This window comes from Bacillus sp. FJAT-25509 (assembly GCF_001420605.1).
Lineage (GTDB): Bacteria > Bacillota > Bacilli > Bacillales > Bacillaceae_G > Gottfriedia.
This window is the reverse complement of the sequence record NZ_LJIZ01000030.1, coordinates 1-107,196: the sequence shown is the minus strand read 5'-3', so window position 1 is coordinate 107,196 and position 107,196 is coordinate 1. Positions and strand designations below refer to the sequence as shown.

At 35.3% G+C, this 107,196-nt stretch carries 83 protein-coding genes and 1 riboswitch; of the genes, 74 read left to right on the top strand and 9 right to left on the bottom strand.

All coding sequences use genetic code 11. From position 1 onward, the window contains the following. Nucleotides 1-296 precede the first annotated feature (296 nt). The 14 genes from AN960_RS18820 to purD all read left to right on the top strand — a co-directional run bounded on the left by AN960_RS18820 (nt 297) and on the right by purD (nt 15,016). Nucleotides 297-1,394, top strand: coding sequence for a PRK06851 family protein (locus tag AN960_RS18820; RefSeq protein ID WP_056474761.1), 1,098 nt, complete (start codon nt 297-299; stop codon nt 1,392-1,394). Between the two features lie 177 nt (nt 1,395-1,571). Next, entirely contained in the window at nt 1,572-1,694 is a 123-nt protein-coding gene (locus tag AN960_RS25165; protein WP_286131750.1) for a hypothetical protein, read from the top strand. A gap of 250 nt (nt 1,695-1,944) precedes the next feature. Then, nucleotides 1,945-2,046: riboswitch (purine riboswitch) on the top strand. A 133-nt stretch (nt 2,047-2,179) separates the two neighbouring features. After that, on the top strand, nt 2,180-2,665 hold the full coding sequence (gene purE, locus AN960_RS18815; RefSeq protein ID WP_056474757.1) for a 5-(carboxyamino)imidazole ribonucleotide mutase: 486 nt from the start codon (nt 2,180-2,182) through the stop codon (nt 2,663-2,665). Beyond that, a complete protein-coding gene (purK, locus tag AN960_RS18810) occupies nt 2,662-3,810 on the top strand; it encodes a 5-(carboxyamino)imidazole ribonucleotide synthase (protein ID WP_056474754.1) in 1,149 nt (382 codons plus the stop codon). The genes purE and purK overlap by 4 nt, the downstream gene beginning before the upstream one ends. Continuing rightward, entirely contained in the window at nt 3,807-5,102 is a 1,296-nt protein-coding gene (gene purB / locus AN960_RS18805) for an adenylosuccinate lyase (protein ID WP_056474751.1), read from the top strand. The genes purK and purB overlap by 4 nt, the downstream gene beginning before the upstream one ends. A gap of 115 nt (nt 5,103-5,217) precedes the next feature. Beyond that, nucleotides 5,218-5,940 carry a phosphoribosylaminoimidazolesuccinocarboxamide synthase gene (gene purC / locus AN960_RS18800; protein ID WP_056474748.1) on the top strand — a complete coding sequence of 241 codons (723 nt, stop codon included), beginning with the start codon at nt 5,218-5,220 and terminating at the stop codon, nt 5,938-5,940. Further along, nucleotides 5,928-6,182: a phosphoribosylformylglycinamidine synthase subunit PurS gene (gene purS / locus AN960_RS18795; RefSeq protein WP_056474745.1), complete on the top strand. Its 255-nt coding sequence runs from the start codon at nt 5,928-5,930 to the stop codon at nt 6,180-6,182. The genes purC and purS overlap by 13 nt, the downstream gene beginning before the upstream one ends. Further along, a complete protein-coding gene (gene purQ / locus AN960_RS18790; RefSeq protein ID WP_056474742.1) occupies nt 6,179-6,862 on the top strand; it encodes a phosphoribosylformylglycinamidine synthase subunit PurQ in 684 nt (227 codons plus the stop codon). Before purS ends, purQ begins: the two co-directional genes overlap by 4 nt. Then, the gene (gene purL, locus AN960_RS18785) at nt 6,846-9,065 is read left to right on the top strand and encodes a phosphoribosylformylglycinamidine synthase subunit PurL (protein WP_056474740.1); all 2,220 of its coding nucleotides are present in this window, start codon (nt 6,846-6,848) and stop codon (nt 9,063-9,065) included. The genes purQ and purL overlap by 17 nt, the downstream gene beginning before the upstream one ends. After that, nucleotides 9,050-10,462: an amidophosphoribosyltransferase gene (gene purF / locus AN960_RS18780; protein WP_056474737.1), complete on the top strand. Its 1,413-nt coding sequence runs from the start codon at nt 9,050-9,052 to the stop codon at nt 10,460-10,462. The genes purL and purF overlap by 16 nt, the downstream gene beginning before the upstream one ends. An 85-nt stretch (nt 10,463-10,547) precedes the next feature. Next, nucleotides 10,548-11,585, top strand: a complete 1,038-nt coding sequence (gene purM / locus AN960_RS18775; protein ID WP_056474735.1) for a phosphoribosylformylglycinamidine cyclo-ligase — start codon at nt 10,548-10,550, stop codon at nt 11,583-11,585. Further along, on the top strand, nt 11,585-12,148 hold the full coding sequence (gene purN / locus AN960_RS18770) for a phosphoribosylglycinamide formyltransferase (protein ID WP_056474733.1): 564 nt from the start codon (nt 11,585-11,587) through the stop codon (nt 12,146-12,148). The genes purM and purN overlap by 1 nt, the downstream gene beginning before the upstream one ends. A 47-nt stretch (nt 12,149-12,195) precedes the next feature. Then, nucleotides 12,196-13,731: a bifunctional phosphoribosylaminoimidazolecarboxamide formyltransferase/IMP cyclohydrolase gene (gene purH / locus AN960_RS18765; protein ID WP_056474732.1), complete on the top strand. Its 1,536-nt coding sequence runs from the start codon at nt 12,196-12,198 to the stop codon at nt 13,729-13,731. Nucleotides 13,732-13,750: 19 nt separating this feature from the next. Continuing rightward, nucleotides 13,751-15,016 (top strand): phosphoribosylamine--glycine ligase, encoded by a 1,266-nt coding sequence (purD, locus tag AN960_RS18760; protein WP_056474729.1) that lies wholly within the window; start codon nt 13,751-13,753, stop codon nt 15,014-15,016. Between the two features lie 109 nt (nt 15,017-15,125). On the opposite strand, the gene AN960_RS18755 is transcribed toward purD, so the two are convergent. Continuing rightward, a complete protein-coding gene (locus tag AN960_RS18755) occupies nt 15,126-15,383 on the bottom strand; it encodes a YgaP family membrane protein (RefSeq protein WP_056474726.1) in 258 nt (85 codons plus the stop codon). A gap of 221 nt (nt 15,384-15,604) precedes the next feature. Here AN960_RS18755 and pcrB point away from each other — a divergent pair, with 221 nt between their 5' ends. From pcrB to gatB, 10 genes are all read left to right on the top strand, one after another. Beyond that, nucleotides 15,605-16,303, top strand: coding sequence for a heptaprenylglyceryl phosphate synthase (gene pcrB, locus AN960_RS18750; protein WP_056474723.1), 699 nt, complete (start codon nt 15,605-15,607; stop codon nt 16,301-16,303). Next, nucleotides 16,303-18,480, top strand: coding sequence for a DNA helicase PcrA (gene pcrA, locus AN960_RS18745; RefSeq protein WP_056474721.1), 2,178 nt, complete (start codon nt 16,303-16,305; stop codon nt 18,478-18,480). The genes pcrB and pcrA overlap by 1 nt, the downstream gene beginning before the upstream one ends. Before the next feature lie 16 nt (nt 18,481-18,496). Beyond that, complete coding sequence (gene ligA / locus AN960_RS18740; protein WP_056474718.1) at nt 18,497-20,497, top strand: NAD-dependent DNA ligase LigA; 2,001 nt, start codon at nt 18,497-18,499, stop codon at nt 20,495-20,497. 74 nt (nt 20,498-20,571) lie between these two features. Next, a complete protein-coding gene (locus AN960_RS18735; protein WP_056474715.1) occupies nt 20,572-21,774 on the top strand; it encodes a CamS family sex pheromone protein in 1,203 nt (400 codons plus the stop codon). 202 nt (nt 21,775-21,976) lie between these two features. Further along, entirely contained in the window at nt 21,977-23,524 is a 1,548-nt protein-coding gene (pruA, locus tag AN960_RS18730; RefSeq protein ID WP_056474712.1) for an L-glutamate gamma-semialdehyde dehydrogenase, read from the top strand. Nucleotides 23,525-23,773: 249 nt separating this feature from the next. Then, the gene (locus AN960_RS18725; protein WP_056474709.1) at nt 23,774-24,991 is read left to right on the top strand and encodes an FtsW/RodA/SpoVE family cell cycle protein; all 1,218 of its coding nucleotides are present in this window, start codon (nt 23,774-23,776) and stop codon (nt 24,989-24,991) included. Nucleotides 24,992-25,305: 314 nt separating this feature from the next. Next, the gene (locus AN960_RS18720) at nt 25,306-25,830 is read left to right on the top strand and encodes a deoxycytidylate deaminase (protein ID WP_056474707.1); all 525 of its coding nucleotides are present in this window, start codon (nt 25,306-25,308) and stop codon (nt 25,828-25,830) included. Between the two features lie 288 nt (nt 25,831-26,118). Beyond that, nucleotides 26,119-26,409: an Asp-tRNA(Asn)/Glu-tRNA(Gln) amidotransferase subunit GatC gene (gene gatC, locus AN960_RS18715; RefSeq protein WP_056474704.1), complete on the top strand. Its 291-nt coding sequence runs from the start codon at nt 26,119-26,121 to the stop codon at nt 26,407-26,409. 14 nt (nt 26,410-26,423) lie between these two features. Then, nucleotides 26,424-27,878, top strand: a complete 1,455-nt coding sequence (gene gatA / locus AN960_RS18710) for an Asp-tRNA(Asn)/Glu-tRNA(Gln) amidotransferase subunit GatA (protein ID WP_056474701.1) — start codon at nt 26,424-26,426, stop codon at nt 27,876-27,878. 15 nt (nt 27,879-27,893) lie between these two features. Then, entirely contained in the window at nt 27,894-29,324 is a 1,431-nt protein-coding gene (gatB, locus tag AN960_RS18705; RefSeq protein ID WP_056474698.1) for an Asp-tRNA(Asn)/Glu-tRNA(Gln) amidotransferase subunit GatB, read from the top strand. Between the two features lie 57 nt (nt 29,325-29,381). Here the strand turns inward: gatB and AN960_RS18700 are convergent, their stop codons facing one another. Next, nucleotides 29,382-29,849, bottom strand: coding sequence for a formate/nitrite transporter family protein (locus AN960_RS18700; protein ID WP_056474695.1), 468 nt, complete (start codon nt 29,847-29,849; stop codon nt 29,382-29,384). 262 nt (nt 29,850-30,111) lie between these two features. On the opposite strand from AN960_RS18700, the gene AN960_RS18695 reads away from it, so the two are divergent. From AN960_RS18695 to AN960_RS18625, 15 genes are all read left to right on the top strand, one after another. After that, the gene (locus tag AN960_RS18695; RefSeq protein ID WP_056474693.1) at nt 30,112-30,996 is read left to right on the top strand and encodes a diacylglycerol kinase; all 885 of its coding nucleotides are present in this window, start codon (nt 30,112-30,114) and stop codon (nt 30,994-30,996) included. 109 nt (nt 30,997-31,105) lie between these two features. Next, a complete protein-coding gene (rlmD, locus tag AN960_RS18690) occupies nt 31,106-32,479 on the top strand; it encodes a 23S rRNA (uracil(1939)-C(5))-methyltransferase RlmD (RefSeq protein ID WP_056474690.1) in 1,374 nt (457 codons plus the stop codon). Nucleotides 32,480-32,693: 214 nt separating this feature from the next. Next, nucleotides 32,694-33,677 carry a tRNA dihydrouridine synthase gene (locus tag AN960_RS18685; protein WP_056474688.1) on the top strand — a complete coding sequence of 328 codons (984 nt, stop codon included), beginning with the start codon at nt 32,694-32,696 and terminating at the stop codon, nt 33,675-33,677. 351 nt (nt 33,678-34,028) lie between these two features. Next, complete coding sequence (locus AN960_RS18680; RefSeq protein WP_056474686.1) at nt 34,029-34,946, top strand: N-acetylglucosamine kinase; 918 nt, start codon at nt 34,029-34,031, stop codon at nt 34,944-34,946. A 35-nt stretch (nt 34,947-34,981) separates the two neighbouring features. Then, a complete protein-coding gene (locus AN960_RS18675; RefSeq protein ID WP_056474682.1) occupies nt 34,982-36,109 on the top strand; it encodes a MupG family TIM beta-alpha barrel fold protein in 1,128 nt (375 codons plus the stop codon). Nucleotides 36,110-36,134: 25 nt separating this feature from the next. After that, nucleotides 36,135-37,502, top strand: coding sequence for a nucleotidyltransferase family protein (locus AN960_RS18670; RefSeq protein WP_216600087.1), 1,368 nt, complete (start codon nt 36,135-36,137; stop codon nt 37,500-37,502). Nucleotides 37,503-37,534: 32 nt separating this feature from the next. Then, the gene (locus tag AN960_RS18665) at nt 37,535-38,251 is read left to right on the top strand and encodes an SIS domain-containing protein (RefSeq protein WP_056474679.1); all 717 of its coding nucleotides are present in this window, start codon (nt 37,535-37,537) and stop codon (nt 38,249-38,251) included. A 443-nt stretch (nt 38,252-38,694) separates the two neighbouring features. After that, nucleotides 38,695-40,635 (top strand): BglG family transcription antiterminator, encoded by a 1,941-nt coding sequence (locus tag AN960_RS18660; protein ID WP_056474675.1) that lies wholly within the window; start codon nt 38,695-38,697, stop codon nt 40,633-40,635. Nucleotides 40,636-40,803: 168 nt separating this feature from the next. Continuing rightward, on the top strand, nt 40,804-45,105 hold the full coding sequence (locus AN960_RS18655) for an InlB B-repeat-containing protein (protein ID WP_056474673.1): 4,302 nt from the start codon (nt 40,804-40,806) through the stop codon (nt 45,103-45,105). A gap of 100 nt (nt 45,106-45,205) precedes the next feature. Beyond that, nucleotides 45,206-46,510 carry a PTS cellobiose transporter subunit IIC gene (celB, locus tag AN960_RS18650; protein ID WP_056474669.1) on the top strand — a complete coding sequence of 435 codons (1,305 nt, stop codon included), beginning with the start codon at nt 45,206-45,208 and terminating at the stop codon, nt 46,508-46,510. Between the two features lie 51 nt (nt 46,511-46,561). Continuing rightward, nucleotides 46,562-47,077: an RDD family protein gene (locus tag AN960_RS18645; RefSeq protein ID WP_056474666.1), complete on the top strand. Its 516-nt coding sequence runs from the start codon at nt 46,562-46,564 to the stop codon at nt 47,075-47,077. A 29-nt stretch (nt 47,078-47,106) separates the two neighbouring features. Further along, on the top strand, nt 47,107-47,415 hold the full coding sequence (locus AN960_RS18640; RefSeq protein WP_056474663.1) for a PTS sugar transporter subunit IIB: 309 nt from the start codon (nt 47,107-47,109) through the stop codon (nt 47,413-47,415). Nucleotides 47,416-47,557: 142 nt separating this feature from the next. After that, on the top strand, nt 47,558-47,869 hold the full coding sequence (locus AN960_RS18635) for a PTS lactose/cellobiose transporter subunit IIA (RefSeq protein ID WP_056474662.1): 312 nt from the start codon (nt 47,558-47,560) through the stop codon (nt 47,867-47,869). Continuing rightward, nucleotides 47,869-49,185 carry a 6-phospho-beta-glucosidase gene (locus AN960_RS18630; protein WP_056474659.1) on the top strand — a complete coding sequence of 439 codons (1,317 nt, stop codon included), beginning with the start codon at nt 47,869-47,871 and terminating at the stop codon, nt 49,183-49,185. Before AN960_RS18635 ends, AN960_RS18630 begins: the two co-directional genes overlap by 1 nt. Before the next feature lie 631 nt (nt 49,186-49,816). Further along, nucleotides 49,817-54,307, top strand: a complete 4,491-nt coding sequence (locus AN960_RS18625) for a S8 family serine peptidase (RefSeq protein ID WP_056474656.1) — start codon at nt 49,817-49,819, stop codon at nt 54,305-54,307. Between the two features lie 159 nt (nt 54,308-54,466). On the opposite strand, the gene AN960_RS18620 is transcribed toward AN960_RS18625, so the two are convergent. After that, complete coding sequence (locus AN960_RS18620) at nt 54,467-55,885, bottom strand: amino acid permease (RefSeq protein WP_056474653.1); 1,419 nt, start codon at nt 55,883-55,885, stop codon at nt 54,467-54,469. Between the two features lie 672 nt (nt 55,886-56,557). Between AN960_RS18620 and AN960_RS18615 the strand changes: the two genes are divergently transcribed. After that, nucleotides 56,558-57,832, top strand: coding sequence for an efflux RND transporter periplasmic adaptor subunit (locus AN960_RS18615; protein ID WP_056474652.1), 1,275 nt, complete (start codon nt 56,558-56,560; stop codon nt 57,830-57,832). Between the two features lie 490 nt (nt 57,833-58,322). Here AN960_RS18615 and AN960_RS18610 read toward each other — a convergent pair whose 3' ends face one another. Then, on the bottom strand, nt 58,323-59,618 hold the full coding sequence (locus AN960_RS18610) for an MFS transporter (RefSeq protein WP_056474648.1): 1,296 nt from the start codon (nt 59,616-59,618) through the stop codon (nt 58,323-58,325). 444 nt (nt 59,619-60,062) lie between these two features. Here AN960_RS18610 and AN960_RS18605 point away from each other — a divergent pair, with 444 nt between their 5' ends. The 11 genes from AN960_RS18605 to AN960_RS18555 all read left to right on the top strand — a co-directional run bounded on the left by AN960_RS18605 (nt 60,063) and on the right by AN960_RS18555 (nt 71,029). Next, a complete protein-coding gene (locus tag AN960_RS18605) occupies nt 60,063-60,869 on the top strand; it encodes an alpha/beta fold hydrolase (RefSeq protein WP_056474645.1) in 807 nt (268 codons plus the stop codon). A gap of 33 nt (nt 60,870-60,902) precedes the next feature. Then, the gene (locus AN960_RS18600) at nt 60,903-61,706 is read left to right on the top strand and encodes an IclR family transcriptional regulator (protein ID WP_056474642.1); all 804 of its coding nucleotides are present in this window, start codon (nt 60,903-60,905) and stop codon (nt 61,704-61,706) included. Nucleotides 61,707-61,972: 266 nt separating this feature from the next. Then, entirely contained in the window at nt 61,973-62,506 is a 534-nt protein-coding gene (locus AN960_RS18595) for a cupin domain-containing protein (protein WP_056474639.1), read from the top strand. 101 nt (nt 62,507-62,607) lie between these two features. Further along, nucleotides 62,608-63,528 (top strand): VOC family protein, encoded by a 921-nt coding sequence (locus tag AN960_RS18590; RefSeq protein ID WP_082459586.1) that lies wholly within the window; start codon nt 62,608-62,610, stop codon nt 63,526-63,528. 64 nt (nt 63,529-63,592) lie between these two features. Further along, nucleotides 63,593-64,384: an SDR family oxidoreductase gene (locus tag AN960_RS18585; protein ID WP_056474635.1), complete on the top strand. Its 792-nt coding sequence runs from the start codon at nt 63,593-63,595 to the stop codon at nt 64,382-64,384. A gap of 31 nt (nt 64,385-64,415) precedes the next feature. Then, nucleotides 64,416-66,104, top strand: a complete 1,689-nt coding sequence (locus AN960_RS18580; protein ID WP_056474634.1) for a thiamine pyrophosphate-binding protein — start codon at nt 64,416-64,418, stop codon at nt 66,102-66,104. A 12-nt stretch (nt 66,105-66,116) separates the two neighbouring features. Next, nucleotides 66,117-67,562 carry an aldehyde dehydrogenase family protein gene (locus AN960_RS18575; protein ID WP_056474631.1) on the top strand — a complete coding sequence of 482 codons (1,446 nt, stop codon included), beginning with the start codon at nt 66,117-66,119 and terminating at the stop codon, nt 67,560-67,562. 15 nt (nt 67,563-67,577) lie between these two features. Then, on the top strand, nt 67,578-68,360 hold the full coding sequence (nadX, locus tag AN960_RS18570; protein WP_056474628.1) for an aspartate dehydrogenase: 783 nt from the start codon (nt 67,578-67,580) through the stop codon (nt 68,358-68,360). A gap of 31 nt (nt 68,361-68,391) precedes the next feature. Continuing rightward, nucleotides 68,392-69,693 (top strand): aromatic ring-hydroxylating oxygenase subunit alpha, encoded by a 1,302-nt coding sequence (locus AN960_RS18565; protein WP_056474625.1) that lies wholly within the window; start codon nt 68,392-68,394, stop codon nt 69,691-69,693. 20 nt (nt 69,694-69,713) lie between these two features. Continuing rightward, nucleotides 69,714-70,223, top strand: coding sequence for an aromatic-ring-hydroxylating dioxygenase subunit beta (locus AN960_RS18560; protein WP_056474622.1), 510 nt, complete (start codon nt 69,714-69,716; stop codon nt 70,221-70,223). A 23-nt stretch (nt 70,224-70,246) separates the two neighbouring features. Further along, a complete protein-coding gene (locus tag AN960_RS18555; RefSeq protein WP_056474619.1) occupies nt 70,247-71,029 on the top strand; it encodes an SDR family NAD(P)-dependent oxidoreductase in 783 nt (260 codons plus the stop codon). A 301-nt stretch (nt 71,030-71,330) separates the two neighbouring features. On the opposite strand, the gene AN960_RS18550 is transcribed toward AN960_RS18555, so the two are convergent. The 3 genes from AN960_RS18550 to AN960_RS18540 form a co-directional block, all read right to left on the bottom strand. Then, the gene (locus tag AN960_RS18550; protein ID WP_353611588.1) at nt 71,331-72,170 is read right to left on the bottom strand and encodes a hypothetical protein; all 840 of its coding nucleotides are present in this window, start codon (nt 72,168-72,170) and stop codon (nt 71,331-71,333) included. Nucleotides 72,171-72,594: 424 nt separating this feature from the next. Next, nucleotides 72,595-72,894 carry a hypothetical protein gene (locus AN960_RS18545; RefSeq protein WP_056474613.1) on the bottom strand — a complete coding sequence of 100 codons (300 nt, stop codon included), beginning with the start codon at nt 72,892-72,894 and terminating at the stop codon, nt 72,595-72,597. Between the two features lie 122 nt (nt 72,895-73,016). Further along, nucleotides 73,017-74,858 carry a terpene cyclase/mutase family protein gene (locus tag AN960_RS18540; protein WP_056474611.1) on the bottom strand — a complete coding sequence of 614 codons (1,842 nt, stop codon included), beginning with the start codon at nt 74,856-74,858 and terminating at the stop codon, nt 73,017-73,019. Between the two features lie 398 nt (nt 74,859-75,256). Between AN960_RS18540 and AN960_RS18535 the strand changes: the two genes are divergently transcribed. The 12 genes from AN960_RS18535 to AN960_RS18480 all read left to right on the top strand — a co-directional run bounded on the left by AN960_RS18535 (nt 75,257) and on the right by AN960_RS18480 (nt 90,228). Then, nucleotides 75,257-76,591: an aspartate aminotransferase family protein gene (locus AN960_RS18535; protein ID WP_056474608.1), complete on the top strand. Its 1,335-nt coding sequence runs from the start codon at nt 75,257-75,259 to the stop codon at nt 76,589-76,591. Then, complete coding sequence (locus AN960_RS18530) at nt 76,588-77,286, top strand: CoA transferase subunit A (RefSeq protein WP_056474606.1); 699 nt, start codon at nt 76,588-76,590, stop codon at nt 77,284-77,286. Before AN960_RS18535 ends, AN960_RS18530 begins: the two co-directional genes overlap by 4 nt. Next, nucleotides 77,271-77,933, top strand: coding sequence for a 3-oxoacid CoA-transferase subunit B (locus tag AN960_RS18525; protein ID WP_056474604.1), 663 nt, complete (start codon nt 77,271-77,273; stop codon nt 77,931-77,933). Before AN960_RS18530 ends, AN960_RS18525 begins: the two co-directional genes overlap by 16 nt. Before the next feature lie 15 nt (nt 77,934-77,948). Further along, entirely contained in the window at nt 77,949-79,262 is a 1,314-nt protein-coding gene (locus AN960_RS18520; RefSeq protein WP_056474602.1) for a peptidase, read from the top strand. Beyond that, nucleotides 79,240-80,103: a putative beta-lysine N-acetyltransferase gene (gene ablB, locus AN960_RS18515; protein WP_056474599.1), complete on the top strand. Its 864-nt coding sequence runs from the start codon at nt 79,240-79,242 to the stop codon at nt 80,101-80,103. Before AN960_RS18520 ends, ablB begins: the two co-directional genes overlap by 23 nt. Nucleotides 80,104-80,168: 65 nt before the next feature. Beyond that, a complete protein-coding gene (locus AN960_RS18510; protein ID WP_056474770.1) occupies nt 80,169-81,557 on the top strand; it encodes a sigma-54 interaction domain-containing protein in 1,389 nt (462 codons plus the stop codon). Nucleotides 81,558-81,811: 254 nt separating this feature from the next. After that, a complete protein-coding gene (kamA, locus tag AN960_RS18505) occupies nt 81,812-83,242 on the top strand; it encodes a lysine 2,3-aminomutase (protein WP_056474596.1) in 1,431 nt (476 codons plus the stop codon). After that, a complete protein-coding gene (locus AN960_RS18500; protein WP_056474767.1) occupies nt 83,242-83,520 on the top strand; it encodes a YokU family protein in 279 nt (92 codons plus the stop codon). Before kamA ends, AN960_RS18500 begins: the two co-directional genes overlap by 1 nt. Before the next feature lie 180 nt (nt 83,521-83,700). Then, the gene (locus tag AN960_RS18495) at nt 83,701-85,122 is read left to right on the top strand and encodes an amino acid permease (protein WP_056474764.1); all 1,422 of its coding nucleotides are present in this window, start codon (nt 83,701-83,703) and stop codon (nt 85,120-85,122) included. Between the two features lie 466 nt (nt 85,123-85,588). Further along, a complete protein-coding gene (gene licT, locus AN960_RS18490; RefSeq protein ID WP_056474594.1) occupies nt 85,589-86,422 on the top strand; it encodes a BglG family transcription antiterminator LicT in 834 nt (277 codons plus the stop codon). A gap of 409 nt (nt 86,423-86,831) precedes the next feature. Further along, a complete protein-coding gene (locus AN960_RS18485) occupies nt 86,832-88,694 on the top strand; it encodes a beta-glucoside-specific PTS transporter subunit IIABC (RefSeq protein ID WP_056474591.1) in 1,863 nt (620 codons plus the stop codon). Between the two features lie 91 nt (nt 88,695-88,785). Continuing rightward, nucleotides 88,786-90,228 (top strand): glycoside hydrolase family 1 protein, encoded by a 1,443-nt coding sequence (locus AN960_RS18480; RefSeq protein WP_056474588.1) that lies wholly within the window; start codon nt 88,786-88,788, stop codon nt 90,226-90,228. 86 nt (nt 90,229-90,314) lie between these two features. Here AN960_RS18480 and AN960_RS18475 read toward each other — a convergent pair whose 3' ends face one another. Continuing rightward, a complete protein-coding gene (locus tag AN960_RS18475; protein ID WP_056474583.1) occupies nt 90,315-91,748 on the bottom strand; it encodes an APC family permease in 1,434 nt (477 codons plus the stop codon). 529 nt (nt 91,749-92,277) lie between these two features. On the opposite strand from AN960_RS18475, the gene AN960_RS18470 reads away from it, so the two are divergent. The 5 genes from AN960_RS18470 (at nt 92,278) to AN960_RS18450 (ending at nt 98,283) form a co-directional block, all read left to right on the top strand. After that, entirely contained in the window at nt 92,278-93,615 is a 1,338-nt protein-coding gene (locus AN960_RS18470) for an APC family permease (protein WP_056474582.1), read from the top strand. Between the two features lie 367 nt (nt 93,616-93,982). After that, nucleotides 93,983-95,275 carry a Glu/Leu/Phe/Val family dehydrogenase gene (locus tag AN960_RS18465; RefSeq protein ID WP_056474579.1) on the top strand — a complete coding sequence of 431 codons (1,293 nt, stop codon included), beginning with the start codon at nt 93,983-93,985 and terminating at the stop codon, nt 95,273-95,275. A 20-nt stretch (nt 95,276-95,295) separates the two neighbouring features. After that, nucleotides 95,296-95,580 carry an SAV0927 family protein gene (locus tag AN960_RS18460; RefSeq protein ID WP_056474574.1) on the top strand — a complete coding sequence of 95 codons (285 nt, stop codon included), beginning with the start codon at nt 95,296-95,298 and terminating at the stop codon, nt 95,578-95,580. Nucleotides 95,581-95,688: 108 nt separating this feature from the next. Continuing rightward, complete coding sequence (locus AN960_RS18455) at nt 95,689-95,937, top strand: biotin/lipoyl attachment domain-containing protein (RefSeq protein ID WP_056474572.1); 249 nt, start codon at nt 95,689-95,691, stop codon at nt 95,935-95,937. A 213-nt stretch (nt 95,938-96,150) separates the two neighbouring features. Continuing rightward, the gene (locus AN960_RS18450) at nt 96,151-98,283 is read left to right on the top strand and encodes a sigma 54-interacting transcriptional regulator (protein ID WP_056474569.1); all 2,133 of its coding nucleotides are present in this window, start codon (nt 96,151-96,153) and stop codon (nt 98,281-98,283) included. Between the two features lie 24 nt (nt 98,284-98,307). Here the strand turns inward: AN960_RS18450 and AN960_RS25160 are convergent, their stop codons facing one another. Then, nucleotides 98,308-98,442 (bottom strand): hypothetical protein, encoded by a 135-nt coding sequence (locus AN960_RS25160; RefSeq protein ID WP_286131749.1) that lies wholly within the window; start codon nt 98,440-98,442, stop codon nt 98,308-98,310. 262 nt (nt 98,443-98,704) lie between these two features. Here AN960_RS25160 and AN960_RS18445 point away from each other — a divergent pair, with 262 nt between their 5' ends. From AN960_RS18445 to AN960_RS18420, 6 genes are all read left to right on the top strand, one after another. After that, on the top strand, nt 98,705-100,198 hold the full coding sequence (locus AN960_RS18445; protein WP_056474566.1) for an aldehyde dehydrogenase family protein: 1,494 nt from the start codon (nt 98,705-98,707) through the stop codon (nt 100,196-100,198). 71 nt (nt 100,199-100,269) lie between these two features. Next, a complete protein-coding gene (locus tag AN960_RS18440) occupies nt 100,270-101,640 on the top strand; it encodes a putrescine aminotransferase (RefSeq protein WP_056474565.1) in 1,371 nt (456 codons plus the stop codon). 82 nt (nt 101,641-101,722) lie between these two features. After that, nucleotides 101,723-103,093 carry a 4-aminobutyrate--2-oxoglutarate transaminase gene (gene gabT, locus AN960_RS18435; RefSeq protein ID WP_056474562.1) on the top strand — a complete coding sequence of 457 codons (1,371 nt, stop codon included), beginning with the start codon at nt 101,723-101,725 and terminating at the stop codon, nt 103,091-103,093. Continuing rightward, a complete protein-coding gene (locus AN960_RS18430; RefSeq protein WP_056474559.1) occupies nt 103,090-104,547 on the top strand; it encodes an NAD-dependent succinate-semialdehyde dehydrogenase in 1,458 nt (485 codons plus the stop codon). The genes gabT and AN960_RS18430 overlap by 4 nt, the downstream gene beginning before the upstream one ends. Nucleotides 104,548-104,658: 111 nt before the next feature. After that, complete coding sequence (locus AN960_RS18425) at nt 104,659-105,843, top strand: CaiB/BaiF CoA transferase family protein (protein ID WP_056474554.1); 1,185 nt, start codon at nt 104,659-104,661, stop codon at nt 105,841-105,843. A gap of 13 nt (nt 105,844-105,856) precedes the next feature. Then, a complete protein-coding gene (locus tag AN960_RS18420; RefSeq protein WP_056474553.1) occupies nt 105,857-107,074 on the top strand; it encodes an acyl-CoA dehydrogenase family protein in 1,218 nt (405 codons plus the stop codon). Nucleotides 107,075-107,196: the final 122 nt, after the last annotated feature.

Sequence of the window (107,196 nt, the reverse complement as noted above, 5' to 3'; positions counted from 1 at the left end):
GGGGGTTTCCCCCTGTGAGAGTAGAACGTCGCCTGGTAAACGAAAAGCATCAGCTATTAAGTTGATGCTTTTTTTGTGTTCAAATTTGGGAATGTCAGTTCTTATCATGACTTTAAATATGGAGAGAAAATATGTAAGTCTAAAAGATAAGCTTAAGAATCAAAACATGGTCGGATAAAAAATTAAAAAGTTAATTTACTTTTATTAAAAATTAATAAAGTAAATAATAATATTAATGCTGGGCAAACACCCTTAATTATATATCTACATAACTTAGATTGAATGGAGGGAAAAAGATGAGAGGAAAAATACTCAATTACTATGCAGGAGGTAATACTGCAAAAGGGTTTTATAATCTCTATGACTCAGCTTTAGAGGATTTAGATAAACTATTCATTCTAAAAGGCGGTCCAGGTACTGGGAAATCAACATTAATGAAAACAATTGGAGAAATGATTGTAAATAAGGGAATTGATATTGAATATTTACATTGTTCTTCAGACACTAATTCAGTTGATGGCTTAATTATCCCGAAATTTCAAATAGGTATAGTAGATGGAACAGCTCCACATGTAATTGAACCAAAAGCTCCAGGAGTTATTGAGGAATATGTGAATTTAGGTGTTGCTTGGGATTCTAAGAAATTATCCGTACACAAGGAAGCAATACTATCACTAAATGATGAAATTTCTAAGAAGTTTCAAACCGCTTATGATACATTTGCTGCTTCATTAAAGGCTCATGATGAAATTGAAACAGTTTATATTTCCAATATGGACTTTGTAGAGGCAAATAAACTGACTAACGAGTTGATTGCGCTTTTTTATGGTAGTCACAGCAATACTGAAAAAGTCTCAAAAGTAAAACATAGATTTTTAGGTGCAGCAACTCCAAGTGGCGCGGTTGATTATATTCAAAATTTAACAGAAGATATCGAAAAGAGATATTTTATTAAAGGTAGAGCTGGTTCCGGTAAATCAACAATGTTAAAGAAAATAGCAGCTGCAGGAGAAGAACGAGGATTTGATGTTGAGATTTATCATTGTGGATTTGATCCAAACAGCCTTGATATGGTAATTATTCCGGAACAAGGCATTGCGATTTTTGACAGTACAGCACCCCATGAATATTTTCCTGATCGTGAAAATGATGAGATTATTGATATGTACGAAAGATGCATCACACCGGGAACTGATGAGAAATACGCTGCTGAAATAGATAGAACAACAAAATCATATAAGGATAAAATGAAAGAAGCAATATCTTATCTAGCGGAAGCTAAAGTTCTTAGAGATGAATTAGAAGCGATCTATATTGGAGCTATGGACTTTGCAAAAGTTGATAAAATACAGAGTGAATTAATAGAAGAAATTGAAGGTATTATAAAAAATTAGCATTTTTAATTTCGTAAAGGTGTAACCAAATGGGTTCACCTTTTTAATTTTGGAGTAAGAGAATCATTAAAAAATCAATAGTACGTATTTATATATATTTCGTGTTATTATTTAGAATTTTTACGATTAAGAATACCAATAATAAATTTTTCATTTGAATATAAAAATGAAAAAGAAGTGCACACAAAATGGGTTCCAAAAGCAGCTCTATCAAACGGCACGTATTATATCTCTGCTGCTGTAGTAACGAAAGATGGATTTAAAGTAACATCAAATCCAACTAAAGTAACGGTTCATTGATAAAAGTCAAGAATTGAAAAAGCTATCTTACCTATTTATTATAGGGATAGATAGCTTTTTTGTTCTTCATTAATTATTCGCTATTATAAAATGCGAATAAGAATTAAAAAAATTACATTAGCTATGTGTAATTTAATCTAAATAGACAACATAGAATGTGAAAAACTAAGTAAAACACGAACATTAAAATATTTTTTTATAAAATCATTCATATTTTATTGAAATAAATATGATAAATTGATACTATAGAGATAGGAAATTTAGCAAACCTCATATAAGTTTGGGAATATGGCCCAAAAGTTTCTACCTAGTAACCTTAAATTACTGGACTATGAGGGGAAGTTAATCACACGTGTACGTATTTAAGTATACGCCTAAGTAGATTATCTTTCCTCACCATAGAGGGATAAATCTATTTAGGCGTTTTTTGTTTAAAATTTATGATAAACATAAAAAAATAGCGAATAAACTTGGGGGATAAGCAGATGAAACCGGTAGTTGGTGTCATTATGGGGAGTACAAGTGATTGGGAAACAATGAAACATACTTGTGATGTGTTAGAAGAGTTGAATATTAACTATGAGAAACGAGTTGTTTCGGCACATCGTACACCAGATTTAATGTTTGAGTATGCAGAATCAGCTAGAGAACGTGGTATTAAAGTAATTATTGCAGGTGCAGGCGGGGCTGCTCACTTACCAGGAATGGTAGCAGCAAAAACGACACTTCCAGTAATTGGTGTACCAGTACAATCAAAAGCTTTAAATGGATTAGATTCATTATTATCAATTGTACAAATGCCAGGTGGAGTACCTGTTGCAACTGTTGCAATTGGTAAAGCAGGTGCGACGAATGCAGGCTTACTTGCAGCTCAAGTATTAAGTATCCAAGATCAAGAAGTTTATTTAGCATTAGAAACTCGTCGTGAAAACACTACTAAACAAGTTCTAGAAAGCAGTGAATCACTATGAATAGCAAAGTAATTCTACCAGGACAAACAATAGGAATCATCGGAGGCGGCCAACTTGGAAGAATGATGGCGCTTTCAGCGAAAGAGATGGGCTATAAAATAGCTGTTTTAGATCCTACTCCAAACTCGCCTTGTGGGCAAGTATCTGATATAGAGATTACGGCTGAGTATTCTAATATAGAAGCAATTAAACAGCTTGCGAAAGTAAGTGATGTTATAACATATGAATTTGAAAATATTGATGTAAACGCACTTGAGTATTTAGATGAACATTCTTATTTACCTCAAGGCAGTGAGTTATTAAAGTTAACACGAAATAGATTAACTGAAAAAACAGCTATTCAAAATTTAGGCATAAAGGTTGCCCCGTTTCGACTAGTAGAAAATGAAGAGCAATTTTCTGAAGCTGTTACGAAAATAGGTTTACCAGCTGTTTTGAAAACGACAACAGGTGGTTATGATGGAAAAGGGCAAGTTGTTTTAAGATCTGAAGAAGACTTTGTTGTAGCATTAGAACTTGTTAAAAAACAGCAATGTATTCTTGAGGGCTGGGTTCCTTTTGAAAAAGAATTGTCAATAATTGTCGCAAGAAATAGTAATGGAGAAGTAAATACGTTTCCAATAGCAGAGAATGTTCATATAAATCAAATTCTGCATACTTCATCTGTACCAGCAAATACCTCAACATTAGTAATAGAAACAGCAGAGAACTATGCAAAAAAAGTAGCTAGCTCATTTCATCTTGTAGGTGTTTTAGCAATTGAGTTATTTGTAACAGAAGATGAGCAGGTTTATATTAATGAATTAGCTCCGCGTCCACATAATACAGGACACTATACGATGGAGGCAGTTGAAACATCACAGTTTAAGCAACATATTCGAGCGGTTTGTAATTTACCATTAGGAAATACGGAATTACTAAAACCTGTTGTGATGGTGAATATATTAGGTGAACATGTTGAAGAAGTATTGAATGTAATGCAAAATGATAGTACATTAAATGTCCATCTTTATGGTAAAGAAGAAAGCAAAAAAGGCCGTAAAATGGGACATATTAATATAATGGCAGCATCAACAGAACTAGCGATGCAAAAAGTAAAAGAGTTAGGGATTTGGGAACAAAACCCGGTGGAGGTAAAAATATGATTGAACGTTATTCACGCCCAGAAATGGCAGCAATTTGGACAGAAGAAAACAAATTTAAAGCTTGGTTAGAAGTTGAAATCTTAGCATGTGAAGCATGGGCTGAATTAGGAGATATTCCTAAAGAAGACGTAAAAGTGTTACGCGAAAAAGCTTCTTTCGATATAAACCGAATTTATGAAATTGAAAAAGAAACACGTCATGACGTAGTTGCATTTACTCGTGCAGTTTCTGAAACATTAGGCGACGAACGTAAATGGGTACATTATGGCTTAACTTCAACTGATGTAGTAGACACAGCACTTTCATACTTACTACACCAGGCAAATGATATCTTATTTAAAGATTTAGAGAATTTCATTGGAATTCTTGAAACGAAAGCTAAAGAACATAAGTACACAGTAATGATGGGACGTACTCACGGTGTACATGCAGAACCAACTACTTTTGGTTTAAAACTTGCTTTATGGACAGAAGAAATGAAACGTAACTTAGAGAGATTTAAGAATGCGGTTGAAACAGTTCGTGTAGGTAAAATCTCAGGCGCTGTTGGAACATACGCAAATATTCCTCCATTTGTTGAAGCGTATGTTTGTGAAAAGTTAGGAATTCAAGCAGCTCCAATTTCAACTCAAACATTACAACGTGATCGTCATGCTCACTACATGGCAACATTATCTTTAATTGCAACTTCAATTGAGAAGTTTGCAACTGAAGTACGTGGATTACAAAAAAGTGAAACAAGAGAAGTTGAAGAATTCTTTGCAAAAGGTCAAAAAGGCTCTTCTGCAATGCCACATAAACGTAATCCAATTGGATCTGAAAACATGACAGGTTTAGCTCGTGTAATTAGAGGTCATATGGTCACAGCTTATGAAAATGTATCACTTTGGCATGAAAGAGATATCTCACATTCATCTGCGGAAAGAATCATCTTACCGGATGCAACAATACTTTTAAATTACATGTTAAATCGATTTGGAAATATTGTTAAAAACCTTACTGTATTCCCTGAGAATATGAAACGTAATATGGACCGTACTTACGGATTAATTTATTCTCAACGTGTACTTCTTGCTTTAATTGAAAAAGGAATGTCACGTGAAGAAGCTTATGACACTGTTCAACCAAAAGCAATGGAAGCTTGGGAAACTCAAGTACAATTTAAAGAGCTTGTAGAAGCAGAGGATAAAATTACTTCTTTATTATCTCAAGAAGAAATTAATGATTGCTTCGACTACAGCTACCACTTAAGTCAAGTCGATACAATTTTTGAACGCTTAGGATTAAATTAATAAATATTGTTTGGCTAAGATTAGAGAAAAAAATTCTTAGCCAAACAATTCAAATAACAGATAAAGCATAAATTCTATTGGGTGTTTAAATGAGGATATGGGAGGCATTGTTAGCATGGCAGAGCAAGTAATGTTGTATGAGGGAAAAGCAAAAAGAATTTTCTCAACTGAGAATCCTGAAATTGTAAGAGTTGAGTACAAAGATTCAGCAACTGCATTTAACGGTGAAAAGAAAGCAGAAATTGCTGGTAAAGGTCGCTTGAATAATGCGATTACTAGTTTACTATTTTCAAAGTTAATGGAATCAGGTATTGCATCTCATTTCGTAGAAAAAACATCAGAACTTGAACAACTTGTAAAACGAGTAACAATTGTACCAATTGAAGTAGTTGTTAGAAATATCGTTGCTGGAAGCTTATCGAAACGCATGGGATTAGATGAAGGTGTTAAGTTAGAAAAACCAATCATCGAGTTTTATTACAAACGTGATGATTTAGGTGATCCGATTATTAATGAAGATCATATCGCTGCACTTAAACTAGCAACAACTGAAGATCTTGAAACAATTAAAGAGATTGCTCTCCGTGTTAATGATGTACTAGTAGAACAGTTTAATGCATGTAATGTTCGATTAGTCGATTTTAAATTAGAGTTTGGCAAATTAAATGATGGAACAATTTTGTTAGCTGATGAGATTTCACCAGATACTTGCCGATTATGGGATAAAGATACAAACGCGAAATTTGATAAAGATGTATTCCGTAGAGATTTAGGTAACTTAACAGATGGATACGAAGAAATTTTAAAACGCTTAGGGGGATTATCATGTTCAAAGTAAGAGTATTCGTTACATTAAGAGAAAGTGTTTTAGATCCACAAGGAAATGCAGTTAAAAACGCACTTCATAGCATGAATTTTAGCGAAGTTCAAGATGTTCGTATCGGTAAATATATGGAATTATTGATTGATAAAAATGTTGCAGATTTAGATACTGCTGTAAAAGAAATGTGTGAAAAGTTATTAGCAAACATCGTAATTGAAGATTATCGTTATGAGGTAGAGGAGGTAGTCGCACAGTGAAGTTTGCAGTAATTGTGTTCCCGGGCTCAAATTGTGATGTTGATATGTATCATGCAATCAAAGATGAGTTAGGCGAAGAAGTAGAATACGTATGGCATGATTCAACGAATTTAGATGAATTTGATGGTATCTTATTACCAGGTGGCTTCTCATATGGAGATTACTTACGCTCTGGCGCAATTGCAGGCTTTGCAAACGTGATGGATGCCGTGAAGAAAGCAGCTGCTGAAGGTAAACCAGTATTTGGCGTGTGTAATGGATTCCAAATCCTAACTGAAGCAGGTCTACTACCAGGTACTCTTAGACGTAATGAGAAATTAAAATTTATGTGTAAGCCTGTTGAGCTAGTTGTTGAAAACAATGAATCAATGTTTACAACTGGTTATGAAAAAGGTCAAGTAATTACAGTACCAATCGCACATGGTGAAGGAAATTACTATTGCGATCAAGAAACATACGAATCACTTAAAAGTAATAATCAGATAATTTTCCGTTATCAAAATAATCCAAATGGTAGTTTAGATGATATCGCAGGTATTGTTAATGAAAAAGGAAATGTATTAGGAATGATGCCACACCCTGAGCGTGCAGTTGATGTATTATTAGGCTCAGCAGACGGACTTCAACTATTTCGTTCGATTGTAAGAAACTGGAGGGAAAACCATGTCGTTACTTCTTGAGCCAAATCCAATTCAAATTGAAAATGATAGAATTTATGCCACTATGGGATTAACTGATGAAGAGTTTCAATTAGTCAAATCAATTATTGGTCGCAATCCGAACTATACAGAGCTTGGATTATTCTCAGTAATGTGGTCTGAACATTGTAGTTATAAAAACTCTAAACCGTTATTACGTAAATTCCCAATAAGCGGTGAGCATGTTTTACAAGGACCAGGTGAAGGAGCAGGTATTGTTGATATTGGCGATGAGCAAGCTGTAGTATTTAAAATCGAAAGCCATAATCACCCTTCTGCAATTGAACCATACCAAGGTGCTGCAACTGGTGTAGGTGGAATTATTCGTGATGTATTTTCAATGGGAGCACGTCCTGTTGCACTTCTAAATTCATTACGATTTGGTGAATTAGAAACTCCAAGAGTTAAATATTTATTTGAAGAAGTTGTTGCAGGTATTGCTGGTTACGGAAACTGTATTGGTATTCCAACAGTTGGTGGGGAAGTAAACTTCGATCCATGTTACGAAGGCAATCCTTTAGTAAACGCAATGTGTGTTGGATTAATCAATCATAAAGATATTAAAAAAGGTCAAGCGCATGGTGCTGGAAATACAGTAATGTACGTTGGTGCTTCAACTGGTCGTGATGGAATTCACGGTGCAACATTTGCTTCCGAAGAGTTATCTGATGCATCTGATGAAAAACGCCCAGCGGTACAAGTAGGCGATCCATTTATGGAGAAGTTATTACTTGAAGCATGTTTAGAAGTTGTTCAAAATGATGCTCTTGTTGGTATTCAAGATATGGGTGCAGCTGGATTAACATCTTCATCTGCTGAGATGGCTTCAAAAGCAGGAATGGGAATTGAGATGAATCTTGATTTAGTTCCACAACGTGAAGCTGGTATGTCAGCTTACGAAATGATGCTATCAGAATCTCAAGAACGTATGTTACTAGTTGTAGAAAAAGGTAGAGAGCAAGAAATCGTAGACTTATTTGAAAAGTATGATCTACATGCAGTTTCTGTAGGACGTGTTACAGATGATAAGATGCTTCGCTTACTTCATAAAGGTGAGGTTGTAGCAGAATTACCTGTAGATGCTCTTGCTGAGGAAGCTCCAGTATATCATAAACCATCAACTGAACCTGCATATTATGGTGAGTTCCAAGCGATGGAAAACTATATTCCTGAAATTAGTGATTCAAAAGAAACGTTAAAACAATTACTTTCTCAACCTACAATCGCAAGTAAAGAGTGGGTTTACGGTCAGTATGATTATATGGTTCGTACAAATACAGTAGTTGCTCCAGGTTCTGATGCTGCAGTAATCAGAATTCGTGATACAAAAAAAGCTCTAGCAATGACAACTGACTGTAATGCACGCTACTTATATTTAGACCCTGAAGTTGGTGGGAAAATTGCAGTAGCAGAAGCAGCACGTAATGTAATTTGTTCAGGAGCTCGTCCTCTTGCAATTACAGATTGCTTAAACTTCGGAAATCCTGAAAAACCTGAGATTTTCTGGCAGTTAGAAAAAGCAACAGATGGTATGAGTGAAGCTTGTAATGTATTAAGTACTCCAGTAATTGGTGGTAACGTATCATTATATAACGAAACAAATGGTGAAGCAGTTTACCCAACTCCTGTAGTTGGTATGGTAGGTCTAATTGAAGATGTCGAGCATATCACGACTCAAAACTTTAAAACAGCTGGCGATTTAATTTATGTAATCGGCGGAGCAGAAGCTGAATTCGGTGGAAGTGAGCTTCAAAAATTATTAAATGGCAAAATCTTTGGTAAAGCACCAAGTATTGATTTAGCTGTTGAATCTAGTCGCCAAGAGCAAGTTCTTGCTGCTATTCAAGCGGGTGTAGTTGCTTCAGCTCACGATATTTCTGAGGGTGGTTTAGCTGTAGCGATTGCAGAAAGCACATTTGGTCCGTCAGAAGTTGGTGCAACTATTACGATTGAAGGAAATGAGGTTGTTTCATTATTTAGCGAAACTCAATCACGTTTCTTACTTTCAGTAAAACCTGAACATAAAGAACAATTCGAAGCATTAGTAGATGCAAAGTTAATCGGTACAGTTACAGAAGAAAAATCAGTAACAGTTCGTAATGAAAATAATGAAACAGTTCTTCATGCTTCAGTTGAGGAACTGAAACAAGCTTGGAAAGAGGCGATCCCATGCTTGCTGAAATAAAAGGACTAAACGAAGAGTGTGGAATATTTGGAATTTGGGGGCATACTGATGCTGCCCAAATCTCCTACTATGGTCTTCATAGCTTACAACACAGAGGCCAAGAAGGAGCTGGAATTGTTGTAACGAATGGGGATGAGCTTGAAGGTGCAAAAGGACTCGGCTTAATAACAGAAGTTTTCAGTAAAGGTCAATTAAATGATTTGCACGGAAAAGCTGCTATTGGTCATGTTCGTTATGCAACTGCAGGCGGAGGCGGTTATGAAAATGTTCAGCCTCTATTATTCCAATCGCATACAGGAAGCATTGCTCTTGCCCATAACGGTAATTTAGTAAATGCTTCAAGATTACGTAAAGATTTAGAGATGCAAGGTAGTATTTTTCAAACTACTTCTGATACTGAAGTACTTGCTCATTTAATTAAACGTAATGGCTCTGCTCCAATCAAAGATAGCATTAAAGCATCTTTAAATATGATCAAAGGAGCTTTCGCTTACTTAGTTCTAACAAAAGATGCAATGTATGTAGCGCTAGATCCTAATGGTTTTAGACCATTGGCATTAGCTAAACTAGGTGACGCTTATGTTGTAGCTTCAGAGACATGTGCATTCGATGTAGTCGGAGCGAAATATATTCGAGATATTAATCCGGGAGAATTACTTATTATTTCAGATAATGGAGTCGAAACTGATCAATTTACTTCATCAGTTAATCACACTATTTGTAGTATGGAATATATTTATTTCTCTCGTCCTGATAGCAATATTGATAATATCAATGTTCATGCTGCACGTAAAAATATGGGGCGTGTATTAGCTAAAGAAGCTCCTGTTGAAGCAGACGTAGTAATCGGTGTTCCTGATTCAAGTATTTCAGCAGCAGTTGGTTATGCAGAAGAGTCTGGCATTCCATATGAACTTGGATTGATTAAAAATCGTTATGTAGCTCGAACATTTATTCAACCTTCTCAAGAACTTAGAGAGCAAGGGGTTAAAATGAAACTTTCTCCAGTTCGTTCGATCGTTGAGGGGAAACGAGTAGTAATGGTAGATGATTCAATCGTTCGTGGAACTACAAGCCGCCGAATCGTACAAATGTTACGTGATGCAGGTGCAAGTGAAGTTCATGTCCGTATTGGCGCACCACCATTGAAAAATCCTTGCTATTACGGTATTGACACTTCAACAAGAGAAGAGTTAATTGCTGCAACTAATACAATAGAAGAAATTTGCGAAGAAATTGGCGCAGATTCATTAGAATTTATTAGTCTAGAAGGATTACTAAATGCTATTGGTAGAAATCACGAAGGACCAAATAGAGGTCAATGTACTGCTTGCTTTACAGGGAAGTATCCAACAGTGATCTATGATGAAAATGAATTAGTACATTCTCATAATTAATATTAAAAAACAGAGGCGGTGAGCAAAGTCGCCGCCTCTTTTCAATTGAATCTATTCATAAGGAACTGAAAGGGGAAATCATCACATGGCGAATGCATATAAACAAGCTGGAGTAGATATCGAAGCTGGCTATGAAGCAGTGAACAGAATGAAGAAACACGTTCAAAAAACAATGCGTCAAGAAGTTCTTGGTGGATTAGGAGGATTTGGAGGAATGTTTGATCTTTCCAAATTCAACCTTAAAGAACCAGTTCTTGTATCAGGGACAGATGGAGTAGGAACAAAATTAAAATTAGCTTTCCAAATGGACCGTCACGATACGATTGGCATTGATGCAGTCGCGATGTGTGTGAATGATATTGTGGTTCAAGGAGCGGAGCCTTTATTTTTCCTAGATTACTTAGCAGTTGGAAAGGCTGTACCTGAACGAATTGAGCAAATTGTAAAAGGTGTATCTGATGGTTGCGTACAAGCAGGCTGCGCTTTAGTCGGAGGAGAAACTGCTGAAATGCCTGGTATGTATCCAGAAGATGAATATGACGTTGCTGGTTTTGCGGTAGGAATTGCTGACAAGTCGAAGCTTGTAACAGGTCAAAACATTAAAGCAGGAGATATCTTATTAGGAATCTCATCAAACGGGATCCATAGTAATGGATATTCTCTAGTTCGTAAGGTTTTATTAGAAAAAGGTGGCTTAACGCTTGATCAACACATTGATAAATTAGGTCATACTTTAGGCGAAGAACTACTACGCCCAACTAAAATTTATGTAAAACCAATTTTAAATGTCCTGAAAAAATTTGAAGTAAAAGGTATGGCACATATTACTGGTGGTGGGTTTATTGAAAATATCCCTAGAATGCTTCCAGAAGGAATCGGAGCAGAAATTGATTACGGTTCATGGCCAATTCAACCAATCTTTGATTTATTAGAAGAGACTGGTGAATTGAAGCGCGAAGAAATGTTTAATATTTTTAATATGGGTATTGGTATGGTTCTTGCGGTTAATGAAGAGAACTTACATGACACTATTAAACTATTAGAAGAAGACGGAGAAAAAGTATTTATTATCGGAAGAACAAAAGCAGGTGAAGGTGTTACCTTTGGCGGAGGTTCTCTGTAATGAAGAAGATTGCCGTATTTGCATCAGGAAATGGCAGTAACTTTCAAGCCATTCTTGACGCAACTCTAAGCGGAGAAGTGAATGCTGAAGTGAAATTACTTGTTTGTGATCGTCCAAATGCATTTTGTATCGAACGAGCAAAGCAAGCAAATATTCCATCATTTATATTTTCAGCGAAAAACTATGAATCAAAAGAGCAGTATGAAGGTGAAATTATTGCCCATCTTAAAGAGTTAAATGTCGAATTTATTGTATTAGCTGGCTATATGAGATTAATTGGTCCGACAATTTTAGACTCATTTCCTGGGAAAATTGTAAATATTCATCCTTCATTTCTACCATTATTTCCTGGAAAAGACGCAATTGGTCAAGCTCTCCTAGCTGGTGTCGAATCGACTGGAGTAACGGTTCATTATGTCGATGAAGGAATGGATACTGGTCCAATTATTGCGCAAGAAGAAATTCTAATTGAAAAGGGAGATTCTAAGGAATCACTTGAGCAGAAGGTTCATAGTGTCGAGCATGTTTTATATGTGCAAACACTAAAAAAATTGTTTAGTTAACTAGATTAGATATAGAGCATGAAATCGATTAGATAGGGGAATGTATCATGAAAAAACGAGCTTTAGTTAGCGTTTCAGATAAACAAGGTATTATTGAATTTGTAAGTGGATTAATTAAACATGATTTTGAAGTTATTTCAACAGGTGGAACTTTTAATTTATTAAAAGATGCTGGATTAAATGTAATTGGTATTTCAGAAGTAACTAACTTTCCAGAAATTATGGATGGTCGTGTAAAAACATTACATCCTTCAATTCACGGAGGTTTACTAGGCGTTCGTTCAAATGAAGAACATATGCGTCAAATGAACGAGTTAGGTATTCAGCCAATTGATTTAGTTTGTGTAAATTTATATCCGTTTAAAGAAACAATTATGAAGCCTGATGTTACATTTGAAGATGCAATTGAAAATATCGATATCGGTGGCCCTACAATGCTTCGTTCAGCAGCTAAAAATCATGAGTTTGTATCTGTAGTAGTTGATCCAACAGATTATGAAGTAATTTTAGCTGAGTTAGCTGAAAATAATTCGGTTTCTATTGAAACGAACCGTCGATTAGCTGCTAAAGTTTTCCGTCATACTGCAGCTTATGATTCATTAATTTCTAATTATTTAACAGAGCAAGTAGGAGAAGAAAATCCTGAAAGCTATACTGTTACTTACGAATTAAAACAATCTTTACGATATGGTGAAAATCCTCACCAAAAAGCGACATTCTATCGTGCTCCAATGCCAACAGTTTCATCAATTGCTTATGCAGAACAATTACATGGTAAAGAGCTTTCTTATAACAATATTAACGATGCAAATGAAGCATTAAATATTGTACGCGAATTCTCTAATCCAGCTGTTGTCGCTGTAAAACACATGAATCCATGTGGAGTAGGCGAAGGCACTTCAATTGAAGAAGCTTATGATCGTGCTTATACTGCTGACCCAGTTTCAATTTTTGGAGGAATTATTGCGACAAACCGTGAAGTTGATGCTGCAACAGCAAAGAAAATGCATGAATTATTCTTAGAAATTATTATCGCTCCTTCATTCAGTGAAGAGGCTTTAGAAATCTTAACTAGTAAAAAGAACTTACGTTTATTAACATTGGACTTAGAAACTAAGCCTACGTTTGCACCTAAATTAACGACAGTTCATGGTGGCTTATTACGTCAAGATATGGATACATTTGGATTAGATGAAGCAACAATTACAGTCCCTACAAAACGTCAACCGACTGAAGAAGAGTGGGAGAATTTAAAATTAGGTTGGAAAGTTGTAAAGCATGTTAAATCAAATGCGATTGTTTTAGCAAAAGATCATATGACAATCGGTGTTGGTGCAGGTCAAATGAATCGCGTTGGAGCTGCAAAAATTGCGATTGAACAAGCTGGTGAAAAATCAAATGGCGCGGCATTAGCTTCAGATGCATTTTTCCCTATGAATGATACAGTAGAAGCAGCGGCTAAAGCTGGTATTACAGCAATTATTCAACCAGGCGGATCGATCAAAGATGAAGATTCAATTAAAAAAGCTGATGAATATGGAATTGCAATGGTCTTTACAGGGGTTCGTCACTTTAAACATTAAGAAATAAGGAGATGACAAGATGAAAGTATTAGTCATTGGTCGCGGAGGCCGTGAGCATACAATTGCTTGGAAGGTAAATCAATCGGAGAATGTAACAGACGTATTTGTTGCTCCAGGAAACGATGGAATGATTGATGTTGCAACACTTGTCAATATTGATGAAAGTGACCATGAAGCACTTATTGCATTTGCAAAAAATGAAGAAATTGATTTAACAATCGTTGGTCCTGAAGTTCCTTTAATGAACGGAATTGTAAATGATTTTCGAGCTGCTAATTTAAAGATTTTTGGTCCAACTAAAGAAGCGGCAATTATTGAAGGAAGTAAAAGCTTTACAAAGGATTTAATGAAAAAATATTCGATCCCGACTGCAGCTTATGAAACGTTTACTAATTTTGAAGAAGCAAAAGCATATGTTGAAAAAGTTGGTGCACCGATCGTTATTAAAGCTGATGGATTAGCAGCTGGTAAAGGTGTAGTTGTAGCGATGACAATTGAAGAAGCAATCATCAGCCTTCATGACATGCTACTTGATGAAAAGTACGGCGATGCAAGTGCATCTGTAGTAATTGAAGAATATTTAGAGGGTGAAGAGTTCTCGCTAATGTCGTTTGTTAATGGGAATAAGGTTTATCCTATGGTAATCGCACAAGACCATAAACGTGCTTATGATGGAGACAAAGGACCTAATACTGGTGGTATGGGTGCGTATTCGCCAGTACCACAAATCTCAGAGTCAGTTGTTGAACAATCTTTAAAAGAAATAGTAGTACCAGTCGCAGAAGCAATGATTTCTGAAGGAAGACATTTTACTGGAATACTATATGCAGGTTTAATGTTAACAAGCCAGGGACCTAAAGTAATCGAGTTTAATGCAAGATTTGGGGATCCGGAGACTGAAGTTGTATTACCTCGTTTAGAGAGCGAGTTAGCTGAAGTATTGTTAGGAATATTAAATGAAGAAGAGATCCATTTAGAATGGTCAGAGGATGCTGTTGTTGGAGTAGTACTTGCTGCAAATGGATATCCTGAAGTTCCTGAAAAAGGTGCTGTCATAACTGGATTAAATAATGTCAGTAATGAAACGATGGCTTTCCACGCAGGTACAAAACTTGAAAATAATGAATTTGTTACAAATGGTGGAAGGGTATTAATTATTGCACATAAAGGGAGCTCCATTAATGAAGCTTGCGAAAATGTATATAAGCAAATTGATACGATTCAATCAACAGGCTTATTCTATCGCCACGATATAGGTCATAAAGCAATTAAAGTAAATAATTAGAAAGAAAGGGTCGTCATTAATCATCAATGACGACCCTATTTCTTGTTTAAATAAGAACTAGTGTTCTATTTTTATCTATACAATCTACTCCATTTTTGATAAACTACTTTTATGAAGGTTGAATGCAATCTTCGAATGTATCTCCCTCGTCGTGTTTATCTGCCATAATCTTACATTTCTTACCTAGAGCAGTCATTGGGCAAAAACGTAATACTCCCTCTGCAACTTTCATGGCACCGATTATGATCAAAATGATTACAGAATTACTACATCTTCTGCGTGTAAGCTTTGCTGTGCCGTAAGCTAAAATTGTTAAGCCAGCAGTTATACGTATAAGTGCATTTATTATGCTAATATTTGGTCTCAACAGTAACTCCCCTTATAATAAGTATCAGTGATTAAATCACTCTTTACCATTTTTCCCTTTAATTGTTTCAATATCATAGGAAACAATTAGTATTAATTACTTAAAATGGCGACGTAGGGTTACTTTTCCTTTTTTATAAGATACAATACATTTATATTTTTGATAAAAAGTACTTAATAAAATAGATAAATTAATGTTAAAAAACAATTCCGGAGGACAAAATGTACGATTATTCACAATGGAATCACATATTTAAATTAGATCCAAACAAAGAAATCTCTGATGATGAATTAGAAAAAATTTGTGAGTCAGGAACGGATGCAATATTAGTTGGTGGAACGGACGATGTAACGTTAGATGCTACGATATCTCTACTAGTTAGAATAAGACGTTATGCAGTACCATGTATTTTGGAGGTATCAAATCTTGAAGCCGTAACCCCAGGTTATGATTTTTATTTTATCCCGACAGTTTTAAATAGTAATGATCCAAAGTGGATTATTGGAATGCATCAACAAGCAATGAAAGAATTCGCACATTTAGTTCATGCTGAAGAATTGGTGATGGAAGGTTATTGTATATTAAATAAAGATTGCAAGGCTGCAAAGCTGACAAGTGCAGTGACAGATCTTTCAGTAGAAGATGTTGTAGCTTATGCGGAAGTTTCTGAGCAATTATTAAAATTACCGATTTTTTATTTAGAATATAGCGGCACATATGGTTCACCCCAAGTGGTAGAAGAAGTATCAAAAGTATTAAACAAAACGAAATTATTCTATGGCGGTGGAATTACATCAACTCAACAAGCAATTGAGATGAAGCAATTTGCTGATACGATTGTTGTTGGGAACATTATATATGAGAACTTACAAGAAGCTTTACTTACCGTGAAAGCTGTGAAAGAAGGAGCGACGAAGTAATGAAAACAGCAGAAGAATTATTGCAAGGTTTAAATCCAATGCAAAAAGAAGCCGTTAAAACGGTTGATGGTCCTTTATTAATTATGGCTGGAGCAGGTTCAGGTAAGACTCGAGTACTAACACATCGAATTGCGTATTTATTAGGTGAAAAAGGTGTTGCTCCTTGGAATATACTTGCGATCACCTTTACAAATAAAGCAGCTAGAGAGATGCGAGAGCGTATATTTAATCTAGTTGGAAAAGATGCAGAAGATATTTGGGTTTCAACATTCCACTCAATGTGTGTTCGCATTCTTCGTAGAGATATTGATCGTATTGGCTTTAATAGAAGTTTTTCTATCTTAGATACAACTGACCAATTAACAGTCATAAAAAATATTCTGAAAGAGAAAAACTTAGATTCAAAGAAATTTGATCCTCGTAGTATTCTAGGTTCTATTAGTAGTGCAAAAAATGAACTGCAAACTGCTGCAGATTATTCACGAGATGCTTTTACTCCATTTGAAAAAGTTGTTGGTGAAATTTATGCATCTTATCAAGACCGATTACGTAAAAATCATTCATTAGACTTTGACGATTTAATAATGATGACAATTAATTTATTTGAACGTGTTCCAGAAGTACTACAATATTATCAACGAAAATTTCAATATATTCACGTGGATGAGTATCAAGATACCAACCATGCTCAGTATAAAATTGTAAAATTGCTTGCCGAGCAATTTAAAAATATTTGTGTAGTTGGTGATTCAGATCAATCAATTTATCGCTGGCGTGGAGCAGATATTTCTAATATTCTTTCATTCGAAAAAGATTATGATAAAGCACAAGTAATTCTGTTAGAACAAAATTACCGTTCGACTCAAACGATTCTTGATGCTGCTAACGCGGTTATTACGAACAATTCAAACCGTAAAGCGAAAAAGCTTTGGACAGAAAATGGACAAGGTACACCGATACATTATTTTAGAGCTGCCTCAGAACAGGACGAAGGATATTTTGTAGCTGGAAAGCTAGCCGAGTGGAAAAAAGAAGGAGTTCATCAATATGGTGATGTTGCTATTCTTTATCGTACGAATGCGCAATCACGTGCAATGGAGGAAGTTTTAGTTAAGTCTAATATTCCTTATAAAATGGTCGGCGGAGTAAAGTTCTATGATCGTAAAGAGATTAAAGATTTACTTGCTTACTTAAGATTTATTGCCAATCCAAATGACGAGATCAGTTTTTCAAGAATAATTAATGTGCCAAAACGCGGTGTAGGCGCAGCGTCTGTAGATAAAATTATTAACTATAGCATAATGAATGACTTATCTTTATCTGATACTTTAGAGCAAATTGATTTCGTTGGATTAAGTGGAAAAATTACGAAAGCAGTCGGAGATTTCCATGCTATGGCGAAAAACTGGCAGCAAATGTTGGATTATTTATCAGTTACTGAGCTTGTTGAGGAAGTTCTTGATAAAACAGGTTATATCCAAGTGTTAAAAGATGAAAATACTATTGAATCTGCATCTAGAATCGAAAATATTGAAGAGTTTTTAACAGTTACAAATGCTTTTGAAGAAAGCAGTGAGGATAAAAGTTTAGTATCATTTTTAACTGATTTAGCATTAGTTTCTGATATTGATCAAGCGGATAAAGAGGAGTCACAAGCAGATGAGGTTATACTTATGACGCTTCACTCTGCAAAAGGATTAGAGTTCCCAGTAGTCTTTCTAATCGGTTTGGAAGAAGGTATATTCCCACATAGCCGTTCTTTAATGGACGAAGAAGAAATGGAAGAAGAAAGAAGATTAGCATATGTAGGGATAACACGTGCGGAAAAGGATTTATACATTACAAATGCTCAAACACGTACACTTTATGGTCGCACTAGTGTAAACCAAGAATCTCGTTTTATAAATGAAATTCCTGATGAACTATTAGATCGTGCAAATAAGAAGGTTGTAACTGAGCGCCGTGCTGTTTCAAGACCAGCAGTGGCTATGAGAACAACAGGTGGCGAGTCACACGGTTGGCGAGTTGGAGATAAAGCTTCTCATGGTAAATGGGGAATTGGTACAGTTGTAAGTGTAAAAGGAGAAGGTGAAGCAATGGAGTTAGATATTGCATTCCCGAGTCCTGTCGGTATTAAGCGTTTATTAGCAAAATTTGCTCCAATTACGAAAGCATAGAAGGGATGGAGAGCTCATGGATCAAAAAATCATTGATAAAGTTGAAGAACTAAGAACAAAATTAAATCAATACAACTATGAGTATTATGTACTTGATCAACCTTCAGTGCCAGATGCCGAGTTTGACTCACTATTACATGAATTAATTAGTTTAGAAGAACAGTATCCAAACATTTTAACACCAGATTCTCCATCTCAACGTATAGGTGGACAGGCAATCGATTTATTCGAAAAAGTCGTTCACAGTCATCCAATGTTAAGCCTTGGAAATGCGTTTAATGAAGGTGATTTAAGAGATTTCGACCAAAGAATTAGACAGGATTCAGCGCAAGCTTCTTATGTTTGTGAACTTAAAATTGACGGCTTAGCCGTTTCACTTCAATATGAAAATGGATTGTTTGTCAAAGGTGCAACTCGTGGTGATGGTACAGTTGGTGAAGATATTACGCATAATTTAAAGACGATTAAAGCAATTCCATTAAGACTTTCTGAGCCAATTACAATAGAAGCTCGTGGTGAAGCATTCATGCCAAAAGCTAGCTTCGAAAAGGTTAATGAAGCGCGTGAAAAGAATGGGGAAGAATTATTTGCAAATCCAAGAAATGCAGCGGCTGGTTCATTACGCCAACTTGACCCAAAAATTGTTGCAAAGAGAGATTTATCGTTCTTTGTTTATGGATTCCCTACAGCTGAAGAATTTTCAATTCAAAAGCATAGCGAAGCCTTAGACTATCTTCACAAACTTGGATTTAAAACAAATACTTTCCGCAAATCATGCCATACAATTGAAGAAGTAATTGCATACGTTGAGGAATGGAAAGAAAAACGCCCATCATTGCCATATGAGATTGATGGAATTGTCATAAAAGTGGATGAATACAGTACTCAGAAAAAGTTAGGATCAACAGCTAAAGTACCAAGATGGGCTATTGCATATAAGTTCCCAGCTGAAGAGGTAGTTACAAAATTAGTAGATATCGAATTAAGTGTTGGTCGTACAGGAGTGGTAACACCAACTGCAATTTTAGAACCTGTTCGTGTTGCAGGGACAGTAGTAAAACGTGCATCACTTCATAATGAAGATTTAATTAAAGAAAAAGACATTCGAATTGGTGACTCAGTCGTTATTCGCAAGGCTGGAGATATTATTCCTGAAGTTGTAAATGTACTATTAGATCGTCGTACTGGTGATGAGCAGCCTTTTGCAATGCCAACTCACTGCCCTTCATGTGATCATGAGTTAATAAGAGTGGCAGGTGAAGTGGCACTACGTTGTGTAAATCCATTCTGTCCATCTCAAATTCGTGAAGGATTAATTCATTTTGCGTCTCGTGATGCAATGAATATCGACGGTTTAGGGGAAAGAGTAGTATCGCAATTATTCGATGCTAATTTGATTAAGACATTTACAGATCTTTACCTTCTAACGAAAGAACAATTATTATCACTAGAACGATTTGGAGAAAAGTCAGCAGATAAATTAGTTTCTGCAATTCAAACTTCTAAAGAAAATTCACTAGAAAAATTATTGTTTGGTTTAGGGGTTCGTCATGTTGGAGCTAAAGCAGCAAAAACATTAGCACAGCATTTCCAAACAATTGATCGACTGATGGAGGCATCTGTTGAGGAAATTACCGGAATTAATGAAATTGGTTCTAAAATGGCCCAGTCAATCAATGAATATTTTTCACAGGACGAAGTAAAAGAACTTATTTCAACGTTTAAAATTGTTGGAGTAAATACTGAATATAAAGGGATTCAAGTAGAAAATATTAATATGGATTCTCTTTTTGCTGGTAAAACGGTAGTATTAACTGGTAAGCTAGAACAGATGACTAGAAGTGAGGCTAAGAAGCAGTTAGAAGCACTTGGAGCAAAAGTAGCTGGAAGTGTTAGTAAGAGTACTGATTTAGTCATTGCAGGTGAGGCTGCTGGATCGAAATTAGATGCTGCACGTAAATTAAATATCGAAGTTTGGGATGAAGAGAGAATGATTAAAGAGCTTCAACCACAATAACTATTTCAATCAACTAGAGGGCGGATTAATGAGGTATTAGTTCGTTCACTTAATAAGTAGAAGGTGTGAGTTAGATGAAAAAACGTATAGGAATGCTCCTATGTTGTTTTTCGCTCATCTTATCTGGGTGTTCATTATCAATAAAGAATGAAGATAAGGTTGTACAAGAGAGCAATAACAAAAAAGGGGAAGACGCAATCATACCCCGTTACTCAATTTCAAATGATTACTACAAGACAATACTTCCATTTAAGCCAAGCAAAACAAGAGGTGCTGTCGTTGCAAATATCGATAATAGACTTGATATTAGTGAATTTGAATTAGGTTTAATGCGAATTGTACAAGAGCAATATTCAACAAAAGATTACTTGTATCAAGAAGGACAATTATTAAGTAAAAAAACAGTGGAATCTTGGCTAAAAAGGAAGTATACTCCTTCACAATTTAAACAAAAACAAGATGCACTTAAGAACGCAAATTTAAAACCGAATTCGATTACAAACGATGGATTGAATCCAATTCAAACGGACACAAAAAATCTTACCGAAGATCAAAAAGCTAAACAAGCTCCGATTTTTTTAAATTCTATTTTAGAGCAGGATTATCTAAAAAAGAATGGGAAAGAAGTTAAAGTTGAGGGAGTAGCAATTGGTTTAGCAATGAACTCTGTTTATTATTATCAAGAGGAACATGGCTACCCAAGAGAGCTTAAAATACCTCAAGATGAAATGATTAAACAAGGTAAAGCAATCGCTCAAGAAATTTTGACGCGAGTGCGAAAAATGGACGAATTTAAAGATATACCAATCACATTTGCTATTTTCCGTCAGCAAAGCCAGTCATCTGTAGTACCTGGAAACTATGTTGCTATGACTTCAGTTTCTGGAAATGACTTCTCGATTAGTAATTGGGATAAAATAAATGAGAAGTATTATTTATTCCCTTCAGCTGCTGCGACTGCTGATTACCGAGATGATGCAATGAAAATGGTTAATTTTAAATCAGATATAGAAAATTATTTTCCGAATTATACTGGTGTTGTAGGCACTGGTTTTTATAAGGATAATGAATTAATACAACTAAAAATTGATATACCTATGCAATTTTATGGTAAGGCAGAAGTCATAGCTTTTACCCAATATGTAGCGGGACTTATGATGGACCATTTCCCTTCATACTTAAAGGTTGAGACGAATATATTCTCATCTAATGGACAGGAAGCACTCATCGTAAAAGAAGTAAATGCTAAGGAACCAAGTGTGCATATTTATAACTAATAGGAAGAGGACTACTCTTCCTTTTTTTTTATTTAAGGGAAGAATCTGTAAGCGTTTCATATTTGAAGAATATATAGGAATATTGTATTATGTAAATGTGAGTTTTTTATACAGTAGTTATTCTACTAGCAATTTACTGAAAAAACTGATAGAAAAACGGTTACAGTAATTGCTATTTTCAAACTAAAGGGGGATTTATTCAATGGTTATACCTTACAAACATGAGCCATTTACTAACTTTGGCTTAGAGGAAAATCAAGAACAATACAATCAAGGATTAGCAAAAGTTTCATCTTATTTAGGTGAAAAATATCCACTAATCATTGGTGGAGAGCGTATCTTTACAGACGAACAGATCGTATCTGTAAATCCTTCGAATCATAAAGAAGTTATTGGTTCTGTATCTAAAGCAAGCCGTGACTTAGCTGAAAAAGCTATGCAAATTGCTGATACAACTTTTAATACATGGAAAAAAGTTAAACCTGAAGTTCGTGCTGACATCTTATTCCGTGCGGCTGCAATTATTCGTCGCCGTAAACACGAATTCTCAGCTTTATTAACTAAAGAAGCTGGTAAACCTTGGAATGAGGCAGATGCTGATACAGCTGAAGCAATTGATTTCTTAGAGTTCTATGCTCGTCAAATGTTACAATTAAAAGACGGAATTCCTGTTGAAAGCCGTCCTGGTGAATATAACCGTTTCAACTACATTCCATTAGGAGTTGGTGTTGTAATCTCTCCTTGGAACTTCCCATTTGCAATCATGGCTGGAACAACTGTAGCTGCTGTAGTAACTGGTAACACAGTTCTATTAAAACCAGCAAGTACAACTCCAGTAGTTGCTTACAAATTCTTAGAAGTATTAGAAGAAGCTGGATTACCTGCAGGCGTAGTAAACTTCGTACCAGGTAGTGGTGCTGAAGTAGGAGATTACTTAGTTGATCACCCTCGCACTCGTTTCATCAGCTTTACTGGCTCTAAAGAAGTAGGTATCCGTATTTATGAGCGCGCTGCAAAAGTAAACCCAGGTCAAATCTGGTTAAAACGTGTTATCGCTGAAATGGGCGGTAAAGACACAATGGTAATTGATAAAGAAGCTGATTTAGAATTAGCTGCTAAATCAATCGTTTCATCTGCATTCGGATTCTCTGGTCAAAAATGTTCAGCATGTTCTCGTGCAGTAATTCACCAAGATGTGTATGATCAAGTTCTTGCTCGTGCAATTGAATTAACAAACGAATTAACTGTTGGAAACCCAGAAGACCGTTCAACTTACATGGGTCCAGTTAATGACCAAGCTGCTTTCAATAAAGTAATGAGCTACGTACAAATCGGACGTGAAGAAGGCCGTGTAGTAACAGGTGGAGAAGGAGACGACTCTACTGGTTGGTTCATCAAACCAACAATCGTTGCTGACGTTGCTGAAGACGCTCGTTTAATGAAAGAAGAAATCTTTGGACCAGTTGTAGCATTCTGCAAAGCTAAAGACTTTGATCACGCTTTAGAAATTGCTAACAACACTGAATACGGTTTAACAGGTGCTGTAATCTCTAACAACCGTGCAAACATCGAAAAAGCACGTGAAGACTTCCACGCTGGTAACTTATACTTCAACCGTGGATGTACTGGTGCAATCGTTGGTTACCAACCATTTGGTGGATTCAACATGTCAGGTACTGACTCAAAAGCAGGCGGACCAGACTACCTAGTTCTTCACATGCAAGGTAAAACAACTTCAGAAATGCTTTAATAAATAGAGTAAAGGTTTGTTTTATAAACATCTTTTAATAGAAGAAACCCCACGAAGAAATTAATTCTTTGTGGGGTTTTCTTTGTATTACATTTCATTTCTTATTTATCATCAAAAGATAAAGATTACTTTTGTCTATAGTATGTCTAAAAATAGAACGTTTTCCGAAACATCAGCTTGTTCCGTAGTAAATGGAATCAAGCAATTAGTATAATGGTTAAAAGAAATGAAAGTTAGAGGACTTTGAGTATGAATCCTAAAAAAGATCTTTACAAATCCTATGACTTTATAATGCTAATTTTAATGTTTTGTTTAATGTTTATTAGTATAATTGCAATCTATTCGGCTAGTAAAAGTGGTCAGTATCAGGGAAGTTTTGTAGTAAGGCAAAGTGTTTTTTATTTCATTGGACTTACAGTATCTCTATTAGTTGCGAAAATTGATCTTAATCGAATCAAAAGGATAAACTGGATTATTTATGGAACAAGTATTGTATTTTTAATTGTTTTAATGTTTGCTCCTGAAAGTATTGCGAGACCAGTTAACGGGGCAAAAGCATGGTTTCAGCTACCGTTTATTGGTTCGTTTCAACCTTCAGAATTTATGAAGATAAGTTTGCTTATCAGTATTAGTGCCTTGGTAGATAAACATAATAAGAAATTTAAAATAAATAATGTGAAAACGGATTTAATATTGTTATGTAAAATTCTACTTATTTCGTTGCCACCTACTTTAATTGTTCTTAAACAACCCGACACTGGGATGACTATGATTTTTCTAGTCATTATTTTCTCCATCATATTGTGTTCTAAGATTAAAACATCAATTGTGTTATTTTTAATTTCAATTCCTACACTTATGATCTCTACTCTTTTAGTTATTTTAACTAAATTTCCGAATTACTTTGAAGTAAGAATATTATCTTTATTAATGCCTCATCAGAGAAGTAGAATTGAAGGCTGGTTAGATCCATTTGAGCATAGTGATGCTGGATTTCAAACAAAACAGGGCTTACTTGCAATTGGTACTGGCCAACTTTCTGGAAAAGGATACTTAAATGGAGTTGTCTACATCCCAGAAGAACATACTGATTTTATTTTTGCCAATATAGGTGAAGAGTTTGGATTTGTTGGAGGTGCTTTATGCATAGCTTTGTTTTTTCTATTGCTAAGTAGAATAGTGAATATTTCTTTAGATGCATTGAAAAATGCCAATAATTTGTTTGGAACTTTGATTTGTGTAGGTACGGTATCGGTATTAGCTTTTCAAATCTTTCAAAACATAGGAATGACAATAGGTTTGCTACCTGTAACAGGTATTACGCTACCATTTTTAAGTTATGGTGGGAGTTCACTGTTATCAAATATGATATTAATAGGATTAACACAATCAGTTAGGAATTCTTATAATGGATACATTTTCTATAGTTTAGAAAGAGGGGAGTATGGAAAAAGAAATATTCGGTAAGAGAATGAAAGTTTTACTATACATAGTCGCTAGTTTGTTTTTGATTATCATTTTAAAATTGTTATACATTATAATAATTTAGAAAATTTTTTAATTTAGTGTTTTTTTAATTATTATTTGTGAATCATTTCATAAAAAGTACTAAATAATAAATTTACCAAATTCAGAATCATTATGTATTAAGTACCTTGAAGGGTGTAAATAAATTTACGCTCTTTTTGTTATGCCCAATACTTTACTTCCAACTAAACCCTTCCCCATATTATTATGCTATAATTTTAAATAAACAATAGTGAACAGAGAGAAGGGATACCATGCAAATTTTACAGAGAATTATTCAATTAGTAGATTCAATTCCTTTAGGAACTCGTGATGATTGGGACTCTTATTTTTTAGGACAGGCATTTATAACTTCTCTTCGTTCAACTTGTGGAAGTCGAAGGGTTGGAGCAGTTATTGTAAGTGATAATAGAATAATTGCTTCTGGGTATAATGGATATCCAAAGGGAGCTAAGCATTGTATTGATGGGGGATGCCCGCGATTTGCTGCTCGTCAAGAAGGGTTATTAGATAGTGGTAAATACTCAGATCAATACCCCTGTGATGCTTTCCATGCTGAAGAAAATGCAATTTATCAACTAGTACAATCAGGGATTCAAAAAACAAAAGGTGATAATTGGACAATCTATTGTACAACTGCACCATGTCGAGCTTGTGCGAAAATGATAAATGGAGCGGGGATTACCAGAGTTGTTTATAATGTGGGCTATCCGGATGATTATTCAATCGAGTATTTTAAAAAATATGGAATTGAGCTAACAAGAATCCCTACCGAATAAACTTTAATCCATATTTAAACAAACGTTTGATTAATTTTTATAAGTAGGTAAATCCTGTACAGACTGTTTGAAAGCGTAAGTCTTTCGAGGTTCGTGATCCTAATGAGAAGCGGAGTTGTCCAATCCGATAATGAGCTTCAGTTAGGTGAAGAAACGAAGAAAGCGAGCGTATGACGGGCAGTCTGTAATTATTTTACTTGGATTTAAGTGGAATGTTGCCCGACACATGGGAAATTTGGTATTATCAGTATATTGTATGTTGTGCGAATAATATGGAGGTGCATATAAATGTCAAAAATTACAATGGAGCAAGTTAAGCACGTTGCTCATTTAGCGCGTTTAGCGGTGACTGAGGAAGAAGCAGAGAAGTTTTCAAAACAACTTGGAGCAATTTTAGATTTTGCTGAGCAGTTAGGTGAACTTGATACAACAAATGTGAAACCAACTACGCATGTTCTAAAAATGCGTAATGTATTACGTAAAGATGAGCCAGGTCAAGGTTTACCAATTGAAGAGGTACTGAAAAATGCACCAGACCACAAAGATGGACAAGTTAAAGTACCGTCAATATTGGATTAAGGGGGGGAATTAGAATGTCATTATTTGAATATACAGTTTCAGAATTACATAGCAAATTAAAATCAAAAGAGATTAAAGTAGAAGAATTAGTAAATGAATCATATGAGCGAATCTCTGCAGTTGATGGTGAAGTAAAATCATTTTTAACTTTAAATGAAGAGCAAGCGCGTCAACAAGCGAAAGCACTTGATGAAAAGCCTTGGGATGAGTCTCGTGGAATTCTTTCTGGTATGCCAATTGGTGTAAAAGATAATATCGTTACAAAGGGTCTTCGTACTACTTGTGCGAGTAAAATTCTTGAGAACTTCAATCCAATTTATGATGCGACAGTTGTAACGAAATTAGCACAAGCTGAAAGCATTACGATCGGTAAATTAAATATGGATGAATTTGCAATGGGTTCATCTAATGAAAATTCTGCGTTCGGTGGTACTCGTAATCCTTGGAATACTGAATATGTACCAGGCGGAAGTAGCGGTGGGTCTGCAGCTTCAGTTGCTGCTGGAGAAGTATTATTTTCTTTAGGTTCTGATACAGGTGGATCAATCCGTCAACCAGCTTCATTCTGTGGAGTTGTTGGTTTAAAACCTACATATGGTCGTGTATCTCGTTCTGGTTTAGTAGCATTTGCTTCTTCTCTAGATCAAATTGGCCCAATTACTAGAAATGTAGAAGATAATGCACTATTATTACAAGCAATTTCAGGATTAGATGCAAGTGACTCAACTTCAGCAAATGTAGAAGTTCCTTCATTTACTAAGGCGTTAACAGGTGATGTAAAAGGTCTTCGTATCGCTGTACCTAAAGAATATTTAGGAGAAGGTGTTGGTGAAGAAGCTCGTGCATCTGTTATGGCTGCTTTAAATTTATTAGAAAGCTTAGGTGCTACTTGGGAAGAGGTTTCATTACCACATTCTAAATATGCATTAGCTACATATTATTTAATTTCTTCATCTGAAGCATCTGCTAACTTAGCTCGTTTCGATGGTATTCGCTACGGTCATCGTGCAGTTGATGTAGAAAACTTAATTGATCTTTATAAGAAAACTAGAGCTGAAGGCTTTGGTGATGAAGTAAAACGCCGTATCATGTTAGGTACTTATGCATTAAGTTCTGGTTACTATGATGCTTACTATAAAAAAGCTCAACAAGTACGTACATTAATAAAAGAAGATTTCGAGAAAGTATTTGAAAACTATGATGTTATTATTGGACCAACTACACCAACTCCTGCATTTAAAGTAGGCGAAAAAGTAAGTGATCCAATGACAATGTACGCAAATGATATTTTAACGATTCCAATTAACTTAGCGGGTGTACCTGCGATTTCTGTTCCTTGTGGTTTCCACAATGGTCTTCCATTAGGATTACAAATTATTGGTAAACATTTTGATGAGTCTACAATTTATAGAGTTGCCCATGCATACGAGCAAGCAACTGACTTTACAAAACAAAGACCACAACTATAAGGAGGCGCGGGAAAGATGAATTTTGAAACGATAATCGGTTTAGAAGTACACGTAGAATTAAAAACAAAATCAAAAATCTTCTCACCAAGCCCTAATGCGTTTGGTGCAGAACCAAATACAAACACTGGTGTAATCGATTTAGGTTATCCAGGTGTGTTACCAGTATTAAATGAAGAAGCTGTAAACTTTGGTATGAGGGCAGCAATGGCATTAAATTGTGAAATTGCAACTGAAACAAAGTTTGACCGTAAAAACTATTTCTATCCTGATAATCCAAAAGCTTACCAAATCTCTCAATTTGATAAGCCGATTGGTGAAAATGGATGGATTGAAATTGAAGTTGGTGGTAAAAAGAAACGGATCGGCATTACTCGCGTTCACTTAGAAGAGGATGCTGGAAAGTTAAATCATACAGATGAAGGTTATTCATTAGTAGACTTTAACCGTCAAGGAACTCCATTAATTGAAATCGTTTCTGAGCCGGATATGAGAACACCTGAAGAGGCTTATGCATATTTAGAAAAACTTAAGTCAATTATTCAATTCAGTGGTGTATCAGATGTAAAAATGGAAGAAGGCTCACTTCGTTGTGATGCTAATATTTCTTTACGTCCATTTGGACAAGAGAAATTCGGTACAAAAGCAGAATTAAAGAACTTAAACTCATTTGCTTTCGTTCAAAAAGGACTAGAGCACGAGCAAGTTCGCCAAGAAAAAGTATTATTATCTGGTGGAGTAATCCAACAAGAAACACGTCGTTACGATGAAGCTACAAAGACTACAATCTTAATGCGTGTAAAAGAAGGATCGGATGATTACCGTTACTTCCCAGAACCAGACTTAGTTGAACTATACATTGATGATGAGTGGAAAGAACGTGTTCGCAACAGTATTCCCGAGCTTCCAGATGCTCGTCAAAAACGCTATGTAGAGCAATTAGGTTTACCAGCATACGATGCAATGGTATTAACTTTAACAAAAGAAATGTCTGATTTCTTCGATGAAACTGTTAACAATGGTGCAGATGCAAAATTAGCATCTAACTGGTTAATGGGTGAAGTTTCAGCATACTTAAATAAATCACAAAAAGAACTACATGAAGTTTCTTTAACGCCTGAAAACTTATCTAGTATGCTTAAGTTAATTACAGACGGTACAATCTCTTCTAAGATTGCGAAAAAAGTATTCACTGAGTTAATCGAAAACGGCGGAGACGCAAACGAAATTGTAAAAGCGAAAGGCTTAGTACAATTATCTGATGAAGGCGCACTTCGTAAAATCGTTATTGAAACTCTTGATGCTAACCCACAATCAATTGAAGACTTTAAAAATGGTAAGGACCGAGCTATTGGTTTCCTTGTTGGTCAAATGATGAAAGCGACTAAAGGCCAAGCGAATCCACCACTATTAAATAAGATCTTAATGGAAGAAATTCAAAAAAGATAACTCTATCAATAAAAAACTACGAGCTATAAGCTCGTAGTTTTTTTGCATTGTTTAGAGTCAAAATGATTCAATAATATGGTTGGCTTGTTGATGCATACAAAAGGATATCCACTTTACTGTTGGGTCATTATATAATCCTGTTATATGTATTAATAAAGAAAAACAACCAGCACCTAGTATATTTCCAATGTAAGATATAAGCCATAAATGTAACACCTCTGGCCATTTCATTTTTCCTCTTATGGCAGTATAGGCAAAATAAAATATGTTTCCTATAAATAGGTCAGCACCGCCGTATGCAATTAGAAGAATGGCGACGGTAATTGTTATAACAGCCATTGGGTAAGCAAAAGGTGTATAAGTAGCATGAAAGAAATGACCTGATTTAAATGCTACTATAACTCCGAAGCCAATAAACATACTAGCCATTATTGCTCTTAATAAAAAACGCAAAACACTATCACGGTAAATTTTTAACTTTTTTAGAGCAAAATACTCTACATTCACAAACGGTTTGTTTTCCATCTCATTATCAATCCTTAATTCTACTTTAATGTATTTATCATCAATATGTACTATAATAGTTAAGTTGTTCAAAATGGTTGAAAAATATAGCAAAGAAACCAATGTAATATAAATTTAATATAATATAATTATGCTTTTCAATCTGGGTTTGAACATGCTTTATAAAGGTAAAAATAGATAAGTAAATGGAAAAAGTTTACTACAAAAACTTTTTAGGTTAGGATATAAGTTAGAGAACTTAAATAAATAAGTAGGATGGTTAATGATGAAACGTGCTAGAATTATCTACAACCCTACTTCTGGTCGTGAAATTTTTAAGAAAAAGCTTCCCGATGTGTTGCAATTGTTCGAGCAAGCGGGTTATGAAACCTCTTGTCATGCAACAACCGGTGCAGGAGATGCGACAATCGCAGCAAGAGAAGCATGTGAAAGAAAATTTGATTTAGTTGTAGCTTGCGGTGGAGACGGAACACTTAATGAAGTCATTAGTGGTATGGCAGAACAAGAATATCGACCAAAGTTAGGATTAATCCCGGTTGGGACAACAAATGATTTTGCTAGAGCAATTGGTGTGAATGTTTCAATTATGGAAGCGGCTGAAGTCATAACAAATGGGCAAACTGTACCCCTTGATATTGGAAGAGTTGATGATAAATATTTTGTAAATATTTTAGCTGCCGGTAAAATTACAGAATTAACATATGAAGTACCTAGTAAACTAAAAACAATGTTAGGACAGCTAGCATATTATTTAAAAGGTATTGAAATGTTACCAAGAGTTAAGCCTACACGATTAAAAATTGAGTATGACGGAAAAGTATTTGATGAAGAAGCATTTTTGTTCTTATTATCGAATACTAATTCGGTTGGTGGATTTGAAAAAATCGCTCCTGAGGCAAGCATTAATGATGGTCAATTTGACTTATTAGTCTTAAAGAAATCAAATATTGCCGAAATCATCAGAGTATGTGCTCAGTTATTAAAAGGTCAGCATGTACAAAATGAATTTGTTCTTTATACTAGAGCAAGCCATTTGAAAATTATGTCTGATGAAAAACTACTATTAAATATTGATGGTGAGTTAGGTGGAGAAACACCATGTACTGTCGATATGCTTTACAATCATCTAGAAATCTATGTACCATAATAAGTGAAATAGTAGTAAATACTAGAAAAAGTAACCACGGTAGTTAACGTGGTTATTTATTTTGTATAATGAAATGGTTTAATAAAAGGTTGAAAGGTAGGTAAGGGACTTGTCGAAAAGAGTGTTACCTGTAGAAAAGAATCAATTTATTGATGTTGAATTTATCGATTTAACTCATGAGGGACATGGAGTTGCAAAGGTGGATGGATATCCGATCTTTGTACCAAATGCACTTCCTGGTGAAAAAGCACAAATTAAGGTGCTAAAAACAAGCAAAGGCTTTGGGTTCGGTAAAATTATTGAATTCCAAAAAGAAAGTGATGTTCGAGTTGAACCAATTTGTTCGATTTACAATCAATGTGGTGGGTGTCAAACTCAACATATGAGCTACGAAGGCCAACTCGAAGCGAAACATAAACAAGTAGTAGAAGTTGTAAAACGAATTGGAAAACTTGATGACGTTGTAATCCATCCAGTGCTAGGAATGGAAAATCCATGGAGTTATCGTAACAAAGCACAAGTTCCAGTAGGGGAACTAGAAGGTGGACTAGTTGTTGGTTTCTATCAAAAGAGAAGCCACGAAATTATTCCAATGAATGAATGCTACATTCAAGGAAAAGAAAATGATGAAATGATACAAGCTGTAAAAGATCTTTGTGAGGAATTAAAAATTGAGCCATACGATGAAGTTGGCCATAAAGGACTATTGCGTCATATTATGGCACGCTATGGATACTATACAAATGAATCAATGCTAGTCCTTGTTACAAATAAAAAGAACTTTGCCCAAAAAGACGAATTAATAGCTAGAATTGTTGAGAAGTATCCAACAATTACAAGCATTATTCAAAACGTAAATAATGAAAAAACAAATGTGATTCTTGGAAATCAAACAATTGTATTATACGGAAGTGAAACAATTAAAGATAAAATTGGTGATATTACTTTCGAAATTTCAGCTCGATCATTTTATCAAGTAAACCCTACACAAACGAAGGTTTTATATGATAAAGCACTCGAGTATACAAGCTTAAACGGAAGTGAAACAGTTATTGATGCATACTGTGGAATCGGATCAATCTCCTTATTTTTAGCTCAAAAGGCTAAAAAGGTTTATGGTGTTGAAATTGTACCAGAAGCGATTGAAGATGCGAAACGAAATGCAAGAATTAATGAGATGACAAATGTTGAATTTGAAGTAGGGAAAGCTGAAGAAGTTATACCTAATTGGTACAAGCAAGGTATTACAGCGGAAGTATTAGTTGTAGACCCTCCAAGAAAAGGTTGTGACGAGGCTTTATTAAATACAATCATTGAGATGAAACCGAGCAAAGTAGTTTATGTATCATGTAATCCAGCCACATTAGCAAGAGATTTACGAGTACTTGAAGACGGTGGTTATAAAACAGTAGAAATTCAGCCAGTGGATATGTTCCCACATACTAGTCACGTAGAAGCTGTCGCGAAATTAGTACTTAAGTAAGAGAACTGACACTAATCCTTTTCAACCAAGTGTTCTACCAAGGTACTTTAGTTTTTAGCAAAACCTTTATGAATTAAGAACATAGGTTTGCTGGTTGATGGCGTGGAAATAATAAGTGAATAAAGGTATAAGTGTAAGCAAGGGCATCTTGCTTTTTAATTTTGGGATATGAGAATTGACTGGAATCCCATAATGAGAGGATTTGAAAATTAAGATGAAAGATAATTTTTGGCGTGATTTACCGCGACCATTTTTTATACTGGCACCAATGGAAGAAGTGACGGATGTTGTTTTTCGCCACGTTGTAAGTGAAGCAGCCAGACCAGATGTGTTTTTCACAGAGTTTACAAACAGTGAGAGTTATTGTCACCCAGAAGGAAATAAAAGTGTGCGTGGGCGTTTGGCTTTTACAGAGGATGAACAGCCAATGGTAGCTCATATTTGGGGAGATAAGCCTGAATTTTTTCGTCAAATGAGTATTGGTATGGCAGAACTTGGTTTTCGTGGTGTGGATATTAATATGGGCTGTCCTGTACCTAATGTGGCAGGACACGGAAAGGGAAGCGGCCTGATCCGACGTCCAGAAGTTGCAGCAGAATTAATACAAGCAGCAAAAGCAGGAGGATTACCTGTAAGTGTAAAGACAAGGATTGGTTTCTCTGAGGTAGACGAATGGCGTGACTGGCTAACTCATATTTTGAAACAAGACATTGCCAATCTGTCCATCCATCTTCGTACAAGAGATGAAATGAGCAAAGTGGATGCACATTGGGAACTAATACCGGAGATAAAGAAACTTCGCGACGAAGTGGCACCAGATACACTCTTAACGATCAATGGGGATATCACTGACCGTCAAGTTGGCTTAAAGCTCGCTCATCAATACGGTATTGATGGGGTTATGATTGGGCGTGGTATTTTCCATAATCCATTTGCTTTTGAAAAGGTGCCGACAGAACATAGCAGTAAGGAACTACTTGATCTCTTAAGATTGCATATGGATCTCCATGATAAATTTTCATATTTAGAGCTGCGTTCGTTTAAGGCTTTACATCGCTTTTTTAAGATATATGTTCGTGGGTTTAGAGGGGCAAGTGAATTAAGAAATCAATTAATGAGTACATCATCAACAGATGAAGTACGTGCAATGCTTAATAACTTTGAGTCAAATAATCTTGATGGAATATTAGAACTGTAAAAGTGTCAGCCATTGTGTTGTCGATTACAGTCTACAAATAAATACAATTAAAAAGTACTCTCTAGAGTAGACACTTTAAAAGTCTAGCTATAGGGTACTTTTTTTGTTTTTATTATACAATCTAGAACTTTGACAAGTTGTTAACATTGAATAAGTGGTTTTTTTCCTTTACATGAAGAAAATATCCACCTAGTAAATGAGAAATGTTTACTTTACAATAAATGCAACTATACATTCATAACAAATTTTGAAATTAAAGATGAAATAAAACAATAGAAAGAATGAATTAAAAGCTAAATGTATAAGTAGATAGATACTTATTAGCTTAACGAAAGGACGGATCAACACATAATGAACAGATTGATAATTGGAATGGATGGCGGAGGAACGAAAACGAGAGTTATGGTCAAAGAACGACTAGATGGAGAAACGTTATTTGATCAAAATTTTGGAATGTCAAATTATAACAACATTGGTGTAGAAGGTCTTAGACCAGTATTTAGTGAAATATATGAATCACTTATTCTCCATTTTGGAGAGCGTTTACAAAATGCAATTCTTGTACTAGGCTCTGCGGGAGTTGATCGACCGAAGGATATAGATATTTATTTGAATGCATTAAAAGAAAGTGGTTTTACTTGCCAGTTAGAAGTAGTGAATGATGCAGAAATTGCTCTTGTTGGTGGGAACGGAGACCGAAAAGATGCTTTGATGATTGCTGGAACAGGCTCCATTGTTATGGGAGTAGACTCAAAGGGAAATACAATACGCTCAGGCGGATGGGGCGGTTTAATAAGTGATGAGGGTGGAGGTTTCCAAATTGGTTTACATGCAATCGCGACTGTTATGAATGAGTATGACAAAGTGATTGCTCCTACATCATTTACCGAAAAGTTACTCGCACACTTTAAATTGAATTCTCCAGAAGATTTTATGGACTTATTATACATGGAAGATACAATTCCGGTAGATAAGGTAGCTTCATGTACGCCAATCATTATAGAAGCATGGGTAAAAGGTGACGAAGCTGCTCGTACGATTGTCGAAGGAGAACTAGATAAATTGGTTCGTTTAGTGATTGGAATCAGCCGACAAATGGGATCAGTTAATTTCCGCCTTTCTGTGGCAGGAAGTTTGTTGACGAAATCAACTGAGTATTTCGATACGCTAAAAGAGAAGTTAAATGTGGCTTTACCACAAGTTGAACTTTCTGCACCTCTTTATGATCCAGTTTTCGGTGCCATCATTATTGGTGAGAAATACAAGTAATTCAAAATAAAAATAGTAAGGAATGGCGAGCGAATATGCGTGAAATAGGAATTAGTGTGTATCCCAACTTTTATCCATTGGATCAAATCAAAGATTATTTAGAAAAGGCTAATTCATTTGGTTTTAAAAAGGTATTTGTTTCACTGATTTTAAATAACCATGGTTTTGAAGGTGCACTAAATGTAAATTCAGACACTTGGAATGAATTATTTAGTTATTGCAAAGAACTTAATATGACTGTGTCAGCTGATATGAATGATGAAGTTTTCAGTGAGTTGGGTTGTACATTAACCGACCTTACAGCGTTGCAAAATATGGGTATCACAAGACTTCGGATCGATGGCGGATTTACGAGTGAAGAAGTTGCACTTCTTTCAAAAAATAAAGAGGGAATTCAAATAGAAGTAAATGCTTCAATGTCATCTTCTAGTAATCAAGATGGAAACGCTTTACGCGAATGTCGTGAGTTTTTAGAAACAATAGAAAGAGAAGGAAATATTGGACAACTAACAGCTTGTCATAATTTCTTTCCTCTACCAGATACAGCATTGTTTTTAGAAGACATTCGCTCAATTAACAATATGTTTGCTTTATTCGGTGTGCCAGTTGGAGGATTTGTTGCATCTCAGCTTTCGCCTAAAGATTTACACCATTTAGGTCATGGAGTTTGTACAATTGAAAAACACCGCTTCTTGCCTAGCCATATTGCCATGCTAGAGTTATTTGCAAATGGATTTAATGATGTGTTAATTGGTGACTCTTTTGCAGATTTTTCAGAGCTCAAAGAAATGGCTAGATGTTACAAACAAGAATATATAGAAATTCCAGTTGTTTTTAATCAGTTTGTTCCAGAGCAGACAAAGCTGAAAATTAGCGAGCAGATTCTTATTTCAAGAGTAGATCAACCAGCAAATCTCATTCGTGCAACTGATACAAGGGGAATGGAAGTACCCCATTGCTATTGTGCACCAAGAGGGAAGTATTCAGTTGCTATTTTAAATAATCGAAGTGCACAATATGAGGGAGAAGTACAAATTTCATTAAAAGATTTAGGGCAATCGGTTGAACATAATGTCATTGGATTTGTTCATCCTTTTGCATACGATTTAATGCCTTATTTATTAGCGGGCAAAAATAAGTTTCGATTAGTTGAATATAAATAAAAAAATTTATAGTCGAGGTATTAGAATGGTAAAAAGTGCAGTAATTCTTGCGGCAGGCAAAGGGAGTAAAATGAATCCTTTCAACGCAGTTCGCTCCAAAACAGCAATAAAAATCGCTGGTAAACCATTAATACGTTATAATATTGAATCCATTGTAGCAATGGGAATAGAAGAGATTGTTGTTGTCGTTAATGAGGAACATCAAAGAGAGATTGAGAATCTCCTATTCGACATAGATAATATTAAATTTGTAATTGATCAATCAAATTTAGGAAGTGCAGAAAGTTTAGTAAAGGGAGTTGAGAAACTTTCAAGTACTAAGGAGTTTCTCGTTCTTTACGGGGATACGATCGTCGAACAAAAGGATCTCGAGCAATTAGCTAATTCCAACAAATCTACTGTTTTGTTGAAAAAATTAGAAGAGTCATCAAGAAATTGGATTGGTGCGAGTATAAACAATGGATTTGTTCAGTCAATCGGTGCTCATTACCGTGGTGACAGTATTACTCATCAATTCGCAGGATTTCTTTTTGATGAGTCAATTCTAGATGAAGTGAGAAGAACGCCTGATTATTTTCCGAATGTAAAAGTAGGAGTGGGTGCTCCGAAAGAACGATACATCGAAGCTGCACTTCTAATATCACTTGAGAAAACAAAACTTCAAGCAGTTGAGTGTAATGGCCATTTCTTTGATATAGATAAGCCTTGGCATATGCTAGAAGCGAATGAATACATGGTGAATTATTTTTGTAATGCAATAAAAGAAAATGAACTAGCTGAAGGTGCGGCGATTTCTGAAAATGCGACCATTCGTGGTCACGTAAAGCTTGGTAAGAATTCTTCAATTGGTGATCGAGTTGTCATTCACGGTAACCTAATTGTGGGTGATAATACAATCATTGATAATGGTGCAATTTTCAATGGCAATGCCGTTATTGGCGATCATACTGCCATTCGTAATTATTGTATTATTTATGATGGAGTTTCAATTGGATCGCATTGTATATTCGACCATTGTGCAGAGTTCCTTGGCGGAATGGTAATGGATAAGGTATATCTTTACCACTATGGCGAGTTTTATGGCGCAATAGGCAGTCATACAGATATTGGTGCTGCAACGGTTTGTGGAACATTACGCTTTGATGACGGTGAAACTGAGCACGTTGTGAATGGACGGAAAGAAATACCTTTACATTTTTCAAATGCAGCTTATATTGGTGACTATTGTAGAACTGGTGTGAATACGATTATTATGCCTGGTTGTAAAATAGGGGCTTATAGTGTGTTAGGAGCAGGTGCAATCATCGATAAAGATATCGAACAAAATAGCCTAGTTTTCGTAAAACAAGACTTGGTTATTAAAAAGTGGAGTGAAAAGAAGTACGGCTGGTAATTTTATTAAATCAATAAAAGAAGGTATGAATAATGGAGAATTATTTTAAATACGTGATGGCAAATCTCGAAAAATTATATACGACACAGAATCAAAAAATGGACGAAGCGGCAACATGTATTTTTGAAGCCATTCAAAATGGTGGTCGCTTCCTTGTTACTGGTTCAGGTCATTCACATATGTTTGCAGAAGAATTTTATGTAAGAGCGGGTGGATTTGCGGGGGTCTCTCCGATTTTGCCGAATGAGTTTTTTTTACATGACCATCCATTAAAAAGTACTGTGATCGAACGAATAGAAGCTTATGCAAAGGTAATTTTTGATTTATATAAAATCAGCTCAAAGGATATTCTTGTGATTGCTTCCAATTCGGGAAGAAATGGAATGACTGTTGAACTTGCAAAAATGACACAGGAATGCGGTGCAAAAGTAATTGCATTTACAAATCCTAATCAACCAGAAGGCTCAAAATCAAGACATAGTAGCGGAAAATATCTTTGCGATTTCAGTGATGTAGTTATAGATAATTGCACCGGGCCTGGAGATGCCCACTTTTATGTAGAAGAAGCCAATACAGGTATGGGGGCAACCTCTACAATGGCTGGAGCATTTGTTGCTCAAACAATTTCTATATTATTAGCAAAAAAATATCATCAAGCTGGATTAAAACCACCTGTGTTTAAAAGCTCTAATTTAGATGGTGGGGATGAATGGAATAAAGAGTTGTTTGCGAAGTATTATGGTGTTTAATTATTAATTGAATATCTATTATAAGACCTAAAAAGATTGATTTTACTTTATTGACTCGCTTTTGCGTTCCTAGTTTATGGGAGCGCTTTTCGTGTTTGAACGAAATTGAAGAGTTAACCTTATCTTACAGAATTTCTAATACGCTGTTAAGCAACGCTTAAAACAACAAAAAGCCATAATCCTTGATCCTAGTGTTTTTATGCTAAGAAAAGGATTCTTTTTGTATACAAAAGAAATGGAATCGGTTGGTGTTAGTAAAATGTACCTGTATTTTGTTGTAGGACATAGGTCGTATTATTGCATTAGAATGTAATGTGACATATGAACTAAACCTGTTTGTTTTAAATTGCGAACTATTTTGGAAAAATTCAAACTGTTAAATAGATTTGTTGGAAAGTAAACTTAAAATACTAGATTAGGCATCTAGGGTGGTGAGGTAATGTATGCGAAGAGATTTAATATTGCAATATTTGTATCAAAAAGGAAAATCACTAACTTCACAGGAACTCGAATCAGAATTCGCCATTTCAAATCGTACACTGCGAAATGAATTAAAAGAATTAAACGCGATTGGAGAAAAGTCAGGTTTTGTGATTCAGAAAAAACGTGGTGAGGGCTATTTACTTCATATAGAAAACCAAGAGTTGGTTCAAACGTATATGAACGAAATAGACGGGGCATTAGCACCAGATTTACCTCGTGTCCGAGTGAATAATATTATTATGCTTTTGCTTCAAACGACTGAGTTTCAAACGATTGATATGTTTGCTGATAGTTTAATGATTAGCAGATCAACAGTTTTTACCGACATGATTGAAGTTGAAAAGCAAGTAAGGATTTTTGATTTAAAAGTAGAAACGAAATCACGCTATGGAGTTCGGTTACTTGGTGATGAAACGAATTTTAGAAGAGCGTTTTCCTACTTCTTAAGTCAAAAAGAAACAGGACTGTTAAAGAAGTCGAATTATCAAACTTTTGAGAAAGCTTTTCCTTTTGAGGAAATTCGAGCTGTTTTGAGTGAAGAAGTACAGAATAATCAACTGAAATTAAGTTATTTTGCACTTGAGAATATTTTAGTGCACATCCAAGTACTCTCGTTTCGAGTAACTCAACACAACTTTATCTTGCCTAATCAAGAAAAAAAGTTAGATGTTTCTCTAATCAAACCATCGTTTATGAATATAGCGAAGAGAATTTGTGAAATTCTTTCTGAACTATATCATGTCGTATTACCAGAGAGTGAAATTATCTATTTAGCTGCTCATATAAGTGGTAAATCGAGTGTAGATGATATTGAGGAACATGAAAAAAATGACTTAAAGCAAAAACTAAAGAATTGTTTAGAAAGATTAGATCAAACATTCTTAACTCAGTTTTCAGGTGATCAGCAGCTTTTAAATACGATGATCATGCATATGTATCCACTGTTAAGAAGATTATATTTCAATTTAAAGCTTACGAATCCATTGATTGATGATGTATATAGTAGGTATTCAGATGTGTTTATGATTGCTTTAAACTTTTCTGAAATGATAAAGGAAATTTGGGGATTCGAACTTTCTAGTGACGAAATGGGTTACATCACAATGCATTTAGCAGCTCATGTAGAAAGGGAGAAGCAAAAACAATTAAGTTCCTTCAAAAAGATTCTACTATCTTACGGATTAGGTGCAGGATCGGCCGATTTAATGAAAATGAAACTTGAGACACTTTTCCAAGGGGCAATAATTGACGTTGTTTTGTATAGCGAGCTTCAATTATTAAATTTAGAAGATTATGACTTATTAGTTTCATCTACTTCGATTCCCTTTGACAATATTTCGATTCCGTATATTCAAGTAGCACCAATACTAACTGAAACGGATGTTCAAAGAATTCGACGTACCCTTACTAGATACCCGGCTAATAAAGTTAAAGAAGATGTACCAACACTTTTATCTTTATTTCATACAGAGTTGTTTTATATAGAAGAAAGCAAAGAGTCGTTTGACTACAAAGCCTTCATTAAAGAAAAGGCAAAAAGCGTTGTTGAACTAGGATTTGCAGCACCTAATTATCCCGCTTTAGTTGTCGACCGTGAAGAAAAAATATCGACGATACTGCAATATGGAATTGCTGCGCCACATGCATTAAAAATGGTTGCGATTCAGGATTCAATCAGTGTGGTTATCTTTAAAAATCCACCAACGATTGATGGAAAAGTCGTACAAATCCTATTTTTAATTAATCTTCGTGCTGGAGACTTGTTTTTACACAAGGAGTTAAGTCGATTATTTTTACATTTAATGGATCATCCCGAGACCAAACAAAAAGTTTTGAAATCAAATAATTTCAATGATTTTCAATATGAAATTTCTAAAATCTTGTTTCAATATGGTTCGTAACGATTTAGCGATCATTCTATCAAGCATTACTAGGGTGATCGCTAATCGAAACGGATCAGCTTCATGTTATCATTTGTCCTTTTTAGATAATCTTGAAAACGGTTACTTTTAAAAAAAGGGTTCTTCGATTAGAAAATTAATTAAAAAAATTATTTTGGAGGAAGATAAATGAAAAGAAATAAATGGTTTTTAGGTAGAGCACTTCCAGCTTCTGTACTAGCAGCAACAATGTTTGCAAGTCCTTTAAGTGGAGTTGTTGCAAAGGCTGCACCAACTGTTACAACACAATCTGTAGCGCCGATTTCAACTGGTACTAAGATTTTTATGAATACTACACAAATTACTCATGCAAAACCAAGTGGTTTAGATACAACAAAGCCAGTAAAATGGACAACTTCTGATCCATACGTTGCATATGTTGATACAATCGGTAACGCAAAAGGTGATTACAGCGGTAAAATTTTAGGTGTATCTGGCGGTTCTGCAATCATCACAGGTACTGGAGTAGATTTAAGTGGTAATGCGGCTACTGTGAGTACTACAGTCTCTGTAATTGAAACGCAGGCATCTACTAATCTAGAAAAGCTAGTTTACTATTACAATGCTGGCGATGCGAGAATTCCTGCTACTCTTTCTTCAACTAATTGGCAAACAACACATATTCCAACTGCTCCATCTGGAACTAAGTTTCCATCTAAAAACTATGTTGGCTTTGTTAGTGGAGAAAATGGCGTAAAATGGTTAGTTTCAAAGGATACGTTAATTAAGTCAAATGGTAATGTTAACTTTGGTGATGAAAAAGATCATCCAGTAACTACTGGGATCGTATCAGATGCAATTACATTATATGATCCAAACTTAGCTCCGGCTGATCAAATTCAATATTTACAAGGTGGAAGATATGTTCCTCAAACTGGTGAAAATTCAGGCTCAGGAGTAGATAAAAACGGAAACCCAACTCAATTTAATGCCAAAGAAGTTATTACAAACATTATGCCTGATGGTAATAATGGACTTTGGATTTTAGGTGAAAAAGGAAACGCTACTCATATTGTAAGAAAGCAAATGTCTCTAATGGGCAAATCATTAGTTCAAGAAGAAATTTCTAGAAACTACGCAGATCGATTTGGATTCCAATCTGGTTCTATGAGTTTTGCTGATAAAGACAATATGATTAAAGCTCTAATGACAGCAAATAAAGATGCTATAAGCTCAATTTCTGATACGGATAATGATGGATTATGGACTACAATGTACGCTTCAGGTGAAATTTGGAGATACAACTACATGAAAGAGAACTTTGGTGAAAAAGATGCTAGAACAATAGATGCTAAAGCTTCTGCTATTCGTGCTGTTGAAGCCATCGTAACGCTTGGTTATGTATCTGGAATGCAGTTAAAAGTACCTTCAAAAGACAATGTTAACGATGTTGTTTATATTGTTAACTCACTTGGTGGAAACGCAAAGACGATTGACGAAGGTAAGAAATGGCTTGCAGACAACGAAGGTAAACCAGTATTCGTTGATAATGGTGGAAAGTATACATTAACTGACACAGGAAAACCTGCTTCTGCTGGCTTCTTTGCTAGATCATACAAAGTAGAGGGAAGCAACAATGGTTCTACGACTGCAGAGAGCAAATCATGGGATCAAGCTTGGCTTCAAAAGGATGCAGGAAAAACTACTGATTTAAATGGGAAAGAGGTTAAATATTCTGTTCCAGGTAAAATCAGTGGAGGAACTGCTGGAATCAAAGCATATGACACTGTCGCAGTTCCACAACGTTTAACGAATATTGTAAATGAGCAAAATCCTAATTTAGATGATGCAACAAAAGCTTTAGACTCAAACAAAGTCTATTACAAAGCGACAACATCTACAGACGAATTAGTAGGTCATTACTTTACATTAGACCTAGCTTATAACACGTTTAAAGATAGTGATCCTGAATTAGCAGCTCTAGTGAAAAATGATTTAATTAATCATACAAATGCAATGGTTTTAAACAACTATTATCAAGTAAGTGTTACTGGAGAGAACCCAATTGAATCTCGTTTCAATGGAACAGCTCCTGGAAATGGATTAAATGCTCCTTCAGCTCCAACTAAATGGGCTAATTTAAATCCAGAATTCCTTGACGGTGTTTCTAATGCTTGGGATCGAAATGACTACGAAGATGGTCCATTAAATGCAACATTGGCATTACAAATGCTAGTAGCTGCAAGAGATATGGGCGGTTATACGCCAGCAGAAAAGGCTGCACTTGATGCACAAGGAGTTGCAGTAATTTCTCCACTTGATTTTGCAAACGAATACAAAGTAATGAATGGTGTAAAAGCGTCTACAACAGCTTCAGAGCACAATGATTATGAAACAAGATATCCAAAGTCTTATAACTCAACTTCATTACTTGATATGTCATTACAGTACCACTCTAGATACTTTGGTATCTCTGCTCATAACGGTGACGATATTGGTGTAAGTGGTGTATCTTACGAATCATACATGAACTATTCTGATGAAGAAGAAGCTGCACTAGCATATTACACATTATCTCACCATGCAGAGAAAATGAATGCTAAAGGGATCTTAGATGGTATGAACCAATGGTGGTTTAATGAAAAGAGAGAGAAAAATCCATTTATGTCAACTTTCTACGCAGCTTCTCTAGGTGCAATGAAAGAAAAAGGATTTAGTATCGGAAGTTCAACGGTTGACCTTGAAGGTTCAACATGGCAAATGACACGTATACCAAATAACTTCATGAACTGGGATTCTCTTTCTGCAAACAGAAATGACGTAACGCACGTGACACCTGATTTAATGGTTGATCAATTAATTCCACGTGATGAAGTGATGATGTCTAAATACAATACAAATATTTTCGGAACAATGGACCGAAGAACAATTGATTCTGGAAGCAGCTTATCAATGGAATCTTCAACTGTAACATCTATGCCTTATTGGTTAACTCAAAACCCTGAGGATGCTGCATATGTAGAAGATTTAGGATCAAAAGTTACTGCACCAGTAAATAATGGTACAGAAAGCATTGCTTATCCAACGAATGTAGCAGCTATGAATCCGAATGCTAAATATAACGAAGACACACACACATTTACGATTAATGTTGGTGACTCTGTTAAATTGGATGCTAAAACAACAGGATACACAAAAAATGTAGCTTGGTTAACGAATTCTTGGGATTTAGCTGGATATAGCAATGGACTACCAACGCAAATCAATGCTGATTCAAATGTATCTCAAGTTCTAGATTTAAGAACTTTAGCAGCTTACGGTGAAGTTGGTAATGTTAGTGCAGCAGGTATTAGTGAAGATGGTGTGCACTATGGTTCATACGCAACTGCTTTAAGACCAGGAACAAGTACAGTTACGGGTTATGTGATCGACGGATTCTTTAGAGCTCCGAAAAAAATCACTTACACAATCAAAGTTGTTGATCCGATGAAATCAGCTGAAAAAATTGCTCCTACTGAGCTTGACAAGAACTCATTTGCATACCCAACTTGGTTAAAAGATGCAATGGCTGAAAAAGGATTAAATACAGATGGAAACAAATATGTAGATGTTAGTTACGAATCATCTTCGCCAGACGATGTTGCTGTTGATGCGGATGGAAAAGTAACGTTCAAAACTGATAAACCAGCTAACATCACTGCAACGGTTGTATACTCTGGAATGACATTGAACGGAGAAGCACAATTTGCAAATGATAGCCACGTGATGACTTTTGTACGCACAGTATCTAAGGATGCAAAACAAACAGTTTCATTTAATTCACAAGGTGGATCTGCAGTAGCTCCAATAACTGCAACTTACAATCAAGCGATTACAGCTCCAACACCAACAAAAACAGGTTATACATTCCTTGGTTGGTATAAAGATGCTTCATGTACTCAAGCATGGAACTTTGCAACTGATAGAGTAACAGCATCTACTACTCTTTACGCTAAGTGGGGTATTGGTAAATACACAGTTACATTTAACAGTAAAGGTGGATCTAACGTAGCTACTATTACAGGAAACTATGATTCTATCATTGCGAAACCAGCTAACCCAACGAAAAAAGGATTTGTTTTTGCTGGATGGTACAAAGATGCAGGACTTAAAACTGCTTGGAACTTTACTACTGATAAAGTAAAACAAAATACAACACTTTACGCAAAATGGGATGTTGCTAAAGCAGCAGGGCTAAAAGCAACAAAAGCAAGTACTACTTCAATTAAACTGAATTGGACTGGAGTAAGTGGTGTTTCTGGTTATGAAATCGTTCGTGCTACAAAAAGCGATTTCTCTGATCAAACAACAAAAACAACTACAACTGGAACATATACTTCAACAGGATTAGTTAAAGGTAAAACGTACTACTTTAAAGTTCGTGCCTTCACTCTTGATGGAAAAGTTAAAGTTTACGGTAGTTACACAACTGTTATTAAATTCACACTTTAAATCTTAATTACTAAATGAAATAAAAACTAAAAGGATCTTGGTATATGGGGAAATTCTTGATTTGCCAAGATCCTTTACCCTTAAAAGAGGTGAAAACGAAATGAATACTAAATTTTTTGAGAGAAAATTCTTACCGATTGCTTCGAAAATAGGTAATCAAAGACACTTACTTGCCTTACGTGACGGTATTATGTTTGCTATGCCACTAATGATCATAGGTTCATTTTTCATTATCGTAGCTTGGTTAGAAGCAGATTGGTATCAAAACTTCATGTCAAAAGTATTTGGCGAAAATTGGAATGCTTTTGGAGATATTGTTTATAACGGTTCAATGGGGATTATCGCATTAGTTGCAGTATTTGGCGTAGCGTATTCCTTAGCAAGTAGTTATAAGGTCGACAAAAAGAATATTGATGGAGTTCCAGCTGGCGTATTAGCATTAGCAAGTTATTTAATTGTTAACATTATGAGCACTTTCAAAGATGGTAAAGAAAGCGTATCGGCTTGGTCACCTGATCTATTTGGTGCACAATACCTGTTTGTTGGTTTAATCGTCGCTATTGTTACTGCTGAAATTTATCGTTACTTCTTACAAAAAAAGATTATCATCACGTTACCAGATACAGTACCGCCAACAGTTTCTCGTTCATTTACGGCTCTTATTCCTGGTTTTGTGATTATCCTTTTCTTCTTACTAGTTCGATACGGATTTAGTCATACTGGTTGGGGAGATTTTGCAACGTTTGTTCATAAGGTTGTAACACAACCATTTACGATTTTAGGATCAACTTATATTGGTACGCTTGTAGCGTGTTTAATGGAACATCTTTTATGGAGCTTTGGTATCCACGGTTCTTCGATTATCACGTCTGTAATGGAACCAATTTGGCTTACAAATGCTGATGCAAACTTAACAGCAGTTAAAGCAGGTAAAGAGTTACCACATATCATTACGTATACATTCTATGAGAATGGTATCTGGATGGGTGGATCTGGAGCTACTTTACCAGTTGCGATCTATATGACGTTTTTAGCAAAGTCAAAACTTCTTAAGAAGGTAGGACGTCTAGCGATTGGGCCATCTATATTTAACGTAAATGAGCCAATTATGTTTGGTGTTCCGATTGTTTTAAACCCATTTTTAATGATTCCTTATATTCTAGCGCCAGTAGCAGTATTAACAGTAACGTACTTTGGTACGGCAATGGGAATTTTCCCACATACGACTGGTACGATCATCCCATGGACAACCCCTTATTTCATAAGTGGTTATCTAATGACGGGTGGTAAGATTATGGGGGTAGTCATGCAATTAGTAGCTTTTGCTGTGGCTTCAATCATTTGGTTCCCATTCATTCGAATGTGGGATAAGAAAAATTTAGAACTGGAGAAAGCTAGTAAATAATTCTCCGAAGCAAATAGATGGATAATTGATTAGAAGAAGGGACTACAACTTATGGAAAATCGACAAAAAATTATTACTTCGTTTCGATTAAAAAGAATCGGTGCCTTTGCCATTGATGCAATAATTGTTTCAATCATCTTGTCAATTGTGTATCGAATCACGGGACTTCCAAACTTTCCGGGGGTCTTGGCAAATATGATTGAGCTTCAGAAGTCAGCTGCTAATCAAGAGGCAGCTGTAAAGGTAATGGCTCTTTTTAATGAAGCATTTCTACAGTCGCTTATAATCTATTTTTGTTATGACGTTTTAACAACTCTATTATTGAGAGGATCAACAATTGGAAAGATGATTTTTCGATTGAAGGTAACTCGTATTAATAACAAAAAGGGAATGCTACCTTATATATTACTAGTGATTGTTAGAAGTTTCTTTAAATTTATGACGATGTTTATTTTTCAAGGTCTCCCGTTCTTCTTATCTGTTATTAGCATGTTTGCTAATCAAAAATCATTAGCTGTACATGATCGAATCGGTCGATTTGTGGTTATTAATAAGAACGAAGCATAAAAAACTTACTAAAGAAAGAGGAAATCATAATGAATATCTTACTTTGCTGCGCTGCAGGTATGTCAACAAGTCTAATCGTTTCTAAAATGGAAAAAGTTGCTGAATCAAAAGGGATTTCAGCACGTATATGGGCAGTTTCTGAATCAGTTGTTCGTTCAGAAATCGAAGAAGCTGATGTATTATTGCTAGGTCCACAAGTACGTTTTCTTTTAGAAGAAATGGAAGAAATCTGTGAAGAGAAAAACATTCCAGTTGAAGTAATTAATATGATGAATTATGGCATGTGCGATGGTGAAGCTATTTTAGAGCAAGCTATCAATTTAATTGAAAATAAGTAATAACTTTTGAGAAGTGACTTTTCTGATCTTTGCTCAAGAAAAATACGATGAATACCTTAAAGGTTTATAACTTTGAAATTTAATAAACGTAGGGTTAAGACGATAAAAAAATTTTATTAATAAAGAGAGGAGGTCAGTTTTTATGGTAAAAAATGAAACGGAAATTTTCACACTGATTCTTCATGGTGGAAATGGTCGAAGTGCTGCAATGGAAGCGATTCAAGCAGCAAAAAAACAAGACTTTGAATTAGCTCGTAAGAAATTAAAAGAATCAGGTGATGCTTTAAATGAGGCACACCATATTCAAACAACTCTTATTCAATCAGAGATAGGTGGCACTCCAACGGAGATATCACTATTAATGATTCATGCTCAAGATCACTTAATGAATGCGATGACTGTAAAAGACTTGGCAAAAGAGTTCGTTGATATGTATGAAAGGGGCCAAAAATAATGTCAAAGAAATTTAAAATCGTGACAATAGGTGGAGGCTCAAGTTATACGCCAGAATTGGTTGAAGGAATTATTAAGCGCTATGAACAAATCCCAGTAACTGAGCTGTGGCTTGTTGATGTCGAAGCTGGACGCGAAAAATTAGAAATAGTTGGTGCACTAGCAAAGCGCATGGTCAAAAAAGCTGGAGTACCAATGGAGATTCATCTATCGTATGATCGTCGTGAGGCTTTAAAAGATGCTGATTTTGTTACAACACAGCTTCGTGTTGGACAACTAGCTGCACGCGCACTTGATGAAAGAATTCCACTTAAACATGGGGTAATCGGTCAAGAAACAAACGGTGCAGGTGGATTGTTTAAAGCCCTACGTACAATTCCTGTTATTTTGGATATTTGTAAAGAAGTCGAAGAGCTATGTCCAAATGCTTGGATCCTTAACTTTACAAACCCAGCCGGAATGGTAACAGAAGCAGCATTAAGATATTCAAATATTAAGAGATTCATTGGTCTTTGTAATATACCGATCGGAATGGAAATGGGTGTTGCAAAACTATTAAATGTAGATCATTCACGTGTACGGATCGATTTTGCAGGTCTAAATCATATGGTATATGGCACAGAGGTTTATTTAGATGGAGTTAGTGTAAAAGAGCAAGTACTTGAAATGATTATGGATCCTGCTAATGCTAGCTTTGTAAAAAATATAGATGCTGAAGAATGGGCACCTGAATTCCTAAAAGCGGTCAATGTCATTCCTTGTTCATATCACCATTACTATTACAAAACGTCTGAAATGCTTGAAAGAGCATTAAAAGATTTTGAATCGAATGAAACACGTGCAGAAGTCGTGCAAAAAATTGAAGCATCTCTTTTTGAAAAATATAAAGATGAATCGCTAGATGTAAAACCACCTGAGTTAGAAAAACGTGGTGGAGCTTACTATTCTGATGCGGCTTGTCGATTAATTTCATCAATTTATAATGATACAAGAGATATCCAACCATTAAATACGATGAACAAGGGAGCTATTTCAGGCTTACCATATGACGGTGCAGTAGAAGTTAGCTGTGTCATCACAAAAGATGGGCCAATTCCACTGACGATTGGGGAATTACCAGTTCCAGTTCGAGGATTAATTCAAACGATTAAATCTTTCGAACAGACAGCAATCGAGGCTGCTGTAGAAGGAAATCGCGAAAAAGCAATTCTTGCATTGACGATTAATCCGCTTGTAGCAAACGATAAAGTAGCTGTAGCAATCGTTGATGAAATGCTAGAAGCACATAAAGAATATTTACCGAGGTTTTTTAAATAAAACAAATGTTTAAGACAGCGACCTGATGTGGGTTGCTGTCTTTTTTAATTTTTGACTTTTTTAAAGCTATTCGTTAACCATGGGCCTTCTTAATGCTTATTTTATTTGGGATTTCAAACACCTAAATTTACTACAGAAGTCTTACAGAATTTTTTCTGTTATTAAAAAAGTCTATGAATATTTATCTATGTACATAAAAAACCCAGAACTTTATGCCTATAAAAAACATACTTAAAACGCTAATATAATACAAAATTTTACAAATTTTTATTAAAAACGCAATGAAAATTTAAAAATTTTAAAAATATTAGGAATTTTATGGAGGAATTTTGACTCAAAAAAAGAATTATTTAATTTATCTATTATTCCTTAAAAACTTAATTGAAAAATTATTAAGAAAGTACAGGCATTAATAGGTTTAATAATTTAATAACAATGAAAGGAGATATTGGGGGGATTATCTGGAAAAAAACGGGGGTAATTAGACATGTTTTTGATTGAGAAGTTTTTTCATTGACTGTGTCGATATTCCTCGAATTGCCGTATTAAAAAACAGGGGAAGTTTTTTAAGAAAGTTTATACTAATCCATTTTATTTTTTACTTGAAATTTTCATGAGAGGAACTAAAGAAATGAATAACAAGAAAAACCGTAAAATAACTACATATGCATTAGCATCTGCTCTTGCTCTTTCTAATTTAGCATTTGTTTCACCAACTTCAGCTGAATCTTACCGACCAGGTGATTTAGCATCCAAGTTGGAACAAATTAAACAATCACAGGAAACAAAAGAACTACAAAATAAAAACCAAGTATCTGATGCGAAAGCAAATTTAAAAGCGTCAGATAAAGTTCGCGTGATCGTTGAAGTGGACGGACAGTCACCAGTTGAATACGCAACAAAACAAGGGAAGTTGTTTAAGGACTTATCTGAAAGTCAAAAGGCTAGCCTTTATGCAAAAGTAGATAGCCAACAAAGTTCGGTAAAATCAAAGTTACAATCAAAAGGAATCAACATTAATTATAAAAAACAATTTTCAACTGCATTTAACGGTTTCAGTGGTGTAGTTGCATTTGGTGATGTAGAAAAAATTGAAGCTACTTCAGGTGTAAAAAATGTTTTTTTAGCGAATGAATATAACCGTCCTACAGCTGAACCATCTACGCCAGATATGACGAAGAGTCATCAATTTATCCAGTCTAAAGAAACTTGGAAAGATACTGGTTACGATGGTAAAGGCATGGTTATCTCCATTATCGATACAGGAATTGACCCTACACACCGTGACTTTAAATTAACTGATCCTTCAAAAGAGGACTTAACAAAAGATTCAGTAGCTCAAATTGTAAAGGATAAAGCTTTACCAGGTAAATTCTATACTGACAAGGTTCCTTATGGTTACAACTATTATGACCAAAACGATATCGTAACAGACCTTGGACCAGGTGCTTCTATGCACGGTATGCACGTAGCAGGAATTACGGCTGCAAATGGTGACGAAGCAAACGGTGGGATTAAAGGGGTTGCACCGGAAGCGCAAGTTCTTGCGATGAAAGTATTTAGTAATGACCCAAGCTACCCATCTACATGGTCTGATATTTATCTTGCAGCAATCGATGATTCTATTAAACTAGGTGCTGATGTATTAAACATGAGCCTTGGAGATGTAGCATCTTCTTATGAACCGAATAGTGCAGAAGATCTTGCAATTACTCGTGCAGTTGACAATGGTATTGTGTGTGCTGTTTCTTCAGGTAACTCGAATCACATTGGTGATGGATGGGGGGATCCTCTATCACAAAACCCTGATATTGGTGTAACAGGTGCGCCTGGTCTTAATAAAGATACAATTTCAGTAGCTGCTTCTGGAAATGAAGCTTATCTTTATGAACATGCGATCACTGTTGATGGAAATAATAGTTTAAGTGTCTTAGGTAAAGGTATTGATAGTTGGAAAGATCTATCAGATAAATTTAGTGGAAATATTCCAGTTGTGAACCTTGGTAAAAACGCCGCTGATGGAAGTTACAAATTAGGTGGACCGGATGATTATAAAGGTGTAGATGTAAAAGGTAAAATCGTATTAGTAGCACGTGGAACATATACTTTTGCTGATAAGACGAAGTATGCTGCTCAAGCAGGTGCTGCTGGGATTATCGTATGGAATGCAAATAATGGGGCTCAGTTCGATAACCAAGGCGGATGGGATGTCCCAATGATGCTTGTTAACTCAAAAGCAGATGGTCAAGCGTTAGCGAATTCGATAAATGGTTCAGGAACAATACACGTTGCTCAAACTGCGAAAAATGAAAGTCCTGAAATGGGTCGCATGACAAGCTTTACTTCATGGGGAGTTACACCTAGCCTTGAGCTAAAGCCTGAAATCACTGCTCCTGGTGGAAATATCTATTCAACAGTTAATAATAACCAATATGAAGTGATGAGCGGTACTTCAATGGCAGCTCCACACGTTGCTGGTGGTTCTGCATTAGTACAAGAGTACTTGAAAAATGATAAACGTTTCAGTTCTTTAAACTTAAGTCAACGTACTCACTTAGCTAAAGTATTATTAATGAATACTGCGAAAGTTATTAATGACTTAGATGGTCATCCATTCTCACCACGCCGTCAAGGTGCAGGTATGATGCAAATTGAAAATGCTGTTACAACACCAGTTTACTTTTATAGTAAGGCAACAGGTGAAGCGAAATACGAATTGAAGGATTTCCAATCTAAGCAAGTATCAATGACTTTCACAGCTAAAAATATTTCTGATAAAGATGCTGAATATAAAGTTGACACAAATGCGTTAACAGATGAATTCTATCAAACTGATGATGTTGATCGTAATGCACTTCAAACAGGTGAATTAGATGGTGCAAAAATTGATGCTCCTGAAACGATTAAAGTTCCAGCGGGTCAATCTGTTGATTTCACTGTGAAAATTGATTTAACTGATGCAAAAATTCCTGGATTCGATAAAGATGGTAAAGAAATTCTAGCAAATCTTCATGACAACATTTTCGTTGAAGGTTCTGTAAATCTTATCGGTACAAATGGTCATCCAAATTTAACGGCTCCATACGTAGGCTTCTACGGTAAATGGGACAGTTTACCGATCGTTGACGGATTCAAAGATCTTGGTGAAACTCGTTACTTTGATTTACAACCGTATTTTAAAAAGTATAATAAAATCGCACATGACATGACAACTGATGGCGATAGTACATTCTGGGAAGCTGCTCCTGGAAAGGATGGAGAGAAGTATTACGCGTTTTCACCAAACGGCGATAACAGTGGCGATGATATCAATGCTCTTCCATCATTCTTAAGAAATGCATCAGAAGTACAATATAACATCCTTGACAAAGGCGGTAAATTCCTTCGCCGTTTAAGTGCTCAATCTAATGTTAGCAAAAATGCTTATGACGGTGGTAAAGGCACGCCGTTTGAGGATAGCGAGTCAACTATTTGGGATGGTAAAGTAAATGGTGAAGTTATGCCAGACGGTAAATACTATTACGAGATTAAATCCGTAATTGGCTACGATAATGCACAATGGCAATCTAAGAAGATTCCAGTTTATATTGATACTCATGCTCCAACTATTCAAGCAACTTATGATCCAGATAAGAAAGTTGTTGCTTGGGATGCTTCAGACGATGAAACTGGAGTTAAAGATTATTATATTTTCGTTAATGGTGAAAAGAAGGCTGTAGTTGATAATAATACATCCGCATATGATTTATCAGCATACCCAGATAAATCATATGTAGAAGTAGTTGCTGAAGACTATGCAGGTAACTTAGCAGTAGACACTGCAGCAAAAGGAGACGTAGATCTTCCATTAGTCTATATCACAGATGGTCAAAAAGATAAAACTGGAGCTTATATTCCGAACTCACCGGAGCCATGGGGAGCTTATAGTGACAAGAATATCCCAGTAAAAGGGTTCGTAACAGATGATACTCGTATTAAAACGATTAAGGTTAATGGAAAAGAAGTTCCAGTTGATTATGATGCAAAAACTGGACACTACAATTATTCAACAACTGTAACGTTTGACCAAGATGGTCCTTACACTGTACAAGTTGAAGCAACAGACTATGCTAATAAGAAATTCTCAATTGCTCGACATATCTATGTTGATACTCACGCAGCGGGAATAACTGTATTAGATGCTCCTACAAGAGTGGACAAAAATAAAGAGACAGCTTCATTTACTGTAAAATTAACAGATAACTATAGCTACTTAAACTTCTTCGTTGGTGAAAACCACGAATTTGAAGTTCCATTAATTAGCCCAGTGGATGTTGTAAAACCACTAAGCAAAAATTATAAAGTAACTGTACCATTAAAAGAAGGACAAAATAAAATTACGTTAAGAGCGACTGACCTTGCTGGTAATGAAACAGTGAAGGAAGTAGTAATTAATCGTGCAGATGCTCCGATTAAAACTGGTTGGGTAGTAGAAAATGGCAAAAAATACTACTACAATAGCAAAGGTGTTAAAGTAACTGGATGGGCTACAATCAGTGGTAAAAACTATTACTTCGACAAATCTGGCGTAATGAAAACTGGTTGGTTAACAATAAGTGGTAAGAAGTATTACTTAAACAGCGATGGATCAAGATTTAGTAATGGCTGGAAATCAATTAGCGGTAAATACTACTACTTTGATAAAAACGGTGTAGTAAAAACTGGATGGTTAACAGTAAGTGGTAAAAAGTATTACTTAAACAACGATGGATCAAGAGTTAGCAATGGTTGGAAATCAATTAGTGGTAAAAACTACTATTTCGATAAAAACGGTGTAGTAAAAACTGGTTGGTTAACAGTAAGTGGTAAGAAGTATTACTTAAATAGTGATGGATCAAGATTTAGCAATGGCTGGAAATCAATCAGTGGTAAATACTACTACTTCGATAAAAATGGTGTAGTAAAAACTGGATGGTTAACAGTAAGTGGTAAGAAGTACTACTTAAACAGCGATGGATCAAGATTTAACAATGGCTGGAAAAAAATCAGTGGTAAATACTATTACTTCAACAAATCTGGCGTAATGGCTGTTAATACTAAAGTAGGTAAATATAAAGTTGGAAAAGACGGAGCAAGAAAGTAAGTTTTGACCTTCTAAAAGCCTATTAGACATAGGAAACTGTGGGCATGTATTCGATACAAAATCGGATACATGCTTTTTTGTTTAGAATAAGGATAAAGGATAACTAACGCAGAAAAGCCACAAAGAAAATCAATTTCCTTGTGACTTTTTAATGCTAATTTAGCTTATTTTAGTTTTGTTATTGTTATTTGCTGTATTTAGTGCACTTCTTTTCTTACCATATAATCCATAAACAACAAGTCCTATAGCCATCCAGACAATAAAACGAATAAATGTAATACCTGGAAGACTAGCAATTAAATAAGCAGAAAATCCAATCCCGATTAATGGAATAATTGGAACTAATGGTGTTTTAAATCCTCTTTTTAATTCAGGACGTTTTACACGTAATACAATGATAGAAGAACAAATTAAGATAAATGCTGTTAACGTTCCAATATTAACTAATTCTGCAACTTCGTTAATTGGTGTAACACCTGCTACAAATGCCGTAATTAAACCAATTAATAAAGTAGGACGATAAGGTGTTTTATATTTAGGATGTAATTTTGTAAACCATTTTGGTAATAGACCATCTCTACTCATTGAGAACCAAATACGTGATCCAGCAAGCATAAATGAGAACAATACTGATAGAATCCCTGTAATTGCAGCGGCAGAAATGATTAACGTAATCCACTTCATTCCAATATTACTAAAAGCTTTTGCTACAGGTGCAGCGTTATTAAGTGTTTCATACGGAGCCATACCAGTAATAATAAGTGACATTGCAACATACAAACATAAAGCGACAGCTAATGATATGATAACTGCAAGTGGTAAATCACGTTGCGGTCTTTTTGCTTCTTCAGCTGCTGTCGTTAATGTGTCATATCCGAATACAGCAAAGAATACTAGAGCCGCTCCACTCATAACGCCATGAAAACCAAAAGGCATGAATGGGTGCCAGTTAGCTGTATTAAGATGAAAACTTCCAACGCCAATAACTAAAAGAATAATACCTAATTTGATTATAACCATTAATGAATTAAATTTAGAACCCATTTCAGTTCCTAATGTAAGTAAGCCCGCAATCCCAAGACTAACTAAAACGGCGATTAAGTCAACTTTGTGACCTGCTCCAGTACCAGGCGCGCCTTGTGCCCATACAGGAATGTGAACTCCCATTTGTGTTAAAAACTCTTGCATGTAGCCAGACCATCCAATGGCTACTACTGCAACAACTAAGGCATACTCGAGTAACAAATCCCACCCGATTAACCAAGCTGTACCTTCTCCTAAAACAGCATAGCTATAAGTATAAGCACTTCCGGCTACCGGTATTAATCCAGCAAACTCTGCATAACACAAAGCTGCTGCTGCGCTAGCTAAACCAGCAATAATAAACGATAAGAGAACTGCCGGACCAGCGTGTTCAGCCGCTGCTACACCGGTTAATACAAAAATACCTACACCTATGATACCGCCTAAACCAATAGCAGTCAGTTGCCATAAACCTAGAACGCGGTTAAGTCCGGTATTTTTAGCCCCATCCTGTTGAAGCTGTTCAATCGACTTTTTCCTGAAAAAAGCATTCATCCAAAGACTCCCCCTTTTTGTGAATAATCTGTATTTTTAGTAAATAAATACACACTGCTTAAAAGAGTGCGCAATAACTAATCAATTTGCAACGGGAGATTTATATTGAATTCCCAAAATTGAAGGAGGAAGACTGATAATTCCTCATAAATTTCGTAAGCGTTTTCTAATGGGTATAAGAAATAATTTTAGTAGATTTGAATATTGGAAGAATTATCCTTTCCTACAAAGATATTTTTTGTATTGTAACATAGTTCAATAATACTACGCAATAATAGTATGAATGTTTTAAATATTATATTTTAATCTAATAGAGTATAAATTTTAACTAAATTAATGAAAGTATGTGCGAAAATTCATAGATGTATCAAGGGGTTCTGTGACTTTTTTAGTAGACTCTACTTATTCGTTCTTTCTGATGAAAATTAAAACATAAACGATAAAATTATTTTTTTAGAATTAAAATTAGAATATTCTGAAATAATATAAATCTGCCGAAATTAACCTAATACCCAACTCAAATAGACAAATAAAAAACATATTAAAAAAAACATAGCAAATATTTATGATTTTCTAAAAAATCTCCTTGAAACGCTTTTTAAAACAATAGACAATAGATATAGGAGAAGTCGTATTAAGTTTTTGGCAAGATAAGGAAGGGGCAAGAGTTTTATGGAAACGGCGAAAAGAATTGACGAAGAAAAAGAACAACCAAAAGTAATAACGCCACGCCAGAAAAAATTTATTTTAATGGGGATCATTGTTCTTTTATTCGTTTCTGTGGTTCTTAGCGTAGCGGTGATCGAAGTTAAAAAAAGTAAATCTAAAACATTACAGTTTATCAGTCCAACGGTAAAAAGTTTTACGAAAACTGAAACTGTGTCAGGTCGTGTAGTACAAAGTCATACTGAAACAATTTACGTAAATCCAACTAAAGGTTCTATAAATGAGATTTTTGTTAAAGAAGGAGACATTGTCACTAAAGGGCAAAAACTTTTTTCTTATGAAGATACAACTATAGCAGCTGAACTAGGACAAGCAGAAGCAAATAAGAAGCTAGCAGAAACGACTGTTACGCAGAAAAACGACCAAATTGCATCATTAGAGAAAGACATTCAAAATGCTATTTCAGCGTCACAATCTAATACAACTGATGCAAATAATACAGATAAAAATGCAACGAATACAACAAACTCAACAAACTCAACAAATACACCAGAGATTCAATCGCTACAAGCTGAACTTAATACTGCAAAAGAAGAGCTTAATGCTGCACAGCTAAAAGTAGAACAAAATACACTTGAAGCGGAAAAGTTGAAAGCACAACAAGAATCATTAACTGTTAACAGTAATAATGATGGAGTAGTACTTAACTTGAACAAAAGTATCGGTCAAGGTTATAAAGCAACAGATAAACAGCAAATCTCAATTATGCAAATTGCTTCAAACGAACCATTTCAAATTGAAGGAAAGCTAACAGAAGAAGAGAAAGCAAAAGTTGAGCCTGGCCAAGCAATTAAAGTCAGTTCAAAGGTTGTTGCCGATAAGAGCTGGAAAGGAAGTATTTCAGAGGTAAGCAATTACCCAACGAACGATCCATCCACAAATCAAGATAAGAATGCCAAAAAAGAAGCTATACCACATTACACTTTTAGAGCAACGCTAGATTCACAAGAGAACCTATATCCTGGCTACGAAACAAATCTGGAAGTAATAGTACAATCAAAGGATTTGTTAGCAATACCTGCGACGAGCATTAAAGGATCAGGAAAATCAAAATATGTGTATGTACTTAAAAAAGGCACTATTTATAAGCAACATGTAAAAACAGGTCAAAAACAAGGGAAATATGTTGCTATTCTTAAAGGAGTAAAGGAAGGGGATAAAGTAGGAAAAAATCCTTCCTGGACTGTCCGCCCTGGAACTAAAATTGATTTAAATAAGTAATAGAATAGACGATTACTGTAGCGAATTCATTCTACTATAGTAATCGTCTATTAGTTTAGAAACAAAGGTAAAAAAGGCGTCTCAAAAAGTCAGATTAACTGACACGAGACGCCTTTTTTTAATGTGAAAAAGTATTAAGTCAAAGTAGTAGAGTATCTCAACAGAACTTTTCATTTGAGATGAGAAAATTGACCTTTTAAAAGAGATTAAGTAGAGTTTTTTTCGATTTAGTAAGAGTTAAAATCTATTTGCTAGTTTTCCATTTCAAGGTATCTACTATTGAACAATTTTAATGTCATAATACCCTAACTGGTATAGGTAATTATTAGTTTTAATTGCGGTTTTCATAGATTTAATTGCAGTTCATTGTTTTTTTACAACTCTTTTGTACTTAATGCGATTCGACGTTATAAAAAAGGGGCTATCCATTTTAAATGATACTTTAGGGATGCCTCTTCTTTTATAAAAGCGTTTTCAAAAATTAAATTGATTAAGCATTAATTTTTTGTGGAGGTAGGGGAACAGCACGTAGTTCGGTTGCTTCTTCTTTAATAGAAAATAAATAAGCAATCAAACCTAAGAGAGCCGTAATAATTAACATTATAATTGAAGTCGTGAAATTGCCTCCTGATGAATCACGTAACCAGCCCATAATATAGCTAGAAAATCCACCCATTAAGTTTGTAAATCCGATTAAGCCTGCTGCACGGCCTGCCGTCTCTTGTGTTGAATATTTTACTAAGAACATATTACTAAGATGGAAGACACCACCTTGACATCCCATAGCAAGTCCCATGCAAATCCCTGCTAATACTGGATTTGGAACAAGAACTGCCGTTGTTAAAAATATAGCAGTCAGTGAAAATAAAATTGATGCCATTAAGCTTGGGCGTCTTGTTTTATCGGCAAGAAAACCACACGCGAGAACAAATCCAAGTGCAAATAACCACGATAAAGAAGTAATGCTTGTCATACCTTCACGATCAAAACCTTTTGCCTCGATCAAGTATGTTGGCAGCCAAATGCTTATTCCAAAGAAAAGGAAAGAACAGACTAGCATACCAAACCATACAATCCAAAAACGATAATCTTGAATAAAATTTTTATTCCCATTGGAACTACTTACTTGATGTTCTATTGAATCTACTGGACGATGAATTAGATCCAACTCTTCTTTACTAACCCATGGGTGTTCATCAGGTGTATTCCTTGTAAGAAAAATAAACATAGGAATATTAATTAAAAAGTTAAATCCAGCGAGAAGAAAGAAAGCTGATTGCCAATGAAGTGATGAAATAACAAGTACTAATATGACTGCCCCAATTGCTGGTCCTAAATAGTTACCTGTAAGCCATGAAGCTTGAGCTCGCCCTAGCTCTCGTTTGTTGAACCAAGCAGAAATAAACTTCCCCGAAACAGGAATCATCATCCCTTCTCCAAATCCAAGAATAATTCGACTTATAATAAATGCTTCATATGTAGTAGAGAGACCAGATGAAAACATAGTAAGAGACCAAACAAATAATCCAGCTATAGCTGTTTTTCTCGCACCAAATTTATCAATAATGAATCCCCAAAATAGATTCGAAATTCCATATGCAATCGTAAAAACAAATGAAAGAAGACCAATTTTTGCATTTTTGTCAACACCAGTCATTCCGAGTGCCTTCAAAAACCCTGGATCTGTTTGTATAACAGAAATGCCAACTTTATCAATTTGACCAAAGAACCAAAAGAAAAATATTGGTAAAGCAATAAAAATCCATCTTTTTTGTCTATGTAGCATTAAAATTCTCTCTCCTTTTTAAATCAAGTAATTGCGTTTAAAATTTGGAAGGAAAAAGCAGAAACTACGTTTACCTAATAGATTTGAAGTTCAAATAATCTGTGTTGATACTTCAGGTTTTAATTTTGGCTCAACTTGAACGATCCACTCCTTTCAATATAAGAGTAAAAGTTTTAAATATAAAACACTGTTTCATATTTTGATAATGAAACTCTTTTAAAGATAAAATAATTAGAAAAGTTTGTCAATTGTGATTTTACTGAAATATTTTCCAGTTTTTATGTTTCAATAGCATAATCAATCATTTATCTATTCATTGAAAAATTAGAGTTATTGACAATAAATTCTGACAAATCTATAATTCAAGTTAAAAAAAACATGTTTTTTATATAAAACATTGTGTTTTAGGTTTTGAATATAGAAAATAAAGTGGAGGTAATGCGGATGCCAATTAGTCATTTAAAAGGATTATCGATTCATTATCAAGAATCAGGTGAAGGACAAGCCCTTGTAATTTTACATGGCTTAGGAAATAATTCTCAGTCATGGAAGCATCAATTAAGTGAATTGAAGGAACAGTATAGAGTAATTGTTTGGGATGCTCCAGGTTATGGTGGGAGTTCCGATTTACAAGAGGAGTTCCGTGAATTTTCCGAGTTTGCTAATGTTCTTAAAGAGTTTTTGGATAGTCTAGGGCTAGATTCAATCTATTTACTAGGGCATTCAATGGGATCGGCAATTGCAATTGATTTTACAAACCGTTTTCCGTATATGGTTGATGCGTTAATTATTTCAGATGCAACACGTGGAGCAGCTGGATTAAGTAGAGAAGAAAACGAGAAAAAACTTCAAAACAGATTAAACTCCATTGAAAATTTACATCCGAGTGAACTAGCCAGAAAAAGAGTTAAAGCATTACTTGCGCCAAATGCATCGGCTGAGGTTATAAAAGAGGCTGAACGTATAATGTCACAAGTACGTCTATCTGGTTACCGTTCTGTTTCCTACTCTTTATCAAACTTAAACCAAATGGAGATTCTGTCTTCAATATCTGTTCCAACACTTGTCATGTGCGGAGAGTTAGATCAAGTGACGCCAATAAGTGAATCACAAATATTTCACGAGTTAATTCCAAATTCAGAATTTGTTATCGTTCCAAATACAGGGCATTTATGCTATCAAGAAGATCCTAAAATATTTAATCAATCCGTGTTAAACTTTTTAAAGAAACAAACGATAAGTCAAAAATAGAATTGAATCTATGTATTAGGAGAGGTTTGCTCGATGGATAATGTAGAAAAAGAAAAATATAGCGCCAATTCTTTAGTTAGAGGGTTAGAAATTATTAAGCTTTTTAATGAGGAACATCCTAGTTTGTCACTTTCTGAGATTGCAAAAAAGTTAGGGGTAAGCAGGACAGTACCTTATCGATTACTTTATACACTGCAGTCGATTGGATACTTAACACAGGATGAAAATACGAAACAATATTCGTTAACCCCAAAGGTTCTTGAATTAGGTTTTAGTTATATAAATAGCTTGAAAATACCTGAAATTGCACAACCTTATATGGAATCATTACGTGATGAAATAGGTGCTTCTTGTCATTTGTCAATTTTAGATGGACATGAAGTAGTTTATGTAGGGAGTGCTCCGGTTAGAGGGGTATCAGCAGTCAATGTCAATATTGGGTTAAGACTACCAGCTCATGCAACTGCAAATGGAAAGCTACTTCTTGCATACGAGCCAAAGGAAAGTCTTATGCAACTGTTCCAAGTTACAAATTTAACACCTTATACAGATAAAACGTTAACGACGCCTGGAGAGTTTATGGATCAATTAGAAAAAATACGTCAAAATGGATACTCTATGACTAGCGGAGAATTTCATCAAGGTATTCATTCGATTGCTGCACCTATTTACGGTAGAACAGGAAAGGTATTGGCGGCACTGAATATCGTAGCGACTGAATTATCTTATCAAGAAGATTTCATGAATAAAGTTGCATTGCCTAAACTTCTAGATGTCTCTGTTTTGCTATCAAACTATATGGGCTTCAATGGCAGAGTTTCAACTCAGGTAAAATAGTTCAAGTTAAAAATATGGGTTCCCAAACTAAGGGAATCCATATTTTTTTTCAAAAAAAACAAGTTATAAACCTTGGAAATACAGTAATTTTTTATATTTAACTTTTATGACATATCAAAATTTTCTAAAAACAATGTTGACACAAAGAATAATTCATCCTAGAATTATTTTATAGATAAAACAATGTTTTGTATATAAAACACGAAAAGTGTTCGATACAAAACATTTTGTTTAAAAAGAACAACAATACAGGGAGGATTTTAAAAATGACAAATGAAACTTTTTCAGTTACAGAATTTGAAAAAAAATACGTGGCTCGCTTAGAAGACCGTACGCTAGATTGGAATGTTTTAAAGTTTCAAGAGGAAATTGATCCTAGATATAAGCGTGCTCAAATGCGTTATATTGGACGCGGTGCGACAGCGAATAATGATTCAAATGTAATTACAGCAGAACATTTTACATTAAGTACAATGGTTCTACCTCCTGGTTGTATTGGACCTTTACATCTCCACGATGATGTAGAAGAAGTATTTTTCATTCTTGAGGGAGAAGTAACTGCTTTAATTCAAGAAGTTGGTAAAGACAAAGTACATGAAATTAAATTAAAAGCTAGAGATTGTATCAGCTCTCCTCCTGGCGTTCATCGAGGCATTAGAAATGATGGAGATACTGAAGCACGAATGTTAGTTATGCTTGGCGCAGTGAAACCAAACCTTCCAACCTATCCAGAAGGTAGCGCGCTTGAAGAACTTCGTAAACAACGTGCTAAAGAAAGAGAAGCAATCATCAAAGGTTAATTTAAAAAAGGGTCAGCTACATTTTGATTAAATTGTAGCTGCCTTTTTCAATAGAGTTAAAAAGAAAGCGCTTTATATAGATGGATTGGGAGGGATTGTTGGTGCTAGGAATTACTCATTTAAGACATATAAGTTTGATCACACCAAACTTTGAGGAACAAGTGAACTTTTACGAAAAAGTTTGGGGTTTAGATCGTGTAAATGTTTCGGATGACAATATTGCATATTTTAGAGGGGCAGGACCAGAGCATCATATACTAAGCCTTCGAAAAGGCGATAAATGCGGTTTGCATCATATTGCATTTGGAATGGTCGATAAAAATGCAGTAGATCGTGCAGCAGAAATCTTACACTCAAAAGGTGTACATATTGTTGAAGAGCCAGGTTATTTGGATGAAGCTGGTGGAGGATATGGACTTCGATTTGTTGATCCAGAAAACCGTGTAATTGAACTTTCTGCTTGGGTAGAGGTTCAAACATCGATTTGGACTAATAAAAACGTTGATCCAGTGAAATTAAACCATGTAGTAATGAACACAAAAGATTTAGATATGATCGTGGAGTTTTATACAGATGTGCTTGGATTCAAAGTGACAGATTGGAGTGAGCACAAAATGTCCTTCTTAAGGTGTAATCGAAAACATCACTCGATTGCATTTAACCAAGATGCACACTCTTCAGTTAATCATATTGCTTACGAGGTTGATTCAGTGGATGAATTGATGCGAGGCATTAGTAATGTAAGGAAAGCGGGATTAAGTGAGTTATGGGGTCCAGGTCGACATGGTCCTGGTAATAATATCTTTTGTTATTTTCAAGATCTCGGTGGATTTGTCATGGAATACACCTGTTATCTTGAAACAATTGAAGATGAGGCTGAATGGAGAGCGCGAGTTTGGAAACGTGTACCACATCTAATGGATCAATGGGGAATTGCTGGTCCACCAAAACCAGAAGCTCGTAAAGCTATGGGCGGAGAGCCTGATACTGGCTGGGTAGATACAACGGTTAAAGTACTTTAAAAATTTTAAATAAAAAAAGCTTTAAGTATCAAGAAACATGAAAGCTTTAATAAGGGGTGACGGGATGGATCTTGGGTTAAAAGGAAAAGTAGCAGTAATTATGGGTGGCACCTCTGGTGTTGGCCTGAAGACGGCTGAATTATTTTTAGGTGAAGGCGCTAAAGTAGCAATTTGCGGAAGAAGCAAAGAGCGTGCAGATAATGCATTAAATCATTTACTCTCATATGGCAAAAGCGAAGATCTATTTGCATCTACCTGTGATGTTACATCAAAAGAGGAAGTTAACTCGTTTATTCAACAAACAGCAGAAAAGTTTGGTGGGATTGATACGTTAGTGAATGCAGCTGGTCAAAGCGTTATGGGGCATTTTTTCGATATTACAGATGAACAGTGGCAGGAACAAATCCAATTAAAGTATTTCGCAATTATTTATGCAGTTCGTGCAGCTCATCCTTATTTAGTAAAAAGTGGAGGAGGCCGAATTATTAATATAAATGCAACTTTAGCAAAAGAGCCTGAGCGTCATATGGTAGCAACAGCAGCGACACGTGCAGGACTTTTAAATTTAAGTAAAACGTTGTCTCAAGAATTAGCATCCGACAATATTTTAGTAAATTCAGTAAGTCTTGGATTAATTCGGACAGATCAATGGGAACGAAGAAGATTGAAAAATGCTCCTGATATGGATCCCGAAGAATATTATAGAGATCTTGCGATAAAAAGAAATATTCCACTAGGTCGAGTAGGTGAAGCGGAAGAAGTTGCTAGTGTTATTGTTTTTCTTGCTTCAGACAAAGCGAGTTATGTAGCCGGTTCTACAATTGAAACTGCAGGTGCAATCGGTAAAGCACTTTAAATAAATCATTAGACAAAGGTAGGATACTAAGATGAAAAATCAAGAAGAGATCGTATTTACTACTGCGGATGCCGTCGTAAAAGAGTTAGTTCAAGCAGGCGTAGAAGTCGCTTTTGGAATCGTAAGTATTCACAATATGCCCATCTATGACGCGATTTTAAGGGATGGAAGTATAAAGCTAATCTGTTCACGTGGCGAAAGTGGAGCAGTAAATATGGCAGATGGCTATGCACGTGCGACGGGAAAATTAGGTGTTGTTATTACTAGTACAGGAACAGGAGCTGGAAACGCTGCTGGTTCATTAGTAGAAGCATGGGCAGCTGGAGTTCCACTACTTCATCTGACTGGAGAAGTAGCATCACCTTATCTTGGTACAGGTAAAGGGTACATACATGAATGCAAAGACCAGCTTTCAATGATGAGCGGTGCTTGTAAAAATGCTGTAAGACTTAGAAGACCAGAACAAACAGCTGGTGTAGTAAGAAAAGCAATTGAAGAAGCATTAACTGCTCCAACAGGACCAGTTAGTTTAGAAATTCCGATCGATTTTCAATCAGCAATTATCGAGGACGTTTCAATCGATAAAGTACAGGTAGATGTTTTTAAACCGCAAATTACTGCCGTTATACCAGAAATCGCAATATCAAAAATTTTAGAAGCACATCGTCCAGTTATTTGGGCTGGTGGCGGTGTTATTTCTGCAAATGCCTCAAAGGAGTTAACAAATTTAGCAGAAATTCTTGGAGCTGCTGTCATTACTAGTCAATCTGGAAAGGGTTCGATACCAGAAAATCATGAGCAATGTATAGGGCATTTTGCAGCCAATGAGTCGACGAAAGAGTTTTTGAGAAATGCAGATTTACTGATTAGTGTAGGTGTACGCTTCAGAGGAAATGAAACTTCTAACTGGAAAGTCCCTGTTCCAGAAGAACATATTTCGATTGATGCAGATTTTAATGCAATTAATCGTAATTATAAAGCAACAGTTGGGTTAGTCGGAGATGCAAAAGATATTTTATCAGCTCTAATAAATAAAATCGATGAAAAGTCTATTTCGGTTTTACCTTCTTATATAGAAGAAGTACGTTCATTAAGAAATGAAGTGCGAGGACAACTTCGTAAAACACTTGGTCCGTTTGAACAATTTGTAGATGGAATGAGAGAGAATTTACCAAGAGATACGATTTTAGTTCGAGATGTGACAGTACAAGCAAATGTCTGGGGTAGTAGAATATTCGACATTTATGAACCGAGAACATCTATTCACGCATCCGGTGGCGGGATCGGTCAGGGTCTTCCAACAGCTATAGGAGCTCAATTGGGTTGCCCTCATCAAACGGTCGTATTAATGGCTGGAGACGGTGGGTTTATGGTTAATGTTGGGGAAATGGTGACCGCAGCTGAAGAAAATCTTCCTATTATTGTTGTGTTATTTGATGATTCAGGCTATGGGGTTCTTCGTAATATTCAAGAAGCGGCATACGGTCGCCAAGTAGCAGTGAATTTATTAAGTCCTGATTTTGTAAAACTAGCTGAGTCAATGCATTTTGAAGCAGCACGTATCGGCTCAGGAGACGAATTTGTTAATGAACTAAAGAAGGCATCTGAAAGAAGAAAGCCAACAATGATCGTTGTAGATATGGAAGCAGTTGGACCGATGGCAAAACCTTTTGGTGGACCTCCAGGAGCAGCTGAAAGCTTTAAGCCCAAAAAATTATAAAGGAGATTCAATATGATTTCGACATATCCAGTTGTATCAGGAAGATATCTCATAAATGGTGAATGGAAAGAAAGTAATGAAATATCAAATATTATTAATCCTGCAAATAAGTCGGAAGTAATCGGCAAAGTTGCATTATGTACTGAGGAAATTGTAAACGAAGCAATTAATGCAGCAGCGAATGCATATAAACTTTGGTCGCAAAGTGAGATTCAGGATCGTGTAGAAAGAATGAAGGCAGCAGCGCAGGAACTTTCTAAAATCATTGAAGAACATGTTTCATTATTTGTTCGTGAAAATGGCAAAACGCTAGTAGAAGCTAAAAAAGACTTATTACGCTGTGTTGAAGTAATGAATGGTGGAGCAGATGAACTACTTAAATGGTGGAATCCAGAATTACTTCCTGGAAATCAAAAAGTTCAAGTAAGAAGAAGAGCCAGAGGGGTTACTGCAGTAATTACTCCTTGGAATTCGCCTATGATTTTAACATTTAAGCGAGTGATTCCTGCTGTTTTAGCAGGGAATACTGTTGTCGTAAAACCTGCGACAAATTGTCCACTTACTATTATGGCTTGTTTAAAAGTAGTGGCTGAACATTTTCCACCTGGTGTAATTAATATTGTAACAGGTTCAGGAAAAATGATTGGTGACAAGCTTTGTTCCGATTCACGAGTTCGTACAATTGCTTTTGTCGGAAGTACACAAACAGGTAAAGATATTATGAAAAAGTCTTCTGGTAATCTTCAAAAAGTATATATGGAGCTTGGTGGGAATGACCCGGCGATTATTTTAGAGGATGCAAACTTAGATGAAGAAGCTATTAAACGATTAAGAATGAGTATTTTAAAAGCGGCTGGCCAAGTATGTTCGGCTATTAAGCGCGTATATGTACATGAATCTAGATATGTTGAATTAGTAAAAAAACTAAAGAAAGAATTTGAGCGTATTGTTGTAGGTGATGGTATTCAACCTGATGTAACAATGGGCCCATTAAATAATAAAGCTCAGTATGACTATGTTAATGGATTGATCGAGCGTACGGAAAAAGCAGGTGCAAATGTGATAACAGCTGGAATTCAACTGAATCCTGAAATGTGGGATCAAGGATACTACATTTTACCAACAATCGTAACAGGTGTTGACCAGCAAAGTGAGATCGTTCGTGTAGAACAATTTGGACCAGTAATTCCTATTCTACCTTTTTCAACTATTGACGAAGTTATCAAACTAGCAAATGATAGTGAATTTGGCTTAAGGGCCTCTGTTTGGACTGAAAACGAGGAATTAGCAGTTGAAATGGCAGATCGATTAGAAGCAGGTGCAGTTTTTCATAATAACCATACCATCTTTAGTGATTTAGCATTGGATTTCCCAGGGTTAAAAGAGAGTGGTGTTTCAAGGGAAACGAGACATTGTGGATTGGAATTCTTTGCAGATTCATACGGATTTGCAAATTAAGGATGGTGAATAAACATGAAACTAGGTCTAATTGGCTGTGGGAATATTGGTCAATTTCTTCTTCAAGCAATTAATAAAGATGGAATGTTACCAGGTGGGAAGATTGTTTCAATTTATACACGTTCCGAAGAATCCGGCGCTCAATTTGCTAAAGAATTTGAAACAGAAGCTTATCAAAATGTAGAGGCGTTGCTTCTTTCTGATATAGATTTAGTCATTGAAGCTGCAACAGTTGAAGCTGCAAGGGAGTACGCTATAAAAGTTCTTGAAGGTGGAAAAGACTTATTGTTAAGCAGTATTGGGGTCATGGCTGATTCCGCTTTTGAAGAAGAGATTCGAAAAGTTTGTACAAGAAATGGTGTAAATATTTTCTTACCTTCAGGAGCAATCGGTGGATTGGATATTTTAAAGTCAGCAAAAGCTGTGAATGGTCTAGAAACTGTTTCAATTACAACTAGAAAACCACCTGGAGCATTATCGAAAGAAGTATTAGAAAAAGAAACAATTTTGTTTGAAGGCTCTGCGGCTGAAGCAATTAAGTTATATCCAAGAAATATTAATGTGGCAATAGTATTATCCTTAGCTGGACTTGGTGCTAACAATACGAAAGTGAAAATTATTGCTGATCCAATTGCGATAAAAAATAGTCATTTGATTGAAGCATCTGGTGAGTTCGGAAAACTTAAACTTGAGATTGAAAATGATCCAATGCCAAATAATCCTAAAACAAGTTATTTAGCGGCGTTAAGCGTTTTGGCAAAGTTACAAAACAAAGATAAATATGTACAAGTTGGGTAGAGAGTCAAAATATGAAAGGAGAGTGCTGTGCATGATTAAAACAGAAAAAACTTTAGATGAATTATCAAAAGAGCAACTAGTAAATTACTTAAACGAAACCGTTAAACCAGATGAAGGAGTCATTCCTGCATATCTTCTAGGAGATAAATCCGTTTACGAATTAGAACATGAAAAAGTATTTTTAAAAACATGGGTTTTTCTTGGACATGAATCTGAAATTCCAAGTCCAGGGGATTTTATGACTCGTGAGCTTGCAGGATATTCAATCATTATCTCGCGCGAAAGTATGGGAGAAATCAATGCATTTTACAATATGTGTACACATCGTGGCATGAAGCTGTGCCGTGCTGATAAAGGAAACAAGACTTTATTTACATGTCCATATCACGGATTTAACTTTAAAAATACTGGTGAACTTGTTGGAGTACCGCTTCAAAAAGATATTTATGGTGAGAGACTTGACCGGGCAAAAATGGGTCTTCACCAAGTGAAGCTAGAATCATATAAAGGACTTTTATTCGGAAATTGGAACGAAAATGCAGAGCCTCTTGAAGAGTTTCTCGGCGATTTTAAGTGGTATTTAGATATCGTAGTAGGGCGTGCTGAGATGGAAGTAATTGGAGCTCCGCAACGTTTTATTGTTAAATCAAACTGGAAGGTCGGTTCTGATAATTTCGTAGGTGATTCATACCATACGATGGTTACTCACGGTTCAATTGCAAAATTAGGCATGGTCCCAAACGCAACATATTCGAAGCGCGGTTTTCAAATTCACACTGAAAACGGACACGGATTAAACCTTGGAACTCCAAACCCAGACTTTGCTTTCCCTGAAGAATTGAAAGATGAGTATAAAAGTAACTTGTCAGAAGAACAATATGAAGTTCTATCAAACTTAAAAAATATGATTGGAAATGCTTTTCCGAATATGTCATTTTTAATATCTCACACAAAAATTAAGGGCGAATTAATTTCGAATACTTCAATTAGAATGTGGAGACCAATTAGTCACAATAAAATGGAAGTAATTGCATGGATGCTAGTAGAAAAGAATGCTTCTCAGGAATGGAAGAATCGATCAAGAGATTCCTTTATCTTAACGTTTAGTCCATCTGGTATTTTTGAACAGGATGATACTGAAGTGTTCACAGACATAACGGAAGCAGCTCAAGGCCCAATGCCATTTCAAAAGAATTTAACTTATAACTACACAATGGGACTACATCGTGACCCTGTCGATTTTATCGGACCTGGGGTAGCTTATGATGATAAATTTACAGAAGCGAGTCAGCGCAATTTTTATCAATACTGGCTTGAATTAATGACAAAGTAACAATGGAAGGAGGAAGAAAAATGAATGTTGAAAAGTTATTAGCAAAATTAGAATTTGAACAGTGGTTAATTGATGAAGCAAAATTACTTGATGATATTGAATTTGATGATTGGTTTAGTTTAATGCATTCGAATTTAATCTATCAAATGCCTGTACGCGTAAATAAAGAAGGAACTGAACGCCCAGACTATTCTACTGAAATGTTTACTTTTAATGATGATATTGAATTATTAAAGCTTCGAGTAGATCGATTGAAAACTGACTATGCGTGGGCTGAAATTCCTCCTTCAAGAACCCGCCGTTTTGTAAGCAATGTTAGCGTAAAGGAGCTAGTTCAAGAAGAGAAGGCAGTAGTTAATAGTTATTTACTGATCTATCGTAGTCGTAGCACAGATATTCACCATGATCTAATTTCTGGAGAACGTCATGACGAGTTTACATATGAAGATGGGAAGTGGAAGCTTTCCAGGAGAGTATTTATTGTAGACCAAACAACAATTAATACTAGAAATCTTGCAATCTTTGTTTAATAAAAGAAAAAGGAGGCTAAGTGATGTTATTAAAAGATAAAGTAGTGTTAATTACAGGAGGAGCATCTGGAATAGGAGCAGCCGTTACAAGAAGATTCGTTCAAGAGGGAGCAAAGGTCAGTATAGTAGGTCGATCACTTGAAACACTAGAGCATATGAAAGAAGAATTACATGACAATCTCCTTATCATTCAAGGTGACGTAAGCAAATACGAAGACAATGAGCGAGCTGTAAAAGCGACTGTTGAACAGTTTGGTAAACTAGATGTATTTATTGCGAATGCAGGCGTTTTCGATGGCTTTGCAAAATTTGCTGATGTGACACCCGATGCGCTATCAGATGCATATGATTACCTTTTAAATATAAACGTAAAAGGATCATTTTTTGGTGCAAAAGCAGCTTTAGAGGAATTACAAAAAACAAATGGGAATATTATTTTTACTGTATCTGGTGCAAGCTTCTACCCAGACGGCGGTGGAGTTTGGTACACGGCTAGTAAGCATGCTCAAATCGGATTAATGCGTCAGCTTGCTTTTGAATTAGCACCAAATATACGTGTAAATGCAGTAGCGCCAGGAGGGACTTTAACAGCACTAACTGTCATCCCACCTTTACGTACTTTCACTAAATCCGTCGATAATGATACAAAAGCAAGTAATATAAAAAGAAGAAATCCACTTCAACTAGCACAAATGCCTGAAGATCACGTTGCAGCATATGTACTTTTAGCATCTGACCAGTCACGTGCGATCACTGGTGAAGTCATTTCTAGTGATGGCGGATTATCGGTTCGTGGGCTTGGTTAAGGAATTTTTGATAAAGAATAGGGTGTCTCAAAAGGGTGACTTTTACGGGGCACTCTCTTTTTTATTAATGGTAGTAGTTCAAATCGTATATATGATGAGTCGGCAAAATCTCTCCTTATGTTCAAGAAGGGATACGGGCTTCACGTTCGAAGTTCATAGTAACCCATTGATTTTATTTCGATGGCATTATAAAAAACACCTTTCCTTGAGCAACTAAACTGTCATTTTGTTGAATAAAAATAGAGCTGCCAAAGCAACTCTAGTAGTTCAACTAACGCACTGCTTTAGTTGAATAAGGATACTAATTACCTTGTGTTTTTTTCAAATAATCACCGTAATAATCTGCTTTATCTAAGTCATCATATTTTGGTGTAGCAATTATTGTATAGTCTTTATTTTTGTCTACTTTAAACAATGCATATGTATCTAATTCATCTTTCGATGAAAACTCTTCACCATAATCTACAACTAAAATTTCGATGTTATATATCCCTTCTGTTAATATTCCACTCTTTTGAAATTCTTTTGCTACGTCTTTTGCTTTAGGCACTTTAGAAACTTTATTCCCATTTTTATTTAAATCATATTCAAACAAAAAATTCACTACTCCCATATATCTTGAATTAGTGTTTCTTGGGTCCGTTGGTTGTAAGGTTGGTATTAATTCATTTGTGTTTATTGTTTTTGTCTTTTTAAACTCATCGACCATTTCGTCCCAATAAACTAGATTTAGTTCAATGTTTTCGTATGGATATGGAAATGTTGTTGAACCTGAACCTATTACTACTTTATTAGGAACTTTTGTAAAACCATAGTGTTTAACTAGATGTTTCATTTCCTTTATAACTTCAGGATGTTGCTCTATATACGCACCTTTGAATAGTTCTAAAAAGATGTCATCACTTTCATCTTCTAAAATTTTTAATGAATCACGTTCTAGTTGTAAATACGCAAACGAACGATAAGGTTCTTTAATTTCAATGTGTGTTTGATGGTCTATTCCTTCAAACCAATTATCATCTGTATCTATCACTGTAAATTTGTCAGACAAGCCATAATTTGTTTTTAAATAATTATTTATTGGTTTTTGAACATCTTCTTTTGAAACACAGCCACTAAGCGTTATTGTCAGTGTACCCACAAATATTAGTCGCCTAATTTTATTTATATTCATCATTTTTATTCCTACATTTCTTAAATTTTTAATAAAAAAATTATAACATTTTCTTATTAAACTAATCTGCCATTTACTTGAATAAGGAAAACGGTTTTTTAAGACAATGCATTCAATGCTAGTTTAAAAATTCTTAAGAAAGTAAATAAAAACGCCAAACGCTTCTGCGGCAGGGTACTGTTTTTATGTGTTTATATCTAGCTATGTATTATTTTATACGCAGTTGGTTTAAAACATTTTGTAAAGGAAAATACAACTATCGTATTCACATAATTTTTGTATAAAACCAACCACACAAAGAGGCCTATAAAATTCTCCTTATAATGATATAAAAGAGGAATCTTATAGGCCATTTATTTAAAAAAATATAAAAATTACTGTCTGCAATTAATTAAAACCAAGAACGTCTTCTACTGCTTTTTATCATATTCCACATTTCTTTTTGGTGATCAGGATCTTGTGGGTTTACGTTACAATTCATTAGCCATTGAGCCGCGTTTTCACGTTGTTCCTCAGTTATGGATACACTGCAGCAATCCGATAGTCGGTCAATCATATGACATGCGCCTTCTCGGCTTTTTAAATCATTTTTGCGATATGAACGAAGAATACTATAAATACGTGGAAACTTGCGAGGATCACAAACTTTACCACAAAATTCTCTCATTAAGCTTGGGTCAAGATTTCCCATAAAGCCACTCCTTTATTGTTTAAACCATTAACTAAAATGACATACACACAAATATTTTTTCAACAATGTATTATATGCCGTCAAAGAAAATAAGGACGAGGCGTTTAACTAGATATCGCAAATTAGTCACTTGTCTCATATTTTTTTAGATAATGACTTAAAGTCAATAAGGGCCAAATATAACGATAGCTATGATAATTTATATAAAAATGACCTGGTAATCCTCCACCTGTTGGATAGGTCAATCGCTTATCATGGGTCTTTAACCAGTTCAAAATGTTTGCTATTCCATCATCAATTTCACTAGTAGGATAATCGTTGATCGAAATGAGTGTATCGACAGCCCATGATGTATGAACAATTGTCGAATAAGAAAGAGGGATATACTTTCTTTCTATGTCGCTTTTACAAGACTCACCCCATCCACCATCATCCTTTTTTATAGTAAGTAGCCAGTCGTTAGCTTTTTGAATACTTGGGTGGCTTGAGGGGATACCAACTTCTTTCATACCAGTAATAGCGGCCCACGTTCCATAAATATAAGAAATTCCCCAGCGGCCGTACCAGGAACCATCCTCGTGTTGATGATTGATTAACCAATTAACTCCATCTTCAATTCTTGGATGAACCATATTTAACTTTAATTTGGATCCTAGAAATTCGATTGTTCGACCAGTCAAATCTGCTGTAGATGGATCAACTGCAGTATCAACGAAATTTTGGATAGGGAAGATGATCTTTAAGTATTTGCTACTGTTTTTTTCAAATGACGCCCATCCGCCGTCTTTATTTTGCATATCAAGTAACCATCTCACTCCAGCGTTCCAAGATTTTCGATAATCGTCTTCTATTAAAGAGATAGCAGTTGTCGCTCTTAAGACTGCTTGCGTATCATCTACATCTGGATTTTGGGTATTGCTGTCGGAAAATCCCCATCCTCCTAAACAAATCCTATGATCTTTCTGAACTACTGTATGTTGGAGAGAGACTAAGAAGTTAGAAGCGGACGCGATTGCTTTATCATTTATTGGCACACCTGCTTCCTGCAATGCGTAACTAGTAAGTGCTGTATCCCATATTGTCGAAGGGGAATTTTGGATATGAAGGGAATCTTCCAATTCAAAGAGGAAAGATTTTATACCTAAAACAGCATTTTGAATTATAGGGGAAGTAACTTGATAGCCTAATGAAAGAAGGGCATAAATTCCAATAAAAGTTGCGCTGGCATAACTAGATAAAGTCCCATCTCCTTCAATATTTTGAAGAATATACTGTTCGGCCTTTTTAATAGCCACTTTGGATAATGATTTAGTAAAAGGCATTTTAATATTTGCGAATTTCCGCTTTTTACTAATCTCTTTGAACTTATTGTTTGTAAACAAATGTTGTATTGTAGGCGTCCATTTATTTTTAATCGTAAACTTTTTATTTCCCAATATTAAAAGTGGGGCAAAGTGGAATCGAACATAAGAACTAAATTTAAAGAAGGACAAAGGAAAAAACTTTGGCAAATTCATTAAAAGGAGAGGAACTGGAAAAAACCTAGGCCATGGATACAATTCATGTAAAGCAAGCATAAATTTTGTGGAGATGTGTACGCTTTCCAATCCCCCATTTTGACGAATGAACGCTTCTGCTTTCTTCATTTTTTCATCAGAAATCTCTATATAATTCGAGAATAATAGTGCAGTGTAAGCCTCAACAGTTACTGATAAATTACCTGAGTCATCATCAAAAAGCTTCCAAGCCCCACTTGAGTCTTGCTTTATTAATAAACGATTTACTAGTTTCTTAATTAATTCTTCATCATGACATTCAATCGTTCTTAAAATAATAATCATATAGGCATCTGTCATAGGACCACTTTCGAAACAATATCTCCATGATCCATCATCACTTTGATCTAATTTAATTTTATCTACTAGACTATCAATTTCAGCTCTAACTTTCTCTGATAAATCCATTTTTAATCTTCACCGCCAACTGATTGTGATACATATTCTTTTACGTTAAAAATTATAAATTGGCAGCAGGGAATCTTAATCGACTTTTTTGCCAATTTTTGGAGTTAAGTATAAGTGCAACTGCGCCTCTGACTCCACCTAAAAGGATCGTCAGTCGGCGAGTTTTCTTTATATAGATATGTAGATGGCTATCAATTGGGGCGGGCAACTATTTGTACAAATAGATTGTTGTGAAGTTAAATAACTAATTAAATTTTTAAATACAGGGGTTAAGTGTAAAAAAATAAAAAGGAAGTATGTCAGAAAGCAAGAATACTAAAAAATACCCTCTATTTAAATTTCCAATATTTAGTAGTGTGGCTTTTTGCGTTTTATATAAGGAAGGGTGGGGATAAAAAATGGAAAGAGATTATTTAATTAAACCATTACTTGGACAGTATTACCCTATGATTTCTCATGGAAAGGGTGTTTACCTATTTGATAAAGATGGTAATCGGTATATTGATGGTTCATCTGGTGCAATTACTGTAGGAATTGGTCATGGTGTTGAAGAAATCATTGATGTAATGACTGAACAAGCAAAACAAGTATCTTTTGTTTATCGTTCACAGTTTACTAGTGAACCTGCTGAGAAGCTAGCAAAGAAGCTGAGTGAAATCACTCAAGGTGATTTAAACTGGACGTTCTTTGTTAATAGTGGTACTGAAGCAACAGAAACTGCTATGAAACTAGCGATACAGCATTACCAAGAAAAGGGAATGAAGGGGAAAAATAAAATCCTCTCACGCTGGATGAGCTACCATGGTATAACAATTGGCGCATTATCTATGTCGGGTCACCCTTTACGTCGCCAACGATTTGTACCAATCTTGGAAGAGTACCCTTCAGTTTCACCACCGTATTGTTATCGTTGTCCTTTTAACTTAGAGCACCCATCCTGTGATTTAGCGTGTGCATCTGAATTAGAAACAGCCATTGATCGAATTGGCCCTGAACATATTGCAGCATTTATTGCTGAACCAATTATCGGTGCTGCAGGTGGTGCGATTGTACCATCTAAAGGTTATTACCAAAGAATTAAAGCTATTTGTGAAAAGTACGATATTTTGCTGATTTCCGATGAGGTTATGACTGGCCTTGGACGTACTGGAAAAATGTTTGCAATGGAGCATTGGGGTGTTCAACCTGATATCGTTACGCTTGGAAAAGGATTAACATCTGGTTATACACCAATGGCTGCAACGATTGCTAGCGATCGAGTTATTGAACCAATTATGCAAGGTTCAAAGGTTGTAATGAGTGGACATACTTTTAGTGCTAACCCACTATCAGCTGCTGTTTCATTGGCCGTTATTGAATATGTTGAGAAACATAATTTAGTACAGGCCGCAGAAGAAAAAGGTAATTATCTGATGAATAAACTCCAAGGTTTAAAGGAGAAGTTTTCATTCATAGGAGATGTTAGAGGAAAAGGTTTGTTAATCGGCATTGAATTTATTCAAGATATAAAATCAAGTTCCTTTATTCAAAAAGTAATGTGTAAGGGGTTACTTTTATATCCTTCCGTTGCTGGAAAAAACGGAAAAGAAGATTCGGCTTTCATGATTGCACCACCTTTAACGATTACTTATGAAGAACTGGATGAATTGCTTCAAATTCTTACAGAGAGTTTAAAAGAATTGGAAATGGAACAATCTCAACTAATCTATGCAGCTGAGGGGGAAATCGTATGAATTTAGTTGGAAATACGTATAAAAAAATAGCAACAGTGGAACAAATTCTTCAATTTTTTCATGACGACATGACACTAATGGTTGGAGGATTTGGAGGAGTCGGTTCGCCACCAACCTTACTTCAAACATTATTTGAAAGTGGAGTTAAGGATCTTCACTTGATTTGCAATGATACTGGATTTCCGGACATTGGCATCGGAAGAATGGTAAGGAATGAAAGAATCAAGTCAATTGTGACATCCCATATAGGATCGAATCCGTTTGCAGGAAAATTAATGACGGAAGGTAAGCTTAAAGTAGAATTTTCTCCGCAAGGTACTTTAGCAGAGCGTATCCGAGCTGGAGGAATGGGGCTTGGAGGAGTATTAGTAGATGTAGGACTTGATAGTATGGCAGAAGACGGTAAAGAGAAGGTATCTGTAAAAGGTAGACAATATCTAGTTGAAGAAGCTCTTAAAGCAGAAGTCAGTATTATTTTTGCAAAGAAAGCTGATCCATTTGGAAATTTGGTTTTTGATAAGAGTGCAAGAAATATGAATCCACATATGGCTATGGCAGGAGATATTACGATTGTAGAAGCGGAAGAAATAGTTCCACTTGGATCGTTGAATCCTGAGGAAATCGTAACTCCAGGTGTGTTTGTTGATTACATAATTTCATCAGAAGGAGTGAACTGGAAATGGGCATGGGAATAGACTTTCGTCAAAAAATTGCAATGCGAGCTGCTAAGGAAATAAAAAACGGAATGATCGTAAATTTAGGGATTGGAATTCCATCCATTGTTCCAGATTACTTACCGGAAGATGTACATGTTATGTTCCATGCGGAAAATGGCGTTATGGGAATTGGACCAAGTCCCGAAAAAGGAAAAGAAGATGAAAATTTATGTAATGCAGGTGGTTTCCCGATTACTGTTTTAAAAGGTGCTAGCTATTTTGATAGTGCTACTGCTTTTGGCATTATACGAAGAGGTTTACTAGATTTAACGGTTTTAGGGGCATTACAAGTTAGTGAAAAAGGGGATTTAGCAAACTGGATTGTACCTGGAAAGCGCGTACCAGGAATAGGTGGAGCGATGGATTTAGCTCAAAAAGCTAAAAGAGTTATTGTCGTTATGAATCATACCGATAAAGCTGGGAATCCAAAAATTGTGAAAGAATGTAGTTTGCCATTAACTTCTAAATCTTGTGTAGATTTAATCATAACGGAAATGGCTGTTATTGAAGTAGTCAACAACAGTTTAGTGCTTAAAGAACTAATGAGTCCATATACTGTAGAGGACGTAATCGAAAAAACTGGTGCGAAATTAGAAATTAGTACGGATTTAAAAATGTTTATATAGAAAAGGGTGAAGAGGATGAGTCATTATAAAAAAGTTATTCAAGATTATATAAGCAATCATAAGGAAAAAACAATTGATCTTCTTAAACAGCTAGTAATGGAAAATAGCGTGTCTGGTAATGAGAGTAAGGCACAAGCAATTGTCCTTGAAAAATTGAGAGAACTTGAATTGGACTTAGACGTATGGGAACCAGATTTAAAAGAAATGAAAGAGCATCCTTATTTTATTTCAACTAGAGACAGTTTTACTGGTAGTCCTAATATTGTCGCTACGCTTAAAGGAACGGGCGAAGGAAAGTCCATGATTTTAAATGGACATATAGATGTTGTTCCAGAAGGAAATATTCAGCAATGGACTTATCCTCCTTTCAGTGCAACAGTAGTAGATAACAAGCTTTATGGACGTGGGTCAACTGATATGAAAGGCGGAAATGTTGCACTAATTTTAGCAATTGAAGCAATAAAAAGAAGTGGAATTACACTAAAAGGTAATGTTTATTTTCAAAGTGTAATTGAGGAAGAAAGTGGTGGCGCGGGTACACTTGCTACAATATTGCGAGGATATTCAGCTGATGGTGTTATTATCCCTGAACCAACAAATATGAAGTTTTTCATTAAGCAACAAGGATCAATGTGGTTCCGTCTTAAGGTAAAAGGTAAGGTAGCACATGGGGGGACTCGTTACGAAGGTGTAAGCGCTGTCGAAAAAAGCGTACTTATCATTCAACAAATCCAAAAACTTGAGCAATTACGAAATGAACGAATAGTTGATCCGTTATATGATGGAGTACCGATTCCGATTCCAATTAATATAGGGACAATTCATGGTGGAACATGGCCATCTTCTGTATCTGATCTAGTAACTTTAGAAGGAAGATTCGGTGTAGCACCAAATGAAAGATTAGAAGATGCGAAAATTGAATTTGAGAATTGGATTGATCATATTAAAAATCTTGATGATTGGTTCGTAGAAAATCCCGTAGAAGTAGAGTGGTTTGGAGCAAGATGGGTTCCAGGTACTATTGAAGCTGATAGTGAATTAGTGCAAACTTTGCAACGAAACTATCTTGAAACAATGAAACAAAACCCAGTAGTTGAAGCTGCACCATGGGGTACTGATGGTGGATTATTTACACAAATTTTAAATATCCCGATGATTGTTTTTGGACCGGGGGAGACAAAAGTAGCTCACTACCCAGATGAATTTATTGATTTAGATCAAATGTTTTTAGCAGCAGAAATCATTGCCTGTACATTAATTGACTGGTGTGGAGTTGAGGGCCAACAACATGAAGGTGAGGGAGCATATGAAAACGAAAAAGTATTATGAATCAATTAAAGTTCAACAAGAAAATTATTATTTTGAAGGTGCTTTAGATTATTTTAATGAACGAATTCGGGTTGATTTTTACTTAGGAAATGTATCACTACTAATCGAGAGAATAGAAAAACTAGCAAAAGAAAATAAATTTACTAAGCTAATTATTAAAGCAAGAAGTGAACATTTATATGCCTTCTTACAATCAGGATATATGATTGAATCTGCACTGAAAGGCTATTTTCAAGGTAGTGATGGCTTTTTTGTTACGAAATATGCTAGCCAGGATAGAAGAAATAGTCTTTATTGGACTGCTGGAGATGATATTTTAGATGCGGTTTTAAAGAGTGACAGGTCAAAAGAAAAAGTAATTCCTGACGGTTATGTTTTACGAAGAGCTGAAAAAAATGACTCAAATAAACTTGCTAAATTATATGGCCAAGTTTTTAAGGTATACCCTACACCTTTAAATGAATCCGCTTATGTTGAAAAAACGATGGATGAAGGGACTATTTATTGGGTTTATGAGAAAGATGGAAATATTGTAAGTGCAGCATCTGCTGAAGTGGACTTCAGTCAAAGAAATGCTGAGTTAACAAATTGTGCAACCCTTGAAGAGCATCGTAAGCATGGATTGATGAAGGAGCTAATGAAGAAGTTAGAACAGGATTTAGGAAGCCAATCAGTTTATTGCTCTTATACGATCGCGCGAGCATTATCATATGGAATGAACGCAGCCTTTCATCAATTAGGTTATAAGTATACTGGAAGAATGACAAACAACTGCTATATCTTTGATAAATTAGAAGATATGAATGTATGGGTGAAGGATCTTTCAAAAGTAGTCTTTTAATGTCAAACTGCCGAAAAATGAGCGTCAAATTGCCAAGTTTTCGGCAGTGGAAGGATGGTTATGAAATGAACGCAACAATTCCAACTAATCAAATGATTAGTGCCATATTAAATAGTATCGATGAAGCAATTCACGCAGTCGACAAAAATGGAATGACTATATTTTATAATCAAGTTGCGGCTGACCATGACGGTGTTTCTGTTGAAGAAGTTCTGGGAAAGCATGTACTAGAAGCTTTCCCTTCTTTAACGAAAGAAACAAGTACCTTACTCACAGTACTAGAAACAAGGAAATCGATTATTCAACAGCCTCAACGCTATGAAAATATTAAAGGTCAATTCATTGATACAGTTAACACGACAATCCCAATCATTTTGGATGATCAACTGATTGGTGCTGTTGAAATTGCAAAGGATTATTCAACTATTAAAACACTTGGCGAGAAGGTTTTAGACTTACAAGCGAGAATTAAACCACAAGTTAAACAAGGCAAAACTAAACAAATTTATTCATATACGATATCAGATATATTAACGGATGATCCTGCTTTATTAGCTGTTAAAAATCAGGTTGAGAAGGTAGCAAATGCAGGCTCCGCAGTACTGGTAGTTGGTGAAACTGGAACTGGAAAAGAACTTTTTGTACAGTCAATTCACCATAGTTCAAATAGAAGTGAAGGCCCTTTTATTGCTCAAAACTGTGCTGCTTTACCGGAATCATTACTGGAAAGTATATTATTTGGTACGACAAAAGGTAGTTATACGGGAGCAATCGATCGAGCAGGTTTATTTGAACTTGCTGATGGTGGAAGCTTGTTTTTAGATGAGTTAAATTCGATGCCATTAGAGCTCCAAGCAAAGCTACTAAGAGTATTAGAGGATGGAGTTGTTCGCCGGATAGGTGATCAAAAGACCCGTAAAGTGAATGTAAGGGTAATCGCTGCAATTAATGAATCACCTTTAGATTGCGTTCAGAACGGTATCATGCGACCGGATTTATATTATCGTTTAAATGTGTTTTCTTTGTTCATACCACCGTTAAGAGAAAGGAATTATGATATCGAGTTACTCACGTCTCATTTTGTTGAACAATTTAATGAACGTTTCTCAAAGAATATTCGAAATGTAGAGCATACTGTATTTGAGTTATTCCACCAATATAATTGGCCTGGAAATGTCCGAGAACTAAAGCATACGATTGAACATGCTATGATTATGGCAGAAGGGCATACCCTTACAGTTAAACATCTTCCGATTCAACTACAACAAATTAAGAAAAGCACTGAAACAAAAGGAGTTCAGCCTTTACGTACTGCAATGCAGGAAATGGAAATTTCACTTATTAAACAAGCATTGCTACAAACGAATTCTAATATTCAGCAGGCTGCAGCGCTACTTGAAATACCAAGGCAAACTCTTCAATATAAGATTCAAAAGTTAAATATCGTAGTATAAACTACTTTTTAATCCTCTAAAAAATCTAGTTTTTGCACTTCATACAATAGCCAAGCCGCCTAATTTTAGGCGGTTTTATAATTATAGCTTCATTATAGATCGATCAAAACTTAAGATTGTAACTTTAAAAAATAAAATAACAGGCTGAATAGTTTGAATTTTCTATATTTGTGGCGTTTTTATTAAATAATTGTAAATTTTTGGCACGACTCTTGCTTTATATTAAAACAAACAGTTTGAAAGGGGATGTAAGTATGGTAAATGCAGTCTATGCACCTAAAAGACATTGGAAAGAAGTTGAGTTGTGGAAAGATGTAACAGAAGAACAATGGAATGATTGGGTTTGGCAACTTACAAACACCATCAAATCACTGGATGAGTTAAAGCAAATTATCAACCTCACGCCAGACGAAGAAGATGGGGTACGAATTGCGACAAAAACAATTCCACTAAACATTACCCCATATTATGCATCGTTAATGAATCCGGATGACCCACGTTGTCCAGTTCGTATGCAATCAGTACCAATCTCTGCGGAGATCCATAAAACTAAGTATGATTTAGAGGACCCTCTTCATGAGGATGAAGATTCTCCTGTTCCAGGTTTAACACATCGTTATCCAGATCGTGTACTATTTTTAGTAACAAATCAATGCTCAATGTACTGTCGTTATTGTACTAGACGTCGCTTCTCAGGACAAATTGGAATGGGAGTGCCAAAGAAACAACTTGATGCTGCTATTAACTACATTAGCAAAAATCCTCAAGTGCGTGATGTACTTATTTCAGGTGGAGACGGTCTTTTAATTAACGATAATATTTTAGAGTATATTTTAAAAAATTTACGTGAAATTCCACATGTGGAAATTATCCGTATTGGTACAAGGGCACCTGTAGTGTTCCCACAACGAATTACTGAAAATCTTTGTAATATCTTAAAGAAATATCATCCAGTTTGGTTAAATACTCACTTTAATACTTCAATTGAAATTACAGAGGAATCAAAACGAGCTTGTGAAATGCTTGCAAATGCTGGTGTACCGTTAGGAAACCAAGCCGTAATCTTAGCTGGAATTAACGACAGTGTACCAATTATGAAAAAGCTAATGCATGATTTAGTTAAAATTCGTGTTCGTCCATATTATATTTATCAATGTGATTTATCAGAAGGAATTGGACACTTCCGTGCGCCTGTTTCAAAAGGTTTAGAAATTATGGAAGGATTACGTGGCCATACTTCTGGATATGCAGTACCAACATTTGTAGTAGACGCACCGGGTGGCGGAGGAAAAATTTCTCTTCAACCAAATTACTTAATTTCTCAAAGTGCTGATAAAGTTGTTCTTCGTAACTTTGAAGGTGTAATTACTACTTATCCAGAACCACAAAATTACGTACCAGGTAGAGCAGAAGCATACTTTAAAGAAATTTATCCTAATATGGACGAAAAGCGTTCTAATGCAGGAATCGCGGGATTAATGAATGAAACAAAATTCAATCTTGTACCAGAAGGTTTACAACGTATGGAAGTACGTAAAACATATGCAACAAACCCAGAGCATGCTTCTTTGAAAGATAAGCGCGATAAACGTGACGAATTAAAAGAAAAGAAATTCCAAGCACAGCTTACAAAAATCCAAGTTAGTGAAAAGCTAGTAGGAAGTGCGCAAGGAGACGCTGAATGATGAAATGTCAGTGGTGTGAATCAGCTAACATAGTTGAATCAACAAATACGGTCTACTGGGAACTTCCTGATGGTACGAAAGCAATTGAGATTAAAGAAACTCCATGTATCCTTTGCTTAGATTGTAAAATAACATATCAAACAGATGATACTGTTGGTGCAATTGAGGAGCAATTATACTTAATCGACACAAAGCTGCTTGGTAAAACAACTTCATATAATGAGTTGATCCAGCAGCAAAGATTATTAAAGAGGAATTACTTTGATTTTTCCAAATAAGAAATGAGAAGCGACTATTCGCTTCTCATTTTCTCTAATGTTCAAGCTTTTCCTAATTCTTCCAATGGACATTAAAAGCAGAAAATGATCGAATCCAAAAAACGACTGAAAAGGAGTATTTTAATGAAAAATACGGTAAATACAATAACAGTCATTGATTCTAACAACCATATTCCTTCTATGCCTCAAGAGTTAAAGCGTGGATTAAAACCTCGTCATATCACAATGATTTCACTAGGGGGAACAATTGGAACAGGTCTATTTTTGGCAAGTGGAGGAGCAATCCATAATGCAGGACCAGGTGGTGTTCTGGCGGCTTATACAGCAATTGGAATAATGGTGTACTTTTTAATGACAAGCCTTGCTGAGATGGCAACATATATGCCAGTTGCTGGATCTTTTAGTACATATGCAACAAAATTCGTTGATCCTGCACTTGGTTTTGCGCTTGGCTGGAATTACTGGTATAACTGGGCAATTACAATAGCAGCTGAACTAGCTGCAGTTACGATGGTTATGAAATTCTGGTTACCACATACATCCTCACTCTTATGGAGCTCATTATTTTTAGCTATTATCTTTTTGTTAAATTACCTGTCAGTCAAAGGGTTTGGGGAATCTGAATACTGGTTTTCTATTATAAAAGTTGTTACAGTTATCATTTTTTTAATTTCTGGATTTTTAATGATTTTTGGAATTATTGGGGGAGAAGCAGTAGGGTTTAAAAATTTTACAGTTGGTGATGCTCCTTTTCATGGAGGATTCATGGCGACACTCGGAATCTTTATGGCAGCTGGATTTTCTTTCCAAGGTACCGAGTTACTAGGGATAGCAGCTGGGGAGAGCGAGGAGCCTGAGCGAAATATACCTCGTGCGGCTCGCCAAATATTTTGGCGTATTTTATTATTTTACGTATTATCTATAGTTGTAATAGGTCTGCTAATACCATATACAAATCCTAATTTAGCAAGTGGCGATGTAGCTGTTAGTCCATTTACGCTAGTTTTTGATAAAGCTGGCATTGCATTTGCAGCATCTGTAATGAATGCAGTCATCTTAACGGCAGTTTTATCAGCTGGAAACTCAGGAATGTATGCTTCAGCTCGAATGCTGTGGGATATGGCTCGCCAAGGGAAAGCTCCAAAGGCATTAGGTAAGTTAAATAAAAGGGGTGTACCTGTTAATGCATTAATCATTACAGCGGCAGTCGGTACATTAGCGTTTTTAGCTTCTCTATATGGTGACGGAGTTGTTTACATTTGGTTACTTAATGCTTCAGGTATGTCTGGTTTTATTGCTTGGCTTGGCATAGCGATTTGTCATTACCGTTTCCGTAAAGCCTACGTTGCACAAGGGAAGGATTTAAATGACCTACCGTATAAAGCAAAATGGTTCCCATTCGGACCAATATTTGCTTTCGTACTATGTGGGGTCGTAATTCTTGGACAAAACTATTCAGCATTTATGGGAAATAAGATTGACTGGAACGGTGTACTCGTTTCATATATAGGTCTGCCATTATTCCTTATTTTGTGGATCGGATATAAACTCATAAAAAGAACAAAAATTGTTCGACTTAGTGAGTGTGATTTGGAGAAATAAGCACGTGGACAAGTTTTAGCGTATGACTTTACAGCATTAGCAAAAGCAGTGATTCAAATCTCAGATAAAGATCAGAAAAAATATTTAGTTCGAAGGTAACACTAGATTAGTGATGATTTCAAAATGCACTATCATTCCTGTTTTGGAATAAACTAACAGAGAATATAGTAAAAAGTACCCTGTTCATTATAAGTATGTAGTAATCTTATACTCTTACAGAATCAAAAAATAAAAATATCTTGTTTATAAATATGATATTTTTTATAATTATCTGTATCTTATAAGTAAAAGGATTGTTACTGCAATGCAGGCAAAACCTAGATGATCAATGTCCTAATATTAGGCATTGGTTGTTTAGGTTTTTTTTAACGATAGATGTAGTAAAATTGACCTGCAAAAAAAGAAAAGATAGTATAGAAATAATAAATGGTATCGCAAATAATCCTTCGCAAGAGAGGTGAAATAGATGATCATCCATAAAGTAATTAATAACAATGTAGTAAGCGTTTTGAATGAGCAAAATAAAGAAATGGTTGTTATGGGGAGAGGGCTGGCCTTTAAAAAAAAACCAGGTGATCCCGTTGATGAGCAACTGATTGAAAAGGTTTTCAAGTTGGAAAACAAGGATTTATCGGAGCATTTTAAGAAGCTGCTTGAAGAAATTCCTTTACAATATATGGAACTGTCAGATGAAATTATCCGCTTTGCTAAAGAGACATTGGGAAAAAAATTAAGTGAAAGTATTTATGTGTCTCTGACAGATCATATTCATTTTGCCTTATATAGACAGAAAAATGGGATGGAAATCAAGAATCCTTTACTTTGGGAAGTAAAACGACTGTATAAGGAAGAATTCTCGGTGGGCAAACATGCATTAAATATTATTGAGCAAAAAACAGGAATTCGTTTACCTGAAGATGAAGCAGGTTTTATTGCTTTGCATGTAGTAAACGCGGAATTGAATGAGGAAATGACGAACATTGTAAATATTACAAAGTTCATCCAAGAAATATTAACTATTGTAAAATATCATTTTAAAATTGAATTTGATGAAGAATCTTTGAACTATTATCGCTTTGTCACACATCTTAAATTTTTTGCTCAAAGGATTTTTAGTAAGACATATTTAAATAATGAGGAAGATTTTCTGTTCAATACAATAAAAGAGAAGTATAAAGATGCTTCCGTTTGTACAGAAAAAATCAAAGATTTCGTTCTAAAAAAATATGAGTATGAATTAAGCACAGAAGAGAAACTTTATCTAACAATTCATATTGCTCGCGTTGTAAATAGAAATTAATTTTTTGTGTGAAAGCGTTGACATCGTTAATTTACAGTGATATTATCAAGTTATCAATTAAATACATCCGATTTTATAGGATTGTTACTGGTCGTGCAGGCAAAACCTAAATTGTCGTCTCTTATGTTTTCCTGAGGCGTGCAGTTTAGGTTTTTTGTTTTCTTGGGACACTTTTGATCCGGACGAGGGGACTCAGGGATTGGCCGGTTTACATGTCGTTGTATTTAATTAAAAATTAAATATCAAAATTCAGGATTGTTACTGGTCACGCAGGCAAAACCTAAATTACAAGAGTGTATGATGATTTTTACATGCACCTGTAGTTTAGGTTTTTTATTTTACTAAAATAACAATTCAAATGATGTATTAATTATTTTTGGAATTTTCCATGATTTGAGGAGGGGTATTTATGGATTATAAGCGAACTGCTAGAGAGATTATAGATTTAGTCGGTGGGGAAAAAAATATAACCAATTTGATTCATTGTATTACTAGGCTTCGATTTAATTTGAACGACGATAGCATTGCAGATAAAAACAAAGCTAAAATCGAAGCAATTGATGGTGTCATGGGGGTAAACAGAAGTGGCACTCAGTTTCAAGTAATCATAGGAAACGATGTTATAAAAGTATTTGATGAAATTAATAAAATGGCTAATATTAATTCTGGTAATTCAGATGGTAATAAAAAGACAAAAGGAAAAGGGATCGGAAGTATTTTTGATGTAATATCTGGAACATTCGCACCAATATTACCTGCAATCACTGGAGCAGGTATGATCAAAGCAATCCTTGCTATTCTTTTGACATTCCACTGGATTTCAGACAAAAGCCAAGCATATATTATTATGAATGCGATCGGGGATGGTGCATTCTACTTCATACCGTTCTTAGTTGCTTTTAGTGCAGCGAAAAAATTTGGGTCCAATCAATTTGTTGCAGTTGCCATCGCTGGTGCTATTATGCATCCATCCATTACAGCGTTGTTAAGTAGTGGCAAACCAGTACACTTTATTGGTCTTCCTGTAACGGCTGTAACATATGCATCATCCGTTATCCCGATCTTATTAGCAGTTTGGATTGCATCTTATGTAGAAAAATGGACTGATCGTGTAACTCCAAGTATGGTTAAACTGATTATCGTTCCGACTATTACTCTATTGGTAATGGTTCCAATTACTTTAATTGCTGTTGGTCCACTTGGTGTAATCATTGGTAGTGGTCTATCTAAAGGTGTTACTTTCCTATATGCTCATACTGGTATTTTTGCAGGACTTCTGCTTGGAGGTACATTCTCTTTAATCGTTATGACTGGGATGCACTACGCGTTTCTTCCAATTGTAGTTGGAAACTTAAGCACAAAAGGATACGATACAATCCTTCCTGCAATGTTTATGGCTAATATGGGGCAAGCTGGAGCGGCCTTTGCAGTATTCTTAAAATCAAAAAATAAATCATTTAAATCATTAGCACTTTCAGTTAGTATGACAGCTTTAATGGGTGTAACAGAACCGGCTATGTATGGTGTAAATATGAGGCTTAAAAAGCCATTCATTGGTGCTTTAGTTGGTGGAGCAATCGGTGGAGCTTACTATGCATTGATGGCCGTAAAACTATACGTTATTCCAAGTAATGCTGGTCTTCCAGGAATTCCGTTCTTTATTGGTGAAACATTCGTTTATGCATTGATTGGTTTACCAATTGCGTTTATCGCAGGTACAATCGCAGCGTATTTTATTGGCTTCGAGGATGTAGAAGTAAAAGAAGACAAAACGGAAGAAAAAGTTGTAAATGAAGTAAAAAACGTTGATCAAAACCGTATTCAAGAAGTAGTAAGTCCTATTAAAGGAAAAGTTGTACCTTTAACTGATGTTAAGGATGCTACATTCTCAAGTGAAGCTTTAGGAAAAGGTATTGCCATTGAACCTCAAGAAGGAAAAGTCGTTTCTCCCGTAAATGGAGTTGTTACAACTTTATTTAGAACGAAGCACGCAATTGGCATTACATCTGAAAATGGAATTGAAATTCTAATTCACGTTGGAATGGACACAGTTAAATTAGACGGTGAATTTTTTACAGCACACATTAGCCAAGGCGACGTCGTGAAAGCTGGAGACCTACTTGTTGAATTTGATTTAGTAAAAATTAAAGAAGCAGGCTACGAAGTTACAACTCCGATTGTTATTACAAATAGTACTAATTATCTAGAAATTAATACAGTAAATAAAGAAAACGTTAAAGAAAATGAAACACTTTTAACGGTTTGTGGTTAATTTAGAATTTGATTCTGACTGTTGGATTTAAAGCCAACAGTCAGAACATTTAAATAAAAAAATTTTAATAAAAATTGTGGAGGGGACTATTATGTCAAAAAACTATTCATTTCCTAAAGGATTTTTATGGGGAGGAGCAACTGCTGCCAACCAATTAGAAGGTGCTTACCAAGAAGGTGGTAAAGGGTTAAATTTAGCAGATGTTATGCCTGGAGGAAAAGTAAGACTAAAAGTCATTCAAGAACCAGGATTTGATTTTAAAATAAATAAAGAAAAATATGTCTATCCAAATCATGATGGAATTGACTTCTATCACCGTTATAAAGAAGATATTGCACTTTTTGCAGAAATGGGATTTAAAACATATCGTATGAGTATTGCTTGGAGTCGTATCTTTCCAAAAGGCGATGAAGTAGAGCCAAACGAAGCAGGTTTAGCTTTCTATGACCGTGTGTTTGATGAACTGAAAAAATATGATATTGAGCCTGTTGTAACAATTTCTCACTACGAAATTCCATTACACTTAATTACAGAATATGGTGGGTGGCGTAATCGTAAAGTAATCGAATTCTTTAATCGATATGCAACAACATTATTCGAGTACTATAAAAATAAAGTAAAATACTGGTTAACTTTTAACGAAATTAATGGTGCTACACATTTACCGCTATTAGGTCTTGGTTTTTCACCTGAAAGTAAAGAAACACAATTGCAAGATAGTTTCCAAGGGCTTCATCACCAATTTGTAGCAAGTGCGTTAGCTGTAAAAGCAGGACACGAGATCATTCCAGGTAGCCAAATTGGTTGTATGCTTGTGTATGTTCCAACTTACAATTACGATTCAAACCCTGAAAATGTGATGTATGCTCTACAAGAGTCTCGCCTGTGGAATAACTATTGTGGTGATGTACAAGTTAGAGGAGCATATCCAGCATTTGCAAAACGCTACTGGAAAGAAAATGATATCAACTTAGATATTCAAGACGGTGACTTAGAAATCATTAAAGAAGGAACAGTTGATTTCATTTCGCTAAGCTACTATATGTCACGTACTGAGAAAAAACATAAAACGAACGAAGAAAATAGCCAAGGTAATTTAGTTGGTGGCGTTAAAAATCCATTTTTAAAAGAAAGTGATTGGGGTTGGGAAATCGATCCAACTGGTCTTCGCATTGGATTAAATCAATTATATGACCACTACCAAAAACCACTATTCATCGTAGAAAATGGTCTTGGCGCATACGATCAAGTAGAAGAAGATGGCTCTATTAACGATGATTATCGTATTGATTATCTTCGTAGTCATATTGAGGCAATCGGTGAAGCAATCGAGGATGGTGTCGAACTGATTGGTTACACTCCATGGGGATGTATTGACTTAGTAAGTGCATCTACAGGTGAAATGTCTAAACGTTACGGCTTTATTTACGTAGACAAACAAGATGATGGAAGCGGAACTTTAGAGCGCAAAAAGAAAAAATCATTTTATTGGTACCAAAATGTAATTCAAACGAATGGGGAGCAACTTAATTAATTAAAGATATAAGAAATAACGTACATATTTGTAAGTGAATATGTACGTTATTTTTATATTAATCTATTATTTTATAATTCCAGACTTTAAACATCCAAATCCTTCTCTAAATTAATACCAATTTTACCTTCTTGTATTCTAGATCTGAATACAGCCCAATAAATAACAATTCCAGCAAGAAATAAATAAAGTATAACCTTAGTCGTTGGTAAAAAGTCTTTTGGTAGAGTTAAAATACCAACTTCAAATACTAACCAAATAATCGCAAGAATCGTAACAGGTAGTCGCCATTTTCCTAACTTAAAACCATCTGTATCCGGTAAGGTCTTAATTTTAGTAGCGTATGCGATTACCGTTATTAAGTAAATAATGGCCGGAAGTGCCGCAGAAGTACCTATTAATAATGAGAGTTTCCCAAAATAGAATACAGCAATAATACCTAATACAGAAACTAAAATTATCGCATTGTACGGTACATTATGTTTTTTATCTACCTTTTTAAACACATTTGAGGCGAAAAACACATTGTCTCTTGAAAGGGCATAAATAAGTCGAGAAGCAGAAGCCATAATAATTAATCCACAAGCAAAAATTGACACAATAACTAATGCAAGGAAGAAGTCAGCAACTGCAGTGCCCAAACGTGATTGTAAAATATCAGAAATAGGGGAAGCAGAAGCCATGATTCCGTTAATATCTTTAATTCCCGAAGTAACAATGATTAAGAATACAAATCCAATTACACCTGCAAGTAACATTGAGTAAACGATGGCTTTAGGTACGGTTTTATTCGCATCAACTGTTTCTTCTGCTAAATTTGCCGCTGCTTCAAAGCCTACTAATGTATAAGAGCCCATTACGACTGCTAGTACAAATGCTGTAAAATAGCTTCCATTTGAACCAACCTTATGGGCAGTATAAGTTAATAATGAAAAATCTGCTCCTTTGAAAAATAAGACAAAGCTTAAAATAATAATAATGCCAATAAATCCGATTACTTCTGTATAGACAGCTGAATTATTAATGATTGTAGCAATCCTTACTCCGTAAATATTTAATAAGGCCTGTATAACGATTGTAATTAATACGACGGTTGTTAGAACTGTAGTAGTACTCTTAATACCAAGTAAATCAAGAAAAATTGGTGCGACACCATAATCAACAGTAGGTACAACAATAATTAAGTAACACAATGCTGCCCAACCTGTAAACCAACCAAATCCTCGATTCGTTAAACGGCTAACCCATTGATATACATAGCCACTTAAAGGGATTTTGCTCGATAAATCTGCAAAAATTAACGCTACAAGTAAATGTCCAACCATGACAAATGGCCACGTCCAAATTCCAGCAGGTCCGGCTGCTCCTAAGGCAAGACTATAAGAGCTAAAAATACCAGTTGTAATTGAAATGAACGAGAATGCAACCGCAAATGAACTAAAAAATTTTAATGATCGCTGTAATTCCTGTTTGTAATTAAACGATTGTAAACCATCTGAATCAAAACCTTGTTTACTCATAAATCATCTCCTCCAAATTTGAAATTTATTAACAGAATTTTCTTATAATTAAACTCGTAGTTAATGCGATTTGATTAACTAAAAGTTTTATTATCGATCGGGTACAAAATTTATAAATTATGCTCAGACCTAAAATTGGGCAGAGAGTGATATTTTACAGTTATCAATGCAACTTCCGTGCCAGTCTAATAGACGGGATTAATTTAGAGATTCATACAAAAAGAGAAGTAGTTCCTATGAGGTCTTGAATAATGTATGCAGGACTGAATAACAACCGGGCTAATCATAAAAGTTGATTTTAGTGAAAGGAATTTCACTTTTTCAATCAATCCTTAATCATTTCAAAGCATTAGTAGGTGTTCTTTATAACGTTTACAAAAAATTAATATTTTGGCATAAAACTTGCAGTTCTAGAAAAAGACTTATTTAAATATTCAAAAAAAGGAGGTTTCTGTCGGAAAAGTAAGAATTATAGAGAAGTAGTAAATGTAGTGTAAGCGCTTAATCTAAAACGAAGGGGATATGATAGGTGGAAAATAAAACACAGTTAAAAAGATCCTTAAAGTTATGGCAAGTAGTTATGATGGGGTTAGCCTATATGACCCCTATGGTTGTTTTCGACACTTTTGGAATTGTATCTGATGTAACTAATGGTCACGTACCAAGTGCATATATAGTAGCTTTAATAGGAATGTTATTTACAGCGGTTAGCTACGGTAAGCTTGTAAGAGAATTTCCTGAAGCTGGGTCTGCTTATACATACACCCAGAAAGCGATTAGTGGACACTTAGGTTTTCTAGTTGGCTGGTCATCATTATTAGATTACTTGTTCCTACCAATGGTAAATGCTTTATTAACTAAAATTTACTTAAACGCACTGTTTCCTAATGTTCCAACTTGGATTTGGGTCATTGGATTTGTAGGACTAGTTACTTTCTTAAACTTAAGAAGTATCAATATGCTTGCGAATTTCAATACCCTTTTTGTATTAGTTCAGCTTGCGATTATGGTTGTCTTTATTGTTCTTGTTATCCAAGGCTTACATCATGGAGAAGGTTATGGTGGATTCAGTATAAAACCACTTTTTAATGCAGGAATGCATTTTGGCACATTAGTAACCGGTGCGACAATTCTTTGCTTCTCATTCTTAGGATTTGATGCCGTTTCTACTTTATCAGAAGAGGCAATAAATCCTGCAAAAACAATCCCTAAAGCAATTCTTTACACAGCACTTTGGGGAGGCGTAATCTTCACAGTTACATCATTTTTCATTCAATTATACTATCCGGACATATCTAGATTTAAGCATCCAGATGCTGCATCACCAGAGATTGCATTATATGTAGGTGGTAAATTATTTCAATCAATTTTCTTATGCATTACCTTTATTAATACACTTGCTTCTGCATTGGCTTCACATGCGAGTGTCTCACGTTTGTTATATGTAATGGGGCGCGACAAAGTTTTCCCAGATAAATGGTTTGGATTTGTTCATCCGAAATGGAAAACACCAGCATTTAACGTAATTTTCGTTGGTGTAATTTCATTATCAGCCATTTTTTTCAACTTAGTAACAGCTACTTCATTAATTAACTTCGGAGCATTAATGGCATTTACTTTTGTTAATTTGTCAGTCATTAACCATTTTTACATTCGAGGAAAGCGTAGATCAGTCAAGGGCACCTTTTCTTTCCTAATTTTGCCTTTAATTGGGGCCGCATCTGTAGCAATCCTATGGTTCAACATTGAAAAAAGCTCATTAATAATGGGAACAATTTGGTTCGTCATTGGTTTATTATATTTAATTTACCTTACAAAGGCATTCCAAATTGCACCCCCTAAATATGAAGAAGAAGCTGCGGTGTAATAAACACACAATAACGAAAAGTCACAAGGTAATTAATTACCTTGTGACTTTTTTCGTGTTTGGGGTCTACATCTGTTCCACTTTCCTTGATAGAGCATATTAGGTAATTCAATTTTGAATAATGATTAATGCAATATTGAATAATTCATGCATTCAATCATATATCCATTAAAAAACCGAATTTGGTTCTTGGAGAAAAAACGACTTTTAAGGATCGTTCGAAAAAATATAAAAAGTATTGAAAGTCTTATAACTGCCTATTTGATAAGCCTTTATCTGTTTTATCTCACCACAAAATTATGAAATGATTTCAAGTTGGCACAGGAATTGCTATTTAATTTTTAAAATAACTAATGAGGTGTGTAAAATGAACACAAATTTAACTGAACAAAATGAAAAGAGTAGTGAACAGATAGAAATAGATGATTCCCTTCAGGAGTTTAGAGAAACGTTAAATGAAGCGATCGGCATAATGAACTATCCGAGCCAAGTATTTGATTTCCTTAAAACACCAATGCGGTTTTTAGAATTTAGTATTCCAGTTCAAATGGATAATGGTGAGACGAAAGTGTTTCAAGGATATCGAGCACAACATAATGATGCATTAGGACCTACAAAAGGGGGAATTAGATTTCATCCTGATGTAACGCCAGAAGAAGTAAAAGCATTAGCTGGCTGGATGAGTTTAAAGTGTAGTATTACTGATTTACCTTATGGGGGGGCAAAAGGTGGAGTTGTTTGTGACCCAAGACAATTAAGTATGAATGAGCTAGAAAAATTAAGTAGAGGTTATGTAAGAGCTGTAAGCCAAATTGTAGGACCTACTAAAGATATTCCAGCACCTGATATGTATACAAACGCGCAAGTAATGGCTTGGATGCTAGATGAATATGACCATATTAGAGAGTTTGATTCGCCAAGTTTTATTACTGGTAAACCTCTAACTTTAGGAGGTTCAGTAGGTCGGGAGACGGCAACATCAAAAGGTGTATTTTATGCTCTTGAGCTAATTAGTGAAATACAGAAAATCGAGATTAAAAATATGAAAGTCATTATTCAAGGCTTTGGAAATGTTGGTAGTTACTTAGCGCAATACTTACATGAAGCTGGAGCAAAGGTTGTTGGAGTTTCAGATGTACTAGGCGGAATTTATGATCCAAAAGGTTTAGACATTCCATATTTATTAGACAATAGAGATTCATTTGGAGTTGTTTCTAACTTATTTAAAAATGCGATTTCTAATCAAGAGTTATTAGAAAGAGAATGTGATGTCTTAATTCCAGCAGCAATAAGTGGGGTTATTAACAACCGTAATGCGGATAAATTGAAATGCAAGATTGTTGTTGAAGCAGCGAATGGACCGACTACTAAGGAAGCTCTAGAAATCCTTGATAAAAAAGAGATTTTAGTCGTTCCTGATATTTTAGCTAACTCAGGTGGAGTAGTTGTTTCGTATTTTGAATGGTGTCAAAATATGCAAGGTTATTATTGGTCTGAGAGTACTGTAGACGAGAGATTAAAAGAAAAAATGACAGATAGCTTTTTAAAAGTTTATAAAACATCGCAAAAATATAATGTAAACATGAAAATAGCAGCATATATCGAAGGCATTAGTAAAATTGCTGAAGCTTGTCGCTTGAGAGGTTGGATAAAATACTAAAACAAAAGGAGAGATCTAGAATGATCGATATTATTTCTGAATCAACTGAAAGACAGCTTGTACACCATTATTGTTTATTAACTCAAAATAATAGATATGATTTATCGATTGCCTTTTCAAGTCACTTTTATGGAAAATCAATGGTTACATCAATTCAATCTAGTAAAATGGCGTTATTATGTTTAGAAGATCTTCATTCTGAACATTATTGGGCTCCTAAGTTAGGTATTGCTGAGGAGGATATTTTAGAAATTCAAAATTTCTTTAGCATGGTTTTACCATCAAAACACATTTGCGAGTTATAATATCAGGAATTATTTTTAAAAGAAAACTCGCTGATTGGTGAACTTTCAAGCGAGATAGAGGCGGAGAAATTTAAAATATTCTTAATGTGCAAAAAAGGAGTGAGCTTTATGTATTATGGAGTCATTGTCAGTGACTACCATGGAACAGTTGAAGAGACTGCTATTCAGAAAGATTCAAGAATTTATGAATGGGAGCCGTTATTCTTTATTAAAACTACAGATGGAATTACAAAAGTTATTCATCAAGGAATAAGTGGTGAAGTTGTTTCATTGGAGGTCTCAATTGGAGACAAGATAGTTCCTGGAATGGTTCTTGCGTATGTTAAAGAGGATTTGTTTGTGACCGCTAGCGATTGAGTAGAGTTTGATTAGGCAACTTTGATTCAATTAACGCGTTCTCTTTTCTAACAAATAAAGGGGTGTCTCTGGTCGAAAAGACTTAAGAGACTGCCCTTTATTTTTGTTTAAGTTAAATAGATTAGTAAATTATAATTTTAGATTTTTGTGATAAATTTAAAAATTCTGCTAGAATAGGAATGTATAATGGTTTAGACATAAGGGGGGAAAGAAATGTTATCAATAAATGAGAAACAGATAAGACCAGTCATCACTATAGATATCGATCAATTTAAGGAAAATGATGAAATTGATTTATCCAAAATAAATGAACCCTTTTTATTCTTACGTAAGCAAAATCAGATTTTTGGTTATGTACAATTAAATAATATTTTTCAAGGTAGTAGTAAAAAGAAAAATATAGAAATTTCAAAGATTACTAGTTCTTCTCAATCAATAAATAGTGTATGTCGCCTAAGTGAGCAATTTTCTTTAACGGATCTATTTCAAATTATTGGTGAACCAATCTCGATTGTAAAAGAAGAGGAAGAAATGCCAATAGGTTACATACTTCGTGAGGATATATTAGCGGAGCTTTTTAAACAAGAAAATAAAAGTGTTGATTTATTAAAAAGCATTTTAACATCGATACCGATGGGAACATTTGTAGTTGATAAAAATAAAGTTATTGTAAATTGCAATGATGCTGGGTTAAAAATGATAAAATCAACATCGGAAAAGGTCATTAATATAAAAGCTGAAACTATTTTTAGTGGTGAACAAGTTGATAATGTATTTGCTACAGGTAAAACAATTCTTAATCAGATTCAAATAAGCGACGATATGGGTGTTCTTGTCGATTATAGCCCAATTTTCGTTGATAACGAGGTTGAAGGAGTTGTAATTGTCGTACAAGATCTCCCAATGGTTGAAGAAATGGCCTCCGAAATTGAATATGTAAAAGATTTAAATAAAGATTTGAATGCCATATTATCGAGTATTTATGATGAAATACTTGTAGTAAATCGTAAGGGTGAGCTAATTCGTTACAGTGAAAATATAATTCCTGGATTTTGGAATGTGGATTTAAAGGAACTACTTGGAAAGAGTATTTTAGAATTCGAAAACCAAGGACTTTTTACGCCATCTGTTACAAAATTAGTTTTAGAAAAAAAGAAGAAAGTATCAATTGTTCAAGAAACACTTAATGGACGTAAAGTACTTGCAGTTGGAAATCCAGTCTTTGATGAGAATATGGAAATTGAGCGTATTATTATTGCTTCTAGAGATATTACAGAAACTTCACGCCTTAAAACGGAATTAAAAGAGATGAAGAAGATTTCTGAGCAATATAAAAAGGAGCTTGAAGATATAAAGAGTAAGGATAGTTTTGTTAAAAAACTGATTTACTGCAGTTCTAAAATGGAGCAAATCATCAATCAAGCGAAAAAAATTGCTGATTTTTCTTCCACTGTATTACTGCATGGAGAGTCTGGTGTAGGAAAGGAAGTAATTGCACAGGCTATTCATCAATTAGGAAATCGTTCTGCAAAACCATTTTTGAAATTAAATTGCGGTGCAATACCTGAAAATCTTCTGGAAAGTGAGCTTTTTGGCTATATTAAAGGAGCGTTTACAGGGGCGGATCAAAATAAGGATGGTTATTTTAAGCAAGCAGATGAAGGCGTTTTATTTTTAGATGAAATTGGTGAAATGCCACTGCATTTACAAGTTAAATTGCTTAGAGTCCTTCAAGAACAAGAAGTTATTCCAGTTGGAAGTACAAAGCCAATTAAAGTAAATGTACAAATTATTGCAGCTACAAATAAAAGATTAGAAAAAATGGTTGAAGAACGTACATTTAGGGAGGATTTGTATTATCGACTAAATGTTATACCTTTAAACATTCCACCATTAAGAGAAAGAAATGAAGATATCTCATTATTAGCTTTCCATTTCTTACAGCAATTAAATGAAAAATATAATAAAAGTTTTCATCTTACACCAGATGCAATTAACGTATTAGAATTTTATTCTTGGCCAGGGAATGTCAGAGAACTCCAAAACATCATAGAAAGATTAGTCGTCTCTGCTGAAGATCAAATTATTAATGCTGAGGATGTTAATCAATTCTTACCAAATAGCTATGACTTTAATAAATCTAAACCAGTCATTAATAAAGTAATTCCTCTACAAGAAGCAGTTGATTATGTTGAGGAGCAACTTATTATGCTTGCGATGAAGCAATATAAAACAACAACGAAGGCTGCACAGGTGTTAGGGATTAGTCAGTCCTCGGTTAGTCGCAAGTATCAAAAAATAATGAACGAAAAGAATATGAATAGTGACTTTATGTCATTTAATTAGAAAAAACGCACAGGGTGCGTTTTTTTATTTCTCTAAATCCCCTATATTTTCAACATTGCTATCAATTACTTCAGTCATACTAACTTGGTCCCTCGAGAGACTAAATGCCATGAAGATGATGATGAGTCCTACCGCAATACATGTTCCTGCAAGCAACATAATATCTCCTCCTTTCATGGTGTTCTAGCCTATGCAATGAATTTTCTTAATATGTCGATTTACAGAAATAGTTTTAAAAACGTTTAATTATCCTAGATTTTTTACGAGTTTTAAAGATTATGCAAAGTGTAATAGAGTTATGCAAAATTGAATAATAATGTACAGGCTATTGAAGCAAAACCCTTATTTTTAGGTGTATTAAAGTTGGCACGGTTCTTGCAAATTATTAAATTGTTAAGAATTTAAGGAGGGTTTATATCCAATGGTCGATGTTCAATTTAAAACAATTGATTTAAAGATGTTTATTAATGGCGAATGGAAAGATTCTAGCAATCATGAGAAACGCCCTGTTATTAACCCAGCAAATGGAGAAATCATTGCATATGCTCCTGAAGGAACGGTTGAAGATGCGAAAGAAGCAATTGATGTTGCTCGTAAAGCATTCAATGATGGAAGATGGTCTGATTTATCTGCTCAAGAAAGAGCAACTTACTTATTTAAAATTGCAGACAAAATAGAAGAGTACCAAGAAGAATTAACTAAACTTGAAACGTTAGATAATGGAAAACCACATCGTGAAGCGGGCTTTGATGTGGCGGATGCCGCAGCTTGCTTCCGTTATTATGCAGGATTGATTACAAAGCCAGATGGGTTTACTTATCATGTAGCAGATCCTATGCAGGCGATGGTTGTTCGTGAACCAATAGGAGTATGCGGATTAATTGTTCCTTGGAACTATCCATTATTAATGAGTATATGGAAAATTGCTCCAGCGTTAGCGGCAGGTAATTCAATTGTTTTCAAACCATCAGAAGTAACACCAGTGACTCCTAAGAAATTATTTGAAATCTTTGAAGAAGTTGGTCTTCCACAAGGTGTAGCAAATATGGTTATGGGTGCTGGCCCGGTGGTTGGAAATGAAATCGCTGCCAACCCTGACGTTGATATGGTTTCATTCACAGGTGGAACAAAAACGGGCAAACATATCATGAAAACAGCGGCAGATACGATGAAAAAAGTATCACTTGAGCTTGGTGGGAAATCTCCGAATATCATTTTTGCAGATGCAGATTTTGAAACGGCTGTCGATTATGCTCTATTTGGAATTTATGCGGGTTCAGGTCAAGTTTGTTCATCTGGATCAAGAATATTAGTCGAAGAATCAATTTATGATCGCTTCGTAGATCGCTTTGTAGAGCGTGCTAGGAAAATTAAAGTCGGCCCTGGGGATGTAGCTGAAACAGAAATGGGTCCACTAGTTAGTAAAGAGCATTTAGAAAAAGTTTTAAGCTATATACAAATAGGTAAAGAAGAAGGCGCAACACTTGCTTGCGGAGGAAATCGTATCGAAAAAGATGGTTTAGAAAAAGGTTATTTTGTTGAACCAACTGTTTTTGTAGATGTTGAACAAAATATGCGCATCGTCCAAGAAGAAATTTTTGGTCCAGTCGTATGTATCCAAAAATTCAAATCCGAGGAAGAAGCGTTAAAACTTGCAAATGGAACTGTATATGGTTTAGCAGGTGCTGTCTTTAGTAAAGATGGAGCGAAAGCTTTAAGAGTAATTAAAAAGCTACGTTCAGGCATTACTTGGATTAACTCATACCACCCAACATACAATGAAGCACCTTGGGGTGGCTACAAACAAAGCGGCGTAGGACGCAGCTTAGGTACATTTGGTCTTGAAGAATTCCAAGAAATTAAGCAAATTAACATTAACTTACAAGTTGAACCAATTGGATGGTTTGCAGAATAATTTTAGACAGTTTTAAGAAGAGACAGATAGGAAAGAAAAAAATAGATAAAACGACTATAGGAGTGAACAAAATGAGTATCAACTTAAAAAACGAATTAAAAAGTGAAGAAAAAAATGTAACCGAGTATATTAATAAGGTTTTAAGTTTAATAGAAAAAGAGACTGTTACAGAAGAAGACGCTGCATGGATTACAAAGGAAACAGTTGATGGTTTTAGAGAGCACGTAAACCCAGGTTTCCTTGCTTACCGTAAAACTGTTACAGAAGGCGGTCAATTTGCATCTGTTGAATGGTCTGATAGTGGCTCATGCTTTAAAGACGTAAATGGTAAAGAGTATATTGACTGTTTAGGCGGATTTGGAATTTATAATGTTGGACATCGTCATCCAAAAGTTATCAAAGCTGTTACAGATCAGTTAAAAAGACAGGCACTTCATAGCCAAGATTTATTAGATCCATTACGTGCAATGCTTGCTAAAATTTTAGCAGAAATTACACCTGGTGATTTAAAATATTCATTCTTTACAAACAGTGGTACAGAGAGTGTTGAAGCGGCATTAAAGCTTGCAAAAATGTATAGTGAGCGCAGTACATTTATTTCAACTACTCGTGCATTCCACGGGAAAAGCTTAGGTTCTTTATCTGGTACGGCAAAAGGCATGTTCCGTAAACCGTTTTTACCGTTAATTCCTGGATTCCGTCATGTTCCATTCGGTGACATTGATATGATGAGAAAAACATTTGAAACTTGCTCTTTAGTAGGAGAAGATGTTGCAGCAGTTATACTTGAGCCAATTCAAGGTGAAGGTGGAATTATTCTTCCTCCTCCAAACTACTTAAAAGAAGTTCGTGAACTATGTGATGAGTACCAAGCTCTATTAATATTTGATGAAGTTCAAACAGGTATGGGCCGTACTGGTAAAATGTTTGCTGCTGATTTATATGAAGTAGTTCCAGACATTATTTGTCTTGCTAAAGCATTCGGTGGCGGAGTTATGCCAGCTGGAGCAGTAGTTGCAAAAGAAGAAGTATTTAAAAGCTGGTTCCCAAATCCATTTATGCATACAACAACATTTGGTGGAAATCCATTAGCATGTGCAGCTGCTATTGCTACAATCAGTGTACTTCTTGAAGAAAAATTACCTGAAAGAGCAGAAGTAGTTGGAGCGTACTTCTTAGATCAATTAAAAGAAGCAGCAAAAGGACATGAAGACAAAGTTTTAGAACTTCGTGGCCAAGGTTTAATGATTGGAATTGAGTTCCATCAAGATGAAATTGGTTATGAAGTTTCTAAAGGAATGTTTGATAAAGGGATCCTAGTTGCTGGTACATTAATTAACTCAAAAACAATTCGTATCGAGCCTTCTTTAAAAATTAGCTATGAAGAAGTTGATACTGTAGTAAGTGCATTTAAAGAAATTTTATCTACTATTGAAGTTTAATACTTTTAGCATGTCATGACTTTAAAATTCATGACATGCTTTCATTACAGACAAAAATCGTTATAGATAGGATGGTGCAATTATGGCAGATCGTAAATTCGTTAAAATCCAAACTTCAATTCCAGGACCAAAATCACAAGAGTTGGTTGCTCGAAGAAATAATGTGGTTCCAAAAGGGATTAGTAATAATAGTGAAGCATTTGTAAAAAAAGCAAAGGGTGCACTGGTTGAGGATGTTGATGGAAATACGTTTATTGACTTCGCAGGTGCTATTGGAACGATAAATGTTGGTCATTCCCATCCTAGAGTAGTAAGAGCGCTTCAAGCTCAAGCCGGTGATTATATTCACACGGGCTTTAATGTCATGATGTATGAATCTTATATTCAGCTTGCAGAAAGATTAGCAGATCTTTCACCTGGAAGTTTTGATAAACAAGTAGCATTATTTAATAGTGGCGCGGAAGCTGTTGAAAATGCAGTGAAAATTGCAAGAAAGTATACAAAGCGTCAAGGAATCATTTCTTTTACTAGAGGCTTCCATGGTCGAACACTAATGACAATGACGATGACAAGTAAAGTTAAGCCTTACAAATATGGATTTGGGCCATTTGCTCCTGAAGTGTATAAAGCACCATATCCATATGTTTACCGTCGTCCAGATCAAATGGATGAAAAAGAATATAGTAAATTTATCATTGAACAATTTGAACAGTTTTTGATTGCAGAAGTTGCACCAGAAACGATTGCTGCAGTCGTAATGGAACCAATCCAAGGCGAGGGTGGCTTTATTGTTCCTGATCTTGATTTTGTAAAAAGAGTTAGAGAAATCTGTACGCAATATGGAATATTATTTGTAGCAGATGAGATTCAAACTGGTTTTGCTAGAACAGGTAAATATTTTGCAATTGAGCACTTTGGAATTGAGCCTGATTTAATTACAATTTCAAAATCAATGGGTGCGGGAGTACCTATTAGTGGCGTGATCGGTAGAAAAGAAATTATGGAAGCTTCTGATGCTGGAGAAATAGGCGGAACATACTCTGGTAGCCCACTTGGATGTCGTGCAGCATTAGCAGTACTCGATATCATTGAGGAAGAAGGATTAAATGAGAGAGCTGTTGTAATTGGCGACAAAGTTAATGAGGAAATGCATAAATGGGCTAATCAGTTTGAACAAATAGGTGATATTCGCGGAATTGGCGCAATGTGTGCGATGGAGATTGTAACAAATAAGAAAGATAAAACACCAGATAAGGTGACAGTTGGAAAGATTGTAAAAGAAGCTAACAATAGAGGATTAATGTTGTTAAGCGCAGGTATCTTTGGCAATGTTATTCGTTTGTTAATGCCACTAACAATTACAGATGAACAGCTTGAAGAAGGACTAGATATTTTAAGAGAGTCAATCGAAGCTGTATTAGTTCCAGAACTTCAATTGGAGGTAAACTCATGAGCCAAATTAAAGAGAAATATGAAGTCTACCCAATGTATATAGATGGTGCATGGGTTGGGACCGATCATGAATATTATACGAAGGTTACAAATCCTGCAACTGGTGCAGTTGTAGGGGCAATTCCAACTGGTGGTACATATGAAGCGAAATTAGCTGTTGATGCTGCTCATACAGCATTTAAAACTTGGTCAAAAAAGACATCAGAAGAAAGATACCATTTATTAATGAATTGGTATCGTCTCATTGACGAAAAGAAAGAAGAAATTGCTAAATTAATGACAATTGAGCAAGGTAAACCATTAAAAGAAGCATTAGGTGAGACTGTTTATGCAAATGGTTTTATTTCATGGTATGCAGAAGAAGGCAAGCGCGTATATGGGGAAACAATTCCTGCATCACAACCTAATAAACGTATTCTAATTAGGAAAGAACCTGTAGGAGTTGTAGCAGCAATTACTCCTTGGAATTTCCCTGCAGCTATGATTACAAGAAAAGTTGCTCCTGCACTTGCAGCTGGTTGTACAACGGTTATTAAACCAGCTACTCAAACACCTTTAACAGCATTAAAACTTGCGGAGCTTGCTCATGAAGCGGGGATTCCAAAAGGGGTAATTAATGTCGTTACTGGTAAGTCTTCTGAAATTGGCGATGTATGGCTAAAAGATCCAAGAGTAACAAAGATTACATTCACTGGTTCTACTGAAGTTGGCAAAACGCTAATGAAAGGAGCAGCGGAGAATGTTAAAAAGGTTTCGCTAGAGCTTGGTGGAAATGCACCATTTATTGTTATGGATGATGCTAATTTAGCAAAAGCAGCGGTTGGCCTAGTTCAGTCAAAATTCCGCAATGCAGGTCAAACTTGCATTTGTACAAATCGTATTTATGTACAGGAAAGTGTAGCTGAAGAATTTACAGCGTTATTTACAAAAGAGCTAGAAAAATTAAAAGTGGGTAACGGTTTAGAAGAAGGAATTGATGTTGGTCCACTGATTGACGATGCAGCTTTAGAAAAGGTAAAAACGCTAGTTGAAGATGCTACTAATAACGGTGGAAAAATCGTATATAGTGGTAATAAACCTTCAGAGGAAAATGGATATTATTATGCACCAACTATTTTAACGGGTATTACGGATGAAATGGCATGCATGAAGGAAGAAATATTTGGTCCACTTGCTCCAATTACTACATTTAAAACTGAAGAAGAAGTAATTGAGAGAGCAAATAATTCAAATTACGGTCTAGCTGCATATGTGTATACGGAAAACTTAAGTCGTTCTTTCCGCGTTACAGAAGCACTTGAATACGGAATTATTGGACTAAACGATGGTACACCTTCTGCTGTACAAGTTCCATTTGGCGGTTATAAAGAGAGCGGTCTTGGAAGAGAAGGCGGTCACTTTGGAATTGAGGAATTTTTAGAAGTTAAATATATTTCAATTGGGTTAGACATCTAATAAATCTACTGTTAATACAAAGCGCAGTTGTAAGCCAGTTAAACATTCAATTCAACTATTGTGATTGATCGTTTTACTGGCTTATTAACTAGATTAATAGAGGTGGAAAAATTGCCAGGTGCATTACATGGAGTAAAAATCATTGATTTAACAAGAGTACTAGCCGGGCCCTTTTGTACGATGATTCTTGGGGACTTAGGAGCAGAGATTATAAAAGTAGAAAGTATTAATAATGGCGATGAAACCAGGGGATGGGGGCCACCTTTCGTTGAAGGTGAAAGCGCTTATTATTTATGTGCAAACCGCAATAAAAAAGGCATGACTCTAAACTTAAAAAGTGAGCAAGGTAAAGAAATTTTAAAAAAGCTAGTTTCAGAGGCTGATGTAGTTGTTCAAAATTTCAAACCTGGAACAATGACAAAATTAGGTTTTGACTATGAGGAATTGAAAAAAATAAAAGAAGACATCATACTAGCGTCCATTAGTGGCTTTGGTAGTGTTGGGCCGAATTCAAGTTTACCAGGATATGATTATATCATCCAAGCGATGTCTGGATTAATGAGTATTACTGGTGAGAAAGAGGCAGAGCCAACAAAAGTAGGAGTAGCCATTTCGGATGTTTTAACTGGTCTATTTACATGTATTGGGATTCTTGCTTCACTTCAGAATCGAGATCGTACAGGAGAAGGTCAAGAAATCGATATTTCATTATTTGACTCTCAGCTAGCTGCTTTAGTAAATGTAGCTAGTAATTATTTATGTAGTGGAATTGTACCTGAACGAATGGGGAATCAACACCCAAATATCGTTCCATATCAAGTCTTTACTGCAAGTGACGGTGAATTAGTCATAGCGGTCGGTAATGATGAACAATTTAAGAGGTTTGCTTTACTAATTGATGAACCAATCTTATTAGATGAAGAATATAAGACGAATACTAGCCGTTTACAGCATCGAAAACAAATAGAGCAATTAGTTCAAAATAAATTAAAAATGAAAAGTAAAAATGAGTGGAAAGAACTATTAGATCAAATTGGAATCCCAAATGGACCAATAAATAATGTAAGTGAAGCTCTACAGTCTGAACAAGCTAAATCGAGAGAAATGGTGTTGGATGTAGACCATCCGTTTATAAAGGATCTAAAATTAGTCGGATCACCGCTAAAATTATCAAAAACGCCAATTGAAGTATTAAGACACCCGCCCTTACATGGTGAGCATACAGAAGAAATAATAAGTAAACTAGGATATTCCCGAATTGAAATAGAAGAAATGAAACGAAATAAAACAATTTGAGGAGGAAATAAGAATGGATTTTTCATTATCAGAAGAACAAGTTAGTGTAAGGAAGGTAGTTAGGTCATTTGTAGATAGAGAAATTATCCCATTTATTAAAGAATGGGATGAAAAAGGACATTTTGAAGCTAATATTCTAAAACGACTTGCAGATTTGCAACTTATGGGTGTATGTATTCCAGAACAATACGGTGGAGTAGGAATGGATTATAACACATTAGCGATTGTATGTGAGGAATTAGAACGTGGAGATACTGCTTTCCGCACAGCTGTTTCTGTACATACCGGTTTAAATAGTATGACATTACTACAATGGGGTACTGAAGAACAAAAGAAAAAGTATTTAGTACCACAAGCTGAAGGTAAGAAAATTGGAGCATTTGGATTAACTGAACCGAATGCAGGCTCAGATGTAGTGGCGATGGCAACAACAGCTGTAAAAGATGGGGATAGCTATATTTTAAACGGATCAAAAACCTGGATTTCTTTATGTGATGTAGCTGACCATTTCTTAATTTTTGCGAAAACAAATCATGACCTAAAGCATCATGGTATTTCCTGTTTTATTGTAGACCGTACATTTGAAGGCGTTTCCACAAAAGCAATCAAAGGAAAAATGGGTATTAGAGCAGGGAATACAGGTGAAGTATTTTTAGATGACGTAAGAGTTCCTGCAGAAAACTTATTAGGTTTTGAAGGTGAAGGCTTTAAAATTGCAATGTCTGCACTTGATAATGGACGATTTACAGTTGCTGCTGGAGCTTGCGGATTAATCCAGGCATCACTTGAAGCGAGCGTAAAATACTGTAATGAGCGAAAAACATTTGGAAAAGAAATCGGTAAACATCAACTAGTACAACAAATGATCGCTAAAATGTCTTCAAATCTTGAAATATCACGTCTATTAGTCTATAAAGCTGGCTGGTTAAAAAATAATGGAAAACGTAACACTAGAGAAACGTCACTAGCAAAATGGATTTCTTGTAATGCAGCAAATGAAGCAGCTAATGATGCTGTGCAAATTCATGGTGCATATGGTTTTTCAAATGAGTTCCCAGTAGAGCGTTACTTAAGAAATTCAAAAGCGCCAGTAATCTACGAAGGAACAAGAGAAATTCACACAATCATGCAAGCTGAATATGACCTTGGTTACAGAGAAGATAAAGTGTTAAGAAAAATGCTTCCAGCTTGGCCTTTTGAAGATGTTACGGTTGAAGCGGTGAAGTCATAAAATTGATTTTTGATTAAATACTAGTAATAAGACTGTCCGTCAAAGTGGTATTATCCCCTTATAGTAGACACGTGAAAAAGCCTATCTGATAAAATGGATAGGCAGTCTACTATTGGGGGATT

What these genes read in the sequence shown, in the direction of transcription:
- purC (WP_056474748.1), top strand. Translation starts at nt 5,218, where the DNA reads ATGGCAGAGCAAGTAATGTTGTATGAGGGAAAAGCAAAAAGAATTTTC.
- AN960_RS18720 (WP_056474707.1), top strand. Translation starts at nt 25,306, where the DNA reads ATGCAAATTTTACAGAGAATTATTCAATTAGTAGATTCAATTCCTTTA.
- AN960_RS18630 (WP_056474659.1), top strand. Translation starts at nt 47,869, where the DNA reads ATGTCAAAGAAATTTAAAATCGTGACAATAGGTGGAGGCTCAAGTTAT.
- AN960_RS18480 (WP_056474588.1), top strand. Translation starts at nt 88,786, where the DNA reads ATGTCAAAAAACTATTCATTTCCTAAAGGATTTTTATGGGGAGGAGCA.
- purB (WP_056474751.1), top strand. Translation starts at nt 3,807, where the DNA reads ATGATTGAACGTTATTCACGCCCAGAAATGGCAGCAATTTGGACAGAA.
- AN960_RS18680 (WP_056474686.1), top strand. Translation starts at nt 34,029, where the DNA reads ATGAACAGATTGATAATTGGAATGGATGGCGGAGGAACGAAAACGAGA.
- gatC (WP_056474704.1), top strand. Translation starts at nt 26,119, where the DNA reads ATGTCAAAAATTACAATGGAGCAAGTTAAGCACGTTGCTCATTTAGCG.
- AN960_RS18495 (WP_056474764.1), top strand. Translation starts at nt 83,701, where the DNA reads ATGCCTCAAGAGTTAAAGCGTGGATTAAAACCTCGTCATATCACAATG.
- AN960_RS18645 (WP_056474666.1), top strand. Translation starts at nt 46,562, where the DNA reads ATGGAAAATCGACAAAAAATTATTACTTCGTTTCGATTAAAAAGAATC.
- purD (WP_056474729.1), top strand. Translation starts at nt 13,751, where the DNA reads ATGAAAGTATTAGTCATTGGTCGCGGAGGCCGTGAGCATACAATTGCT.
- AN960_RS18615 (WP_056474652.1), top strand. Translation starts at nt 56,558, where the DNA reads ATGGAAACGGCGAAAAGAATTGACGAAGAAAAAGAACAACCAAAAGTA.
- licT (WP_056474594.1), top strand. Translation starts at nt 85,589, where the DNA reads ATGATCATCCATAAAGTAATTAATAACAATGTAGTAAGCGTTTTGAAT.
- AN960_RS18605 (WP_056474645.1), top strand. Translation starts at nt 60,063, where the DNA reads ATGCCAATTAGTCATTTAAAAGGATTATCGATTCATTATCAAGAATCA.
- purN (WP_056474733.1), top strand. Translation starts at nt 11,585, where the DNA reads ATGAAGAAGATTGCCGTATTTGCATCAGGAAATGGCAGTAACTTTCAA.
- gatA (WP_056474701.1), top strand. Translation starts at nt 26,424, where the DNA reads ATGTCATTATTTGAATATACAGTTTCAGAATTACATAGCAAATTAAAA.
- AN960_RS18450 (WP_056474569.1), top strand. Translation starts at nt 96,151, where the DNA reads ATGTTATCAATAAATGAGAAACAGATAAGACCAGTCATCACTATAGAT.
- nadX (WP_056474628.1), top strand. Translation starts at nt 67,578, where the DNA reads ATGAAACTAGGTCTAATTGGCTGTGGGAATATTGGTCAATTTCTTCTT.
- AN960_RS18525 (WP_056474604.1), top strand. Translation starts at nt 77,271, where the DNA reads ATGGGCATGGGAATAGACTTTCGTCAAAAAATTGCAATGCGAGCTGCT.
- AN960_RS18535 (WP_056474608.1), top strand. Translation starts at nt 75,257, where the DNA reads ATGGAAAGAGATTATTTAATTAAACCATTACTTGGACAGTATTACCCT.
- AN960_RS18455 (WP_056474572.1), top strand. Translation starts at nt 95,689, where the DNA reads ATGTATTATGGAGTCATTGTCAGTGACTACCATGGAACAGTTGAAGAG.
- AN960_RS18575 (WP_056474631.1), top strand. Translation starts at nt 66,117, where the DNA reads ATGATTTCGACATATCCAGTTGTATCAGGAAGATATCTCATAAATGGT.
- AN960_RS18520 (WP_056474602.1), top strand. Translation starts at nt 77,949, where the DNA reads ATGAGTCATTATAAAAAAGTTATTCAAGATTATATAAGCAATCATAAG.
- celB (WP_056474669.1), top strand. Translation starts at nt 45,206, where the DNA reads ATGAATACTAAATTTTTTGAGAGAAAATTCTTACCGATTGCTTCGAAA.
- AN960_RS18420 (WP_056474553.1), top strand. Translation starts at nt 105,857, where the DNA reads ATGGATTTTTCATTATCAGAAGAACAAGTTAGTGTAAGGAAGGTAGTT.
- AN960_RS18665 (WP_056474679.1), top strand. Translation starts at nt 37,535, where the DNA reads ATGGAGAATTATTTTAAATACGTGATGGCAAATCTCGAAAAATTATAT.
- AN960_RS18695 (WP_056474693.1), top strand. Translation starts at nt 30,112, where the DNA reads ATGATGAAACGTGCTAGAATTATCTACAACCCTACTTCTGGTCGTGAA.
- AN960_RS18585 (WP_056474635.1), top strand. Translation starts at nt 63,593, where the DNA reads ATGGATCTTGGGTTAAAAGGAAAAGTAGCAGTAATTATGGGTGGCACC.
- ablB (WP_056474599.1), top strand. Translation starts at nt 79,240, where the DNA reads ATGAAAACGAAAAAGTATTATGAATCAATTAAAGTTCAACAAGAAAAT.
- AN960_RS18565 (WP_056474625.1), top strand. Translation starts at nt 68,392, where the DNA reads ATGATTAAAACAGAAAAAACTTTAGATGAATTATCAAAAGAGCAACTA.
- AN960_RS18440 (WP_056474565.1), top strand. Translation starts at nt 100,270, where the DNA reads ATGAGTATCAACTTAAAAAACGAATTAAAAAGTGAAGAAAAAAATGTA.
- pcrB (WP_056474723.1), top strand. Translation starts at nt 15,605, where the DNA reads ATGTACGATTATTCACAATGGAATCACATATTTAAATTAGATCCAAAC.
- AN960_RS18685 (WP_056474688.1), top strand. Translation starts at nt 32,694, where the DNA reads ATGAAAGATAATTTTTGGCGTGATTTACCGCGACCATTTTTTATACTG.
- purM (WP_056474735.1), top strand. Translation starts at nt 10,548, where the DNA reads ATGGCGAATGCATATAAACAAGCTGGAGTAGATATCGAAGCTGGCTAT.
- pcrA (WP_056474721.1), top strand. Translation starts at nt 16,303, where the DNA reads ATGAAAACAGCAGAAGAATTATTGCAAGGTTTAAATCCAATGCAAAAA.
- AN960_RS18635 (WP_056474662.1), top strand. Translation starts at nt 47,558, where the DNA reads ATGGTAAAAAATGAAACGGAAATTTTCACACTGATTCTTCATGGTGGA.
- AN960_RS18610 (WP_056474648.1), bottom strand. Translation starts at nt 59,618, where the DNA reads ATGCTACATAGACAAAAAAGATGGATTTTTATTGCTTTACCAATATTT.
- AN960_RS25160 (WP_286131749.1), bottom strand. Translation starts at nt 98,442, where the DNA reads ATGTTGCTTGCAGGAACATGTATTGCGGTAGGACTCATCATCATCTTC.
- purH (WP_056474732.1), top strand. Translation starts at nt 12,196, where the DNA reads ATGAAAAAACGAGCTTTAGTTAGCGTTTCAGATAAACAAGGTATTATT.
- purE (WP_056474757.1), top strand. Translation starts at nt 2,180, where the DNA reads ATGAAACCGGTAGTTGGTGTCATTATGGGGAGTACAAGTGATTGGGAA.
- AN960_RS18595 (WP_056474639.1), top strand. Translation starts at nt 61,973, where the DNA reads ATGACAAATGAAACTTTTTCAGTTACAGAATTTGAAAAAAAATACGTG.
- ligA (WP_056474718.1), top strand. Translation starts at nt 18,497, where the DNA reads ATGGATCAAAAAATCATTGATAAAGTTGAAGAACTAAGAACAAAATTA.
- gatB (WP_056474698.1), top strand. Translation starts at nt 27,894, where the DNA reads ATGAATTTTGAAACGATAATCGGTTTAGAAGTACACGTAGAATTAAAA.
- purL (WP_056474740.1), top strand. Translation starts at nt 6,846, where the DNA reads ATGTCGTTACTTCTTGAGCCAAATCCAATTCAAATTGAAAATGATAGA.
- AN960_RS18580 (WP_056474634.1), top strand. Translation starts at nt 64,416, where the DNA reads ATGAAAAATCAAGAAGAGATCGTATTTACTACTGCGGATGCCGTCGTA.
- AN960_RS18500 (WP_056474767.1), top strand. Translation starts at nt 83,242, where the DNA reads ATGAAATGTCAGTGGTGTGAATCAGCTAACATAGTTGAATCAACAAAT.
- kamA (WP_056474596.1), top strand. Translation starts at nt 81,812, where the DNA reads ATGGTAAATGCAGTCTATGCACCTAAAAGACATTGGAAAGAAGTTGAG.
- AN960_RS18545 (WP_056474613.1), bottom strand. Translation starts at nt 72,894, where the DNA reads ATGGGAAATCTTGACCCAAGCTTAATGAGAGAATTTTGTGGTAAAGTT.
- AN960_RS18735 (WP_056474715.1), top strand. Translation starts at nt 20,572, where the DNA reads ATGAAAAAACGTATAGGAATGCTCCTATGTTGTTTTTCGCTCATCTTA.
- purF (WP_056474737.1), top strand. Translation starts at nt 9,050, where the DNA reads ATGCTTGCTGAAATAAAAGGACTAAACGAAGAGTGTGGAATATTTGGA.
- AN960_RS18560 (WP_056474622.1), top strand. Translation starts at nt 69,714, where the DNA reads ATGAATGTTGAAAAGTTATTAGCAAAATTAGAATTTGAACAGTGGTTA.
- AN960_RS18600 (WP_056474642.1), top strand. Translation starts at nt 60,903, where the DNA reads ATGGATAATGTAGAAAAAGAAAAATATAGCGCCAATTCTTTAGTTAGA.
- AN960_RS18445 (WP_056474566.1), top strand. Translation starts at nt 98,705, where the DNA reads ATGGTCGATGTTCAATTTAAAACAATTGATTTAAAGATGTTTATTAAT.
- AN960_RS18625 (WP_056474656.1), top strand. Translation starts at nt 49,817, where the DNA reads ATGAATAACAAGAAAAACCGTAAAATAACTACATATGCATTAGCATCT.
- AN960_RS18530 (WP_056474606.1), top strand. Translation starts at nt 76,588, where the DNA reads ATGAATTTAGTTGGAAATACGTATAAAAAAATAGCAACAGTGGAACAA.
- AN960_RS18660 (WP_056474675.1), top strand. Translation starts at nt 38,695, where the DNA reads ATGCGAAGAGATTTAATATTGCAATATTTGTATCAAAAAGGAAAATCA.
- pruA (WP_056474712.1), top strand. Translation starts at nt 21,977, where the DNA reads ATGGTTATACCTTACAAACATGAGCCATTTACTAACTTTGGCTTAGAG.
- AN960_RS18640 (WP_056474663.1), top strand. Translation starts at nt 47,107, where the DNA reads ATGAATATCTTACTTTGCTGCGCTGCAGGTATGTCAACAAGTCTAATC.
- AN960_RS18700 (WP_056474695.1), bottom strand. Translation starts at nt 29,849, where the DNA reads ATGGAAAACAAACCGTTTGTGAATGTAGAGTATTTTGCTCTAAAAAAG.
- AN960_RS18725 (WP_056474709.1), top strand. Translation starts at nt 23,774, where the DNA reads ATGAATCCTAAAAAAGATCTTTACAAATCCTATGACTTTATAATGCTA.
- AN960_RS18465 (WP_056474579.1), top strand. Translation starts at nt 93,983, where the DNA reads ATGAACACAAATTTAACTGAACAAAATGAAAAGAGTAGTGAACAGATA.
- AN960_RS18540 (WP_056474611.1), bottom strand. Translation starts at nt 74,858, where the DNA reads ATGGATTTATCAGAGAAAGTTAGAGCTGAAATTGATAGTCTAGTAGAT.
- AN960_RS18555 (WP_056474619.1), top strand. Translation starts at nt 70,247, where the DNA reads ATGTTATTAAAAGATAAAGTAGTGTTAATTACAGGAGGAGCATCTGGA.
- AN960_RS18460 (WP_056474574.1), top strand. Translation starts at nt 95,296, where the DNA reads ATGATCGATATTATTTCTGAATCAACTGAAAGACAGCTTGTACACCAT.
- AN960_RS18430 (WP_056474559.1), top strand. Translation starts at nt 103,090, where the DNA reads ATGAGCCAAATTAAAGAGAAATATGAAGTCTACCCAATGTATATAGAT.
- AN960_RS18485 (WP_056474591.1), top strand. Translation starts at nt 86,832, where the DNA reads ATGGATTATAAGCGAACTGCTAGAGAGATTATAGATTTAGTCGGTGGG.
- AN960_RS18675 (WP_056474682.1), top strand. Translation starts at nt 34,982, where the DNA reads ATGCGTGAAATAGGAATTAGTGTGTATCCCAACTTTTATCCATTGGAT.
- gabT (WP_056474562.1), top strand. Translation starts at nt 101,723, where the DNA reads ATGGCAGATCGTAAATTCGTTAAAATCCAAACTTCAATTCCAGGACCA.
- AN960_RS18670 (WP_216600087.1), top strand. Translation starts at nt 36,135, where the DNA reads ATGGTAAAAAGTGCAGTAATTCTTGCGGCAGGCAAAGGGAGTAAAATG.
- AN960_RS18620 (WP_056474653.1), bottom strand. Translation starts at nt 55,885, where the DNA reads ATGAATGCTTTTTTCAGGAAAAAGTCGATTGAACAGCTTCAACAGGAT.
- purK (WP_056474754.1), top strand. Translation starts at nt 2,662, where the DNA reads ATGAATAGCAAAGTAATTCTACCAGGACAAACAATAGGAATCATCGGA.
- AN960_RS18475 (WP_056474583.1), bottom strand. Translation starts at nt 91,748, where the DNA reads ATGAGTAAACAAGGTTTTGATTCAGATGGTTTACAATCGTTTAATTAC.
- AN960_RS18655 (WP_056474673.1), top strand. Translation starts at nt 40,804, where the DNA reads ATGAAAAGAAATAAATGGTTTTTAGGTAGAGCACTTCCAGCTTCTGTA.
- AN960_RS18820 (WP_056474761.1), top strand. Translation starts at nt 297, where the DNA reads ATGAGAGGAAAAATACTCAATTACTATGCAGGAGGTAATACTGCAAAA.
- purS (WP_056474745.1), top strand. Translation starts at nt 5,928, where the DNA reads ATGTTCAAAGTAAGAGTATTCGTTACATTAAGAGAAAGTGTTTTAGAT.
- AN960_RS18510 (WP_056474770.1), top strand. Translation starts at nt 80,169, where the DNA reads ATGAACGCAACAATTCCAACTAATCAAATGATTAGTGCCATATTAAAT.